The sequence below is a fragment of the Streptomyces atratus genome (genome assembly GCF_014648655.1).
Classification (GTDB): Bacteria; Actinomycetota; Actinomycetes; order Streptomycetales; family Streptomycetaceae; genus Streptomyces; species Streptomyces atratus.
The window spans coordinates 1-111,712 of the sequence record NZ_BMRN01000025.1; the positions used below are offsets into that span (position 1 = coordinate 1).

Consider the following 111,712-nt stretch of genomic DNA (forward strand, 5'->3'; position numbering starts at 1 on the left):
ATGCCGTTCGGGCGGCCCCTCGCCCTACTACCCGCCTTAGGATGTGACACAGCTCCTATGGGTGGCATCACATCCCCAGCGCCAAATCGGCGGTCTCGACGGGGCATCGGCGACGCGCGAGCCGGGGGCAGCCCTGCGCCGGTCGGACGTGGTGAGGCGAGGCGTCCGATCAGCGCAGGGAGACGGAGCGGCACGACCGGCCCGGGCCCGCAGGCCGACCGAGCAGAAAAGGCGGAGGCCGATACCGGCTCACCGCCGAGTGGATCTGCTCGGCGGGCCACTCAGGGTGGCCGACCCCGCAGCCGGCCGGCGTAATCCTTCGATGGAAAGCCCCTGTTCGTCCGGACGACCGGGTCACTCCTCGGAAAGAACCACCTGAGCCATACGCCGCGCCTCGTCGGCCGAGTCGGCCTGCTGTCCCGGCCCGCGGCTCGGCGGTGCTGGGCGGCCTGGTCGCCGCCACCACGCTCACGCCGGGCCGGCAGCCGGCCGGCGCCTGACCGCCTAGCGTTCCGTACCGCTTTGCGCTCATCGAGCACCATCGCCCGCCGAGGCGCGCATCATCGAAGGAGGGGAGACCATCGACGAGGAGTGGCGATGAGGTTGTCGTTCCTTGAACCCCTCTACGCGGAGCCGGGCCCGTTCGCCTCCGTGTACCTGGACACCTCCCGAGACGTCGAGCATCCCGAGCGGGCCATCGCGCTGCGCTGGCAGCGGCTGCGCGAGAGCCTGTCCCGTCAGGGATCGGACCGGGCGCTGCTGAACGTGCTGGAGGAGGTGGTCGGCGCCGACACAGAGGTGCCGGGGGTGCACGGTCAGGCCATCTTCGCCGCCCACGGCACGCTCGTCCTGGACGGGGAGCTGCCCAGGCCGCCCGAGCACGACTCCGCGCGCTACAGCACCCTGCCGGACGCGATGCCCCTGGTCACCCAGCACGTTCCGGAGATCCCCTACATGGCCGTAGTCGTCCACTACGGCGGCCTTCCGACCGCCGAGACCCACGGCTGGGTAACTCTGGAGGCGGAGACCGGCACCTGGCCCGCGTCCACCGTCACCGCGGGTGAGCGGCTGCACCGCAGGGTCGCGGTGGCGACCTGGCACCGTACTTCCCTCCGGCTCGGCCACCGGCTGGACGAACAGGCGCGGCGCGCCCATGCAGACGCCGTCGTCGTGGGCGGGGACGAGTGGGCGTGCAACGTACTGATCCGCCGCCTGCCGCACACCCTGCGGGACAAGGTCGTACGCGTGGGCGGCCGGACCCCCACCGACACCGGCCGCGCCCTGTTGGAGCCGCAGCTCGACGGCGTCTTCCGCGGCCGCATGGCCGCGCACGACCGGGAACTCGTGGACATCTTCATCGGCCGGCGTGCCCTGGACGGACCCATGACGGAGGGGCTGGCCGCCACCGTCGCCGCCCTCCAGCGCGGCCAGGTCGCGGCACTGCTGCTGAACCGGCCGCCAGGGTCTTCGCTGCGGCTCTGGGCGGGCTCCCGGCCCACTCAGCTCGCCCTGACCGAGGCGGAGCTGATGTCCTTCGGCGTGCGGGCCCCGCGCGAGGAACGCGCCGACGAGGCCCTCGTCCGGGCCCTCGTCGGCACCCGTGCCGAGCTGGTCGTCGTACCGGAGAGCGAGCTGAGGCTGTACGAGGGCGTGGGTGCCCTGCTGCGGTACACGGACCCGGGGACCCCGTCCCGTCCTGACGCCGGCACGCTGTGCCTCCCGGATCACGGGCCGCCCCTTGTGCCCGGCCGCCCCGGATCGCGCCGCGCGCGGAACGTGCCGACACTGGGCCGGAACGGCAGCGCGGCGGATGAGCGGCGGATGGGGCACATGGACAGGGACAGGAGCGGCGCGGAGGAGACGGGCTCTCGATCACCCCGCCCAAGACCTGGGCGGTAGGCGTGCCGACGGTGGCCACCGCGCTGCGGTACTCCCTGGAGCAGACGACGGTCCGCCGTACGGCGCTGACGCTGCTCGACCTCAACCAGACCAAGGGCTTCGACTGGGGCATCCGCTCCCAGATGCCCATGGCGCGGTCGCCCCGCACATTGCTGTGGCCGCGCACGGGGCACACCGAGCGCCACGCGGAGGGCTTCCGGCTGATCGCCCACCCGACCGCACCCGGCTGCGCCGCCGCCTGCTGCCCGCAGACCAATGTCCTGGTGCCGCTGGACAGTACGGCCGGGATCAGCGACACGCCGACGTCGAAGGGGATCGTGGTCGGACCGGAACGCACCACGATCGGGGCCGCCGGCGCCACCGCCACGGCCCCGCGGTCCGATGGCCCGTAAAAGGACCCCCGAGGACCTGGTCCGCGCGGCCCACGCCGTGGGCGTGACCGACGACCGTCTCCTGGAGGCCGTACGGAGCATCCCCCGGGCGGAATTCGTCCCCGCGGACGAGGTGGCATCCGCGTACCGGGACACGCCCGTTCCGCTCCCCCACGGGCAGGTGACCACCCAGCCCTCGCTGATCGCCATGATGGTCTCCGCTCTCGGCCTCACCGGAGACGAACAGGTCCTGGAGGTCGGGACCGGATACGGCTGGCAGACCGCGCTGCTGGCCCGCTTGGCCGCGTACGTCGTCAGCGTCGAGCGCCGGCCCGACCTGGTCGACGAGGCCCGCCTGCGGCTGGCCGGGCAGGGCGTCGGCAATGCCGAGGTCGTACTCGGCGACGGGACCCTCGGAATGCCGACCCGTGCCCCGTACGACGCCGTCATCGTCTGCGCGGCCTTCCCGCGAGTGCCCGAGCCGCTCGTGGATCAGCTCCGCACCGGTGGCCGGCTCGTCCAGCCGATCGGGCAGGGCGGGCAGGAGCGCGTCGAGCTGTACGAGCGGCGGGCCCGCGGCCTGGTGCACCTCAGGACCGTCACCGCGGCCCGGTTCGTCCGGCTGTACGGCGTCCATGGCTACGACCAGCGGTGACGCGCTCAGCGCTGATAGGTCCCGACCAGGGTGCCGGAGGCCAGCTCCCTGCCCTTCAGGGCACGGTGCACATCCTCGGCGCCCGGGTGGTCGTGCAGCGGCAGCGGCTCGGACAGGGCATACAGGCGGAAGAAGTAGCGGTGCGGCCCGTGCCCCGGTGGAGGCATCGGCCCTCCCCAGCCCACGCGGCCGAAGCCGTTGGGCCATGGCAGACCCCCGTGGGGCTTCTGGCCCTCCGCCGCCCCGGTGGTCCGCGGATCGATGCCGGTCACCAGCCAGTGCAGGAAGGTCGTCCCCGGCGCGTCCGGGTCCTCGCACAGGAGCACCAGCTCCGTGGCCTCGTGGGGCACCCCCGACCAGGTCAGGGGCGGTGAGATGTTCTCACCCTCCCCGCTGTACCGACGGGGGATCACCGTTTTGTCGTCGAACGCGGTGCTGCTGAGTTCAATTCTGCTCATGCGCGCCGCCATACCCGCAACGGCGGCACCGGCACCGGTCCGCACCCCCAAAACCCCCGTTCGGCCGAGCCCACCCGGGCCGCCTCCGGAAGCGGGGGTAAAGATGGCAGTGTGCCGACAAGGATCCTGCTCGAGGGCCGCCCCGGCGCGGGCAAGACGACCGCCGTCCGTCGGCTGGCCGCGCTGCTGCCCACCGACGTGGTCACCGGCTTCACCACACAGGAGATCCGGCAATCCGGCGCCCGCGTCGGTTTCGCCCTGGAAACCCTGGCAGGCCGGCGGGAGGTGCTCGCCCATGTCGACCTGCCCGGTCCGCCACGGGTAGGGAAATACGGCGTCGACCTGGGCGTCATGGAACGACTGGCGCTGCCGTCGCTTCAGCCGGCAGGAACCGAGGAGGCGACGGGGCGGCTGGTGCTCATCGACGAGCTGGGACGGATGGAACTGGCGTGCACGGCGTTCCGGCACGCGGTCGACGCGCTGCTCGTCGCAGAGGTCGACGTCGTCGCCACGGTCCACACGCACCGCGATCCGTTCACCGACGCCCTCAAGCGGCGCGCCGACATCGAGGTCGTCCAGCTCACGCCGGCAAACCGGGACGTCCTGCCGGGGGAGCTCGCGGCCCGGCTGCAGCAGCCTCCCTCTCACGGATGAGAGGCCGACCTCGCCGGCTGCGCAGGCGACCGAGTGAGCCGCTGAGGTGTCCGCACGGCAAGGAAAGCGGCCGGCGTCCCGTGCCGCCCGGGTCAGCCCGACCTCGGCGGCTTCTGCGCGTCGAAGGCGAAGAGCGTGTTCTTGGCCGCGGCCACGATCACCGCACGCCCCGCAACGGTCACGCGCGGGCTTGCGCCCTGCTCACCCGTCAAACCATCGGCCTGCGGGTCTGTTGTCCACAGGGGTTTGCCATCGTACGGCGACAGCGCGACCACCCGGCCGGTGGCCGAGCTGAAATACAGCGCGTCGGCTCCCGCAACGGGACCCGACGCACCCTCCACGCTTGTCTGCCGCGACCACTTCTTCCGGCCGGTCGCGGGGTCGAGCGCTGTGACGAGACCGGTCTGCCCGCTCACGTAGACAGTGCCGTCCGCCATGCCGGGCGTCCCCGCGTATGTCTTGGCCAGTCGGGAGTACGTGACCTGCCGCGAGGCCGGGTCGACCCGCGCCACCCCGTCGTAGCCGGCCAGCGCCGTTCCCTCCATGTGTCCCTGAAGGAGTACGAGCCTGCCGTTGGCGACGCCCATCGGCACGGCGGGGCCGTCGACCGCGATGGGCCCGCCCAGTGTCCCCGAGGCGCGGTCGACCGTGTACAGGGTGGGGTGGCGCACCTCCGAGGCATCCACCTCCGCACCCATCGCGCACATCGCGAAGAGCTGTGGGCCCACCGGGACGGGAGCGCACTGCGTACCCGCGGGAAACGGCGTCGTCCAGGCGACCTCACCGCTGTGCGCGTCCCGGGCCTCGAAGCGGGAGTTGGAAGCGTCGACCGTCACGACGGCGGAGCCGACCACAATGGCGTCCTGAGTTCGACCCGTGACGGCCATCGACTGGGCGCCGGACGGCACGGACCACAGCTCCCGGCCGTTGTTCGCGTCGATGGCCACCACCTCGCTGGGAGGGTCCTGCGGGGCGTCCTGGGCGGCGAAGCGGTAACCGAGCACCGTGTCGTCGGTGGCGCCCACCAGGTGCATGCCCTGGACGGGGACGCCGGGACTCTTCGCCGTCCACACCCGCGAGCCGTCCAGGGCCCTGATACGGGTCGCGACAACACCGCCGCCCCCGCAGAACAGCGCGTCGCCGCGCGCGACGCAACGCAGTTCGTCGGGGATGTCCTCGCTCCCGCCCTGCACGGTCTTGCGCCACGGCTCGAAGCCGTCCGGAAGTGCGGCACCCGGCGCCGCAACGCTGTTGCCCTTGTCGCCACCGCTGTTCCCCCCGAAGCCGCCCGCCTTCAGTGCGGCGACTCCCCCGCCGATCGCTGCCACCGCGACCGCGGCCGCGAGCACAGGACGCCATCGGCGACGCAGACGGCGGCCGATGGGGGTGCCGGTGCTCCCTGTATCGGGACCGGCCGGGGTGGTGGTCGGGGCAGTCTGCGCCGGGGTGGCCCGCGTCGCGAAGTCATGCTGGGTGATCACGTCGCGGGTGCAGCCCGCGCCAACCCCGTTCGCGTCGGTCCCACCGAGGTCGGCCGGCAGGTCCCGCAGCAGCACGAGGAGTTCGTCCACCGAGGGGCGCCTCTTGGGCTCCTTGTCCAGGCACGACTCGACGACCGCGCGCAAAGCCACCGGCACGGCACCCAGCGACGGCTCCTCGTGCACCACCTGATACGCCGTCATGTATGGGCTGTCCGCGTCGAAGGGCCCGCGGCCCGTCGCTGAGTACACCAACAGCGTCCCCAGCGAGAAGACATCGGACCGCGGCCCCACACCACGCGGCGCCTGCAACTGCTCCGGCGACATGAAGGGCGGCGTGCCGATGACGCGCCCCGTCATCGTCAGCGTCTGCTGGTCCACGGCGCGTGAAATGCCGAAGTCGATGACGCGCGGGCCCTCGGGCGAGAGCACGACGTTCGAGGGCTTCAGGTCACGGTGGACGACCCCCACCCGGTGGATGTCGCGCAGCGCCTCCGCCAGCCCGATGGCGAGCCTCCTCAGCTCCGCTCCGTTCAGCGGGCCCTTCGTGGCGATGTGCTGGGCGAGCGTGTGCCCCTCGATATAGGTCGTCGCCATCCACGGCTGCTCGGCCTCAGGGGCAGCGTCGACCACGGCGGCGGTGAACGCGCCGCTCACCCGCCTCGCCGCCGCCACCTCCTGCCGGAAACGGATACGGAACTCGTCGTCCCCCGCGAACTGCTGGTGAATCAGTTTGATCGCGACAGGTCGCCCCGAACTCGTACGGGCCAGAAAGACCGTGCCCATGCCACCCGAGCCGAGCCGCGCCTCAAGCGGATAGCCGCCGATCTCGACTGGATCACCTCCGCGCAGCGACACTCTTCCCGACCTCCCGTCCCCCGTGTACCTCTGCCGACACGGACCTGCGTATCTGTCCTGCACACAAACTAGCCGCAGGGCAGTACGGCAGAGCAAAGCGGGTGACGAACAGGGAGCCCTGGGCTGCTCCCGTGCCGCACATGGACCACCTGGACCGCACAGGACACGATCTGCAACCTGTGCCATGTGGTACCGCAAAAGCACTCCGACCGGCCTTCGGCCCCGATCACCAGCGACCACCTGCCGAGATCCGGACCAGGAGCGGATCAACTCGGCCGCACATCAGGAATTTTCATTCGTTGCCGCAGGCCAGAAGAGGCTGAGGTCGCGTACCACCAAGAGACAAAGGACCTGCTGGCCGCCTTCGCCCACCATGCGGCGGCAACGCGCGCTGCTCATTTGGTGCGGCCGGACTTCCCCTCTACGGTCCCACCGAAGCGATCGACTGACCGACGAAGCTCAGGCGCACCTGACGGTCCGCATTATCGACGTTCGTGTCCACCAACCTCCGTTAAGGCAACTGCCAAGGTACTCGATCGCTCCCTCGACGTGGCGCCTCATCGAGAAGATGACGCATTAAGCGGGAACGAACATAGCTGCAGGTCAACGCAGGTATGCGGCCGCGCCAAGCGCCCTTTCGGGCATCTGGAGCGTTCACAACCGGTCAGAGGAGCACTCCTGTCGGAGCCGAAGCCCGTCCACCCCGGCCCTCTCTCGGACGGCGTCAGGTAGACGAGCTACGCCCCCGCCAGGGTCCCACGACGGCGCAGGCGAGCTCCGTCCTCCAGGCGTGCTGGAGAGGGCCTGTCAAACGAACGGCTCTGGCCCGTACTAGGTGGTGACGTTGAGTAGCTATCCGTGATCACGATCTTGTGATGGATGTCAACTCCCTTATGGTCACGGTGTTTCCGGGGCTGTCGGTGCTGGTCGTCGAGGACGTGGCGGACGGCGGTGACGCGGTGGCGATCACGGCCCGCACCCTGGATGTGGCGGTGCCATGTCCGGAGTGCGGGACTCCGACGGCGAAGGTGCACGGGCACCACGGCCGGACGGTGACGGACGTGCCGGTCGACGGCCGCCAGGTTGTCGTCCACCTGCGCGTACGGCGGCTGGTCTGCCCTGTCCCGGGCTGCCGGCGGCAGACCTTCCGCGAGCAGATTCCCGGACTGCTGGAGCGCCATCAGCGCCGCACAGTGCGGCTGGCCGACCAGATATCCCAGGTGGCGCGGGAGTTATGCGGCTGGCCGGCCGCGCCTCGCCGGTCTGCTGGCTGTGCCCGTTTCCCGCAGCACTGCGCTGCGCTATCTGCGGCGCCTGCCGCTGCCGCATCAAGCGGTCCTGCGGGTGATCGGCGTGGACGACTTCGCCCTGCGCCGCCGGCATCGATACGCCACGATCATCACGGACGCCGAGACCGGCGGACGCGTCGCGGTCCTGCCCGACCGTGAGGCGGCCACCCTGGAGTCCTGGCTGCGGGAGCACGGCAGCGGTGTCGAGGTCGTATGCCGGCACGGATCAGCCACCTACGCCGAGGCCGTCCGTTGCGCTCTGCCCGACGCGGTGCAGGTCAGCGACCGATGGCACCTCTGGCACAACCTCTGCGCCAAAGTCCTGCTCGAGGTCCGCGCGCACGCCGACTGCTGGGCTACCATCAACCCGCCCCGCCCCGGCGGAGTACGCGAGCAGACCACCCGCGAACGCTGGAACAAGGTCCACGATCTCCTCGGCCAGGGCGTCGGCCTGCTCGACTGCTCCCGCCGCCTCAACCTGGCCCTGAATACCGTCAAACGGTATGCCCGCATGCCCGAACCCCAGGCCCTGCGCATCGTCCCCGCCTACCGACCCACCCTCGTCGACCCCTACCGCGACCACTTCCGCGAACGGCGCCAGGCCGACTCCGCAGTCCCCGTCACCCAACTGCTGCGAGAGATCCAAGAGTTGGGCTACACCGGCAGCGCCAACTTGTTGGTTCGCTACCTCAACCAGGGTCGCGCCGAAGGCGACCGCCCCGTAACCACGCCGCGTCATGCCAGCCGTCTCCTACTCACCGACCCCGAGAATCTGCGCCCGAAGGAAACGGCCCTGTTGGAGAAGATCGCCGCGACCTGCCCGGAGATGACCGCGCTCACCGATCTCGTACGCGGCTTCGCCGCCCTGCTGAAACCGGCCGAGGGCAACGATGTGAAACTTACCGGGTGGATCACCACCGCCCGCGCCGTCGACCTGCCGCACCTGCGCAGTCTCACCAACGACCTCGAAATCGAGCGGGCCGCCGTGGACGCCGACCTCACCTTGCCGTACCACAACGGCCGCACCGAAGGCGTCAACACCCGCGCCAAGAGGATCACGAGACAGATGCACGGACGCGCCGGAATCGACCTCCTCCGCCACCGGATCCTCCTGCCCTGACGGACACCCAGCGTCACCACCGACTACGTGCCAGAGCCGAACGATTTACAGTCCCGGCGAACGGCGAACCCCAACAAGAAACGATTTTGCCGCGCTTAAACGCCAAGCGAAGTTGCTAACCCTCGACTCCGTGAGTCTCCCTTGAGGCAACCGTCGACGAGGCGCTGGATTGGCTCGTTCCTTACTGTTCCGGCAGCGGGCGTCATCAGGCGAGGCCGACTCACGAATACGCTTCGATGGGCCAGGCTAGAGTGCTCGTTCTTGCTGCTTCCCACGCTGAGCGGGACGACAGCCGGGAGTGACGAGGTTCAGTCTCAGACCTGTGAAGGTGAGGGTTTCTGTTGGGGGGAGCGAGCAGGCGACGACCCACTGTGGTTGTGCTCACTGCTTTGCAGGTGGAATACGAGGCGGTGCGCCAGCACATGGTGGACGTCCACGAGGTCGAACTGCCACAAGGCACCCTTCTCGACGTCGGCCGGATGCCGGGCCTCAACTGGGAGGTGGCGCTGGCGGAGACGGGCCCCACCAACACCCGTGCGGCCCTCGTCGCGCAGTCCACGATCGAGCACTTCGACGCCGAGGCTGTGCTGTTCGTCGGCGTCGCCGGTGCGCTCAGGGACGATATCCACCTCGGTGACGTCGTCGTCGCCAGCAAGGTTCACGGCTATCACGGTGGACGCGAGAGCGTGGACGGATTCGCCGCCCGCCCTGACACCTGGTCGCCGGAGCACGACATGGACCAGCTGGTACGCTCCGCCCGTCGCAACGAACCCTGGGCTTATCTCCGCCCGGACACCCGCCTCTCCACACCACCCAAGGTTCATTTCGAGCCGATCGCGTCAGGTGACGTGCTGCTCGGCTTCCGCGACTCCGAGACGGCCCGACGGATCCGCCGGCACTACAACGACGCGGTGGCCGTCGACATGGAGAGCCACGGCGTCACCCACGCAACCAGGATGAACAGCGCGGTGCGGGCCCTGTCCATCCGCGGCATCAGCGACTTCGCCGACCCGGACAAATCCACACGCGACGCCACGGGCTCGCAGGAGACGGCGGCGCGGCACGCCGCCGCCTTCGCCATGCGGGTGCTGCGCGACCTGCGCCCGAAACGGCAGGTTGCCCAGGAGCCGCGCAGCGCACCCGCCATGGTCGTGGTGTCCGCCCCCGACCGCTCCCCCGAGCCGGCCGCCTGGGACAGCCGGCCCGTCATCGATGTCGCGGGACAGCAGTACCTGCTGTACGAAAGCCCCGGTGATCTCGTTCACGAGTCGCGGGACGGCGACGTGCTGCGACGTCAGGCAGTGGCACGCGTGGTGCCCGACGGGGGTGGTCGCGGCGCCTACGCCTGGCTGCGCCAGGTCGAACGGACAGGGCCGCTTCCCGGCCCGAACCAATTCGACCCGCTGGCCGCGCTCGAACAGGAAGCCGAGCTGTGCCGCAGGCTCCGTGGCCCCGACGTCGTACAGCTGACCCGCAGCGGGAAGACCTCCACGCTCGCTCTGGCCTGGCCGGGCGACGCGAGGCTCGGCAGCCCCATGGGGACTGTCCATGAACTGCTGCCCGAGTCGCCGACGCCGACGGACCCGCAGCGCCTGTGGTCCATCGTGAGAGGGCTCGCCGACGTGGCCCACGTCCTCGAACGGTTGAGCGGCGCGGGCTTCTCGCACCGCGCGCTCCGGCCGACCGCGGTCGTCATGCACCGGCCCCAGATGGTGCTGCGCGACTTCGGTCTGGCCACCGTGCCGCCCCGCCCGGGCGAGAACGCCGGGCCCTACCGGGCACCCGAGCAGCGGCACGGCTCCCGTGGACGCCCTGGGCCGGCCACCGACGTCTACCAGTTGGGCGCGCTGCTCCACCGCGCGCTGACCGGCCGTATCCCCGACCCCAGGCTGCCTGCCTACCGCGGCTCGGACTCCGTACCGGACAGTCTCGTCCACGCGGTCGCCGGTGCGCTGCGGGAGGATCCGGGGGCCCGCCCGGAGGCGCGTACGCTCCGCCTCGCTCTGCTCTCCGCCGCACGCGAGCTGGCATCCGTCCCGCCGCCCCAGCGCTGAGGAGCGCCGCCGATGCCCGTCACCACCATCGCCCTGCGCGCCCCGCTGGTTCTCGTACCCGGCTTCGGTCTCGATGAACAGCTTCGCTCGAAGGCCGAATCCAGCGCCGGTCTGCCACCGGACGCCTCACAGATCGTTCACGACCTGAACCAGCTGAAAGCCGGCGTGGCCGTGATCGTCAACCCGGCTGGCGGCAAGTACAAACCGTCCTTGCTGGTTCATACACGCGCGTACCGGATACGCCTCGAAGCGACGAACCGAGGGAGCGGCTACCTCGTCAAGCACATCGATCCGCTGCGCCTCACCGACCACGCGCGACTCGCCAGGTCCTGCCTTGTGGTGCGCCCGCCTGTCTGGCACATGGTGTTTGAGCTGCGGGCTGTACCCACGGGCTCGGACGCCCAGTGGCAGGTCCTCGAACAGGCTTGGCAGCGTCTCGGTCAGGCGCGGGCGGATCAGCCGGAAGTCCAGTCTACCGGCGATGCCCAGTCGGATTTTCTCGACTCGGTGGACCGCCTCATCGACGCCACCGAGGAGATCACCACGCGGGAGGCACGCCAAGCCGCCCCCTTCCCGTATCAGAGCTTCACGGCCACTGGTGGCAAGCGCGGCAGAGCCCCGCAGTCCGTCTACGAATTCGAGCTCATCGGACCGGAGCTGCCGCCGTCCGGCGCCTTCGTCCGCATTCAGGGCGACACGGAGACCCGTGGCAAAGTGGGCCGGGCAGCGGGCCGGTGCGTCACCGTCCGATTCGATCAGCCCGCGTCATGGGACCGGCTGCCGACGCGCGGCGCTCTGGAGCTCATCCCCAGCAATGTGATCTTCAACAAGCAGCGGCAGGCCGTGGCGAGCCTCCGCGCACGCGATTCCAAGAACCCTGGCCTCCTCCCTGCCATGGTCGAACACCAGGTGCGCCCGATCCCGGCGACTGGCGCGCAACCGCACCAGGAACTCGACCCCGAACAACTCCGGGCGTTCCGCAAGGCGTTGACCACCGAGGACCTGCTGGTGGTGCTCGGCCCGCCCGGCACGGGCAAGACCCGGACCATCACGGAGATCGCCCACACCGCCGCAACCACGTCCGCCGCGGACAGCGGCCGAGTGCTTGTCACGTCCCACACCAACCGCGCCGTGGACAACGTGTTAGCCCGGCTCCCGCAAGATCTCGTGGTGATCCGGGTCGGGGACGAGAGCAAGGTTCACGCCGACGTCAAACCGTTACTCCTGGAGGAACAGTCGGAGAGCCTCTCCGAAGAGATCCGGCACGCAATGGCCCAGCGTACGCAGGCCTACCAGGAGGCAGCAGCCGTAGAACCGTGGACAGCCGAGCTCGCCACGCGCGTTCAGCAGGTCGACAGCCACGCCGAGGAGGCGCGGACCGCGGACCTGCGCCTGCGCGCAGCGATTCGGGCCGCGGCCGCACCAGCCCAGGAGCATTTGGCGGCGCTCCGGCGCGAGGAACAACAACGGCGGTCGATCCTGGAGGATCGCACCGAGCGTGCCGAGTGGCTCCGGGCGAAGGCCCACTCCGAACGGCAGCGTTCCAACGCCCTGTTCACCGGTCGCCTGCACCGCACCCGGGCTCGCCGCCGGGAAGAAGAGCTCGCCACCGAGACAGCCGAGATCGAGAAGCTGAACGCGCTCGCCCCCGGCATCCTCCGGCGGACCGAGGCGGCGAGCGCCGGGGCAGAACGCGCGACCCGCGAGGACCCCGCAGTCATCGCCGCCCGAACCACACTTCAGACGGCGGAAGGCCACGTCGCCAAGAGCGTCCAGTCCGCCTACGAGGCAGCCGACACGGCCGTCCACGCGCTGCGCTCGGTCGTGCCGGGCACGGCGCTGCCGGCTCGCCTGCTGGATCCGGCCGATGGGGCGACCGCGCTGCGCGCCCTGCACGGGCAGCTGAAGGACTGGCTCCCGGTCCTTTCGCGACGCCAGGAACTGACCCAGCAGTGGCGAGCCGCCATCGGCCAGGACCCGGGGCAGCTGGTGCCCGAACTCGTCCGCTACGCCCAGGTGGTCGGCGCCACCTGCATCGGCGCCGCGTCACGCGCCGAACTGGCTGGCGTCGACTTCGACTTGGGAATCGTCGACGAGGCCGGCCAGATCGGAATCGCGGACACACTGGTGCCTCTGGCTCGGGTCCGCCGTGGTGTCCTGGTCGGCGATGACCGGCAATTGCCGCCCTTCCGCGATGCCGACGTGGACGAGTGGGCCCAGGACATCGGTGATCCCGAACTGATCCGGCTGATGTCACAGAGCGCCTTGGAACGCTTGCGTGCCGGGCTGCCCTCTTCGCATGTCGTGCAGCTGACCCGCCAGCGTCGCATGCCCGCCGAGATCGCCGACTTCATCTCGGCCGCCTTCTACCGGGGAGAACTGCTCACGGAGAAGGATCACAGTCACCGCGATCCCCTGTTCGCGAGCCCGATGGCCTTCGTCGACACTGCCGCGCTGCCCGACCGCGTGCGTCGTGAGTCGGGGGGCGGGCGCACCGAAGGCCGCAGCCGCAAGGGCCCCTTCAACCCCTGCGAAGCGCGCCTTCTGGCCCGGCTCGCCGCCTTCTACCACCGCCGCGGCGCCGAGTGGATGGTGATCGTCCCCTACCTCGCTCAGCGGCTGGAGGTCGTCCGCTACCTCACCCCGCTGATCGGTGACTCTCAGCTCGCGGATGCTTCGGTCGGCAGCGTCGACTCCTACCAGGGTGGAGAGCGCGACGTCGTCCTGTACGGCTTCACCCGCAGTAATCCGGAGGGCCGGATCGGCTTCCTCAAGGAACTGCGCCGTGCCAACGTCGCCTTCACACGGGCCAAGAGCCAGCTCGTCCTGACCGGCGATCTGAGCACTCTGATGCGTGCGGACGATCCAGGATTCCGCACTCTCATCGGCGACCTTCATCAGCATCTGCTCGAACGTGGCGATCTGCGGGACTACCGGGAGGTCACGGCCGCCCTCGACGAAACCGTCCCGGACCTGGGCGATGCCGCCCGCCTGGCCCGGGAAGGAGGCCGGCCATGACCACTGCACCTCGCCTGATGAACTTCCCTGAGGAGCGAGTTCTGGAGGACGCCGCCTTCGGACAGGGCATCGTGCCCACCCGGCTCTACGCACTGCTGTTGCCGGTGTGGAAGGTGGAGATCCGCGCCGACGTCACCGAGGGCGAGGCCTTCTTCCTGATCGACCGATTTTTGGAGCGCGGGCTGCGCCACGGTTCCTTGGACACCGTGGACGAACTCGCGGCGTTCTTCGCACTGGACCGCGCCCTGGTCGCGCAGGCCGTGCGTTTCCTGACCGCGATCGGCCACACCCAGGAAGGGCCCGGAGGCCGGCTGCACCTGACGCCGCTGGGACAGCGCTCCGTGGACGACGACATCCGCTACGTGGTCACCCGCCAGGACCGACGCCAGCTGTACTTCGAGGCACTGAGCTGCGGCCCGCTGACCCGGGCCCACTACGACGACGAGGTCGTGACGCTGCTGTCCGCCGAAGAGATGGACCGGGCGCAGCGCAGCAAGCACTACCCACGCTTCACACCGGTCGCTGTGGCATCCGGCTTCGACCGCTCAGCCCTCGACCGCCTCAAGAGCCGCAAGGACCGGGCCCGGTTCAACCTCCCCGTCGCGCTGAACGCCGTGGAGTGTCTGAGCGAGACACTCGTCTTCCTGCCCGTCTACCTGGTGCGTGGCCGGGAGCGGCTTCTGGTCTACGGCCAGGCCGAGGCGGGGACAGCACACGACCCGGAGCTCAGTGCGCTTTGCGCCGGTACGCCGGAGCTGATCAACGCGCTCGACAACGAGGAGCTGGACACGGAGGCGGACGAGCGCCTCCTGCGGTCCGCCCTGAAGTGGCTCCGCGAGCAGGGCCTCGACACGGTTGCCCCGGAACAGGACGACGACGGCACCTGGTCGGTCTCTCTGCCTTCCTCCGCCTTCGGCGAGAAGGGGATCCCGTTCTCCCGCATCGGGAGCTATCGCATGGCGGGCAGCCGCTTCTTCCGTGTCTGGTGCCCGGAGGAAACACCACGGAAGCACGCCTTTCTTGACCGACTGGACCAGAGGATGGGCTCGCGCCGGCAGGTCACTCGACAGGAAGCGGAAGAACTCATCACTCGCCTGGCCCTCCAACTACGCTTGGAGATCCCCGATGTGTCCCTTGTCCGCAGCGGCGCGGAGAGGAACGGCCTCAGCGGTCTGGAAGCCCAACTGGCTCGTCTGGAGAATGAAAAACTGTGATCGACATCGGCCAACTCCTGCTTGCCGAGTACGAGCAGATCAAGCAGGAGCAACGAGCCAGGATCGGCTTCCGCGACAACCTCATCTACGCCACCCTCGGCGTCCTGGCGGCGGTCATCGGCTCCACGCTCGCACGGGGCGGCCACCTCGAAATGTTGCTGCTGCTCCCCCCGTTGTCCGTAGTCCTGGGGTGGACCTACCTGGTCAACGACGAGAAAATTTCCGCCGTCGGCCGGTACATACGCGACGACCTGTCCCCTCGCCTCAAGGAGTTGACGTCAGTCCAGACAGATGTCTTCGGCTGGGAATCCGCACACCGTCGCGACGCACGCCGCGGCTCTCGGAAACGATTCCAGCTCACCGTGGACCTGATGACGTTCTGCGGGGCACCGCTTGCGGCACTGGCCGTCTACTGGCTGCTCGGCCCGACACCTTGGCCACTGATGGTGATCTCGCTGGCCGAAACAGCCATGGTCATCGTCTTGGCGGTCCAGGTCGTCCGCTACGCCGAACTCGGGAGCTGAACCGCCCAGCGGCCATTGCCCCGGGGCGATGGCAGTGAGGTCTTCCAACAGCACATCGGCCACCGGTTCCTCGACCACGGCGGTGCCGTACTCAGCCATGGCCTCGACGGCCAACGCGGGGTCCCACGGCGCTCCGGTGATGCCCCGGGTAGCAGACCGTGTGCGTTGCGGACGACCGCGGCCCGGTAGTCCGCTGCCGTCATGCGCCAGGGGTGCGCCCGCGTCTTGTCCAGGACGTATGCGGCAATGCGGATGTCCTCGCCATCGAAGTCACCGTGGTAGCGAAGAGCGGCATCCCGGTCGACGAGTAGGCACAGGAGCTGGATCGCGGCAGTGCTGGGCCAGCCAGACGTGCAGACAAGCGGCGGACAGTCGGGGCCGAAGCGGCGAAGGGCGAGGGCCAGGATGCTGGGGTTCTCCACCACGTGGACAACGAGTGGGGCGAGGGCGGCGGGCAAGGTGAGCTCACCCGGGTTCCGGACGTGGGCGAGGGGCTGGCTGCCTGACCTGCCTCGGTGCACAGGCGGGCCACACGGGCGAGCAGACCGTCGCTGACGAGGCGCAGTCCGCCGACGACGACGGTGGCGGACAGCTCGTCATCGGCTACGCCCGCGCGGCTCCACAAGGCGCACCGTTCCGCCGCGGACTGCGGTGGCACAGTGCCGTACAGGGTCGCCAGGGCGCGCAGGACGAGCGTGGCAAGAGGTGTGTCGTCGCCGAGATCATGCGCGTGTCTGTTCAGAACCCGGGCAGCGAAGACGGGCAGGGGTTCAGCCTGACAGGGGAGTTCGGCGAGCACATTGAGCGCGTCGGTGAGCAGCATACGGGTACGTTCCGCCGAGCCGCGACCAGGGCTTCGACCCGACAGGAAGCGGCCCAGTCGGCGAACACCAGTTGCGCCCATACCGTTTCATGACCGGCCAACCAGGGCCACAGCCCCGAGCGTTCATCGTCCTGGCGGCGGCGCTCACCGGCGCTGTCGCCGAGCGGTCCGACAAGTGCGGTGACGACTTCTCGGACGGTACGGCCGGGCTTCCCCTCTACAGTGCCACCGACGCGACTCACTAACCGAAGAAGCTCAAGCGGACGTTACGGTTGGTATTGCTGATGTTCGTATCCGCCAACCTCCGTTAAGACAACCGACAACGTACCGAGAGCGGAAGCTCAGCGTGATGCGTCGTCGAAGAGATGTCCGAGGAACACGCCCGGGCGCTTCCGCCGACGCGAGTGCCGCGATGCGGCGACCCAGGTGGTCATTCGTCGGCACACGCAGCCGTTCGGTGAGATGCGAGGCACTCAGCCTGCCCAGTGGACCGGTGACAAGGGCTTCGTCGGCGGAACTCAGGATCCCATGGGCCTCACCCACCTCGGCGCACGCGAGTACGACCCGACGACCGGCCGCGGACGCGAAGACCGCCCGGGCGTAGGCTTCGCTCAGCATGGACGCGGCAGGGGGCGGAGCACATGACGGCTGAGTCAACACAGAGGTGGGGGTCGACCCTCGATTCGGTCGTGGTGTACGCGCAGGGCGCGGTCTGCCGGCGCCTGGCCCGGGGCAGCGTGTCGCCTGACGGCCGGGTGCGGGTGACAGGACTGCCCCGCTCGCTGGACCCGGGCTCGCTGCTGGCCCGTGTCCTGGGCGCCCCCGGGGTGCGCGTCACCGAGGCCCGGGTGGAAATCGAGGCCGAGCCGCTCAGCAGGGGCATGCCCGACGAGTTGCGGCGCGAGATCGAGCGGCTGAGCGACAAGTACGCGGCGGCGCAGGGACGCCGGGACCGGCAGCTGAGCCTGATCGAGGAGGTCAGGGCCCTCCACCCGGTCCCACCCGGCCGCAGGCGCGAGGACCCGCACCGCCGCACCCCGGTCGATGCGTGGCTGGAGCTCGGCGACTTCGTCGACGAGCGGCTGACGGGACTGCACAACCGCCTCGTCGAGCTGGAGGAGGCACTGCGCAACGTCGAGCACGAGCTCACCGTCGCCGCCGACAGGCTCGCCCGCGCCTCCACCGACACACCGTCAGCACACGTGGAGAACACGGTCTGCGCGGTCCTGACACTCGACGGCACCGGTGATGCGGAAGTGGAGCTGGAGCTGGAGCTGGAATACGGGGTGCCTGGCGCCGTCTGGGTGCCGGCCTACCGTCTCACTCACCGTCAGGGCGACGGCAGCGGCCGTCTGGTGCTGCGCGCCTCGGTCGCCCAGCGGACCGGCGAGGACTGGACCGGCGTGCGCATCGCCCTGGCCACCGCCGATCTTCGGCGCCGCACGGACCTGCCGAGGCTCCGTTCGATCCGGATCGGACGTAGTCAGCCCGCCCCCGCGGCTTCTGGCTGGCGCGAGCCCCCGGCCGGGCTCGTCGACCTGTTCTCCGGGTACGACGCGGCAGGCCCTGGCCCAGCCACGACCGCCGCACCCACAGCTGTCGGGGCCGGCTCCGCGCCCGTGGGTGCCGCGGGCGGCTCCGTGTCCGGTCCCGTTCCGCCACCGCCGCCTCCCCCGCCGCCGGCACCGCAGAGCTACGGCGGTCCGCCGACCGCAGTTCCGGTGCCCGGCGGCGCGGGCGGCGCTCTCTCGGAAGTCTTCGGCAGCGGGATGCCCGCCCTCGCGCAGCCGGCCGGGTCGCGACCGGACGACAGGCCGCGTACCGGCGGCAGGTCCTTCGCGGGCGCCCCCGCTGCCATGGCGCCTGCGGCTCCTGGCCGGGCCGCGCCGCCACTCCCTCCGGCACCAGTAGCCGGTCCGCCGCAGCCGAGCGGAGCCGAGCTCGACTATGCCGCCCTTGTCCTGTGCGGCCCCGCCGAGCAGGGCGGTCGCAGAGGCCGGCTGTTTCCCGACTCTCCCTTCGACCCGGTGGCGACCGAGTACCGCCGCCGCGCCGAAGCGGTGGCCGCGCTGCCGTTGCCCGGACAGGCCGTGCGGCCCCGCGAGTCGGCGGGTTCCTTCGACCACCGCTTCGATGCCACCGCCCGCGCCGACATTCCGTCGGACGGCACCTGGCACACCGTGACCGTCGGCGAGATCCCGGTCGGCCTGCGTACCGAGTACCTCTGCGTGCCGTCCGTGGAGCAGACCGTGTACGCGACGTTGGTGCTCTCCAACGCCACCGACCAGGCACTGCTGGCCGGCCCGGTGGAGGTCACCGTCGATGACGACTTCCTGCTGACCGCCGCACTGCCCACGCTTGCCCCCGGCGGTGTCCGCCGGGTGGGGCTCGGGCCGGCCGAGGGCATCCGGGTCACCCGCCGTACGAACCTGCACGAGTCGACCTCGGGCCTGCGCAACAACACCACCGTGCTCGACCACCGCGTCCACGTGGAGCTGGCCAACCGGCTCGCGAGGCCCGTCACCGTGGAAGTCCGCGAGCGAGTGCCGGTCGCCTCCGAACCGGACGTCCGGATCGAGGAACGGGCCGACTGGACGGCACCCGAGGAAGGCACGGGGCCCGATCGACATGCGCCGGGCACCCGCGTCTGGCGACTGGACCTGCCCACAGGCGCCACTGCCGCCCTCGACGGCGGCTACGAGATCCGCATCCCGACCGGCAAGGCCCTGGTCGGCGGCAACCGCAGGAGCTGACACCCGCCATGTCCACGGCCCCGAAGCCGATCGCCCTCCCCGTCACCGCCGTCACGTGCCTTGAGGATCGCGCCCACATCGAGCGCACCGTCGTGCTCGACCTGGAAGCCGGCGTCCAGCAGCTGCGTCTCGGGCCGGTCAGTGCGCTGGCCGTCGACCGGACCCTCCATGCCGAGCTGACCGCCGATCACCCCGCGACCGTGCTCGACGTGCGGATCGTCCGCAGCTGGACGCCGCGCGGGCCGCTGCCGTCCACCGACGACGACTCCGCCCTGCGCCACCGCGTACACACCCTCGAAGAGGAGCGGCTGGCCCTGGGGCAGCGACGCGATCGGCTGCATGCCCGCCTTGACCTGCTCGGCCGCCTCGCCGCCGATCTGCTGCGGGAGATCGGCGAAGGCGCCGGCTCCGGGGAGACCGAACAGCCCCGCTGGGCCCGCGAACTGGACCGGGTGGACGACGAGCGCGACGCGCACGGCGAGCAACTCCGCACCGTGGAAGCCCGGCTGGCTGCCCTGGCCGTCGAACTCGGGGAAATCCAGCGGGCCATGCAACTCTCCGAGGAGGAGCCCGCCGAGCTGGTCGGCCATATCGAGTTGACCGTGGGGTCCACGGCCGCCGGGCCGGTCGGGCTGCGCCTGAGCCACCTCACTCCGTGTGCGCTGTGGCGGCCCGCCTACCGGGCCGTGCTCGACGGGGACTCCCTGACACTGGAGACCGACGCGATGGTCTGGCAGCGCACCGGTGAGGACTGGTCGGACGTACGGCTGACATTGTCGACGGCCCGCTCGGCGCTGGCCACCGATCCGCCACGGCTGGGCGAGGACCGGCTGACGCTCAAGGACCGCTCCGCGGCGGAGCGCCGCACGGTCGACGTCGAGCTGCGCGAGGAGGAGATCGGGACCCTCGGCCCGGCCCCGGTGCTGGGCCTGCCGGGGGTGGACGACGGCGGTGAGGCGCGGGTGCTGAGATCCCCCGCGCCGGTCTCGGTGCCCGGTGACGGCCGCGCCCACCGAGTGCCGCTCTCCGCATTCACCACAGCCGCGCCCAGTGAGTACGCCTGCTCACCGGAGTTGTCCCCCCTGGTCACCCAGGTGGTGCGGTTCGACAACCTGTCCGGCCACGCACTGCTCCCCGGACCCGTGGACCTGGTCCGCGGCAGCGGATTCAGCGGCCGCGGCACGCTGGACTTCACTGCCTCCGGCGCCCCCGTCGAGCTGGCCTTCGGCAGCTGCGACGACTACCGGGTGGCCCGGCATGCCGAGGAGTCCCGCGACACCGCCGGTATCACCCAGCGGACCGTGGTCACCCGCACTGTCCGGCTGCACCTGTCCCGGTTCTCCGCCCCCGGGGAGCACGACGAGCGGGTGGTCGTCCTTCGGGAGCGGATCCCGGTCTCCGAGGTCTCGGCGGTGGAGATACGCCTGCGCAAGGATTCCTGCTCCCCGGCGCCCGACGCGGTCGACGCCGAGGGCATCGCCCGCTGGGACGTCGCCCTCCCGCCCGGCAGCCGCCGTACGGTCACCCTGGTCTACGAGCTGTCGGCGAGCGCCAAGGTCACCGGGCTCTGAGTCAAGGCGTGACCGGGGCGGAGCATCCGTGGGCTTTCGCCGAGCGCTCGGCGAAAGCCTTGAGTACGGCACGTTCGTAGGCGAGGTCCGCCTTGCCTCTCGGGTACTTGCGCTCCTCCGCCCTCTCGAACGAGGGGTGCAGGGTGAACAGGGCCGGTCCGCTGCGGCACTTGGCCGTCGTCCAGCTCACCCGGCCGTCAGGGTCGCGGTGGTGCGCGGGTGTCTCGGTGTTCGGTACGTCGTCATAGGACTCCTCCTCGTAGCCGAGAAACCGCTCCTGCGCATAGGGGCCGTAGTCCGCTTCGAGTTCGTAGCGTGTGCTGTTGTCGGCGTCGGCGAGCCGGCATGTTTCGTGCGGGGCGCCCGCGCGGGCGGTCTCGGTGGCGATCGTCACGCCGCGTGCGGCGGGGATGCCGGAGCAGGTTCCGTCGGCCGTGCGGAGCGGCTCGTACTCGTCCTGGTTCACCGGCAGGCCGAGGCTGCCGATGGGCTTTCCGAGCTTGGCTCCGCAGTGCCGGGCCTTCGAGGCCTCGGCCGCCGTGGAGGTGGCGATCCTGGTGAACTGCGGTCGTTCGGCCGGGTTGTCCAGCGCCTTGTCGAGGGTTGTCTCGACGGTGACGGACAAACCCTTGGCGCTGCTTTCCCCGGTGCACTCGAGGACCAGGCTCGTGGTCACCTTCTTGTACTCGTCGGCCCTGAAGGGGTCCGCCGCTCCGAAGCGGTCGGGGGCGGCCCCGAAGAGCCCCGTCCATCCGTGACCCACCGGCACGGCGGGCGCGGTCGGCGATCCCGCGTAGAGGGAGGGCAGCAGGGACGGTCCGACGTGTGCGGTGTCGAGGACACGGATTTCGGCGATGCCGCCGCCGTAGACGTGCACCTCGCAGCCCACCAGGCCCGCACCGCTTCTTTCGTTCTCGACCTCGACGGCTCCCGGCCCGAGGACGCCACGCACCGCGTTCCGGTCGAGCAGGCCGTCACAGGCTCCGTCGAGCGCCGACTCGTCGCTCCAGCGCTGGAAGTCGCCGTGCACCTGGAGATACCCGGCGACGACAACGGCCGCTGCGACCAGAGCGACGACCGACCGCAGGACGATCCGCCTCACCGCCATCCCTCCACCTCTCCAAGGATCTTGGTGTCATGGCAGCGCTGCTGCCCGGGCCAGCCGTCGGGGTCGGCGAGATAGCTGTCCATCAGCTTGCGGGCGCCCTTGGAGAACTTGGTCCGCTCTGCCTCGCTGAGCGTGTACTCGCTGAGATCGGACGGCTCCGTGCGGACGGTGACACGGTGGTACGTGGTGCCCGCGGCGCACTCCGACCCTGCCCACAGGGCGAGTTCGTGCGGCTCCGATTGGGGGATGACCTTTGTCCGCGCCCCTTCTCGGAAGGCGAAGCTGTCACCGGTACGGTGGTACGCGCCGTTGGCGGACTCGCTGAGCGGCCCGGCCCAACTCGCCGCCGAGACATTGACGACCGCACCGTCGGGTGGAGTCGGATCAGTGTCCATCGGGTCCTCGCGGTCCAGGATGGTGGCTTCGCAGACGCTCAGCAGCCGTGAGTCCTGCAGATCGCCGCTGGCGGTCCACGTACCGGGGAAGCCCGCGCGCTTGCCGAGCTCACGGCACTTCTTCACGCCCAGGCCCGGCACGTCGATCCCTGTGACCCTCATGTTGCCCCCGTCCGCGTCCTTGGTGACATGGGCCTCATACGTGTCGATGACCCTCGTAGGCATCTTCAGCGGGGAGCCACCGCATTTCTGGGCCGCGGCGATTCCGTTGGCGACCTGGACGGCGGTACGGAAGTCCGCGAGATACCCGGCCGGCTTCCCCTTGTCGGGAACGGGCAGATCGACAACGGCTGTGACATACATCCCGGACACCTCGCGGACCCGGCCCTCGAGCCCTCCGGGGCACTCGGCGACGACCCACGTCCGCCCGTCCTCGCCCACCCTGCCGGTGACTCCGGGCGCCTCGTATCCCTCGTCGTCACCGCCGGGCAGGATGTCCTCGGCCCGCACCGTCGACGGCAACCGGGAAATGAGCGCGACGGCCCGCACCCGCACCGACCCATGCCCCGGCCAGGTGAGGGAGCAGTTCACCAGGGAGCGGCTTTCCTGATCGGGCTGGAGCATGGTGCCGTACTGGCTCACCTCGCCCGCAACGTCGTCGGGCACGAGGCCCCGCAGCTCCTCGTACGGCAGGAGTCCGGCACAGGCACGCTTCAACTGCGCCCGGTTCGCCACCGAATGACCGCTGCTGTCCGAACGGTCGACGCCGAAGTAGAGCACCGCCCCGGTGACCAACAACACGAGCGGCAGCCCTATGAACAGCGGCTTGCGCAACCATGACGGCACCCAACCCACGGAGCCCCCCTCCCCAGCACTGCCGGCAGAATCAATTCATCACCGGCGGATCAAGGCCTGGAACCTATCAGAGCCGTACGGGCGGGCCTCCTGGCGCAGGCTGCACCGTCCGCCATCCGGGCGAGCCGAACGATCGTTTCTGTGGTGATGTTCCACGCGGCGCCGGTGTGGCAGGTCTCGGGTGCCGATCCCCGCCCGTACAACCACCGTCCTGATCAACCGCTTCGTGCGGCGCGGGGTACCCGCGCTCGCCCTCGTCCCGCTGCTCCTGGCCGGGCCCGCAGTCGTCCGACCCGACCACGCGGTGGCGGACTCCGCGCCACGCGCCCGCACCCCTGTCCAACTGCTGACGTGGGCGAGGACGTCGCGCTCGGCGTCGCACGGCAGTTGACACCGTCCTGCCCGACGCCGCCCTCCAGGCCGCCGCCCTGACCGCCGTCACCGACCTGTTCGGCATCGTGGTCCCTACCGCGGACGCCCTGCCAGCCTGCCCGAGCCGATGAGGCACGGAGGCACGGATCGCTGCGTGATCCGGTCGCCGTGCCCGGTCCCGGCCATACACGCGGGTGCGGTCCACCCGGGGCGTACCGACGAGGCCGGCGGCCCCACCCGCGAGACGGCGCGGGCAGCCTCGTGGGCCGGGGAGCCGCAAGTCAGGCGGCTACCGTGCTCTGCCGGGGCAGCCAGAAATCGAGAAGGGCGGAAACCGTTTCTGCGGGCATGTGCACATTGGGGGAATGTCCGCCGCCCTCGATCCTGACGAATCTGGCTCCCAGTTCACGGGCCATCCGTTCGACCCCGTCGGGCGCCCAGGTCTCATCGGGAGTCCCCGAGATCACGGACAGGGGAACTGACAGTCGTGCCAGTTCTGACGTCGTGTCCGTCTCCTCGAGCATGTGCTCAGCCACGGCCGCCAGTTGCGATGGACTGTTGCTCAGCCACCTGCGCTCCAGGAAGCTTTCGACGTCCTCGGGCACGAGGGCGTCGCCGCTCCGCACGAAGGGCCAGATGTCGGCAAGAGTCATCGAGTCGATGACGGAGAGCAGCAGATTCAGGCGCTCTTGCTGCCAGGAGGAAACCCCGGCGGGGCCGAAGTTCATCAATGTGAGCGACGCCCAGAGGGCGGGGTCCCCCTGGGTGGCGAGGACCGCTGCGCGGCTGACGAGCCCCCCGTACGAGTGACCCAGCAAATGAACAGGACCGGCGTCGACGCACCGGGCGACGGCCACCAGATCGCTCGCGAGGTCGGCACGAGAGAAAGAAGGGTCAGGCGACGCCTGACCGGTCTCGAACTGGCCTCGGCAGTCGACGGCCACTACGCGTACGCCCGCGTCGCTCAGCGCGGGCAGCATGGGGAGGAAGTCCTCCTTGCTGCCCATGAAACCAGGCACGAACAGGGCCGTCGCCCGGGAAAGAGCGTGCCCGGCGGGTTCGACATCCAGGGCGGCGAAGATGCCTCGCTCCGTACAGAGGCGCACCGAACGTGCGTGGTCCGGGGCCTCCAAACTCAACAACTGGCTCATGGAACAGCATGATAAGCACCCGGTCCGGGCGGATACGTGCCGTGAGCGAGCCGCAGACGCCACTCAGCCCCAATGGGGCGACGAGGAGTCCGACTGCCGGACTAATCTTCGGATTCCTCGCGTGGCGCGGGCATCCTCACCCGTGGATCGTCGTGGTGCCAGCCTCCGAAGCGCCCGATCGCCTTCCAGAGCTTCTTCTCTCCGTTCCGCTGGACCTGCCTTCCGGACTCCCAGGAGAGGACGTCCCGCCCGTATACGCTGCGGGCGAGATCGTTCACGTCGTTCTCGATGGCCCGTAGGTGCGTCCCAAGCCTCTGGATGCCGTCATTGCTGTCCCGCAGATACAGGTAAGCGATGAACAGCACGAGCCCCACCACGAGGATCCGCCAGAGCCCCAGGCCGCTACCGAGCGTCGCGGCGATGGCGGTCGCCGCGCCGGCATATCCAGCCAGCTGCTGTCGTGCCCCGATCCTCTGCACCACCTCGGACCGCAGGGAGTCGTACTCCTTCATCCGAAGTTCGATGACCTCAAGCGTCTTGTCGTGCTCACTCGTATTCCCGCTCACGGGCACCCCCTTGCGTGGATGATGCCCTGGGCGCGGGCAGGTCACTCCTGCGCGGAGCGGACCGACCACCATGTGCTCGCGTGGCAGCCGGAACCCTGACAACCGTGACGACAGGTCGGTCCGGGCGTGCCCCTGGCCAGAAAGCCACCGATGTCCCGGCGGTCGGCCAGGGTCCGCCCAGTAGTTCAGAGGCAGGAGCCCGATGCTGCGTCCACGCCGGTCGAGGATGCGGCAGCGCGCCGAACACCTTGACGGGTTTCATCGTGCGCTTCCAGCACCCCTCGCAGAGCGCCTTGGCGTCGAGCGGGCGGATACTGGCTGCGGCTTCCGCAAGCAGGCCGTGCGGACCCCGCCCGGGCGGGGTTGCAGCCGACACCGAACCCTAAGCTGCCCCGAGATCCGGGCCATTCCCGGGCCAAGTCCCGACCACAGACCGTCTTTCGCTGGTCAACTCAGGTGCGGATCGTGTACCACCAGCACACGAAGAACCTGCCAGCCGCCTTCACACACCATGTGGCAGCTACGCGCGCTACTCATTTGGTGCGGCCGGGCTTCCCCTCTACAGTCCCACCGAAGCAACTGACTAGCCGAGGAAGCTCAACCGCACCTGGCGGTCCGTATTGCTGATGTTCGTGTCGACCAGACACACCGACTGCCACGTCCCCAGTTCCAGCCGCCCCCCGATCACCGGCAGTGTCGCGTGCGGCGGGACGAAGGCGGGGAGCACGTGGTCGCGGCCGTGGCCGGGGCTGCCGTGCCGGTGTTGCCAGCGGTCGTCGGCGGGAAGCAGGGTGTGGAGGGTGGCCAGGAGGTCGTCGTCGCTGCCCGATCCGGTCTCGAGGATGGCGATGCCGGCGGTTGCGTGTGGTACGAAGATGTTGAGCAGGCCGTCCCTGGCCGCTGCGGTCCGGGTGAGGAACTGTTCGCAGTCGTGCGTCAGGTCGGTGACGGTCTCCGTCGATCCGGTGGTGATGTGCAGGACGCTGGTGGTGAAGGCGTGGGGCATGCGTCCATCCTCTCGCTCTTGCGGCGAGATCACGCGTCCGCGTGCCAAGACACCATCGACCGCTTCAGCCATGGATCGCTACGTTCAGCGCCATGTTCCGCTCAGCTCTGCTCACTTCGCGCGGTCACATCGACCTGCTGCGGGTGACTTCCGCCGCGTGTCGTCGCGGCCGCTGACGTCTTTTCAGCGCACCTCCCCCGCCGGTGACCGGGCTCTCCGGCCGCCCGTTCCCGCTGCCGTACGTGCCCGTTCGCATGTGCCCCGGCGTATTCCGCCTCGTCGACCGCATGTCGTAGCCCCTGTGCCGTAGCGGCAGCAGCGGTTCGCGCACGCGTGTGGGCGGGGTGTGCCTCCCCCTGTCCATGAACTGCTCGCCGAATCTGTGGGCGGGCGTCGGTCTGGTGCGGGGCGGTGCGGGCACCGCGCCGGTCGGGAGTCATTCGGAGGTCGCCGACCGGATCGAGGAGTACCACGCACTGGGTGTGGAGCACTTCGTGCTGTCCGGTTACCCGCACCTGGAGGAGGCGTACTGGTTCGGCGAGGGCGTGACGCCCGAGCTGGCGGCGCATGGGCTGCTGTCGACCGTACCGGCGTCGCCGTTGCTCGGTGCCCCCGCGGCGAACGGCCGGCCGGCGTCCGCGCCGGGCGGGGCTCCGCTGCTGATCGCCGGTGGACGCTGAGCCAGGTGGTGCGGTGAGCCGGAAGGCCGGGCCGGTGGGCCGGTGCGTCGGCCGGTGTGAGGGAACCGCTACAGATCGCGGGAAGATCCTCACCCCCGAAGAAGTTGGTAGAAGCGTGAACAACTTTGGCGTGGCCGCAACGCACACGGTCGATGTCGTCGTGGTGGGCGCCGGACAGGCAGGACTGTCCGGCGCCTACCATCTGCGACGCGCAGGAATGGAGCCCGACCGTGATTTCGTCGTGCTCGACCACGCCCCGCGGCCCGGCGGCGCCTGGCAGTTCCGCTGGCCCTCGCTGACATACGGCAAGGTCCACGGCATGCACGCGCTGCCCGGCATGGAACTCACCGGAGCCGACGACAGCCGGCCCTCCTCGGAGGTGATCGGTGAGTACTTCGACACCTACGAGCGCGCCTTCGACCTGCGGGTTCACCGGCCGGTCGAGGTGAGCGCCGTGCGCGAGGGCGACGGCGGGCGGCTGCTCGTCGAGACGTCCGAGGGTACCTACGCCACCCGTGCCCTGATCAACGCCACCGGCACCTGGGACCGGCCGTTCTGGCCGCGCTACCCGGGCCAGGAGACCTTCCGGGGGCGGCAACTGCACACCGCGAACTACCCGGGACCCGCCGAGTTCGCCGGGCAACGCGTGGTCGTGGTGGGCGGCGGCGCCTCCGGTACGCAGCATCTGATGGAGATCGCCGAGGTGGCGGCCGGGACGTACTGGGTGACGCGTCGGCCGCCGGTCTTCCGGGAGGGGCCGTTCGGTGCGGACCAGGGGCGGGCCGCCGTGGCGATGGTGGAGGAGCGGGTGCGGCGCGGGCTGCCGCCGCAGAGTGTGGTGAGCGTGACCGGGCTGCCGCTCACCGACGCGATCCGGCGCGCCCGCGATGAGGGGGTGCTCGACCGGTTGCCGATGTTCGACCGGATCACGCCGACCGGGATCGCGTGGGACGACGGCCGGACCGTCGAGGCCGATGTCATCCTCTGGGCGACCGGGTTCCGGGCCGTCATCGATCATCTCGCGCCGCTGAAACTGCGCGAGCCGGGCGGCGGCATCCGGGTCGAGGGCACACAGGCGGTACGGGACGAGCGCATCCATCTCGTCGGGTACGGGCCGTCCGCCAGCACGATCGGCGCCAACCGGGCGGGGCGGGCCGCGGTGCGTGCGATCACACGACTGCTGGACAAGGCCGGGGCGGAGACCGGAGCGGAGACGAAAACAAGGACGGACGAGGAGCTCATGCCGGCCGTGATGTGACGGCGCAGCCGCTCAGCCGCCGGACGCGCTGCGGCGGTTGCGGTTGAACTCCTCCACGTTTCTCTGTTGTTCCGCGTAGCTCCCGGTGAAGCGGGTGTCCCCCGGCGCGACCGTGACGAAGTACAGCCACGGTCCGGGGGTGGGGGTGATCGCCGCCGTCATGGCCTGCTCGCCCGGGTTGCCGATGGGTGTGGGCGGCAGTCCCTTGCGCTCATAGCTGTTGTACGGACTGTCGATCTTCGTGTCGCCGGTGGTGGTGACCAGGGTGCTGCGGTTGAGCGCGTAATTGAGTGTGGAGTCCATCTGGAGCGGCATGCCCCGGTCGACCCTGTTGTAGATGACCCTGGCGACCTTGCCCATGTCGCCCTCGGTGTCCGCCTCGGCCTGCACGATGCTTGCGATCGTCACCGTCTGGTACACCGAGACGCCGTTGCGCCGCGCGCCTGCGGTGATGTGGTCCGCGCCGAAGCGTTTGACCGCCGTGTCGACCATGTACCTGAGCAGGCCCTGCGGGGTGGAGTCGGAGGTGACGGGGTACGTCGCCGGGAAGAGGTAACCCTCGGGATTGCCCTTCGCCTCGGCCGGAAGCGGCAGGTCTGCCGCGTCGGCTGCCTTCTCGGTGGTGCCGGATGCCACGGCCAGGGTCTTGTCGACTGCGGCGTACACCTGGGACGCCCGCCACCCCTCGGGGATCACGAGCGGGCGAGCCCGCTCGACCTTCGGTCCCCGTGTCAGTAGCGGTACGAGGACAGCCGCTGCCACGACGAGGACGATGCCGATACCGATGAGCAGCACCAGACGACCGCGCCGGGTCGGGCGGAGAGTGCGACGGGGCGGGGTGTCCGGGGGGTCGTTCACCATGCGGGCACGCTATACCGCCGTCCGGAAATCCCCACTTGGACGACACGAACGCACACCCCCAAGAACAGAACACACGAACAGGGGATCGGGTGTTCGCTGGAACGCGTGATCGTTTCGCTGTTCGTTGCTCAACTCCCCTGCGGCAGATGATGATTACAGGGCGCAAGCGACGGGCTGCAGACCGCGACTGCGCAGTCCCACAAATGCACCATGCACAAGGAGAAACACCGGATGAACCTCATCACCAACCTGCTCGCCGGCATCGTCCACTTCGTGGGTTGGCTCATCTGACCATTGCACCGCCCGGCGCCGTCGCTCCCCGTCCCACGGGAGCGGCGGCGTCGCCGCGTGTACGGCCTCGGCAGGGGCACGCCCGACCCCGCCGATCAGCTTGGCGCGGGGGCCAGTTCGGTGTCTCGCCGGACCAGAGCGGCGTAGCGGCCGTCCTGTTGGAGGAGTTCGTCATGGCTGCCGCGCTCAGCGGTTCGGCCGCCGTCCAGGACGACGATCTGGTCGGCGTCGCGGACGGTGGAGAGCCGGTGGGCGATGGTGATGGTGGTGCGTCCCGCGGAGAGTGCGTCGATCGCTTCCTGCACGGCGAATTCCGTGCGGGTGTCGAGGGCGCTCGTCGCCTCGTCGAGCACCAGGACGGGCGGGTCGCGCAGGATCGTACGGGCGATGGCAAGGCGTTGTTTCTCGCCGCCCGAGAAGCGGTAGCCGCGTTCACCGACCAGGGTGTCGTAGCCGTCGGGCAGTGAGGCGATGTGGTCGTGGATCTGCGCCGCACGGGCGGCTGCCTCGATTTCCGCGTCGGTCGCATCCGGCTTGGCGAAGCGCAGGTTGTCGGCGACCGAGGCGTGGAAGAGATACGTCTCCTGAGAGACCACTCCCACGGCCCGCGCCAGGGTGTCGAAGTCCAGATCGCGTACGTCGACACCGTCGAGCGTGACCCGGCCGCCGGTGACGTCGTAGAGCCTGGGCACCAGATAGCTGAGCGTGGACTTGCCGGACCCGGTCGGTCCGACGACCGCCAGGCTGCCACCGGCCGGCACGGTCACATCGACGCCGCTGAGGGTCGGGCCGTTCTTCTCGTCGTAACTGAAGTCGACGTCCTCGAAGCGGATCTCGCCCCGGATCTTCTCCAGCCGGACGGGGTTCTCGGGCTCGGTGATGTCCACCTCCAGATCGAGGTACTCGAAGATCCGCTGGAAGAGCGCGAGGGACGTCTGCATCTGCACCCCCGTGGAGAGCAGACTCACGGCGGGCCGGAAGAGACCCTGCTGAAGCGAGACGAAGGCGACGAGCGTGCCGATGGAGACAGCGGGGCCGCCGGTCTGCAGGGCCATGCCCGCCGCCCAGTAGATGACGGCGGGCATGGCGGCCATGACGATGCCGATCGTCGACATCCGCCACCGCCCGGCCATACTGGAGCGCACTTCGAGGTCGACCAGCTTCTCGGACTCCTCGGCGAAACCCTTGGTGAGGGAGTCCGCCCGGCCCATCGTCCGGCCGAGCAGGATGCCGCTGACGGAGAGCGACTCGGTGACCGTGGCCGCCATGGCGGCCATCTGCTTCTGGCGCTGGGTGGTGATCTTCTTGCGCTCACGGCCGACCCTGCGGCTGATCCAGACGAAGACCGGAAGCAGGAGGAGCGAGACGAGGGTGAGCCGCCAGTCGAGCGCGAGCATGGCGACGACCGTGGCGACGACCGCGGTGAGATTGGAGACCAGTGACGTCGCGGTGGAGGTGACGGTCGCCTGCATGCCGCCGATGTCGTTGGCAATGCGGGACTGCACCTCGCCGGTGCGGGTCCTGGTGAAGAAGGCGAGCGGCATCCGCTGCAGCTGCGCATAGACCGCGGTGCGCAGGTCGTGCATGACACGCTGGCCGACCGTGGTGGAGATCAGGGTCTGCAGGACACCGAAGACGCTGTTCATCACGGCGGTGAGGACCATGCCGAGGGCGAGCAGCGACAGCAGCCCCGTACGCCCCTGCGGGATGGCGGTGTCCAGGATTTCGCGCAGCAGGAACGGTGAGGCGACCGACACCAGCGACGAGGCGCCGACGAGCAGCCCGACCAGGGCGAGCCGGCCTCGGTAGGGACGGAAGAGGCGCAGGATGCGGCGCAGCTCTGCGGGCGGGCGGTTCCCGTCCCGGGGCGGGGGTGTCCAGGTGATTTCGTCGGGTTTCATGGGCTCCTTCGTCGGGCGCGCGACAGCGAGGACTCGGACTGGGGACTCAGGCCGGGGACTCGAGCTTTTGAGAGCATAGCTCATTGTTACCTATGTTCACAATGCACAGGGTCCTGATATTGTTCCCCTCATGGACTCCTCCGACGCCGATGGCGTGCTCGCCGAGCAGTTGCTGCGGGTGACCCGCAGGCTCCAGCGGATTCAGAGCCGCCAGCTGGAGCCGATCGGCATAACTCCCGCACAGTTCCGGCTGCTCCGCACCGTCGCGCACTACGACGGGCCGCCCCGGATGGCGGACCTCGCGCAGCGCCTGGATGTCGTACCGCGTGCCGTGACCAGTCTGGTCGACGGCCTGGAGGCGAGCGGCCGGGTGCGTCGCGCTCCCGATCCGGACAGCCGCCGGGTGGTCCGTATCGAAATCACCGAGGAGGGCCTCGCCACCCTCCGGTCGCTGCGCGACGCGCGCCGGGCCGCCGCAGAGGAGATCCTGGCCCCATTGACCGCCGATCAGCGCGAGGTGCTCGGCGGGCTGTTGTCCGCCCTGGTCAACGGAATGCCGGAGCGCCGCTGCTGAACCTGTCGGACACGCGTAGACCGGATGGGTGCTGCGTGTGCCGTCGCCGTACCGAGTACCGAGTACCGAACCGAACCGCCGAGGAGTCTCGACATGCCACTGCTGGAGCCGAAGCCGGAAGCACTCCGCCCTGGTGCGGTGCGTGCACCGTCCCTGGACCGGGTCCCCGACCGGCAGGCTCCGGGCACACCCGAACCGCTGCGCGGCGAGCTGATCGACCTGCTGGGGCCGGAGAAGGTGCTGTGGAAGGTCTCCGACCTGGTGAAGTACGCCTCCGATGCCAGTCCCTACCGGTTCGTCCCCCAGGTCGTCGTGGTCCCGGAGGACATCGACGACATCTCGGCGATCCTGTCGTACGCGCACGGCAAGGGCCGCGAGGTCGTCTTCCGGGCGGCCGGCACCAGCCTGAACGGCCAGGCCCAGGGTGAGGACATCCTCGTCGACGTGCGCCGGCACTGGGCGGGCATCGAGGTTCTGGACGACGGCGCGCAGGCCCGCATCCGGCCGGGTACGACAGTCCTGCGGGCCAACGCCACCCTCGCCCGGCACGGCCGGCTGCTGGGGCCCGATCCGGCCAGCGCCATCGCCTGCACGATCGGCGGAGTCGTCGCCAACAACGCCTCCGGAATGACCGCGGGAACGACCCGCAATTCGTACCGCACCGTCTCCTCCCTCACCTTCGTACTGCCGAGCGGCACGGTCGTCGACACTGCGGATCCGGCAGCGGACGAGGACCTGGCCCATGCCGAGCCGCGGCTGTGCGAGGCACTGCTGGCCCTCAAGGCGGAGATCGAGGCGGATTCCGAGCTCACCGCCCGGATCCGTGCCAAGTACGAGATCAAGAACACCAACGGCTACCGGCTCGACGCCTTCCTCGACGGCTCGACGCCTGTACAGATCCTGCGCGGTCTGATGGTCGGCTCCGAGGGCACCTTCGGCTTCATCTCCGAGGTCGTGTTCGACACACTGCCGCTGGACCGCCGCATCTCCACCGCCCTGCTGTTCTTCCCCTCCCTGACCGCGGCGGCGGCCGCCGTGCCCCGCTTCAACGAGGCGGGGGCGATCGCCGTCGAGTTGATGGACGGCAACACACTGCGTGCGTCGGTGAGCGTCCAGGGCGTGCCCGCGGACTGGGCCGAGCTGCCCAAGGAGACCACGGCACTGCTGGTGGAGTTCCGGGCTCCGGACGAGGCGGGCCAGGAGGCGTACGAGCGGGCGGCGGCCACCGTCGTCGCGGGTCTCGACCTGGTCGCCCCCGTTGCCTCGGTGACCAATGAGTTCACGCGCGAAGCCAAGGTCATCTCCGGCTACTGGAAGGCACGCAAGGCGTTCGTCACCGCGGTCGGCGGCTCCCGGCCTTCGGGTACGACGCTGATCACGGAGGACTTCGCGGTGCCGCCCTCCCGGCTGGCCGATGCCTGCGAGGCCCTGCTCGGACTTCAGGCGGAGCACGGCTTCGACGCCGCCGTCGCCGGCCATGCGGCGCACGGCAATCTGCACTTCCTGCTCGCCTTCGACGCGGCGAGGCCGTCCGATGTCGACCGCTACGCCGCGTTCATGGACGACTTCTGCCGGCTGACGGTGGAGCGATTCGACGGCTCCTTGAAGGCGGAGCACGCCACCGGCCGTAACATCGCCCCCTTCCTGGAGCTGGAGTGGGGCCCGAAGGCGACCGAGCTGATGTGGCGCACGAAGCAGATCATCGACCCCGACGGAGTGCTGGCGCCCCGGATCGTCCTCGACCGCGACCCGAAGGCCCATCTGCGCGGGCTGAAGACCATCCCCAGGGTCGAGCTGATCGCCGACCCGTGCATCGAGTGCGGCTTCTGCGAACCGACGTGTCCCAGCGAGGACTTGACCACCACTCCGCGCCAGCGGATCGTGCTGCGCCGGGAGATGATGCGGCAGCCGGACAGTTCACCTGTGGAGGCGCAGCTGCTCGACGCGTACGGCTATGACGCCGTCGACACCTGCGCGGGCGACTCGACCTGCAAGCTCGCCTGCCCGGTCGGCATCGACACCGGCGCCATGATGAAGGACTTCCGCCACCAGCGGCACTCGCCGCGCGAGGAGCGGATCGCGGCGCTCACCGCGAAGAACTTCAAGGCGGTGGAGGCGGCGGCACGGCTCGCGGTCGCCGCGGCCGACCGGATCGGCGACCGGATCGGTGACGGGCCGCTGGAGACCCTCACCGGGCTCGCCCGCAAGGCCGTGCGCCCCGATCTGGTGCCCGAGTGGCTGCCCGAGATCCCCGGCGCCGCCGCCCGGAAGCTGCCCCGCACCTCCCGTGTCGGGGCGAGCGCTGTCTATTACCCCGCGTGTGTGAACCGTATCTTCGGCGGTCCCGAAGGCCATCGCGGCCCGTCGCTGCCGCAGGCCGTCGTCGCCGTCTCCGCCCGCGCCGGAAAGCCGGTGTGGATCCCGGACGATGTCGCGGGGACCTGCTGCGCGACGATCTGGCACTCCAAGGGCTACGACGCGGGCAATGCCGTGATGGCCAACCGCATCGTGGAAGCGGCCTGGGGCTGGACGGCGGGCGGAAAGCTGCCGCTGGTCGTCGACGCCTCGTCGTGCACGCTGGGCATCGCCCATGAGGTGGTGCCCTATCTCACCGACGACAACCGGGAGTTGCACCGGGAGCTGACCATTGTCGACTCCCTGGTCTGGGCGGCCGACGAACTGCTTCCTGAGCTGACAGTCCTCCGCAAGATCGACTCAGCGGTCCTGCATCCGACGTGTTCCATGCAGCATCTGGACGACGTGGAGCAGCTGCGCACGGTCGCGGAGGCCTGCGCGGAGGAGGTCGTGATCCCGGACGACGCCGGGTGCTGCGCCTTCGCGGGCGACCGCGGCATGCTGCACAAGGAGTTGACGGCCTCCGCGACGGCGAAGGAGGCCGCCGAGGTGAATGCGCGGGAGTACGACGCGTATCTCTCGGCCAACCGGATGTGCGAGATCGGCATGGACCGGGCCACGGGGCAGTCGTACTACTCGGTGCTGATCGAGCTGGAGCGGGCCACGCGACCGGGCGCTGTGGTGCGGTGATCACCGGGCCCGTCCCGCGGCCGATTCGTCCTCGGCCGCCCGACCGGCCTGGTGATGCCCTCACATAGCCGGGCGGGCTCATTTCCGAGCCCGCCCGGCTTTTGCATGGGCACAAAAGTCCATGGTTTCGAAGCAGAAGTCCAATCACTCCCCTTGCGCATCAGCAGCCCCAACTACCAAGGTCCTTACCGAGGTTCATTCACCAGCCGCGCACGTCAGACCCCCCTTCCGGAGGATCGATGAACGACGCAGCACAGCAGGACGACGGTACGCAGGACGGCGACGAAGGCTCGATGAGCCGCCGCTCGGTCCTGTGGACGACCGCCGCAGTGACCGGTGCCGGGCTCGGACTCGGCGGTCTCGGCAGCGGCACCGCGGCCGCTGCCACCCCCACCCGGAGCCCGGAGACCACTCCCGAGGCGCAGGCGGCCGCTCCGAAGCGCCAGGGGCGCACCATGGTAGGGGTGCCGTTCGACCGGCGCTCCACCGTCCGGGTCGGCATCGTCGGCCTCGGCAACCGCGGTGGCAGCATGATCGATCTCTTCCTCGCCGTCACCGGCGTACAGGTGGTCGCCGTGTGCGACCCGGTCAAGGCCAAGGCCGAACGGGCGGCGGCGAAGGTGACCGCCGCCGGTCAGCCGGCGCCCGCCGTCTACACCAACGGCGAGGACGACTACGAGAATCTCTGCAAGCGCGGGGACATCGACTTCGTCTATGTGGCGACGCCCTGGGACTTCCACTTCGAGATGGCGAAGACCGCCATGCTGAACGGCAAGCATGTCGGCGTGGAGTGTCCGATCGCTCTCCAGCTCGACCAGCTCTGGGAGTTGGTCGACCTGTCCGAGCGCACCAGACGCCACTGCATGCAGCTGGAGAACTGCTGTTACGGGCGCAACGAGATGCGGGTGCTGCGCATGGCACATGCCGGTCTCTTCGGTGATCTGCTGCACGGCGCGGGCGCGTACAACCACGATCTGCGCGGCCTGATGTTCGACCCGGGGTACTACGAAGGTCCCTGGCGCAGGCTGTGGCACACCAGGTTGCGGGGCGATCTCTACCCCAACCACGGGTTCGGTCCGGTGGCCAACTACATGGACATCAACCGCGGCGACCGTGCGGTGAGCATCACCAGTGTCGGATCCCCTTCCCTGGGACTCGCCGAGTACCGCGAGAAGAACATGCCGGCCGGTGATCCGAGCTGGAAGGAGACCTATATCGAGAGTGACCGGACGATCAGTCTCGTCCAGACCGCCAAGGGACGGGTCATCCGGCTGGAGCACGATGTGTCCACTCCGCATCCGTACTCGCGGATCAACAGTCTCGGCGGTACGAAGGGTGTCTTCGAGGACTACCCGGCCCGTATCTACATCGAGCCCGACCACACGAACGACAGCTGGGGTGACTTCGCCAAGTACGCCCAGTGGGACCACTGGCTGTGGAAGGAACACGCCAACCCGCCCGGCGGTCACGGCGGTATGGACTACATGCTGGTGTTCCGGCTGATGCAGTGCATGCGGCTCGGCCTCGTCCCCGACTTCGATGTGTACGACGCGGCGACCTGGACGTCACCCGTTCCGCTCAGCCATCTGTCCATCAAGGCGAAGGGCGCGCCGCAGCAGATTCCGGACTTCACCCGCGGCGAGTGGAAGAAAGCCCGCTCCGGCATGGACTCGGAGAATCCGGAGAAGGCCTGACGGGCCGGCACGACGGGCTGCGGGGCCTGCTCCGGTCGAGCCGGCCCCGCAGCAGCTCCCCGGCCCGCATCGTGACCATGGCGCGATAAGTGCCGTTCCTGGAGAAAACCTATTGCTCCGACGGATGTCCCGGGGCGAACCTTGCACGGTTTGAGTCATTCACTGAACAAACCGAACCATGGGACGTCATGCAGATTCGCGATCTTCCGTACCCGGATCCAGGCGATCCCGATGTCCGGTCAGGCCCACGCTTCCTTTTCTGGCTCGGCCGCAATCAGCTGCGCGGCCAGCTCAAGTCCATGTCCTGGGGCCTTTTGCACCAGTGCTCCCTTGCCGGGCTGCCGCCTGCCGTCGGCTTCGCCGTGCAGGCGGTCGTCGACCGTTCCGGCAGCCGGCTCGCGTGGTCGGGCGGCCTGATCGCTGTCCTGGGTGTGCTGATCGCGCTGGGCGACACCATGCTCCACCGGACCGCCGTCACCAACTGGATCACTGCCGCAGCACGCGTACAGCAGCTGCTGGCCCGTAAGACCGCGGAGCTCGGCGCGGCTCTGACCCGCCGGGTCGCCGCGGGCGAGGTCGTCGCGGTGTCCACCGGCGACGTCGAGAAGATCGGCTGGTTCGTCGAGGCGCTCTCCCGCTTCGCGGCGGCCGCTGCCGCGCTCGTACTGATCTGCGTGGGGCTCATCCTCTATCTGCCGTCGCTGGGCGTCCTGGTGGCACTCGCCCTGCCGCTGCTGGCACTGGCCGTGCTGCCGCTGCTCCCCCGGGCCACCCGGCGCGCCGACCTCCAGCGCGAAAAGGCGGGCAAGGCCACCGAACTGGCCTCGGACACTGTTGCCGGGTTGCGGGTACTGCGCGGGATCGGTGGCGAGGAGCTGTTCCTGGGCCGCTACCGGCGCGCCTCGCAGGAGGTCCGCGAGGCCGCGGTGCGCAGCGCGCGGATGTGGTCGCTGATCTCGGCGATCCAGGTGCTGTTGCCGGGCGTGCTGCTCATCTCGCTGGTCGTGTACGGGGCGACGCTGGCCCGCGACGGCCGGATCGAGATCGGTCAGCTGGTCACGGTGTACAGCGCGGCGTCACTGCTGCTGTTCCCGCTGCGGCACTTCGAGGAGATCGCGATGGCGTACTCCTTCTCGCGGCCCTCCGCCCAGCGCGCGGTCCGGGTGCTGTCGCTGCACCGCACGGACCGGCCGTCGACCGTCGACGCAACACCGACCGGCGATCTGTACGACCCGGTCACCGGGCTGATGGCCCCGGCCGGCCTGTTCACCGCGGTGGTCTGCGGCGATCCGGACGAGGCGGGCCGGCTGGCCGAACGTCTCGGCGGACACGCGCATGGAGACGCGGACTCGGGCGGGGTCGGGAACGGCGCGGAGGATTCCACGGAGGACGGAGCAAGCGACTCCACGGACGACGCCGCGTCCGAGCAGAAGATCCCGTCCGTCCTGCTCGGTGGCGTACCGCTGGACGAACTCCCGCTGGACTCGGCGCGGACCGCCGTACTGGTCCAGGACAAGGACCCGGTACTGCTCTCCGGCACGCTGCGCGAGCTGCTCGACGTTCCGTCGTCCGGCCGGGTGACCGCGCAGGACGCGCTGTCCGCCGCCCGGTGCGGCGATGTGCTGGACTCGTTGGCGCAGGCGTCCGTCGCCACGGACGGCGACCCGATGACGACACGCATCACCGAACGCGGCCGGTCGCTCTCGGGCGGCCAGCGCCAGCGGCTCGCTCTGGCCCGCTCGTTGGTGACCGACCCGGAGGCGCTGGTTCTCGACGAGCCGACCTCCGCCGTCGACTCGCACACGGAGGCCCGGGTCGCCGCCGGAATCAAGGCACTGCGCCAGGGCCGCACGACCGTGGCGTTCACCTCGTCACCGCTGCTGCTCGACCTCGCGGACCGGGTGGTGCTGGTGCACCGGGGCACGGTCGTCACGGTCGGCGCACACCGTGAACTCCTGCACACGGACCCCCGCTACCGGGCAGTCGTGACGCGCGAGACGGACGACGAAATCGCGGTCCTGACCTCTCAGGACGCGATCAATCCGATCAGGACGATCGAGGAAGTCGAGGAACGGGCATGATCGGCGTCGCTGAACCGGCGTACGACCCGGCCGCACCGGAGTCGGCTACGACCCTGCCGGTCGGTACCCCCACCACCGTACGGAGCTATGTACGGGAGCTGCTGCGGCGCCACCGCAGGCCGTTCACCGTGCTCATCTCGTTCAACGCCATCGCGGTGATCGCCTCGATCGTCGGCCCCTATCTGCTGGGCGGGCTGGTGGAGGACCTCTCCGACGGCGTCACCGACCTGCATCTGGAGCGCACCGCCGGGGTGTTCGCGCTCGCGCTGATCGTGCAGACCGTGTTCACCCGGATGATGCGCCTGCGCAGCGCGATGCTCGGTGAGGAGATGCTGGCCGATCTGCGCGAGGACTTCCTCGTACGATCGGTCGGGCTGCCGCCGGGCGTGCTGGAGCGGGCCGGGACCGGTGATCTGCTCTCCAGGATCACCACCGACATCGACCGGCTGGCCAACGCGATGCGGGAGGCCGTGCCGCAGCTGGCGATCGGTGTGGTGTGGGCGGGGCTGCTGCTGACCGCACTCGCCGTGACGGCTCCGCCGCTGGCGCTCTCGGTTCTGGTCGCCCTGCCCGTCCTGATCCTCGGCTGCCGCTGGTACTTCAGGCGGGCGCCGTCCGCGTACCGTTCGGAGGCCGCCGGATATGCGGCGGTCGCCGCGATGCTGGCGGAGACCGTGGACGCCGGACGGACGGTGGAGGCGCACCGTCTCGGCGCGCGCCGGGTGGCGCTGTCGGACCGGCGGATCAAGGAGTGGACGGTCTGGGAGCGGTACACGCTCTTCCTGCGTTCCGTGCTCTTCCCCGTCATCAATGTCACCTACGTGACGATTCTCGGCGCGGTGCTGATGCTCGGCGGCTGGTTCGTCATCGAGGGCTGGCTCACCGTCGGGCAGCTGACGACGGGTGCGCTGCTGGCGCAGATGATGGTCGACCCGATCGGCCTGATCCTGCGCTGGTACGACGAGTTGCAGGTCGCGCAGGTGTCGCTGGCCCGGCTGGTCGGCGTACGGGAGATCGAGCCGGACTCGGGCGATGCGGAGGTCGTCCCGGACGGCCGTGATGTCCGGGCGGACGAGGTGCACTTCGGCTACCGCGCCGGGCTCGACGTTCTGCACAAGGTGTCATTGGACGTCGCACCGGGTACGCGCCTCGCACTGGTCGGCCCGTCCGGTGCCGGCAAGTCCACGCTGGGCCGGCTGCTGGCGGGGATCTACGCACCGCGTACGGGTGAAGTCACGCTCGGTGGCGCGGAGTTGTCACAGATGAAGGCGGAGCGCGTACGTACGCATGTGGCGCTCGTCAACCAGGAGCACCATGTGTTCGTCGGTTCGCTGCGGGACAACCTCCTGCTGGCCCGTACCGACGCCGGGGACACCGAGCTGTGGGCATCGCTCGCGGCGGTCGACGCGGACGGCTGGGCGAGAGCCCTTCAGGAGGGGCTGGACTCCGAGGTCGGCTCCGGCGGCCTGGCGCTGACGCCGGCTCAGGCCCAGCAGATCGCACTGGCCCGGCTGGTCCTGGCCGATCCGCACACGCTGGTGCTGGACGAGGCGACGTCGTTGCTGGACCCGCGGGCCGCGCGGCACCTGGAGCGTTCACTGGCCCGGGTGCTGGACGGTCGCACGGTCGTGGCGATCGCCCACCGGCTGCACACCGCACATGACGCGGATGTGATCGCGGTGGTGGAAAGCGGCCGGATCAGCGAGCTGGGAAGTCATGACGAGCTGGTGGCAGCGGACGGCGCCTATGCGGCGCTGTGGCGGTCCTGGCACGGCTGAGAAAGCCTGCAAGCCTCCTGTGCAGGTTCCGCGTCTCGATGGACAGCGCGCGTGAAATGAACAACAGATGGGCAGTTGTGGGGCGGAGCTTTCGCTCCGTCCACGGCAAAGCGCCAAAAACTCATCGATGCGGCCTCGCGAGTCATCCATCTCCTCGACAAAACCGGGTCAGCTGGAACGTCGACCTCGCGGTGAAGACACCCCGCCCGGAACTGGTCGCCTCGGCCGGGGGCAGACGCCGGTTCGAGGCGGAGGCGGGCACCTGGGCCGGTCTCGGGCTGCACCCGCACACGGTCAACTGCTCGTACGTCCGGACCGTCGACGGGCTGCCCCGGGTCTTCGCCGAGTGGGTCGACGGCGGCAGCCTCGCCGAGGCCGTCACCGACGGCAGGCTCTACGCGGGCGGCCCGGTCATCGCCCTGCGGCGGATCCTCGACATCGCCGTGCAGATCACGTGGAGCCTGGACCACGCGCACGCCGCAGAGGTATCCGTACGACTCCCCGACAGGACCGTCACTGTGCGTCACGGGCTGGTGCATCGCGACATCAAACCGCAGAATCTGCTGCTCACCGGCGACCGGGAGCGGATGACACTCAAGATCGCGGACTTCGGCCTGGCCAAGGCGTTCGACAGCGCCGGACTGTCCGGGCACACCCTTACCGGCGCCATGGGCGCAAGCCTGGCCTTCATGCCGCGCGGCCAGGTGATCGACTTCAAGTACGCTCGCCCGGAGGCCGATCTGTGGGCCATGATGGCCTGCTTGTACTGGATGCTCACCGGCTCGGCCCCACGTGACCTCCCCGCCCGGCGCCGACCCGGTCGCCGTCGTCCTGCGCGAGCCGCCGGTGCCGGTACGTGACCGATTGCTCTCCCTGCCCCGGCGGCTCGCCGAGCTGATCGATGCCGGTCTCATCGACCGACCCCGGATCACCCTGACCACCGCCTCCGGCCTTCGGAGCGCGATCCGTCAGGCCATGTGAGGCACACCCTCCACTGCAACGGAAGAGGCCTGAGGTCACAAGCCCCTGCGTGGGCATCTGCAACTGCACACGGGCTGTCACCGACCAACATGCGCCTACGGCCCCCGGGCTCGGCCGGCGGGGCATCTTCCGGAAGGTCTACGTACCGTTCCTGACCAGTGCGCATGAGTGAGTCCTGGACCCACTGCTGCGTTCTGGGCGCATCCCGAACGGTTCTGGATGCACTGGGTTCCCGCTTTCGCGTCCCGTTCGGCGGCACGCCTCCAGGGGCGTGGTCCGTTGCGGGTGGACGGGTTCCGCCACGTCCCCGGTTGCCTGGCCCGGCCTGGAGGCCGAGCTAGTAGGCGGCGAAGCGGTCGGCGTTGGTGTCGACGCCGATCAGGCCCCCGGGCGCGGGCGGCCTCCAATGGGATGGTCTTCACGACGGGGCGTCGCCAGGAGGGCCGGCGCCGTGGACGGAGCGAAAGCTCCGCCATGGCCGGACCAGGTGAAGAAAATGCGCGCTGCTGCCGTCGGACGAGGGTGAGTGATCATCCGGGCGGCCTCGACGGGTTTTCGCGGGACGCGGCGGTCAGATGAAGTTCAGCGCGGCCGCCCCGCCCAATCCCCCGAGCACCATGAAGGCCGGCATCAGCACCTTCAGCTCCACCCAGCTGCCGGCCCGGAACCGCATGCCCTTGGGCGGCCCTATCGGGTACCAGCGCCTGCGGCCCAGCGGGATGGGCCACAGGATCGGGCAGCCGGAGACGGTCAGCGCGTCACCGATGTCATGGACGAGGGCGCCGAGCACGATCGGCAGTCCGAGCCACAGATACTCCTGGCCGGGGGCGCTGAACAGCCAGTCCGAGCCGTTCCCCGGCTTGTCCAGGACGCCGGCCAGTATCCAGGCACTGGTCGCGCCGAGCAGCCACACCAGGACGTCGCTGGACATCCGGGCGGCCCGCCACAGCAGCCCTTCGACAGCGAGGACCAGGTGGACGAAGAGGATCGCCAGGACCGCCCACCGACCGCCGGTGATCGCCGCGGCGGAGGCCCCGGCACCGATCAGGACCGCCCACAGCCAGGTGTGCGTCAGGGTCCGGTGGCCGCCGTTCCTGCGCGGGTCGCCGGAGCCCCGGGTCGCCTTGTAGACGGCGTGCGAGAGCTTGTCGACGATCTCGCAGAGTCCCCGGGAGACCGGCCCGAAGGCGCGCGAGATGGTCGCGGACTTGTGGTCGAGGTCCGGGGCGAGCGCGGCTCCGGCGGTGATCAGCGCACCGACGGCGAGGACGGGCCACGGCATCGCGTGGCCGGCGGCGGCCGCCGCCGCGCCCACCCCCAGCCAGGCCGCCGCCCCTGACAGAGAGTGTGCCGGTCCCATCATTGTTCTGCCCGCCCCCAAAGTTGTCCTGCTGCCATTGCCGCCCAGGCACGGCCGAGTTGAGTGGGCAGCGTATCGTCCGTGATCTTCATACAGTCGTCCGGTTCCCTCATCCGGGCGGAAGGCAGGCAAGATGGGGGGCGTGACCCTTATCGATCAGCTGCCCCCGACCGACGACCCCGACGCCCTCTTCGAGGCTTTCTCGTCATGGACCGAGACGCAGGGCATCACCCTCTATCCCGCTCAGGAGGAGGCGCTGATCGAGGTGGTCTCCGGCGCGAATGTGATCCTTTCCACCCCGACCGGCTCCGGAAAGAGCCTGGTCGCGGCGGCTGCGCACTTCACCGCCCTGGCCCAGGACAAGGTCACCTTCTACACCGCACCGATCAAGGCGCTGGTCTCGGAGAAGTTCTTCGACCTGTGCAAGCTGTTCGGTACGGAGAACGTCGGGATGCTCACCGGCGACGCCTCCGTCAACGCCGACGCCCCGGTGATCTGCTGCACGGCCGAGGTCCTGGCCTCCATCGCGCTGCGCGACGGGAAGTACGCCGACATCGGCCAGGTCGTGATGGACGAGTTCCACTTCTACGCCGAGCCGGACCGCGGCTGGGCCTGGCAGATCCCGCTCCTGGAGCTGCCGCAGGCACAGTTCGTCCTGATGTCGGCCACGCTCGGTGACGTCAGGATGTTCGAGGAGGACCTGACCCGCCGCACCGGCCGCCCCACTTCCGTGGTGCGCTCCGCGACCCGGCCGGTGCCGCTCAGTTACGAGTACCGGCTGACCCCGATCACCGAGACCCTCACCGAACTCCTGGAGACCAGGCAGTCGCCCGTCTACATCGTGCACTTCACCCAGGCCGCGGCCGTCGAGCGGGCGCAGTCGCTGATGAGCATCAATATGTGCACCAAGGAGGAGAAGGAGAAGATCGCCGATCTTATCGGCAACTTCCGCTTCACCACCAAGTTCGGCCAGAACCTCTCCCGCTATGTGCGCCACGGCATCGGGGTGCACCACGCGGGCATGCTCCCGAAGTACCGGCGCCTGGTGGAGAAGCTCGCCCAGGCCGGCCTGCTGAAGGTGATCTGCGGTACCGACACCCTCGGCGTCGGCGTCAACGTACCCATTCGCACAGTGCTGTTCACGGCGCTCACCAAGTACGACGGCACCCGCGTCCGTACGCTGCGCGCACGTGAGTTCCACCAGATCGCGGGCCGCGCGGGCCGGGCCGGATTCGATACGGCGGGCTTCGTCGTGGCGCAGGCGCCCGAGCACGTCATCGAGAACGAGAAGGCCGTCAAGAAGGCGGGCGACGACCCGAAGAAGAAGCGCAAGGTGGTCCGTAAGAAGGCCCCCGAGGGCTTTGTCGCCTGGTCGGAGACCACCTTCGACAAACTGATCCAGTCCGATCCGGAGCCGCTGACCTCCCGCTTCCGGGTCACGCACACGATGCTCCTGTCCGTGATCGCGCGCCCCGGCAACGCCTTCGAGGCGATGCGGCATCTGCTGGAGGACAACCACGAGCCGCGCAGGGCGCAGCTGCGTCACATCCGCCGGGCCATCGCGATCTACCGCTCGCTGCTGGACGGCGGTGTCGTGGAGCAGCTCGACAAGCCGGACGCGGAGGGCCGGATCGTCCGGCTCACCGTCGATCTCCAGCAGGACTTCGCGCTCAACCAGCCGCTGTCCACCTTCGCGTTGGCCTCGTTCGACCTGCTGGACCCCGACTCCCCCTCGTACGCGCTGGACATGGTCTCCGTCGTCGAGTCGACGCTCGACGACCCGCGGCAGATCCTCGCCGCCCAGCAGAACAAGGCGCGCGGCGAAGCGGTCGGGCAGATGAAGGCGGACGGAGTCGAGTACGAGGAGCGCATGGAGCTGCTCCAGGACGTCACGTACCCGAAGCCGCTGAGCGAGCTGCTGTGGCATGCCTACGACGTGTACCGCAAGAGCCACCCGTGGGTGGGAGACCACCCCGTGTCGCCGAAGTCCGTGATCCGTGACATGTACGAACGCGCCATGACGTTCACGGAGTTCACCTCCAACTACGAGCTGGCCCGCACCGAGGGCATCGTGCTGCGCTATCTCGCGAGCGCGTACAAGGCTCTTGAGCACACCATCCCGGACGACATCAAGTCCGAGGACCTTCAGGACCTGATCGCCTGGCTCGGCGAGATGGTCCGTCAGGTGGACTCCAGCCTCCTCGACGAGTGGGAGCAGCTCGCCAACCCGGAGGTGGAGACCGCCGAGGAGGCGCAGGAGCGGGCCGACGAGGTGAAGCCGGTCACGGCCAACGCCCGCGCCTTCCGGGTGCTGGTGCGCAACGCGATGTTCCGCCGGGTGGAGCTGGCCGCGCTGGACAAGGTCGCCGCGCTCGGCGAGCTGGACGCAGACGCGGGCTGGGACGAGGACGCGTGGGGCGAGGCGATGGACGCCTACTGGGACGAGTACGAGGATCTGGGCACCGGTCCGGACGCCCGCGGGCCGAAGCTGCTGAAGATCGACGAGGACGCCGCGCACGGCCTGTGGCGGGTCCGGCAGACCTTCGCCGACCCGAACGGCGACCACGACTGGGGCATCAGCGCCGAAATCGATCTGGCGGCCTCCGACGAAGAGGGCCGGGCGGTCGTCAGGGTCACCTCGGTCGGCCAGCTGTGACCGCGCCCGCCGTGCCTACGGCATCCCTGCGAGCGAGCGAGTGGAGACGAACCGCATGACGAACCCCGCCGAGCGCCTGGTCGACCTCCTCGACCTGGAGCGGATCGAGGTCAACATCTTCCGCGGGCGCAGCCCCGAGGAGTCCCTTCAGCGGGTCTTCGGCGGGCAGGTCGCCGGGCAGGCCCTCGTGGCGGCCGGCCGTACCACCGACGGGGACCGGCCTGTCCACTCGCTGCATGCCTACTTCCTGCGTCCGGGGCGTCCGGGTGTGCCGATCGTCTACGACGTCGAGCGCGTCCGGGACGGCCGGTCGTTCACCACCCGCCGGGTCACGGCCGTCCAGCAGGGCCGGACGATCTTCAATCTGACGGCGTCCTTCCACCGGCCGGAGGAGGCGGGCTTCGAGCACCAGCTGCCGCCCGCCCGCGAGGTCCCCGACCCCGAGGGGCTGCCGACCGTCACCGAGGAGGTGCGTGAGCACCTCGGGGCACTTCCGGAGGCGCTCGAGCGCATGGCCCGGCGAACGCCCTTCGACATCCGGTACGTCGACCGGCTGCGCTGGACGCAGGAGGAGACCAAGGGCGCGGACCCGCGCAGCGCGGTCTGGATGCGTGCGGTCGGCCCGCTGGGCGACGATCCGCTGGTGCACACCTGCGCGCTGACGTATGCCAGTGACATGACGCTGCTCGACGCGGTCCGTATCCCGGTGGAGCCGCTCTGGGGACCGCGCGGTTTCGACATGGCGTCGTTGGACCACGCGATGTGGTTCCACCGGCCGTTCCGGGCGGACGAGTGGTTCCTCTACGACCAGGAGTCGCCGATCGCAACAGGTGGACGAGGGCTGGCGCGCGGCCGGATCTACGACCGCGGAGGCAATCTGCTCGTGTCCGTCGTGCAGGAGGGGCTGTTCCGCAGTCTGGGCGATTAGCCCTGTCCGGGCTCAGATGCCGGGGAGCGGGTCCTGCTCGACCTCGTGGCGGCGGCTACGGATGTCCGGGGGCGCCGGGTGCAGTTTGGCGTCGCAGGCGGGGCCGAGGCCGGTGCGGCGTGACTCCGTGCCGGTGAGCGGGCGCCCGCACATGCGGCAGCGCACCACCCGTCGGCGGGCGGTCCGGTCGGCCGGACCGCCGGGCAACGGCTCGACGCCGGATTCGGGAAAGGGTTCAGCGGACTCCACGAATCGATCTTCTCAAGACGCCCGTCTACTCTGCGACTTCCGAACGGCACACAACGGAGGAGTTCGCGGGTGAGCAGCGTGCTGACATTGGAGTCGGTCCCCCGACCGAAGAAGGACAAGCAGGCGAAACAGGACATCACCCCGGACGCAGTCGCACCTATCGGACATGTCGTCAAGTTCGCGGACGAGCCCGGCGGGGAGTCCCGGGTGGTCGCCCATGTGGAGCGCGAACTGCCGCAGGGCGGGATACCCGCGTACCTCGCGGCACGCAAGACGGGTGCGCGTTCCTTCGTCCTGTGGGCCGACCCCGATCGCCGGGCCCGGCTGGCGACCCTGGTCACCACATCCGCGGCCGACGGAGTCGCCACGTACCAGGTGCTGGGCGCGCAGGGTGAGCTCATCGGCACGCTCGTCCGTGAGAAGGCCCTCTCCGGCAAGGGGCTGCGGACCCGCTGGACGGTCGCCCAACCCGGTTGCCCGGAAGCGGTCGGCCTCAAGGGCCGGGTTTTCTGGTGGTACGTGTGGTGGCTGCTGCTCCCCGTCCAGGTGGCCATCTGCGTGGGCAGCCTGCTGAGCGGCAACGGCGACGCGGCGCGCGGGCCGCGGCGGATCATCTGGCGGGCCGGCCAGGAGGTCCCGCTGGAGTTCCGGTCGGACGACGACGAGATCCATGTCCTCGCGCCGTGGGTCGACTGGCGGCTCGCAGCCGCGCTGACGGCGCTGATCCGCACCTTCGACAGCTGGATGGGCACTCCCTGGGACGACAAGCGGCAGTGAGCCGCAGCGGCGGGTGGCGCGCCCGGACCGGTCAGGAGGCGAGGATTCTGGCCTTCTGGGCCGCGAACTCGCTGTCGCTCAGCACTCCTTGGCTCTTGAGGTCACCGAGGTCCTTGAGCTGAGCGATCTTGTTGCTCATCTCGTCCTCCGGCGCAAGAGACGTGGCAGCGGGCGGCGAAGGCGCCGCGGGGGCGGGCTGGGCCTGTGCCTGCGCGGCGTCCTGCCGCGCCCAGCGGCCCGCCTGTCGCCGGGAGACCCGGTTGGAGACCGAGGTGGCGGTTCCGGCGATCACCGCTGTACGGGCGACGCCGCGAAGAAGGCCTGGCATGGTGCATCTCCTTTGTCTGGCTCTGCGGGGCCGGCCGGCCCGACCGAGACCCTGCGGGACGGTCGGCCCGACCGGGGGTCCGCGGGAATCGTGGCCCGACGGGACCGGGAGCGGCTCAGACCGTGGACTCGGCCGCGTCGAGCGAGGCCAGGACCTCCTGGATCGGGATACGCCCGTTGGCGACGAGCCGGCCTCCGGAGCGGCGCAGCGCGGCCGCGAGCGGTCCCGCCCACACGTTCTCGTAGATGAGGATCCCGGCAGCGCTGCCGGGTTCGAGGACCGTGCTCGCCTCGTCGATGTCGTCCTGGCCGAGCAGGCCCGAGGACGCCCCTTCGAACACGGCGAGGTCATCGCCGCCGTCCCCGGTCACCTCGGAGAGTTCCAGGCCCTCGACCGTTCCGTCCTGGTTCTTCCTGACGAAGATCAGATCCATGATCCGGATGATGCCCCGGTCGACCAGGTCGACCAGCAGAGGCAGTCCTTCTCCCGTCATCCGGCTTCCCACCGGGAACTCGATCACCAGGTAGTCGATCGGTCCCGTCTCGTCGCTCTCGCCGCTCACGCCAGCTCCTCAGAATCTCGACTGCCCCGGTTCCGCCGGAGACCACGGCTCTGGCCATTGCAACAGCGGGTGGACCGCAGCGCATCTCGGGCATGGACGTGGGTGACCTGGGCCCCGTTGGGCCATTGGACGGACAGCGGCTCGCTCCCATGGCCGAGTGGTGCGAGCCGTATCCCTCCCGTCCGCCGCCGCCACGGATGGTTGTCGCGCGCGGACGGCCTGCGGGGCGGGCCCGGATTCCTGCGGGGAGGCACAGACGTGACAGCCGACCAGGTGCTGGTGGGCGTGGGACTCATCGTGGTGCTGGCGGTCGGCTCCCAACTGCTGGCGAGCCGGTTGCGTGTGCCCGCACTGCTGATCCTGCTCCCGGTCGGCTTCATCACCGGGGCACTGACGGACAACGTCAATCCCGAGAAGCTGCTGGGCGTCGCCTTCTCGCCACTGGTCTCCCTGGCGGTGGCGGTGATCCTCTACGACGCCGGACTCGGCCTGGACATCAAGAGGCTCCAGGGCCATACGCGGCGCATCGTGGTCCGGCTGATCTGGCTCGGGGCGCTCCTCACCTGGGTGTCCGCCGCCCTGTTCGCCGTGCCGGTGCTGAACATGTCCAAAGGCGCGGCCGTGATGCTGGGCGCGATCCTCGTCGTGTCCGGACCGACGGTCGTCGGGCCGCTGCTCAACTTCGTACGGCCGACCGAGCGACTGCAACGCGTCCTCATCTGGGAGGGCTCCCTGATCGACCCGGTCGGCGGCCTCCTGGCGGCGCTCGTCTTCCATGGCATCGTCGCGGGTGAGCGCCAAGGCATCGGAAGCCGGCTGGCAGAGTTCTCGGCCGGCACCGCGGTGGGTGTGGTGGGCGGCGTGGTCGGGGCATGTGTGCTGTGGCTGCTGCTCCGTCATGTGCGGCTGAGCGAGGAATTGACCACCTCGGTGCAGCTCGCCGCCGTGATCGGCATCGCGGCTGCCTGTGACGCGCTCCGAGACGACACGGGACTCATCTCCGCGGTCGTCATGGGGATGGCCATGGCCAACCTGCCGGACCTGGACATTCCAGCGCGCCGGCCGTTCCTCGACACCCTGGTCTCGCTGATCATCGGTCTGCTGTTCATCTCCATCTCGGCCACGGTCACCCCGGCCTCCCTCCGACATGTGGTGCTGCCGGCACTCGCCCTGGTCGCCCTCCTGGTGTTGCTGATCAGACCGCTCGTGGCGCTCGTGGCGACCGCCGGCACCGATGTCCGCGGCGGGGAACGGTGGTTCATCGGGTGGATGGCTCCGCGTGGCATCGTCGCCGCGGCGACCGCCTCCACGTTCTCGGCCACTCTGGTGACACAGGGCATCGACGGCGCCGAGCGGATTCTGCCCGCCACTTTCCTGGTGATCGTCGCCACCGTCATGCTGTACGGCCTGACGGCGTTTCCCGTCGCCCGGCGGCTCGGGGTGCTGCGCCCCGCACGGTCCCGGCCGCTTCTGGTGGGCGGTGCGCCCTGGGCGGTCGACCTGGGGCGCGCCCTGAGTTCGGCTGGTCTGGACGTGCTGATGTGGGCGGGTGCCGGCCGCCAGCGGACGCGGATCGAGGCGGCCGGGCTGCCCCTGGCACCGGGCGAGCTGCTGGCGGCGGCCACCGGTGCCGGGGCGGAGCTGGAGGGAATCACCGGCGTGCTGCTGCTCACCGAGGACGACGACTTCAACGCACTCGCCTCCATGACCCTGCGGGAGAGCGTCGAAGGTCCGGTCCACCGCCTCGGGCCGCCCGCCGACAGCCAGGGCGTGATGGCGCCGTACACCGGGGGCGAGGCCCTCTTCGGTGCGGGGCTGACCGGTCCGGAGCTGGCCCGGCGGTACGAGGCCGGGGCCCGGGTGGTGGCCCACCGGGTCGACGGAGCCGTCCCGGCCGGGTACGACGTGCTGTTCGTCGTCCGCCCGGACGGGCGGCTCGCCCCGGTCACGAACACCCGCATCCCGACTGCGCATCCGGGAGACGTCGCCGTCCTGCTGAGTCCCCCGTCCAGGCAGCTGTCGGCCTGATGGCGGCCGTCTTCAGCGGCGCTCCCGGTCGCGCGCCTCGTCGAGGGTTCGTCCCGGTGCAATCCACCATCCGTCCGGCGTCCGGTGATCGCCCGATGTGGCCTCGCCGACGCGGCACCCCGGGCTCCCGATGTCAGTGTGATGCGCGAACCGTCCAGATGATGCCGGAACCGGGCCGACCCGCGATGATCGGACGGAGGACGCACGGTGCAGAGCAGTCAGGAGGGTCTCGGATGCCCCAGGACACCACCTCGATCCTCCGTACCGCACCGCACGCGACACCAGAACAGCGAGCGGCTAGTGGCAAGGCGGCCCGGCGTGGCACGCCACGCTCCAGCCATGCCGAGTTCGAGCCGCCGGCGGACCGGCCGGACCCCCTGGGCATCCTTGAGGCACAATCCGCGACCAGAGTGCCCGAATTCGTCCCGATCCGCTACGGACGGATGACCGAGTCACCGTTCCGCTTCTACCGGGGCGCCGCCGCGATCATGGCCTCCGACCTGGCCACCACCCGGGACTCCGGGATCAGGGCCCAACTGTGCGGGGACGCCCACCTGCTGAACTTCGGGCTGCTGGCCTCGCCCGAGCGGAACCTGCTGTTCGACATCAACGACTTCGACGAGACGCTGCCCGGCCCCTGGGAGTGGGACGTCAAACGGCTGGCGACCAGCTTCGTCGTCGCGGGACGGGCGAACGGTTTCACGGACAGGGAACGCGCGGACATCGTGCTGGCCACGGTGAGGTCGTACCGGGAGTCGATGGTCCGGTTCGCCGGTATGCGCAACCTCGACGTCTGGTACGCGCGGATCGACATCGACGGCCTGCGGACCCTGACGTCCGGACAGCTGGCGAAGCGAGGCCGCAGGAACCTGGCCCGCACCGCGTCGAAGGCGCGCAGGCGGGACAGTCTGCAGGCCTTCGACAGACTCACCGAGACGGTGGACGGACGGCCGCGGATCGCCGCGGACCCGCCGCTGCTCGTACCGGTCGCCGATCTGCTCCCGGATGTGGAGCGCGAAGTGCTCCAGGAACTCTTCCGCGGGCTGATCGGGCGCTACGGCCGCAGCCTCCCGTCGGACCGTCGGACCCTGCTGGCGGACTTCCGGTTCGTGGACATGGCGCGCAAGGTGGTCGGCGTGGGCAGCGTCGGCACGCGTTGCTGGATCCTCCTCCTGCTCGGCAGGGACGGCGACGACCCGCTCCTCCTCCAGGCCAAAGAGGCCGGCACCTCGGTGCTCGCGCCGCACGCCGGCGCGAGCATCTACCGGCACCAGGGCGAGCGGGTGGTCGCCGGACAACGGCTGATGCAGGCAGCAAGCGACATCTTCCTCGGCCATGCGCGGGTCGACGGGATGGACGGCCGGCGCCGCGATTTCTACGTACGCCAGCTGCGCGACTGGAAGGGCAGAGCAGAGCCGGAGGACATGGTGCCGGCCGGCATGCGGGCGTTGGGCGAGGTCTGCGGCACCACACTGGCCCGCGCCCATGCGCGATCCGGCGACCGGATCGCGATCGCCGCCTACCTGGGGCGCGGCCATGCGTTCGACCGTGCGCTGACGTACTTCGCCGAGAAGTACGCCGACCAGAACGAGCGGGACCACCGGGCGCTCGTCGACGCGATACGCGCGGGCCGGTTTCCCTCTGCCGGGAACGCCTGAGGCATCCGACGGCATCACGCGTGCTCACATCGGAGGCCCGCCTTTGCCGTTGTGCCCCCGTGGGCGGTGGCCCAAGCGAATGGCCGTAGGGAAATCACCACCCGCACACAGCGGGGGCACCGCGGCCACGTGACCGCATTGTGCTAACTCCTTGTGGAGGCTTGCGGAACAGCGTGTTCCAGATGGGTTCCGACGCTGAGGAGACAACGATCATGCCGGCCACCACCACGGCGCCGCCGGACCCCTTCACACTGATCCGCACCCGCGCCTACGTCATGCTCCTCGTGGTGGCGGCGCTTCTCGGAATCCCGATCTCGGCGATGGCGTTCGGCTTCCTCGCCCTCGTCGACAGACTCCAGTCGCTCACCTACGACGACCTGCCCAGGGCGCTGGGCTTCACCGGCACGCCCTCCTGGTGGCCGGTGCCGCTGCTCGCCGCGGCCGGCCTGCTGGTCGGGCTGACCGTCCGCCACCTCCCCGGGAAGGGCGGCCACCGGCCCGCCGACGGTCTCGTGAACACGGGGGCGCCCTCGGCGGTGGAGCTGCCCGGCATCGCATTCGCGGCGCTCGCCTCACTCGGTGTCGGGGCCGTGCTCGGTCCCGAGGCGCCGCTCATCGCGCTCGGCGGCGGTCTGGCCGTGTACGCGGTGCGTCTGGTCAAGCCCGGCATCAGCCCCAAGGCGAGTACCGTGGTGGGAGCCGCGGGGAGCTTCGCCGCCATCAGCGCACTGCTGGGGTCTCCGCTCCTGGGCGCCTTTCTCCTGATGGAGGCCTCGGGACTGGCCGGGATGTTGCTCGGGATGGTCCTGGTGCCGGGGCTGCTCGCCGCCGGCATCGGGGCCCTCATCTTCACCGGTCTCGGCTCATGGACCGGTCTCGGGACGTACTCCCTGGCTCTCCACCATGTGCCCCACGCCGCGGAGCCCGACATCGCGCAGTTCGGCTGGGCAGTCGTGCTGGGCCTCGCGGCAGCCATCACCGGCGCGGGCATTCAGCGGCTCGCCCTGTTCCTTCAGGCTCGGGTCGAGCGACGGACGGTGGTGGCCACCGTGGTCATGGGCCTGGTCGTCGGTCTGGTGGCTTTCGTGTACGCGCAGGGCACGGGAAGGGACGCATCCGGGGTGCTGTTCTCCGGGGAGAGCGCGCTCGACCCGCTGCTCTCCCAGAGCGCGGGCTACTCGGTTGCCGCGCTCCTGGTGCTCGTCCTGTGCAAGGCGCTGGCGTACTGCGCGTCCTTGAGCAGCTTCCGGGGAGGCCCCGTCTTTCCGGCGATGTTCGTAGGAGCGGCGGGCGGGCTCGCGCTGTCCCATCTCCCCGGGCTGAATCCGACGTCGGGCTTCGCGATGGGCATCGGTGCGATGTGCGTGGCGATGCTGAAGCTGCCGATGACCTCGGTGCTGCTGGCCACCTTGCTGCTGGGGTCCGAGGGCCTCACCGTCATGCCCTTGGTGATCGTCTCGGTCGTGGTCTCCTATGTCGTCACGCTCAGGCTCGCTCCGTCATCGGCCGCCCTGCCTCCGGCACCCGACGCTCCGACGGGTGCCGGCTCCCGACCGGACCGAGGATGACGGGCAGGCCGTGGCCTCAGGCCCCTTCCTCCTCCTGCGGACCCGCGCAGAGCGCCCAGAGAATGAAGACGTTGATGGCGATGAGCACGATGGCCCAGAACGGGTAGAAGGGCAGCCACAGGAAGTTGGCGAGTGCACTCAGGCCTGCGAGCACGATACCCACGACGCGTGCCCATGCGGCCCCGGTGAGCAGCGCACAGCCGGCGAGGACTATGACGATGCCCAGAATGAGGTGGATCCAGCCCCAGCCGGTGAGGCTGAACTGGAACACATAGTTGCGTGTGGCGACGAAGAGGTTGTCCTTGGCGATGGCGGCGATCCCTTCAAAGATCGCCATCGCTCCGCCGAAGATCATCAGAACCGCCGCGAAGGTGGTCCAGCCGTACCGGAAGGGATGATGCGAACTCGGGGTGGCGTCGCGCGCCACACTCGGCCCGGTGCTTGCACTGGCCATATCGGCCTCCTCGAGTAGCAGAGCAGCCCGGCAGACCCGAGTGGGCCCGCCGAGACCTCCCCGAACAAGCGTGGCACGACAGCACACGGTCAGCAGAACAACCACGTACGGCTGTCGCCCATGACACAGCTTTCTCCGATCAGGGATATTGTCTCTGTCGTGAGAGAATTCGAAGGGGCGGAGCCCGGCACCGTCGACGCCCGGCTCGCCGCGCGGCTGGGCGAACTGCGTACCGAACGCGGCTGGTCGCTGGATGAGCTGTCCCGGCGCAGCGGGGTGAGCCGCTCCACGCTGTCCCGGCTGGAGCGCGGCGAGTTGAGCCCGACCGCCTCCCTTCTCGGCAAGTTGTGCACGGTCTACGAGCGGACGATGTCCCGGCTGCTGATGGAGGTGGAGGCGGAACCACCGCAACTGGTTCCCGCCGCGCGGCAACCGGTGTGGCGGGACGAGGCGTCGGGCTTCGTACGCCGCTCGGTCTCGCCGCCGCACACCGGTCTGCGCGCGGAGGTCATCGAAGGCACTCTCGACGCCGGGGCCGCCATCGCGTACGAGAACGCGCCGGTGTCCGGTGTGGAGCAGCATGTCTGGGTGCTGGAGGGGACGGTCGAGATCACCGTCGACGGCACCGTGCACACCGTGCGCAGCGGCGACTGTCTGCGCTTCCGGCTGCGCGGCCCTTCGCGCTTCCACTGCCCGGGGCCGGAGCAGGTCCGCTACGCACTGATGATCGTCCTGCCGTGAATGTCGTGAAGCCGTGAAAGGACCCGTCTCATGACCGAGATCGTCCCGGTCTCCGGACCCGAACTGATCACCTACGCCGATGAGTTGGCCGCCCTCCTGGTGGAGACCGTCGACGGCGGATCGTCGGTGGGATTTCTCGCGCCGCTGGACCGTGACGTGGCCGCCGCCTGGTGGCGGGAGAGGGCCGGGGCCGTCGATGCGGGACACCTTCAGGTCTGGATCGCCCGGGACGCGGAACGGCCGGCCGGGACCATCGGCCTGGTCCGGGCTCCGCTGCCGAACGCCCGTCACCGTGCGGAGGTGGCCAAGCTGATGGTCCGTCCGTCGGCCCGCGGCCAGGGTCTCGGCAGGTCGCTGCTCGCCGCCGCCGAGCGGTCGGCCGCCGAAGCGGGAGTCACACTGCTGGTGCTGGACACCGAGAGCGGCAGTCCTGCCGAACGGCTCTACCGTTCGGCGGGCTGGGCGGAGTGCGGATCGATTCCGGACTACGCCAGTGACCCGGCGGGGTTCCTGAAGCCGACAACCCTCTACTACAAAGCGGTCGGCTCCGCGCAGAGAGCACCGGATCGGCCGGCGAGCCCGTCCACCTCCTCGCAGGCAACACCCTTCGGCTGAATCCGTGCGATCGGGATCGTGCCGATCAACTTGCCGGCGTGACAATGGCTGTGGCAGTCACCCTCACAAGGAGAACCACATGACGCTGTACGACATCCCCCTGCGTACGCTCACCGGCGAGCCCACCTCCCTGGCCGACTACCGCGGCCGGGCGGTCCTGTTGGTGAACGTCGCGTCGAAGTGCGGACTCACCCCGCAGTACGCGGGCCTGGAACGACTCCAGAAGGAGTACGCGGACCGCGGCTTCACCGTGCTCGGCGTGCCGTGCAACCAGTTCGCCGGTCAGGAGCCGGGGAGCGCGGAGGAGATCCAGACCTTCTGCTCGACGACGTACGGCGTCAGCTTCCCGCTGCTGGAGAAGACCGACGTGAACGGAGAAGGGCGCCACCCGCTCTATGCCGAGCTGACCGGACTCACGGACGAGGACGGCGAGGCCGGTGACGTCCAGTGGAACTTCGAGAAGTTCCTCATCTCGCCTGCGGGCGAGCCGGTCGCGCGCCTGCGCCCGCGCACGGAGCCGGAGGCCCCGGAGCTCATCGCAGCCATCGAGTCCCAGCTGCCCGGCTGACCGGTTCCCTCCTCGATACCGGACGGCCGCTTTGCGCTCGATCGCCGGACGGGCCGGAATTTCAGCCCGCCCGGCGATCGAGGACAGCCGGCGCCGGGGTGCGGGCCGCACGTGCGTGAATCGTGCCCACCCCCCCCTCCCCGCGCTAGCGGATCGGCATGCCCGAGAGGGTGCGGGCGATCACCAGGCGCTGGATCTCGCTCGTGCCCTCGAAGATCGTGTAGATCGCCGCGTCCCGGTGCATCCGCTCCACCGGGTATTCACGAGTGAAGCCGTTGCCGCCGAGGATCTGCACGGCCTGCGCGGTGACCTTCTTCGCCGTCTCGCTCGCGTACAGCTTGGACATGGAACCCTCGGCCGAGGTGAACGGCTTTCCGGTGGTCGCCATCCAGGAGGCGCGCCAGACCAGCGGCCGGGCCGCGTCGATCTGGGTACGCATGTCGGCGAGCTGGAAGGCGACGCCCTGGTTGTCGATGATCGGCCGGCCGAACTGGGTACGGGTCTTCGCGTAGTCCAGCGCGACCTCGTACGCGGCACGGGCGGTGCCGACCGCCATGGCACCGACCGCGGGGCGGGAGGCCTCGAAGGTGGCCATCGCCGCGTTCTTCACCCGCTCGCCGCCGGACGCGGCGCTCTCGCGGGCCCGCGCCAGGCGCTGGTCGAGCTTCTCCTTGCCGCCGAGCAGGCAGTGGCCGGGGACACGGACGTCCTCGAGGACGACCTCGGCGGTGTGCGAGGCACGGATGCCGTGCTTCTTGAACTTCTGGCCCTGGGAGAGGCCGGGGGTGTTCGGCGGCACGATGAACGAGGCGTGCCCCTTGGAGCCGAGCTCCGCGTCGACCACGGCGACGACGACATGGACGCCCGCGATGCCGCCGTTGGTCGCCCAGGTCTTGGTGCCGTTCAGGACCCACTCGTCCTTGGCCTGGTCGTACACCGCGCGGGTGCGCATCGACGCGACGTCGGAACCCGCGTCCGGCTCTGAGGAGCAGAAGGCGGCGACCTTCACATCGTCGACGTCGCCGTACATCTGCGGGATCCAGGTGCCGATCTGCTCCTCGGTGCCGTTGGCGAGGACGCCCACGGCCGCCAGGCCCGTACCGACGATCGACAGGGCGATGCCCGCGTCCCCCCAGAAGAGCTCCTCCAACGCCATCGGGATGCCGAGGCCCGTCGGGTCGAAGAACTGCTGGGCATAGAAGTCGAGGGAGTAGATGCCGACCTTGGCCGCCTCCTGGATGACGGGCCAGGGCGTTTCCTCACGCTCGTCCCACTCCGAAGCCGCCGGCCGGATCACATCCGCGGCGAAGCCGTGAAGCCAGTCACGGACCTGCTTCTGATCATCGTTGAGTTCGAGCGTGAACTCGGCCATGTTCCCCTCCACGTGCTGCCCTGAAAAACCAATCGTTACTTGCGGTAACCGCAGTCTGTTACCGGCAAGTAGCCTCTGTCAACCACTCGGTTGCCGATCCGCACCTCGCAGGGCAGGGTGTTACGTTGCGCAGGCAGGACGCAATTGCATGGCCAGGGGTGGGGAGAGGCGACATGGAGACCACACGACAGGCCGAGCGCCAGCGGACAGCGGCCGAGAGCCGCCGCCGAGAGCTGCTCGAGGCCGCCGACCGCGTGGTGCTCAGGGACGGGCCGGGCGCCTCGATGAACGCCATCGCGGCGGAGGCCGGAATCACCAAGCCCATCCTCTACCGGCACTTCGGCGACAAGGGCGGCCTCTACCGCGCCCTCGCCAAGCGCCACACCGATGCCCTGCTCATCGCTCTGCGGGCCGCGCTCGACGCACCCGCCGAGCGCCGTCGGCGCGTGGAGTCGACGCTCGACACCTATCTCGCGGCGATCGAGGCCCGCCCGCAGGTCTACCGCTTCCTGATGCACCCGTCCGACGACTCGGCACCCTCGACCGAGCAGGGCTTCGATGTCGGAAGGCACTCCGCACCGCTGCTGCGCCGGCTCGGCGAGGAGCTCGCCCTGGTGATCGCCGAGCGGGTGGACCTGGGCCCGGACAGCGAGGCCATGGCCCGCATCTGGGGTCACGGCATCGTCGGCATGATGCACGCCGCGGGCGACTGGTGGCTGGGGGAACGCCCTTGCTCCCGCGAGCAGTTGGTGCGCAGCCTGGCGGATCTGCTGTGGGGCAGGCTGGCCGAAGCGGGCGACCGCCCCGGCGGCCCGGGATTCTGAGGGTCTGTGCGGTCAGCCGCCCGGCGCCCAGGGCGCCCGGCGGGCCGCGCGCAGCGCTCTCGCCCGGCGCAGCCCGGTCAGCCGGTCCGTGTACACCATGCCTTCGAGGTGGTCGCACTCGTGCTGCAGGCAACGGGCGAAGAAGCCGGTGCCGGTGACCCGTACCGGCTCGCCCTCGACCGTCACGCCCTCGACGACGGCACGGTCGAAGCGCGGGGTGCCGGCCTCGATGCCGGGCAGCGAAAGACAGCCCTCCGGGCCGCGTAGGGTGATGCCGTCCGCCTCGACCAGTTTCGGGTTGACGAGATGCCCGAGGTGACGGACGTCGTCGTCGTCCGGGCAGTCGTAGACGAACACCCGCAGCGGAACGCCGACCTGATTGGCCGCGAGTCCGACCCCCTGGGCCGCGTACATGGTGGCGTACATGTCCTCGACGAGGCGGGCGAGCGAGGGGCCGAAGTCCGTTACGGGTTCGCAGGCACCGTGCAGCACCGGATCACCGAGCAGACTCATGGCACGAATCAGTCCGGAACTGCCGGGGATCGGGCGGTTTCGCATGGAGGCAATCGTACGTTCCACGTGACCTCCACCTTCCCGGCGGTGCCGCGGTGCGGTCGCCGCGCCGGACATCGATAGGCTGGGCGCGGACCGATGCAAGGAGGATCTAGGACGATGGCAGGCAACACGGAGCCGCTGTCGCCGCGGGCCAAGCTGGCCGTGACGGCGGGTAAGGCCGCGGCAGCGGTGTCGCGCGCTGCGGGGCGCGGCAGCGGATCGGTGATCGGCGGCCGGGTGGCGCTCAAGCTCGACCCCGACCTGCTGGGGCGGCTGGCGCAGCACCTGGACGTGATCCTCGTGTCGGCGACGAACGGCAAGACGACGACGACCCGGCTCATCGCCGAGGCACTGCGGGCTGCGGGCCCGGTCGTGTCGAACGCGCTCGGGGCGAACATGCCGGCGGGCATCACCTCGGCGCTGGCAGGCGGCTCGGACGCGAAGTACGGCGTGATAGAGGTCGACGAGAAGTACCTCGCCGGGGTCGCTCGCGACACGACGCCCAAGGTGATCGCGCTGCTCAACCTCTCCCGCGACCAGCTGGACCGCGCCGCGGAGACCAGGATGCTCGCGGAGAAGTGGCGTGAGGGGCTGTCCGGCTCGAAGGCCGTGATCGTCGCCAACGCCGACGACCCGCTGATCGTCTGGGCGGCGTCCTCCTCCCCCAATGTGGTGTGGGTCGCGGCCGGCCAGGCGTGGAAGGACGACGCCTGGTCCTGCCCGTCCTGCGGCGGTGTGATGCAGCGTCCCGGCGACGACTGGTTCTGCGGCGAGTGCGGATTCCGCCGCCCCGCCCCCAGCTGGGTGCTGCACGGCGACTACGTCCTGGACCCGCACGGTTCGGCGTGGCCGATCCACCTCCAGCTGCCCGGCCGCGCCAACAAGGCCAACGCCACCAGCTCCGCCGCCGTGGCCGCCGTCTTCGGTGTGCCGCCGCAGGTCGCGCTGGAGCGCATGTACCAGGTGCAGGCCGTCGCGGGCCGCTACGACGTGGTCAGCTTCCTCGGCCGTGAGCTGCGGCTGCTGCTGGCGAAGAACCCGGCGGGCTGGCTCGAAACGTTTTCCCTGATCGACCCGCCGCCCACCCCGGTGATCCTCTCCGTCAACGCCCGTGGCGCGGACGGCACGGACACCTCCTGGCTGTGGGACGTGGACTACACCCAGCTCGCCGGTCACCCGATCTTCGTGCTCGGCGACCGCAAGCTGGACCTCGCGGTCCGTCTCGAAGTCGCCGGTCTCGACTTCCAGGTCTGCGAGAACCTCGACGAGGCCGTGCAGCAGGCCCCGCCCGGCCGTATCGAGGTCATTGCCAACTACACCGCCTTCCAGGACCTGCGCCGTCGTGTCGGCAACTGACCCCGGCCCCGGCCACCTCCGGAGAGGACGAAGAATGAGCAACAACGGTCTGCGTCTGGTCTGGGTCTACCCCGACCTCCTCAGCACCTACGGCGACCAGGGCAATGCGCTCGTGGTGGAGCGCCGGGCCCGCCAGCGCGGTCTCGATGTGCAGCGCGTCGACGTCCGCAGCGATCAGCCGGTCCCGACGTCCGGCGACATCTATCTGATCGGCGGCGGTGAGGACCGGCCACAGCGCCTCGCCGCGGAGCGGTTGCGCCGCGACGGCGGGCTCAGCCGGGCCGCGTCCAACGGCGCGATCATCTTCTCGGTCTGCGCCGGTTACCAGATCCTCGGCCATGAGTTCATCAACGACCTGGGTGAGCGCGAGCCCGGTCTGGGGCTGCTCGACGTGGTCTCCACCCGCGGCGAGGGCGCCCGGTGCGTCGGTGACGTACTGGCCGACATCGACCCGCGCCTCGGCCTGCCGCCGCTGACCGGTTTCGAGAACCACCAGGGCATCACCCATCTCGGCCCGACGGCAAGGCCGTTCGCCCGGGTGCAGCTCGGCGGGGGCAACGGCACCGGCGACGGCACCGAGGGTGCGTACAACGACACCGTCTTCGGTACGTACATGCACGGGCCCGTGATGGCGCGCAACCCGCTGATCGCGGATCTGCTGCTGAAGCTTGCCCTCGATGTCAACGCCCTGCCGCCGACGGACGACCGCTGGTACGAGGCGCTGCGCGCCGAGCGCATCGCCTCGGCGACACAGCCCGCCTGATGAGGCACATTTCGCTCAGCTGAGCGGCGTCCAGCAGGCGGACGCCCGGTTCGGTCCCGCCACCCTGCGCCGGTAGGGTGGCGGGGATCCAACCGGACGACGTGGTCCGGTCGTCGGCCCACGTTGCAAAGGTTTCCCGGGCAATGCGAATTGGTGTTCTCACCTCCGGCGGCGACTGCCCCGGCCTCAACGCCGTCATCCGTTCCGTCGTGCATCGCGCGGTGGTCGACCACGGCGACGAGGTCATCGGCTTCCACGACGGGTGGAAGGGTCTCCTCGAGTGTGACTACCGCAAGCTCGACCTCGAAGCGGTCGGCGGCATCCTCGCCCGCGGCGGTACGATCCTCGGCTCCTCCCGGGTCCAGCCCGCCCATCTGCGGGGTGGCGTCGAACAGGCCAGGAGCCATGTCGCCGATCTCGGCCTCGACGCGATCATCCCCATCGGCGGCGAGGGCACTCTCAAGGCGGCCAATCTGCTCTCCGAGGCGGGCCTGCCGATCGTCGGCGTACCGAAGACGATCGACAACGACATCGCCTCCACCGATGTGACCTTCGGCTTCGACACCGCCGTCGGTGTCGCCACCGAAGCCCTCGACCGGCTGAAGACCACCGCCGAATCCCACCAGCGGGTGCTGATCGTCGAGGTCATGGGCCGCCACACCGGCTGGATCGCCCTGCACTCGGGCATGGCGGCCGGTGCGCACGCCATCGTCGTGCCGGAGCGCCCCTTCGACATCGACGAGCTGACCGAGCTGGTCGGCAAGCGCTTCTCGGCCGGCAAGAAGTTCGCGATCGTCGTCGTCGCCGAGGGCGCCAAGCCGCGCCGGGGCGGCTCCATGGAATTCGAGCAGGGCACCAAGGACATCTACGGGCACGAGCGGTTCGCCGGCGTGGCCACGCAGCTCTCCGTCGAGCTGGAGCAGCGCCTGGGCAAGGAGGCCCGCCCGGTGATCCTCGGCCATGTGCAGCGCGGCGGCACCCCGACCGCGTACGACCGTGTTCTCGCCACCCGTTTCGGCTGGCACGCGGTGGAGGCCGCGCACCGCGGCGAATTCGGCATGATGACGGCGCTGCGCGGCACGGACATCGCGATGGTGCCGCTGGGTGAGGCCGTGGAGACCCTCAAGACGGTCCCGGCCGAGCGCTACGCCGAGGCGGAGTGCGTGCTCTGAGCGACCCCCTGTCCGACGAACTGCCCCCGGCCGCAGCTGCGGCCGGGGGCAGTTCTACTCTGGTCGGGACAACCGGCACGAAACGGGGATGTCCCCAGCGGGAGTGAACAGATGGATCACAGCGGGCACGGCATGAACATGGATCTGCCGCCGTTCACGCTGGGACGCGGGCTCCAATTCTCCGCGGACCCGTTCTTTCTCATCGGCTGCGTGCTCGCCATCGGCCTGTACGGGTACGCCGTGGTGCGGCTGCGCAGGCGCGGGGACAGCTGGCCGGTCGGCCGGATCGTCTTCTTCGTCGTCGGTGTGCTGTCCATCGCCCTGGTGATGTGCACCAAGCTGAACGACTACGGCATGGTCATGTTCAGCGTGCACATGGTGCAGCACATGGTGATCAGCATGCTGTCGCCGATCCTGCTGCTGCTGGGCGCTCCGGTGACTCTGGCGCTGCGTGCGCTCCCGGTCGCGGGACGTGACCGCACCGGCCCGCGCGAGCTGCTGCTCATGCTGCTGCACAGCCGGTACATGAGGATCATCACGCATCCGGTCTTCACGATTCCGCTCTTCATCGCCAGCTTGTACGCGCTGTACTTCACCCCCCTCTTCGACTTCCTGATGGGTTCGAAGACCGGGCACGTCGCGATGATGGTGCACTTCCTCGCGGTCGGTCTGGTGTTCTTCTGGCCGATCATGGGCGTCGACCCGGGGCCGCACCGGCCCGGCTATGTGATGCGGATGCTGGAGCTGTTCGCGGGGATGCCGTTCCACGCGTTCTTCGGTATCGCGCTGATGATGGCGACATCCCCGATGGTGGAGACGTACAAGAATCCGCCGGCGTCGCTCGGCATCGACGCTCTGAGCGATCAGAACTGGGCGGGCGGTATCGCCTGGGCATTCAGCGAGATCCCGTCGGTGCTGGTGCTGATCGCGCTGGTCTTCCAGTGGTACCGCTCCGAGCAGCGGACGGCGAAGCGCTCCGACCGGGCGGCCGACCGGGACGGGGACCAGGAGCTGCAGGCGTACAACGCCTATCTCGCCTCGTTGCAGGCGCGCGGGCAGTAGCGGTGGGCATGCCTCCGGGGTGACGATGGCATCCACGGCCGCGCGGCCGACGAGGAGGGTGCGGGCATGTCCGGATCCACGAAGACCATGGGAGTGATCACCGTGGCGGCCCTGGTGGCGGTCACCGGCTACACGGTGGCGCTGGGGAGCAGCGGCTGGCTCTGGTTCGGATGGGTGGTGCTCGGTCTGATCACCCTGGGGATGGCTGCGACGCACGAGTCCTGAGCCGGGTGGGTCACCCGGCTCAGGCCGGCCGGGCTCAGAAGCGGAAGACCGGTCCGGTGACCGCGTCCATCACGCAGGCGTTGGGGAACGTCCGTTGCCAGCTGACGGGGCGCCCGTCCCGGTTGCCGGTGGCGGTGGCCGTCACCGGGTCGTACCCCTCGATGCACAGACGCGGGCTGCCGGGCAGGGCGTCCAGATCACCTTCCGCCCAGTCGATCGCCGCACAGGCGGCGGCCGCATGGGGGTGATGGGCGTCCGGAGCGGGCGGGCAGAACAGTGCGACGCCACGGATCCAGGTGTTCTCGCTGCCCGAGACGGTGAGGAGGAGCCCACGGTCCGGCACCGGGTCATTGGACTCGGCGGCTGCGGCAGGCACCGCGACGGTGAGAGTGAGCAGGGCAGCGGTGGCGAGAGCGACGCGCAGGCGCATCGGAGAACTCCTGTGGCTCGAGGGATCCGGGGCGTCCCGGGGATGGACCGGGTGCGTCTCAGGCATCCTGGACGGCCCGCATTCGGGAACCCGGCAAGATGACCTTTCACGTTCGCACCGGGCAAGAGCCGCGCCGCGGGTCCCACCCTCCGGAGTCAGTCGGCGGGTCGGGCGACATCCGGTACGCCACAGCCGAGCCCGGCTCAGCCGACCAGCGGTGGCGGTCACTGACATCACGCGCGCTCCGCTTCTGCCCGGCCGGGCAGGTATCACCGTGGCCACCGCGATCGCCTGCCCGCGACCGGCAGCAAGGGCAGACGGTCACCTTCACCGCACCGGCCAAGGCCGGCACGTACCCATGCATCTGCACCACTCACCCTTGCATGAACGGTTCACTCACTGTCCGATGGCGCGCGCGAAATCCCGTGCGGGCGCAACACACGGGCGCGCCTCGTGTCACCAGCAGTTGCGTGCCGTGGGCCGGCCGCCCCCGGGCGCCGGTCCTTCGTTCATCAACACCTACCAGCGCGGCGCGCAGGAGTCGGTGTGGGAGACCATCCCGCAGCCCACCACCGACCCCTTCAAGTACGGCGGCCCCAACGGCTGTCTCGATCTGCTCGTCGGCGACCGGAACTACGCAAAGCAGTGGAAGTACACGAACGCGCCGGACGCCGACGCCCGCGCGGTCCAGGCCGCCGCGGCCCCGAAGACGGGTGCCGAGCGGTACCCGGAAGTCGGCTTCACCGGAGCTGCCCCGCCGGTCCGGGGGCCGACCACTGCCTGGAGGTCGGTTTCAGCAGCGGCGCGCCGGCACCGGGAGCCTCCGCCGGGGAGATCCAGCTGCGGCTGGACAAGACCGACTGGTCCAACTTCGACGAGGCCGACGACTACAGCCGTGGAACCAATACGGCCTACGCCGACGCTTCGGGAATCGCCGTCCATGCGGGCGGCACTCTCTCCTGGGGCACCGCTCCCTGACCGGGTCTCCCCGTCGCCGTCCGTGTGGGCAGTGACGGGGCGAGGGCCGGGCGAGGGCCGGGCGAGGGACACGCCCGGCACGATCCGCCCCCTGTCGCTCTCCCGGCAGGGGGCGGCCGGTGTTTCTCAGGCGGGCTGAATCCCGGGACGGCCCGCCTCGGTCACGAGCGAGGTGCGCGTCGAGACAGGGGCGCCGGGGGTGGTGACGTACGGGAGGACACGGAAGTCGGCGCGGCAGCTCTCCTTGGTCAGCGAGCAACGTACGTATCCGCGCTGGAAGTTGGTGAACTTGATGTGCTCGTTCGCCGCGAGCAGCCTGGCCCCGGAGGGGTCCAGGTCCACCCCGTCCTTCGTGGTGGAGATGGACGAACCGACGAACTCGACGCCGAGTGTGGGCGATTCGGGGTCGTCGAAGTTCTGCTTGAGATCTGCGGCGAGGTGACGGTGCATGTCACCGGTGAGTACGACGGGGTTGCTCACGCTGCGGTCGGTGATCTCTTTGAACAGCCGCCTGCGTGCGTCCGCATAGCCGTCCCAGAAGTCCATCACGAATGCCTGGCCGGGGCCGGGGTCGGTGTCGACCTGGGTCACGGGGATCTGCTGGGAGATCATGTTCCACGTCGTGTCCGACCGTCCGAGGCCGCGGTGGAGCCACTGCTCCTGTTCCGGTCCGAGGATGGTGCGGCCGGGTGTCAGCCGTTCGTCGCAGCCGCTCCTGGTGCCGTCGCCGCAGGGCTGGTCGTCGCGGAATAGCCTGGTGTCGAGGATATGGAACGTGGCCATCCGCCCGTAACGCAGGCTGCGGTACATCCGGGCCTCGAAGCCGTTCGGCTTGTTCGGCAGCCTCAGCGGCAAATGTTCGTAGTACGCCTGGAAGGCGGCCGCGGCGCGTTGCCGGAAGACTGCCGGGTCCTGGTCGGGTTCGGTGTCGGCCTTGGACCTGTCGCGCGCCCAGTTGTCCTCGACCTCGTGGTCGTCCCAGACGACGGCGAACGGGTGGACCCGGTGGGCGGCGATGAGGTCGGGGTCGAAGCGGTGGAGGGCGTGGCGGTTGCGGTACTGGACGAGGTCCATCGGCTCGGGGCGCAGTTCGGCGGCTACAGGGACGTTGCGTACGCCGCCCATCGCGTCGATGGCGTTCTCGTAGATGTAGTCGCCGAGGTGCAGGACCAGGTCGACGTCCTCCTCGGCAAGATGCCGGTAGGCGGTGTAGAAGCCTTCGAACCACGCCTGGCAGGAGACGAAGGCGAAGTCGAGTTCCTTGGGACGGCTGTGCGGCGGGGGTGCGGTGCGGGTGCGGCCGACGGGGCTGTGCACACCGCCGGCACGGAAGCGGTAGTAGTAGTGCCTGCCCGGCTGCAGACCGGATACCTCGACGTGGACGGAGTGGGCGAGTTCGGGCACCGCGCGGGTCCGTCCCCGGCGTACGACGGATCGGAAGCGTTCGTCGCGGGCGACCTCCCACTGGACGTCGACGGAGTACGGTGGCATGCCTCCGGCCCCGTCGGGGGCGAGGGGCTGGGGTGCGAGGCGGGTCCACAGTACGAATCCGTCCGGCCATGGGTCGCCGGAGGCGACTCCCAGGGCGAACGGGTCGTCGTGGAAGGGGGCGTCACCCCAGGCGTTGCCCGCCGACAGGCCGGCCGCGGCAAGGGCCATCCCGACCGTTCCGCCGAGCATCGCCCGTCTGCCGAACCCTCCGGTGCCGCCTGGCCCACTGTTCATTTGCATGAGACTCGTCCCTTCGTCGGGCGGGATCCCGTGCGGTACGAGGTGGGATCGACGCGTGAATTCACGTCCGCCCATGTGGTAATCACAGGCTGGATATCACAGCGGAATCACGCGCCACAAGACCACGTGCCGGTGGTCGCACAGCCGTTCACAGGCGGTCAGTTGGGGAGACATCGACCCCTTCCCGAGGCGACTGAGGACGGGTCGGCAACACCCTTGACACCCCTCAGGGGGGCTCATAGTCTCCACGCCACAGAATTAACGTTAGATTTCACATCGGGAAAATCGGTGCGACGGAAGGACGTGCTCGTGTCCGGTCCCTCGGCAGCGGATGTGCCCGCCCACCACCCCGCCGAAGGAGCAGCGGCCGGACGTCCCGAAGAGCGGACGCTGCGGCCGTACGGTCTGCGATGCGAGCACCGCACCACTCCGCTGGGGATCGACGAACCCTCGCCCCGGCTCTCCTGGCGACTGGCGTCCGACCGCCGTGGCGACGACCCGGTGGCCTACCGGGTCCGTGTCGCCGAACGCCCCGAGGAGCTGGACGGGGTCGGTCAACTCCTCTGGGACACAGGCCGGGTGGCAGATCCTCATGCGGTTGCCGTGGAGTACGCCGGACCCGCACTCCTGGGCCGTATGCGCTATCACTGGCGGGTCTCCGTATGGCCGACCGGAACGGCGGTGCCCGTCGAGGCCACGTCCTGGTTCGAGACGGCCTTCACCGACGCCGGGGCGTGGCGGGCGTCGTGGATCACCCACGACCCGCATCCGGTCGACGTCGTGGACGCACCCACTGAGGGCGAGTTCGCCCTCGACGACCACGGGCTCGCCCCGTGCCCCGTCCTGCGGCGCACCTTTACCGGCTCGCCCGGCACGCACGCCCGTCTCCTTGTCAGCGCGCGCGGCCTGTACGAGGTCCGGCTCAACGGCGTACGGGTGGGCGACGCCGAACTCGCCCCCGGCTGGACCGATTACCACTGCCGCATCCAGTACCAGACCTATGACGTGTCCGAGTTGCTGCGTGAGGGTGAGAACGTTCTCGCCGCGACCGTCACCGACGGCTGGTGGAGCGGATTCGTCGGCTTCGAACCGCGCAGGGCCGGAGCACACTACGGTTCGTTCCCCCAGTTCCTGGCCGAACTTCACCTCACCGGTCCGGACAGCCGCAGTACTGCGATCGTCACCGACGAGACGTGGCGCACCAGCACGGGAGTCATCCGTCACGCGGATCTGCTGATGGGCGAGTGTCATGACCTGCGGCACGCGGCCGACGGCTGGGAACTGCCCGGCTTCGACGACACCGACTGGTCCCCGGCCCTGGTCGCGGGGGCAGACCACCATCTGCTCGTGGCGTCCGTCGACGAGCCCGTGCGGGCGATGGCCGAGTTGCGCCCGTGCTCGGTCAGGCGTATCTCGCCCGATACCCACATCGTCGACTTCGGCCAGAACCTCGCCGGGCGCGTACGACTCCGGATCGGTCAACTCGCCGCCGGGGCACGGGTGGTGATCCGCCACGCTGAGGTGCTGGACGAATCGCACCAGCTGTACACGGCCAATCTGCGGACTGCCGCCGCGACCGATGTGCTCGTCGGGGACGGGCGGCAGGACATCGTCTTCGAGCCGCGATTCACCTATCACGGTTTCCGTTACGCCGAGATCCGTGGAGTCCCGGAGCTGACCGAGTCCGATGTCGTTGCTGTGGTGCTGCACAGCGACACCCCGTGGGCCGGGGAGTTCGACTGCTCGGATGCCGAGCTCCGGCGGCTCCACGAGTGTGTGGCGTGGGGGCAGCGCTCAAACTTCGTCAGTGTGCCCACGGACTGCCCGCAGCGTGACGAGCGGCTCGGCTGGCTGGCCGACGCACAGGTCTTCCTGCCGACCGCAGCGCTCAACGCGGACGTCGCGGCGTTCTTCACCAAGTGGCTGCGCGACATCGATGACGCCCGCACACCCGACGGCGGCTTCACCAATGTCGCCCCTCGCCTCGTGGGGGTCTGTGACGAAGGCGCGCCCGGCTGGGGCGACGCGGGTGTGATCATCCCGTGGCACCTCTACCGCACCTACGACGACCCGCGGTTCCTCGTCCGGGCGTTGGAGGGAATGCGCGCCTGGGTCGATCTGATTCATCGTCATAACCGGGATCTGGTCTGGCGCAGGCGGGTGGGTCCGCACTTCTCCGACTGGCTCGCCCCCGGCACCCCCACCCCGCGCGATGTCATCGCCACGGCCTGCTTCGCACACAGTGCCCGCCTCACGGCGAAGGCTGCCGATGCCCTGGGACAGAAGGACGTCGCGGATCACTACCACCGGCTGGCCGGCGACATTCGTCGCACGTTCGCGGAGCACTTCGTCACCGTCGAGAAATCAGCCGCACCTCCTGCCGTACGTATCGCAGGGGACACCCAGACCGGCTATCTCGTCGCCCTCGCCTTCGAGTTGCTGCCCGCGGACCTCGTCGATGCCGCCGCACACCGTCTCGCCGAAATCGTCGAGTCGGCCGGACCCGCCCTCCTGACCGGATTCCTCGGGGTCGCGCTCGCCGCGCCCGTCCTCGACACCCATGGGCGGGCCGACCTCGCCCATGCGCTCCTGCACCGTGACGAAGTGCCGTCGTGGCGGTTTCCGCTGCGGCACGGCGCCACCACGATCTGGGAGCGCTGGGACGGGTGGACCCCCGATACCGGGTTCCGCGCACCGTCGATGAACTCCTTCAACCACTACGCGCTCGGCTCGATCGGCGAATGGCTCTACCGGGGTGTCGCCGGCCTCGATCAGGCGCCGGACTCCACCGGGTACCGGCATCTGCGGATACGGCCCCGTCCCGGTGCCCTGCGCCACGCGAGCGCCCGCCACGAATCGGTCCGCGGCACCGTCGAGGTGACCTGGGAGAGACACGGCGGCCTGCTCGCCCTGCGCGTACTGGTGCCGCCCGGCTCCACCGCCGATGTGTACGTGCCCACCACGGACCCCCGCTCGATCCGCGAATCGGGCGTTGTCCCGAGGGCCGACGACCGCCACATCACGCTGCTCGCGACCGCCTGTGACCACGTTCGCTACCGCGTGTCCTCCGGCGCCTACCGCTTCACCGCGACTCATCCCCCGGCAGACGGCCACGCCGATACATCTCCGGCGGACCGGTCCGATCCATCGCTCACCCCGAGCCGACGCACATCAGGACCGGCGGCGAAACCATCGCCCGCCCGTTCGCACGAGGAGGACACACCATGACGACGGGTTCTCACAGCCGGCCGGGCCGGGGCACGGTCGGCCGCCGGGGATTTCTCCGTATCGGCGGTGGGGTCGCGGCGCTCGCCGCCCTTCCCCCCGCACTGACCGCCTGCTCCGACTCGAGCAGCGGCTCCGGCAAGCTGCGCATCGTCGGCGTCGCCGACCAGCAGAAGCCGATCGAGGAACTCGTCGCGCTGTACCGCAAGTCCCACCCCGACGACGAGTTCTCCACCTCCTTCGCGCCCACGGACCAGGTACAGACAGTGGTGCGCACCCAGCTCGCGGGTGGCAACGCCCCTGATGTGCATGTGCTCTATCCCGGCAGCGGCAGCGCCATGTCCATGGTCGAGCTGGCCAGGGCCGGGCTGCTCGCCGACCTCAGCGACCAGGCATGGACCAAGGAGGTCCCGGCGAACTTCCACCCCGCGTACCGGTACAAGGGCAAGACGTATCTGTATTCGGCGGGAAGCAGCGCCATCGGCGCCATCTACAACAAGAAGGCCTTCGCCGAGGCCGGCGTCGAGCCACCCAAGACATGGAGTGAACTCCTCGACGTCTGCGCAAAGTTGAAGGCCAAGGGCGTGATACCGATCGCGCTCGGGGCGCAGACTCCCTGGGTCACCCAATTGATCACCTACGCGCTGGTACCCAACGCCGTCTACGCGAAGAACCCCGGTTTCGACGCCGAGATGGCCGCCGGGCGGGCGCACTTCCGCGGCTCCGGGTGGGCCGATGCGATGGGCAAGTACCAGGAGTTGCAGCGTCGGGGGTTCTTCAACGACAACCCCAACGGAACGACGTACGAGCAGCAGACATCCATGGTCGCGAGTGGTAAGGCGGCGATGGCCGTCCAGGTCTCCGCCGTGCTCGCCAACTTCCGTCAGGCCACCCGCACACCGGACGACCTCGGCATGTTCCCGTTCCCCGGCGGAGACGACGCCTCGAACCTGTGGATCCCGGCAGGCATCGTCGTCGGCCTCGCCGTCTCCGCACGGTCCAAGAAGGCAGCAAGGGCAAAGGCGTTCATCGAGTTCCTCGGCAAGCAGGAGAACGTCGACCGCTGGGCGCAGTCCGTAGCCGCGATCCCGTTCAAGCGCGATGCATCCACCAAGATCGACCCCGTCCTCAATGACTTCCTGCCCCTCATCGACGACAACCGGGCCGTCCCCTTCATGGACCAGAGCTGGCCCAACGCCGAGGTGCAGCCCGCCCATTTCGCCGCAGTACAGAATCTGCTCGCAGGAAAGACGGATGTCGACGGCGCCCTGGGCCAGATGGACAAGGCCTACGGGAAGACATCGTGACGACCACGTCCGAGAAGGCCGCCTCCGGCACGGTCGGCAAGGCCGGAGGCGGGCCGCGGACCGGCCCCGGCCGCCCGGTCCGGCACCGCGATCACACGGTCCCACCGTGGATCTTCGTAGTTCCGGCGATCATCGTCTACGGCGTCGTCGTCCTGTACCCGAGCCTCGCCGGGGTGATGTACGCCTTCACCGACTGGTCCGGCATCGGCGGCTTCTCCTTCACCGGCCTGGACAACTTCCGGGCCCTGCTCGACGACAGCCGGGCACTGGGGTCCGTCAGCAACACACTGCTGCTCACCGTCGCCGTGGTCGTCGTCCAGAACGGCGTCGGCCTGCTGCTCGCGCTCGGCGTCCACGCCGACATCAGGTCCCGCGCGCTGCTGCGGCTGATCTTCTTCGCGCCCGCCGTCGTCAGCCCCGTCATGGTCGCGATCCTGTGGAAGTACGTCTACAACCCCGAGAACGGCGCGGGCCTCAACGGTGTCCTCGGCGCGGTCGGACTCGGCGGTCTGCGTCAGGACTGGCTCGGCGATCCCTCGCTCGCCCTGTGGTCCGTCGCGGCGATGGTCGTATGGCAGTACGCCGGATACTCGATGGTCGTCTTCCTCGCAGGCTTGCAGGGCGTGCCCGCCGAACTCCACGAGGCCGCGAGAATCGACGGCGCCGGCTCCTGGCAGCGCTTCCGCTATGTCACCTGGCCGCTGCTGGCCCCGGCCCTGACGATCAACCTCATGCTGTCGACCATCGGCGGTCTCAAACTCTTCGACCAGGTCTACGCCGCGACCAACGGCGGACCCGGCACCTCCAGCGAGACCCTGTCGACCGTGCTGTACAAGGAAGCTTTCGTCTACGGGAAGTTCGGCTACAGCACCGCCGTCGCCCTCGTCCTCGCGCTGTTCGTCGCCGCGGTCTCCCTGGTCCAGCTTCGCTATCTGCGCGCGAGGGAGGTCACCGCGTGATCAACGGAACGTCCCGCGGACCCGCGAAACAGAAATCCGAACACAGGCGCCGCAGGCCACGGTTCGGACGGTACACCCTCGAACTTGTCATGATCGCGGTCGCCGTTGTGTTCCTGTTCCCGGTGTACGCCCTGATCACCCTGGCGATGAAGGACCCGCAGCAGATCTCCGACTCGCCCCTCTCGCTGCCTTCCCCGCCCACCTTCGCCAACTTCGGCAACGCCTGGTCCTCCGCCTCGCTGGGGCCCGCCCTGCTCAGCAGCACGGTCATCACCGCTGTGAGTCTGCTGATCCTCGTCGTCCTGGGTTCCACGGGCGCCTACTACCTCGCGCGCCGCGCCCGCGGCATCGGCTACGGCCTGTACATCCTGTTCCTGCTGGGCATCGTGCTGCCCTTCCAGCTCGGCATGATCCCGCTCTACAAACTGGTCGACGATCTGGGCTGGCTCGGCACTTACCAGGGCATGGTGCTCTTCTACACGGGCATCCAACTGCCTTTCACCGTCTTCCTCTACACCGGATTCATCCGGGCCCTGCCGCAGGACTACGCACAGGCCGCGCTCATCGACGGCTGCAACCACCGGCAGGCGTTCGCCCGGATCGTCTTCCCTCTGCTGCGCCCCATCACCGGCACCGTGATCATCCTGAACGCCGTGTTCATCTGGAACGACTTCTTCACCCCGCTGCTGTACCTGGGCGGTTCCGACAAGGAGACCGTGCCCGTCGGTGTGTTCGCGTTCGTCGGCCAGTACGTCTCCGACTACGGACTTGTCTTCGCCGGGCTGGTGCTGGCCGCCCTGCCGATCCTGGTGGTGTTCGTGGTCCTCCAGCGGTATGTGATCAAGGGCTTCGCGGGCGGTCTCAAGGGCTGAGGGCATCTCATGACACACCCGGCGCACCCACCACTCCCCCCGAGCATCGCGGCGGTACTCGCCGAGCCCCCGCGTGCCTTCTCACCCACCGCCATCTGGTGGTGGAGCGGGGAACTGCTCGACCGCGCGCGACTGCGGGCGCAGCTGGAACGGTTCGCGGAGGGCGGGGTGCACAACCTCGTGCTCCTCAACCTGGCGCCGTCGGGCCCCTTGTTCGGCTCCGACGCCGACGACCCGCCTTTCATGTCCGACGCGTGGTGGGCCCTCCTCGACGGCGTGTGCGACGACGCCCGCGAACTCGGCGTCAGCCTGTGGTTCTACGATCAGCTCGGCTTCTCCGGGGCCGACCTCCAGGCGCGCCTCGTCGACGAACAGCCCGCCCACGCGGGACGTCGGCTCGACCGCCTGCGTGCCGTCGTCGTCTCCACAGCGATACGGACCGGAGAGCTGCGGTGTCCCCCGGACGGCAGGCCGCTCGCGGGCCGCGCCGAACCGGTCGACGCCGACGGCCGGACGGTCGGCCCGGCGGTCCCGGTCGCGGTGGCCGACGGAGTCCTGCGGGCGCCGAGTCCCGGACGGTGGCGCCTGACGCTCCATCATCACAGGCCGCTCGGCTTCGACTACCTCGGTACTCGGGCGTGTGCAGCGCTGCTGGACCGGGTGCACGGGGAGTTCGAGCGCCGGCTCGGCGACCGGCTCGGGAGCGTCGTCGTCGGCTCGTTCCAGGACGAGCTGCCTTCCCTGCCCACCTGGTCCACGGGTTTCGCCGACGCCTTCGTGCGCCTTCGCGGGTACGACATCACTGCACGGCTCGACGCTCTGTACGACGACAGCACGGACCCGGACGCACACCGGGTACGGCGCGACTTTCAGGTGACCCGTGCGGAGCTGGCCGAGGAGGCGTTCTTCCGGCCGCTGGCCGCCTGGCACGACCGACACGGCCTGCTCATCGGCTGCGACCAGCAGGACCCGGCCCGTGCCGGGCACCCCGTCGCGGGCGTGGAGTTGTACGCGGACTACGCCCGCACCCACCGCTGGTTCTCGGCCCCCGGCTCCGACCACCACGGGGACGCCCGCATCCATTCCTCGCTCGCCCATCTCTACGGCCGCCCCCGCACCTGGATCGAGGCCTTCCACTCCACCGGCTGGGGCGGCACACCGGAGGAGACCTTCGACTGGCTGCTGCCGTGGCTCCGCGCGGGCGCGACCCTCTACAACCCGCATGCTGTCTACTACACGACCAAGGGCGGCTGGTGGGAGTGGGCGCCACCCGCAACCGACTGGCGTCAGCCGTACTGGCGCCACCACCGCGTCTTCGCCGACGCCGTGACCCGGCTGTGCGCGATCCTGAGCCTCGGCCACCACCTGTGCGACATCGCGATCCTGCTGCCCACCACCACAGCCCAGGCCGGTACCGCTCTGGACGGGGTCACGGATGCTGCGGCGCGGGCCCAGTCGACGTATCTCCGACTCACCGGTGACATGGCCTGGTTCCGTACCCGGCCGGGCATCATGGACCGTCTCGGTCTCGATGCCGACGTCATCGACGACGCGTCCCTGGCGCGCGCCCGGATCGCTCCGTCCGACGGCGGTGTGCGGCTGAGGGTCGCGGACGAGGCCTACGCCACGGTCGTGCTGCCCTCGTGCACCGTCCTGGAACGGGACACAGCACGCCGGCTCATCGCATTCGCCTCCTCCGGCGGGAGGTTGATCGCGGTCGGCGCCCTTCCCGAACACGTCGTCGGCCCCGGATCGGCGACCGTGCTCGCCGAGCTGCGCGCGTGCTTCGCGGACGGCCGGGCCGTTGCGGTCCCTATGACGGACGATCCGTCCGACTCGCTCTGCGCGGCGCTCGCCGGGGCGCACCCGGTGGTCCGGGCCCCGGTCCCCGCACTCGCGCGCCGTGTGGACGGCGCCACGGTGGTGTTCCTGACCGCCGCCGCCCCACGGGCAACCCGAGCGGCCGTCGCGGCCCCCGACGAGCGGGGCGCCGCACTGGGCTGGCTGGATGCCCGATACGACTTCGATCCGGACCGCTACGCGCGCGGCGCACGGGTGCGGGTGCGGGACGTGGTGGGCCCGGCGGTCCTGCTGGATCCGTTCGGCGGCGCTCCCCGGACGCTTCCGGTGCGGCCCGCCGATGACGACATCCGGGCCGTGGAGGTCGATGTCCCCTTCGATACGGGGCCCGCAGCGGTGCTGGTCTTTCCGGCGGGGACCCGAGGGACGGCCATGCCCGTAGTGGCCGACGCACCCGGCACACCCGCACCGGACGTCACCACCATCGAGATCCCTCCGGACGCGGACTGGGACATGACGCTCGTGCCGACCCTCGACAACACCTGGGGCGACTTCGCCCGCCCCGCGACCGGCCCGCCCGCCGGCCCGGCCGTCACCGAATGCCGGACCTTCCGGCACCGTGTGGAAGAGGACGGGGAGGACGGCGTACGCGATGGATGGGCCGTGCCGGACCGCGCCGATGGGCCGGTCACGGCGACGGTCCACGCGACGTTCGGCCCGCACGCGGTCGTGCTCGGCGACGGCCCCGGCCACGACGTCCCGTCGGCCCCCGAATGGTCCGACACCCTGGGCGTGTACAAGGACCCGATCCACCGCGCCGTTCTGGGGCCCAAGGGGCATGTACCGGAGGAGTTCGTACACATCGGCCCCACCGCCGCCGAAGAGCTGGTGCGGCTGCGCATGGAACTGCACCTCGACGAGGCCTTCGCCGGACACCTCGCGATCGGGGCCGCGGCGGCGAAGCGGGCCCGGATCGACGGGGCCCCCGTCGCCCTGGACGACGGGGGCCACCTTGCGATGGGCCCGGTAGGAGTGGCAGCGGGTCGCCGTCTGCTCGAACTGGAGCTGACACCTGATCAGGACTGCGATCTGCGCGCGCATGTGGCGCTCGTGCGCGATCCGGAGCGCTACCGGCGTCCGGAATGGATTCATGCCTCCGGGACGATGGGCACGACGCTGCGCCTGACGGCCCTCCCCGTCCGGGCCGTCGTCCAGGTGGCCGCGCGCGTGCCCTGCGTACTGCGCGTCAATGGACAAGTGGTGGGCAGGCAGGGCGGATTCGACCCGTACGCCGAACACGCGGTCCCGCGCGTGCGGCGGCATGACGTGGCGGTGGCCCTGCGCATCGGTGACAACGACATCATGGTGGAGACGTCCGGGGGCGGCGACCGCGCGGTCCTGGTGGATGCGGTTTTCGACGACGGGAACGGCAACCGTGTCGCGGCCCTGCACAGCGACGCCCGCTGGTGGGCCGAGAGCGCGGAGGGGCGTGTGCCGGTCGCGGTACGTCGCCGGCCGGTGGGTGATCCGGCCGCCCTGTATCTGCGCCGCCGCCCTCATCCACTGCCGGGCGCCGCCTGGCTGGAGCCGACCGCGGACGACGGCACGGTGGTGCCGGTCCGGTTCGCGGTCCCGGGGCGCCGGGGAGCGGTGGAGTGGCTGTGGTGCGAACTGCCGCCGGGTGCCACCCGGTTGACTGCGCTCGTGTGCGGCGAGACGACTGTCTTCGTGGACGGCTCCGAGTGCACTGGGCCCGTCACCACCGTCGACGCGCGGGACTCTCGGGACGTGCTGACCGTGACCGTCGGCCTTTCGGCCGGTGGCCCCTCCGGGCCCCGGACCGCGGCCCTGCGCGTCCGGACGCGCCCCGGGTACGAGGGGGGCGCCGCGCTGGCCGGTCCTGTGCGCTGTGAGGTGGGGCCCGGGCGGATTCGCGTCGGCGACTGGGAGACGCACGGCCTCGCCGAGTACAGCGGCGGTGTGCGTTACCGCCGGGTGGTGACCGTGCCCGCCGAGGTCGCCCCGGGGCATGTGTCGCTCGACCTCGGACGGGTCCGCGGGACGGCGGAGGTGCGGGTCGGTGGCGTCGCCGCGGGGGTGCGCGTGTGCTCCCCGTACGTCTTCGATCTGACAGGTCTGGTCGGGCCCGGCGCCAATACCCTCGACATCACCGTGTTCGGGACGCTGGCACCGCACCTGGACGCGACGAGCCCGACCCACTTCGTCTTTCCGGGCCAGCGTGTCAGCGGTTTGCTGGGTCCCGTGCGGCTGCGGATCGGTGGTTCCGACGGGGCTCAGGGGCAGCATTGACACCGTCCTGACCTCCGCGTGCCGACGTCGTCCCGACCACCCCGCTTTCGTCGCCCCGACCGCCTCGTCAAGAACGCGTGAAGAGATCACCGTTTCGCGCCAAGAACGCGCCATTGGCTGCCGTCACCGGCCGGAAGCGGGAACACCCTGAGCGGACCCGATCAAAGGACCGCGAAGCACATGCCTCTTCTGAGCTCAGACCCCGGTACGGCACCAAGTGCCGAGGAACCCCCTGATACCGGAGCCCGCCACAAGCTCACCACCCTCACCGGCCTCGCCGCGCTCTCTCTCGACGCAATGGCCTCGGTGGCGTACGGGCCCGAGGCGATCGTCCTGGTCCTGGCAGCGGCCGGCGGCCACGGGCTCGGCTTCACGCTCCCCGTCACGCTGGCGATCGCCGTCCTCCTGGCCGTCCTCGTGGCCTCGTACCGCCAGGTGATCGCGGCCTTCCCGGACGGTGGCGGAAGCTACGCGGTCGCCAGGGCGCACATCGGCCGCCGGACCAGCCTGGTCGCGGCCGCCTCACTGGTCCTGGATTACGTCCTCAACGTCGCGGTCGCCGTCACCGCCGGAGTGGCCGCGCTGACCTCGGCCTTCCCCGGTCTGTACGACGAGCGGCTGTGGCTCTGTCTCGGCGTGCTGGTCCTGATCACCGCGGTGAATCTGCGCGGGATCGTCGATTCCGCGCGTGCGTTCGTCGTGCCGACCGCGGTATTCATCGGGTCGATCCTGGCGCTGATCGCGGTAGGTCTCTTCCGGTCCGCGCCGGTGAGCACCGAGGCGGCCGCGGGCCATGCCTCTGTACTCGTCGGCAACGCAACCACAGTCGGTGCGCTGCTCCTGCTCAAGGCCTTCGCCTCGGGCTGTTCGGCGCTCACCGGTGTGGAGGCGATCGCCAACGCCGTGCCCTCCTTCCGTGCCCCGGCCGTCCGCCGCGCACAACGCGCGGAGGTCGCACTCGGTGCGCTGCTGGGTGTGATGCTGATCGGTCTGTCCGTGCTGATCTCCCGGTTCGGGCTGCAGCCCGTCGAGGGAGTCACCGTGCTGGCGCAGCTCGCCGACGCGTCCTTCGGGCACCATCTCGCCTTCTACGTCGTCCAGTTCGCCACCATGGTGCTGCTGGCGCTGTCCGCGAACACGTCGTTCGGCGGTCTGCCGGTGCTGCTCAAGCTGCTGGCCCGCGACAACTACCTGCCGCATGTCTTCGGGCTCAAGGCCGACCGGCAGGTCCACCGCCACGGGGTCCTCACGCTCGCGGCCGTATCTGCCGCGCTCCTGGTCTTCTCCGGTGGCGACACCAACACCCTCGTCCCGCTCTTCGCGATCGGCGTCTTCGTCGGCTTCACCATCGCCCAGACCGGAATGGTCATCCACTGGCGCGGTGTGCGCGGGCCCAAGTGGGCGGGCAAGGCGGCGCTCAACGGTCTGGGCGCGCTCCTGACCGGGGTCGGCGCGGTCGTGGTCACGGCCACCAAGTTCCACGACGGCGCCTGGCTGATCGTGGTCGCCCTGCCCCTGCTGGTCGTCGGCTTCGGGTGGGTCCACCGCGCGTACGCCAGGATCGGCGAGCGGCTGGGCGTCGGCCGCATCCCGGAGCCACCGCACCGCGACCGCTCGCTGGTCGTGGTTCCGGTCTCCTCCCTCACCCGGCTCACCAGCGAGGCCCTCACCGCCGCTGCATCCCTCGGCGACGAGGTCCGCGCGGTCACGGTCTGCCACCCCGATGCCGAGGACCGCATCCAGACCGAAGCGCTGGAACGGGACTGGGCGCTGTGGAACCCGGGCGTCCCTCTGGTGCGTGTGACCTCGCAGCGCCGCTCGGTCGGACGCCCGGTCGCCACGTATGTACGTGAGGTGGCGGCCGCCGATCCGGGTGTACGGATCACCGTGCTCATCCCCGAGGTGGAACCGGCCCGCATGTGGCAGCGGCTGCTGCAGAACCAGCGAGGCGCGGTCGTCGCGCACGCCGTCCGCCACGAGACGGACGCGGTGATCTGCCGACTGCGGTTCCGGCTGTTGGACCGCCCCTGAAGGTGCAAGCGGCCGCACGACCGTCAAGGACGACGTGACCCGGCGGTTGTCGCGGTCACGTACGGAGCAGGCGGTTGAAGAACGAGCGGTAGCGCTGAAGTGCTGTCCGCAGGTCCTCGGTGAGGACCTCTTCTCCACGGCCCCATTGACTCTCGAGCCCGGTGACCGACCTCTGAAAAGAGGAGTCCGTCCTTGCGGGGAGGCCGTTTGGGGTCCTCTGGTCAGAGGTGGGCCGACCAGAAACGAACCGCCACGCCCGAGGTCACACCGTGTAGTACATCGACTACGCATCCAGTGCGCATGGACTCGCCGCCCGGCCGACTCGACGCAGTGTGTACTCGCGACGAGGCCGGCCGCGACGGAAGGCCTCGACGCAGACGGTTTCGACTCCGTCCACCCGCAGTATTTCCGCCAAGAGAACGGGGCCGAGCTGCGGGTCTTCGGTGAGGATGCGGCATGGGTGGCAGTGGCGTCCCGGGGCGGGACAGCGGCAGTTCACGCATCGGGGCGCCCGCCGGGCGGCGCCCCGCGCGCAGCGAACAGCGGCCGCCTGCCTCCTACTGCTCTCTTGTCAGCATCGGCAGCAGCAGCGCCGCGGACCAGCTGAAGTTGGGCGCGTTGAGCGGTGCCCCTGTGGTCGGGTCGTAGTTCTCCATGATCGGTCCGCTGCCCGCGAGGCCCGACGCGTGGTTGAGGAGCTGGTTCGTCAGGGCGTCCGCATCCTTGGCATAGCCGTAGCGGCGCAGGCCGCCGAGGGCGAAGTATGCCTGGTCGAGCCAGACGGGGCCGCGCCAGTACGCGGTCGGCGAGAAGTAGGGGGAGCTCTTCGCCACGGTCGGGAACGGGACGGTGGTGGCGAACTCCCCCGGGTCCGCCAGCTTGTCGCGCACGGCACGGGCCTGCGCCTCGGACGCTGTACCGGTCCACAGTGGAACGGCGCCCTCGATGCCGCGTCCGCGGGCCGTGAGCAGTGCGCCGGTGCCGAGCGCGGTGTCGTGGAACCAGCCGTCCGCGGGGTCGTACATTGTCGTGCGGACGGCGGCGGACGTGGCGGCGGACCGCTGCTTCCACCGCTTGGCGTCGCTGCCGCGGCCCAGCGTGCCCGCGATGCGCGCCAAGTAGCCCTGGTCGGCGGCGAGATAGGAGTTCAGGTCGACGGACTCCTGGTTGAGGGAGTAGCCGAGGAGGGTGCCGTCGGCCGCTCGGTTGGCGACGATGTCGGTGCCGAGGGCGGCATCGAAGCGGGGTGCGTTGTCCATGCCACTCTCCCAGGCCGCGGCGAGGCGCCGCTCCTCGGGCGAGTTGTTGGCGGGGTCGACGGTGGCGCCGTACTCGGCGAGGCCGTCGTGGTCGTGGTCGCGGTTGCGGTACCACCAGGCCTGGTAGGCGGCGAGTTTCGGGTACATCTCGCGCAGGAAGGCCTTGTCCCCGGTCTTCGCGTACACCTCCCAGACTGCCCAGGCGGCCAGCGGGGGCTTGGAGTTGCGCTCGTTCCAGTTGCCGCCGCCACGCGAGGGGTCGTTGTAGAAGATGACGTCGGGGATCATCCCGGCGTCCTGCGGGCGGGTAGTGGAGTCCGGGCCTATCTGCCGGTCGAACATGGCGCGGATCTGCGACTCGGCCAGCTCGGGCGCGAAGCGCGCCGTGCCCACGGCCTGCTTCCACGTGTCCCAGGCCCAGATCCCGCCGGTGAACCACTTGTAGGAGATCGACGGGGTGATGCCGTCGTGCTTGATCTGCCCCGCCGCGCCCCGCCAGTTGGTGACGAGGGTCTCCAGCGACTTCACGGCCGTGCGCCGCCGATCTGCCGGCACGCCCTGGGTCACCCCGGCGACATAGCCCCGCCAGCGCGCGTCGGAGGCGGAGACGACGGCATCGGGGTGTGCGAGTACGTCACGGACCTTCGCCTTCTCCCTCGCGCGCTCGGCTGCGGTGAAGGTGTAGGACTCGGTCCAGTCGAAACTGTGCGAGCGGCCAGGCGCGAGGGTCACCGGTTCCACTGCCTCGGTTCGGTACGTGTCGCCGTCCACGGTGGTGCGGACTCGGTCCTTGTGGGTGACCTCGAAGCGTTCCGTGCCGTCGGTGAGGTAGTCCCAGGTCTCACGGACCTTCGCGAAGTCGACGCCGACGCCGGAGCCGGTGGCGGTCAGCGACGGCGCGTCCCGCATCGGTTTGTCGGCCGGCCGCAGCAGGCTGCCCGTCCAGCCGGCGCCCAGCGTGCGGGATGCCGGGCCGGTGTTGCGTACCTCTGCCCTGATCAGGGCGCTGCGGTCGGTGGCGAAGCGGAGTTCGAGGGTGAGGCGCAGGCCACGGCCGAGGTCGTACGACTGGAGGAGCCGGCCTGGGAGCGAGGTGAAGCGTGGCGCGCCTGCCCCGGCCAGGTCCAGGGTGCGGCCGTGTTCGGTGAGGCGGATGCGGCTGAAGGACTTGCTGAGCCACCAGGGGTATTCCTGTGCGATGTAGAGGGGCCCGGAGAAGCCGCCGTAGGCGTTCTTGTCGCCGGCCTTCGGCAGGGCGTAGGCGTGCCAGGCTCCCTGGTCGGCGAAGACGGTGATGGGGTTGTTGTCCTCGTCGTCGCCCGGCTGGGCGGCAGCGGGTGTGCCGTGCAGGTCGAGGACGTCGGCGTACGAGGAGGGTGGCCTCGGGTGGGCATGGGCGGAGGCCGTCTGCGGTACGGCGAGGGCGCCGCCGGCGAGGAGGAGTGCAGTCAGGGCGCACAAGGGCCGGTGTCTGGTCACTGGTCGGTCTCTCCAAGGGAGTCGGTGGCGATGCGCAGGACTGCGGCGCCGAGCGGGCGGAGGTCGATGTGGTCACGGACGGCGGCTCCGGTGAGCAGGTCGGTGCCGCCGTCCGCGTAGGGGCCGGTCAGTTGCGTCCGCGTGTCGTGGTCGCTGTGATTGAGGACGAAGAGGTACGTACCCTGTGTGCCGGAACGCACGGTCGCCTCGACTCCCTCGGGAACGTCGAGCACGGGGCGTACGCCGGCAGCCCGCAGCACGTCGTCGAGCACGGCTGCGATGCCTTCGCCGAGGTGGGCGCTCACGTACCAGGCGGTGCCGGCACCGTAGGGACGGCGGGTGACGGCGGGGCGGCCGGTCAGTTGTCCGGACGCGTACGAGTCGACGACCTCGGTGTCCGGGGCATCGGGTTCGATCCACTCGCTCCACCAGGTGGCCTCGGCACCGGAGTCGAGCCGCACCGCCTCACCGTCGGGGATCGGCCAGAACTCGTCGACGGACACGCCGAGTACGTCCCGCAGCGGTCCCGGTGCGCCGCCGTCGTGGATGTGGTCGTGGCCGTCGACGACGCCACTGAAGGGGCCGCACACGAGGTGGCCGCCGCCGTGTACGTAGGCGGCGATGCGTTCGGCGTTCTCGGGTCGCAGAAGGTGGAGGCTGGGTGCGAGCACCGCCCGGTAGCCGTCGAGGTCCGCGCGCGGGGGCACGAAGTCGGCGGTGACGGCGCGGGCGTGGAGCGCCGCGTACCAGGGGCGCAGGAGGTCCGGCCAGCGCATGCGGGCGCAGGGGTGGTCGTCGGCCTCCAGGGCCCACCAGGAGTCCCAGTCCAGGACGATCGCCACGTCGGCCCGGGTGGTGGCGCCGGTGACTTCGCCGAGCCGGGCGAGCTCGGCACCGAAGCGCACGGTCTCGCGCCAGCCGCGGGAGGCGGTGCCGCGGTGCGGGAGCAGCGCGCTGTGGTACTTCTCGGCGCCGGCGCGGGAGGCGCGCCACTGGAAGTACATGATGCCGTCGGCGCCGCGGGCCAGGGCCTGGAGGGACCAGAGCCGTTGCAGGCCGGGCTTCTTGGGGACGTTCACCGGCCGCCAGCTGACGGCGGACGGCGCCTGTTCGAGGAGCAGCCAGGGCCGGCCGCCCTTGAGGGAGCGCATCAGGTCGTAATTGAGGGAGGCGTTGACGTGGGCGCGCGGGTCGGCGGGGTCGGGGTAGGCGTCATCGGAGACGAAGTCCTCGTGCTCGGCCCACTTCCAGTAGTCGAGTGCCTTGAACATCGACATGAAGTTGGTGGTGGCCGGGATGTCCGGGCTGAGTTCCCTGAGTGCCTCGCGCTCGGCGCGGTGGCATTCGAGGAGGGCGTCGGAGCAGAAGCGCCGCCAGTCCAGCAGCTGCGTCGGGTTGACGGGCCCCGGAGCGGTGCGTGGCGGTTCGATCTCGTCGTACGTGCCGTAGCGCTGCGACCAGAAGGCCGTGCCCCAGGCGTGGTTGAGGCCGTCGATCGTGCCGTATCGGTCGGTGAGCCAGGCGCGGAAGTGGTCCGCGGAGCGTGCGCAGAAGCACTCGGTGACATGGTCGCCGTACTCGTTGTGGATGTGCCACAGAGCGAGGGCCGGATGGTGTGCGTAGCGTTCGGCGAGGGCTCGGGTGAGGCGGACGGCGGCGGCGCGGTACTCGGGCGAGGACGGACAGTAGTGCTGGCGCGAGCCGAATTCGAGGCGTACGCCGTCGGCCGTGACCGGCAGGATCCCGGGGTGGGCGCGGACCAGCCACGCGGGCGGTGACGCGGTCGCGGTGGCCAGGTCGACGGCGATGCCGTGGGCGTGCAGCAGGTCGAGGAGCCGGTCGAACCAGGCGAAGTCCCATGTGTCCGGCCCGGGTTGGAGCCGCGCCCAGGAGAAGACGCCGACGGTCACCATCGTGACGCCGGCCTCGCGCATCAGCTCGGCGTCCTCGGACCAGACGTCCTCGGGCCACTGTTCGGGGTTGTAGTCACCGCCGTAGAGGACGCCCGGGACGCGGGTCAGGCGGCTCATCCCTTCACCGCCCCGCCGAGGAGTCCGGCAACGAACTGCCGCTGGAAGAGAAGGAAGAGGGCCATCAGCGGAAGGGTGGCGAGGAGCGAGCCGAGCATCAGTCCCGAGTAGTCGACATGGGAGAGCCCCGTGAGGGTGTTGAGAGCGACGGGCACGGTGTATTTGTCCTCGGAGTTGAGCATGAGCAGCGGCCAGATGAAGCTGTTCCACTGCGCCATGAACGTGAAGATGACCAGGGCGCCGAGCTGCGGGCGCACACACGGCAGCACGACTTGGTAGAAGGTGCGCAGCTCGCCGGAACCGTCGATACGGGCCGATTCGAGGAGCTCGTCGGGGAAGTCGACGAAGCCCTGCCGCATCAGCAGGATGCCGAAGGAGTTCGCCAGGAACGGCAGGACGACCGCTTGGTAGGAGTCGATCCAGCCGACGCTCGCCATCATCTGGAACAGCGGCACGAGCAGCACCTGGAACGGGATCATCATCGTGGCGAGCACGGCGCCGAGCAGCAGACCCCGGCCGCGGAAGCGGTACTTGGCGAGACCGTAGCCGCACATGGCGGAGATCAGCGAGCTGAGCACGGTGTGCACGACGGCGATGCCGACACTGTTGAGGAGGACCCTTCCGAAGCCGATGGTGTCCTGGAGCCGCGCGAGGTTGTCGAGCAGACGGCCGCCGGGCAGGAGCGGCGGCGGAGAGCGGAACAGGTCCGACGTGGAGTGCGTCGCGGCGATCGCCATCCAGAGGAACGGCACCAGGCTGACGACGGCACCGGCCGCGAGGAACAGGCGTACGGCGTAGCGGCCGGCGCGCCGGGCCGGGTGGACACGTACGGGGGCCTGCTGGAGGGCGGTCACCGGCGGCGCTCCCTTCCGAAGGCGACGTACTGGAGGGCGGAGATCGCGGCGATGAGGGCCACGACGACCCAGGCGATGGCGGCGGCGTAGCCGAAGTCGAACTGCTGGAAGCCGACTTTGTAGAGGTAGACGACCGGGGTGAGGGTCGCGTCGTCGGGGCCGCCACGGGTGAGGACGTAGTTCTCGTCGAAGAGCTGGAGTGTTCCGATGGTGGAGGTGATCACGCAGAACAGGACGACGGGGCGCAGCTGCGGCAGGATCACCCGGGCGTACGTGGAGAAGGTGGTGGCGCCGTCGATGGAGGCGGCCTCGTACTGTTCCTTGCCGATGGACTGGAGTCCGGCGAGCAGGATGACGGCGTTGTAGCCGGTCCAGCGCCAGGTCAGGGACGCGATCAGGGAGACGCGGGCCCAGGTGGGGTTGTTGAGCCAGTCGACCTGGCCGATGCCGGCGGCGCCGAGGATCTGGTTGACCAGGCCGCCGTCGGTCTTGAGGAGGACCTGGAAGACGACAGCGTACGCGACGAGTGTGGTGACGGCGGGCAGGAAGTAGATCGCCCGCCAGGTGCCACGGAAGCGCAGCCAGGACTGGTTGAGCAGGACGGCGAGGACGACGGCCAGGCCGATCATGACGGGGACCTGCACGACGAGGATGACCCCTGTGTTGAACAGGGACTCCAGGAAGGCGGGGTCTTCGATCATCCGCCGGTACTGGTCGAGTCCGACCCAGTGGGTGGCACCGGCGTCCTCGGTGGTGAAGCTCTGCAGAAAGCTCGCGCCCAGCGGGTAGGCGAAGAAGAGCGCGAAGAGGACGGCCGCGGGTCCGGCGAAGATCCAGGCGGTGGGGCGCCGGCGCCTTCGGCGTGCCGCGGCCGGGGCACGGGCGGGGGCGACCGGCCGGTCGGAGGTGGTGTGGACGGCCATCGGGCTACTTCACCCTCTCGCGGCCAGTGGCCGTGGCGAGCTGCCGCGCGGCCGATTCGAGGGCGGCGCGTGGGTCCTTGCCCCGCAGCATCACGCCGTTGACGGCGGAGATCATGATGTCGGTGGCCTTCGCGTCGTCCTTGTTGTTCTCGACCGGCGGGATGTTGCGGGCGAGCCGGGCGAACACGTCGAGGACCGCCTGCCCGCCGAAGTACTCCTGCTTCGCGCTCAGATACGGGTCGTCGAGCGCGGGCAGATAGGCGGGGAACAGGCCCTCGCGCTTGAGCATGGAGACCTGGTTCGTCTTGCCGGTGAGCAGGAACTGAATGAACGCCCAGGCCAGACGGGGGTTCTCGCTCTGCCCTGGGACGCAGAGCGTGGAGCCGCCGATGTTCGAGGTGCGGATGCCGTCGGCGGTGAATCCGGGCAGCGGCACCACCCCGAACCTTCCCTTCAGCTCGGGCATCTCGTCGTTGAGCGTGCCCGTCCACCAGGCGGCGGTGGGCGTGGTGGTGGCCTTGCCCTCCTTGGTGCCGGTGACGAGCCCGTCCCAGCCCTTCTCGTAGTCGACGAGACCCTTGTCGTGCAGGGTCTTCATCAGCGTCAGGGCCTTGACGGCCTCCGGGGTGTCGACCGCGACCCGGCCGCCCTTGAAGTAGGACTGGCCCTGCTGCTGGAGCAGCATCGGCAGGATTCCGGCGTCCGTGGAGTCCATGATGAGCAGCTTGCGGCCGGTGGCCTCCTTGATGCGGACGCCCGCCGCTATGTAGTCGTCCCAGGTCAGCAGCAACTTGGGGTCGACTCCGGCGGCGCGGAAGTGGTCCGTGCGGTAGTAGAGCGCACAGGGACCGATGTCCCAGGGCAGGGCGAAGACCGCGCCGTCCTTCCCGGTGACGGTGCGCCACGCGGCGCGGTCGAAGTCGCCTCCGTAGCGGCCGCCGAGGCTCGTCAGGTCGTAGAAGCCGCTCGGGAAATTTCCGATGTAGCGCGGCATGTAGCTGCCCTCGACCGTGAGGACGTCGGCGAGGCCCGAGCCGCCGCGCAGGCCCACGGTGATCTTGTCGTAGGCGTTGTCGTAGCCGATGTCGACGACGTCGACGGTGGTGCCGGGGTGGCGCTTCTCGAAGGTGCGGGCGAGTCGCTTCATGGCCCGGGCGGCCACGTCCCACGACCAGACGGTGATCTTTCCGCCGGCCTTGCCCCCTTCGTCACTCTTCTCGCCGCCGATGTCACGGGCGGCCGTGCCGCCCGCGCCGCCCATGGCACATCCGCTGACCAGTGACAATGCCGCGGTCGCGAGACCTGTGGCCAGAACAACCCGTCGGGTGGGCCTTGTTGACACTCTTGCCTCCTGGAGCCTGAATGCCTAATGCTGTATTCAGAACACTGAATGACGAAGCCCGCCGTCAAGAGGTGTACACCCAAAGACTTTTGTTGCTGTGGTTCATGACTGACCCGACTGAGTCGGCTCACGCGAAAGGCGCGGCATGACGTCACCCCAGGACTCCGTACCCCCCTACGTCCACCCCTACATCCCGAACGCGGTCCCGGCCGTGCGACAGGCGATGCTCGAGGAGATCGGCGCGGCGAGCGTGGAGGACTTCTACGCCGACATCCCGGGCGGCATCCGGCTGCGCCGCCCCCTCGACCTGCCGGCCCCGCTGCGTTCGGAAGCCGAACTCACCCGCCACATGGAGGAGTTGCTCAGCCGCAACACCTCGACGCGACAGACGCTCAGCTTCCTCGGCTCCGGCTGTTACCAGCACCACGTACCGGCGGTCGTGGACGAGGTGGTCAACCGCAGCGAGTTCCTCACGGCGTATGCGGGCGAGCCCTACGAGGACCACGGCCGCTTCCAGGCGCTGTGGGAGTACCAGTCGATGATGGCCGAGCTGCTCGACGTCGAGATCGTCAACGTCCCGGTGTACGACGGCTTCCAGGCCTCGGGAACCGCCCTGCGCATGGCCGGGCGGATCACGGGCCGCCGCCGCGTGCTCGTCGCCACCGCGATCGACGCCGACAAGCTCTCCCGCATATGTGACTACGTACGCCCCGACCACGACGTGACGGTGGTCCCGGTCGACCCGGACACCGGCTGCGCCGACCTCGACGCGGTGCGTGAAGCGCTCGCCGCCGGCGACACGGCGGCGGTGTACGCGGACACGCCCTCCGCGCTCGGTATCGTCGACGAAGCGCTGCCCCGTCTCGCCGAACTCGCCCACCAAGCAGGGGCGTTGTTCGTCGTTGGCTGCAATCCGCTCACGCTCGGCGTGCTCGCCCCGCCGTCCGCGTACGGTGCCGACATCGCGTGCGGCGACATCCAGCCGCTCGGCCTCCACCAGAGCTTCGGCGGCGGCAACGCGGGCTTCATCGCCACGCGCGACGAGGAGACGCTGGTCGCCGAGTACCCGTCACGCCTGTTCGGCCTCGTGCCGACGACCGTCGAGGGCGAGTACGGCTTCGGCGACGTCGCCTACGAGCGGACCTCGTTCGCGCTGCGCGAGGAGGGCAAGGAGTGGGTCGGCACGGCCGCCGCGCTGCACGGCATCGGTGCCGGGGTCTATCTCGCGCTGATGGGACCGCAGGGCATGCGGGAGATCGGTGACACGATCCTCGCGCTCACCGCGTACGCCCGCAGGCGCCTCGCCGAGGTGCCCGGCATCGAGGTCCCGTACGGCGACGCCCTGCACTTCGCCGACTTCACCGTCCGCTACACAGGCGGCAGGTCCGCCACCGAGATCCGCGCCGACCTGAAGGAGCGGGGCATCTTCGGCGGCGTACCGACCGGCGGGCACGAGGCCACGTACTGCGTCACCGAAGTCCACACCAAGGCCGACATCGACCGGCTCGCCGCAACCCTGGAGGAGATCGTCAAGTGACCGCCCCGCACACGCCCGTGTCCGTCTCCCCCGAGGATGCGCGCATCGCCGACAAGCCGCGCCTGCGCCGTTTCCAGCAGGCCTCCTGGGACGAGGAGCTGATCTTCGAGCTCGGTTCGCCGGGCGAGCGAGGCGTCCTCGTACCGGCCCCGGACCCGTCCATCGGGAAGGCCGAGATACCCCCGGCCCTGCGCCGCGCCGAGCCCCCCGCACTGCCGGAGATGTCCCAACAACAGGTCCTGCGCCACTACTTGCGCCTGTCGCAGGAGAATCTGGGCGCCGATCTCAACATCGACGTCGGCCAGGGCACCTGCACCATGAAGTACAGCCCCAAGGTCAACGACCAGTTCGTCCGTGACCCGCGGATCGCGGCGCTGCACCCCCTCCAGGACGAGGACACGGTCCAGGGCGTCCTCGGGATCATCCACAGCCTGGAGCAGCTCCTGAAGGAGATCTCCGGCATGGACCGGGTCTCGCTCCAGCCGGGCGCCGGGTCCGCCGCGATCTATACGAACGTCGCCATGATCCGCGCCTACTTCGCCGCGCGCGGGGAGCTGGAGCAGCGCGACGAGGTCATCACGACGATCTTCTCCCACCCGTCGAACGCGGCTTGCGCGAAGACGGCGGGCTTCAAGGTCATCACGCTCCACCCGGACGCGGACGGCTACCCGGACATCGAGGCCCTCAAGGCGGCGGTCGGCCCGCGCACGGCGGCGCTCCTCGTCACGAACCCCGAGGACACGGGCATCTACAACCCGCGCATCGAGGAGTTCGTACGGATCGTGCACGAGGCGGGCGGCCTGTGCTCGTACGACCAGGCCAACGCGAACGGCATCCTCGGCATCACGCGCGCCCGGGACGCGGGCTTCGACCTGTGCCACTTCAATCTGCACAAGACGTTCTCGACGCCGCACGCGTGCGGCGGACCGGCGGCGGGTGCGTGCGCGGTCTCCGAGGACCTCGCCCCGTATCTTCCCCGCCCCACCGTCGAGTTCGACGGTTCGGCGTACCGGCTGGACGACGACCGGCCCGAGTCGGTCGGCAAGATGCGGCCGTTCTACGGCGTCGTGCCGAACCTGGTCCGTGCCTACGCCTGGATCATGTCGCTCGGCGCACAGGGCCTGCGGGCCGCCGCGGAGACGGCCGTCCTCAACAACAACTACCTGCTCCACAAGGTCCGGCAGATCCCGGGCGTCTCCATCCCCTACGCGGCGGGGCGCCCGCGCGTCGAGCAGGTCCGCTACAGCTGGGAGAAGCTCCACGAGGACACCGGCCTGCACTCCGAGGACATCGGCCTGCGTGCCGCGGACTTCGGTACGCACTACTGGACCAGCCACCACCCGTACGTCGTGCCGGAACCCATGACGCTGGAGCCGACCGAGTCCTACACGCGCGCCGACCTCGACGAGTACGCGGCGATCCTCGCGGAGATCGCCCGTGAGGCGTACGAGGACCCGGAGACCGTACGCACGGCGCCGCACCGCTCCACCATCCACCGGGTCCGCCCGGAAGCCCTGGACTCCCCGGCGACCTGGGCGGTCTCCTGGCGCGCCTACCGCCGCAAGGTGCTCGGTGAGGCCGGCCGGTGACGAGGATCGGCCTGGTGGTCAACCCGGTCGCCGGCCTCGGCGGCCGGGTGGGCCTGGGCGGTACCGACGGCCCGGACCGGCCCCGTGTGGCACTCTCGCTGGGCGCACGCCCCTTGGCGGGGGCGCGTGCCGCTGCGGCCCTGGGCGAACTGGCAGCGCGTTCGGTTCAGTTGGCAGTGGCCGGGCGTCCTGCGTGGGACGGGCGGGAGCGCACGCCCGCCCCCGTGCCCGGCCGCCGGGCCGATGCCACCGGGGGTCCCGCGCCGGATGAGCTCAGCGATACGCACGCCGGAACGGCGGCCATCGCTCCGGTCGGTCACCCGCAGGGCTCCGGACTCCTCGTCGTGACCGCCGCCGGTCCCCTGGGCGCTGACTCCGTCGCCGCCGCAGGGCTTGCGGGGCGGGTCGTGTACGCCGCCGGGACCGGGCGGGACACCTCGGCCGCGGACACGGCCGCCGCGGTGCGGGCCGTCGTCGCCGAGGGCGTCGACCTCCTGCTCTTCGCCGGCGGCGACGGCACCGCGCGGGACGTGCTCGGCGCCCTGCGCGACGTGCCCTGCCCGGTCCTCGGCGTACCGACCGGCGTGAAGATGCACTCGGCCGTCTTCGCCATCAGCCCGCGCGCCGCGGGTGAGGTCGCGGCGGCGTGGCTCGCCCGCAGGAGCACCGTTCGGCTGCGGGACGCCGAGGTGATGGACCGGGACGAGGACGCCCTGAGCAAGGGCCGCGTCGCCTCACAGCTCTTCGGGTGGCTGCGCGTTCCGGACGTACCGGCCCGCGTACAGCAGCGCAAGACCGGCAGCACCGCCACCACGCCCGAGGCGGTCGACGGCATCGCGACCGACGTCGCCGAGCGCGTCGGGGACGGGCTGCTCGTGCTCGGCCCCGGAAGCACCACCCGGGCGGTCGCGGCGATGCTCGGCGCGGACGTCTCCCTCACGGGGGTCGACGTGCTCCGCCTGCGGCCCGGCCATCGGCCGCGAATCGTGGCCCGCGACGCGGGCGAGGACACCCTCCTCTCCGTCGGCCCGGCCTGGATCGCTCTCTCCCCCATCGGCGGCCAGGGCTTCCTCCTCGGCCGCGGCAACCAGCAGATCTCACCGCGCGTCCTGCGCGCGGCAGGCGGTCGCGAGCGCCTGCTCGTGCTGTGCACGGAACAGAAGCTGGCCGCGCTCGGCAGCCGCCCTCTTCTCCTCGACACCGGCGACGATGCGCTCAACGCGGAGCTGTCCGGCCACCTGCCCGTCATCACCGGCAGGCGGCGCACATCGTTGTACCGCCTGGTCGGATGACCCCTTATGCCTCTCATCACCCCCAGAAGGAGACCAAGATGATCTCTCTTGACGGCAAGCGTGCCATCGTGACCGGCGGCGGAGCGGGAATCGGCCGCGCCACCGCCCAGGTCCTCGCGGAGCTCGGCGCCCGCGTGGTGATCGCCGACATCGACACGGACGGCGGCGAACGCACCGCGAAGGACACCGCAGGGACCTTCGTACGCTGCGACGTGTCACGGCGCGAGGACTGCGAGGCCGTCGTGCACACGGCGCAGGAGCAGTTCGGCGGCGTGGACGTCCTCTTCAACAACGCCGGCGTCATCCGCCGCTCCACGGTCTGCGAGATCACCGAGGACGACTGGGACCTGGTGATGGCCGTGAACATCCGCTCGGTGATGCTGATGAGCCGCCTCGTGATCCCGGGGATGGCGGCCCGGGGCGGCGGCTCCATCATCAACACCGGCTCCGGATGGGGCATCCGCGGTGGCGGCCGGGCCGTCTCGTACTGCGCGTCGAAGGGCGCCGTCGTCAACATGACCCGCGCCATGGCCATCGACCACGGCCCCGACAACATCCGCGTCAACTGCGTCTGCCCCGGTGACACGGCGACCGGGATGCTCGCCGAGGAGGCCCGCCAGCTCGGCGAGAGCTCCGACGCGTTCTACGCCGACGCCGCCGACCGGCCGCTCGGCCGGATCGGGCAGCCCCGCGACATCGCCCAGACCGTGGCGTTCCTCGCCTCCGACGCCTCGGCGTTCCTGAGCGGGGCGATCATCCCGGTCGACGGCGCCGGTACCGCGTGACCCACCGGTAGCGGATAATCGACCGGACCGAAGGGGAGGGCAGCCTCACATGCCAATCGAAAATCGCCCGCTGCGCGAACAGGTCAAGGAGGAACTGATCAAGCGCCTCGGGCGCGGCACGATCGCGACGAGCGAGCCGATCAACGAGGGGCAACTGGCCACCGAACTCGGTGTCAGCCGCACTCCGCTGCGCGAGGCACTGATCACGCTGGAGCGCGAGGGCGTCATCACCAGCGAGCGCGGCAAGGGCTTCCGCTTCACACCGCTCAGCGCGCAGGAGTTCCGTGACCTGTCCGCGATCGTCGCGACGCTGGAGGCGCTCGCCCTGGAGTCCAGCGATCCCGAGCACCTGGCGGCGACAGCCCCCCGCCTCCTTGAGAAGGCGCGTGCTTTCTCGGCCCCGCAGGCGCCGCACGACGTCATAGAGCGTTACGACGACGCGTGGCACGACCTGCTCCTGTCCGGCTGCACGAACAACCGCCTGATGAAGCTGATCACCTCTCTGAAGGTGACGATGCACCGCTACGAGCGGGTGGCCCTGGGCGACCAGGACATCCTGGAGCGTTCGGCGGTGGAGCACGAGCGGATCGCCGAGTGCCTGCAGCGCGGCGACCTCGACGCGGCCGTCGCGGCGCTCAAGGAGAACTGGAACAGCGGGATGCACCGGATCCTGGAGCATCTGAAGGACTGACCGCGTGCGGCGGGGCCCTGACGGGGACAGCGCAGACGCAGTGGTGCGGGTCGAGACGCCGAGGCTCGACCCGCACGGCTCCTCCGGGGTCCCCTCACCGCGAAACGGAACCCATCCGTCGACCTGACGCGCGCCCCAGGGTCTGTCCTTCAGCCGGTCGATGCCACGACCTCCGCCGCCGCGAGGCCACCCGCCCCAAATTCCGTGCGGAGAACGGCCCTTGAGGCAGAGCCGCAGCTCAGAACCCCTTCTCGGCTGGTTCAGGAATCGCCACGCACTCCAAGTGGTGAGTCATCGGAAAGAATGGTTACACGGAACGACACCTGCACGTAGGCTGTCCTCCCCTCAGACCACCGCTGACCTGGCAGAATGCAGCCCTGGAGCCGACCCGGCAGAGCTAGGAGCCGCCCCGTGTTCTATTACGTGCTCAAATACGTCGTCCTCGGGCCGCTTCTCCGGCTGTTCTTCCGCCCCAGGATCGAGGGCCTGGAACACATCCCGGAGGACGGCGCGGCCATCGTCGCCGGTAACCATCTGTCGTTCTCCGACCACTTCCTGATGCCCGCGATCCTCAAACGGCGCATCACGTTTCTCGCCAAGGCGGAATACTTCACCGGACCGGGGGTGAAGGGGCGGCTGACCGCCGCCTTCTTCCACAGCATCGGGCAGATTCCGGTGGACCGGTCCGGCAAGGACGCGGGGCAGGCGGCGATCCGCGAAGGGCTCGGGGTGCTGAGCAGGGGTGAGCTGCTGGGGATCTACCCGGAGGGCACCCGTTCGCACGACGGCCGGCTGTACAAGGGCAAGGTCGGCGTGGCCGTGATGGCGATCACGGCGCAGGTGCCGGTGGTGCCGTGCGCGATGGTCGGTACGTTCGAGATCCAGCCGCCGGGACAGGTCCTCCCGCACGTCAAGCGGGTCACGATCCGCTTCGGTGAGCCACTGGACTTCTCCCGCTACGCAGGTCTGGAGAACCAGAAGGCGGCGATCCGGGCGGTCACCGACGAAATCATGTACGCGATTCTCGGCCTCTCCGGGCAGGAGTACGTCGACGAGTACGCGGCCAAGGTGAAGGCCGCGCAGGCCGAGCAGGTCGGGCGGTCGAAGAAGTTCCCGAAGCTGCGACGCTGACGGCGAATCCGCGCTGGGTGAACTCCGCTGGTCCGGGCGACGGCCTCGTCCTAGCGTGCCTCTCATGAGCAAGGGAAACGCATGGGTTCTGGGAGCGACGGGTCAGATCGGGCGGGTGGCCGTGCAGGCCCTTGTCGAGGACGGCTGGGAGGTGACGGCCGCATCGCGCGGCGGCGGCCGGGACGCGCGGTGGGACGGCGCGGTGCGCACGACGGCTCTCGACCGGGACGAGGACGGCGCGCTGGAGGCGGCGCTGGGTGACGGTTGTGACGTACTGGTCGACATGGTCGCGTACGGCGCGGATCACGCCCGGCAGCTGACCGGCCTCGCGGACCTGATCGGTTCGGCGGTGGTCGTCTCCAGCGGTGCGGTGTACGAGGACGATCAGGGTCGCAGCTTCGACACACAGGGCGAGCCCGACGGAGCTCCGCGGTACCCCGTGCCGGTCCCGGAGACACAGCGCACCGTGCCGGCCGGCGATGCCACGTACGGGACGCGGAAGATACAGCTGGAACAGGGTCTGCTCGCGGCGGGGGACGCGCTGCCTGTGACGCTGTTGCGTGCGGGGGCGATTCACGGGGCGTACTGCCGCTCGCCGCGAGAGCTGTACTTCGTGAAGCGGCTTCTGGACGGCCGGGGGCGGCGGGTGCTCTCGTACGGCGGAACGTCCCGTTTCCACCCGGTCCATGTATCCAACCTGGCCGAGCTGATCCGGCTGGCAGCCGGGCGGCCCGGTTCGCGGGTGCTCAATGCCGGGGATCCGCAGGCGCCGACGGTCGCGGAGATCGGCGAGGCCGTCGACGCGGTGCTCGGCCGGAGGACCGAGACCCTGCTGATGCCGGGCGCGCCCGGGGACGACGGCGTCGGCTCGACGCCCTGGAGCGCCGCCCATCCGATCGTGTACGACATGACGGCCGCCGAGCGGGAGCTCGGGTACCGGCCGGTGACGGGCTATGTGGAGTCGCTTCCGGAAACGGTCGAGTGGATCGGCGCGCAACTGGAGGGCAGGGACTGGACGGAGGCCTTTCCTCTCATGCTGCGGGCATACGGGAAGAAGCTCTTCGACTACGCGGCGGAGGACGTCTGGCTGGAGACGTACGACCGGAAGGCGTGAGGCGGAGCCCGTACGCGAGAACGGGCAGCCGGTGGTTCGAGGCCACCGGCCGCCCGTGCCCGTGCGGTGTGACCGTTACGGCTTGGGTGTGGCGTGCGGGGCGCACGTCACGTCGCTGCGTTCGGTCCTGCCGGTGAGCAGGTAGGTGTCCACCCGCTCGTTGATGCAGGGGTTGACCAGGCCGGTGACACCGTGCGAACCGGCGTCCCGCTCGGTGATGAGGCGCGAGCCCTTGAAGCGCTTGTGCAGTTCGACGGCACCCTCGTACGGGGTGGCGGCGTCACGCGTGGACTGCACGATCAGCACCGGCGGCAGGCCCTTGCCCGTCTTCACGTCCAGCGGGGTCTGCTGCTTGGCGGACCAGGTCGCACAGGGCAGGTTCATCCAGGCGTTGGCCCAGGTCATGAACGGGTAGTCCTTGTGCAGCCGGGTGTTGTCGCGGTCCCACTTCTGCCAACTGGTGGGCCACTTGGCATCCGCGCACTCGACCGCCGTGTACACGGCATTGCCGTTCTCCGAGGAGATGTTCCCCGCGATGTCCGACATGTTCGGTCCCGCGGCATCGACCAGTGCCTGGGTGTTACCGCCCAGGTAGTCGCTCCAGGTCTGGGCTACGGGCGCCCAGGCGCTGTCGTAGTACGGCGCCCTCTGGAAGAAGCCGATGAGCTCGGCGGGGCCGACGACGCCACCGATCGGGTTCTTCTTCGCGGCAGCGCGCAGCTTCAGCCACGCCTGCTCGACCTTCTCGGGGGTGTCGCCGATGTGATAGGTGGAGTCGTTCTCGGCGACCCATGCCTTCCAGTCGTCCCAGCGCCCCTGGAAGGCGATGTCCTGGTTGAGGTTGGCCTGGTACCAGATGTTGTCCTTCGCCGGGTTGACCACACTGTCGACGACCATGCGGCGGACGTGGGTCGGGAAGAGCGTGGCGTAGACCGCACCCAGATAGGTGCCGTAGGAGACACCCAGGAAGTTGAGCTGCTTCTCACCGAGGGCGGCGCGGATGACATCCAGGTCGCGTGCCGTGTTCGGTGTGGTCATGTGCGGCAGCATGTCGCCGCTGCGTTCGGCGCAGCCGTCCGCGTACTCGGCCGCGAGCTTGCGCTGCGCACGCTTGTCGGCCTCGGAGTCGGGTACGGGGTCGGCCTTCGGGGCTTTGACGAACTCCTGGGGGTCGATGCAGGAGATCGGCGCGGAGTGGCCGACGCCCCGAGGGTCGAAGCCGACGAAGTCGTAGGCCTTCGCCGCGTTCGCCCAGATCCGGCTGCTGATGGCGCGCTTCGGGAACGCCATGCCCGAACCGCCGGGGCCGCCCGGGTTGTAGAGCAGGGCGCCCTGACGCTCCTCCGGCGTGCCGGTGCTGACGTGCCGGTCGACGGCGAGCTTGATCTGCTTGCCGTCCGGCCTGGTGTAGTCGAGCGGCACGGTCACCCAGCCGCACTCAATCTGCTCGGGCATGCCCCAGTCGGCCGGACAGTCCTTCCAGTCGACACCGGACTTGGCCGCCCGTGCCGCGGCGACCTGAACGCCGCGCGCCTCGGAACCGTGGTGGTGACGGCCTTCGGCAGTGGCCGCCGGTGCGGTCACCGCGCCCGCTATGAGCGTGCCCGCGATCAGAGCGCCGGCCGAGCCGAGCACTGCTGTGCGTCTCAAGTGGAACCTCCCCCATCTCTGAAGCGCCGCCGGTGGCGGCGCAGTTCATTCAGGACCTCTCGCGGATCCTGTCGTCTGTGAGGTTCCTGAGAACAGGTCACACACCAACTTCTTTACCGAATCGATAACCGGACACCCGTGTCCCGCTGAGCGGTATTCACCCCGCCGGGGTGTCGAGTACGTCGCTCAGTGCGTCGCTCAGGACCCTGCGCAGCAGACGTGCATCGGGGGCGACCGCTGTCACCAGCACAGCCGGACCGACGAGTGGCGTGAGGACGGCGGTCGGCCCCAGCAGGCGGGCCTCGGGGCATTTTTCGTCGAACGACGGGTCCACGACGAGGAGTTGCCCGACGGCCCGGTGGCCTCCCAGGACGGCGGCGCCGTCCCAGCCGCCGGGTGCTCCCGGCCCGTACGCCACCTGCTGGTCGATCAGCGGACGGCCGGCGCGGTGCACCCTGAGACGGCTGGTGAGGGTGCCGGTGCTCTCGCCGTGGCGTCCGAGAATCTGCTCCTCGCGCAGCACCAGCCGTGCCGTGGGCGCGAGTTCGATCCGTGTGGTCATGTGCAGGACGCTGCCGTGCGCCGAGACGAGTTGCTCCGGCAGCCAGCAGAGCCCGGCCCGCTCCCCCACGTCCAACCTGATTTCGTACGTGGCGGGTTCGGCGGCCGCTCCCGGTCCGGGCAGGGCGACGGTGGCCGCGGCCGAGTCGACGGTGAGCCGGGCGTCTTCCTCGACTCGTGCCTCGATGGCGAGCCGGTCGCCGCCGAGCGGCGCGCTCATGGCTCCGACGACGGTGACACGGGCGTTCGGGCCGTTCGCGGCCCGGGTCCGGCGCAGGGCGAGCGGCCCGTCGCTCTCCAGCACGGGGAGCGAGGTGACGCCCCGGCTGTCGAGGACCGCGTTGATCCGGGCGGTGGCCTGGACGCTCATGCGGTCCAGGCGGCGAGCTGCCCCCGCACCCAGTCCGCGACCGGCCCCACACCTTCCTCCGAGGTGAGTGAGGTGAAGGCCACGGGGAGCGGCCCACGCTGCTGTGCGGCGTCCTGAGCCATTCGGTCGAGATCGGAGCCGACGTACGGGGCGAGGTCGGTCTTGTTGATGACGAGCAGGTCGGAAGTGGTGACGCCGGGGCCGCCCTTGCGCGGGATGTCGTCGCCGCCCGCCACGTCGATGACGAAGATCTGGGCGTCGACCAGCCCCTTGGAGAAGGTGGCGGTGAGGTTGTCGCCGCCGGATTCGACCAGGATCAGATCGAGCGGCCCGACGGTGTCCTCCAGGTCCTCGACGGCTTCGAGGTTGGCGGAGATGTCGTCCCGGATCGCGGTGTGCGGGCAGGCGCCGGTCTCCACGGCCTGGATGCGCTCGGGTGGCAGGACGGCATGGCGCAGCAGGAAGGCGGCGTCCTCGCGGGTGTAGATGTCGTTGGTGACCACAGCGATGGAGAGCTGGTCGCGCAGGGTCCGGCAGAGGGCAGCGACGGTCGCGGTCTTGCCGGAGCCGACCGGTCCGCCGAGTCCGATGCGCAGAGCGCGGCGGGTGCCGTCGGGGCGGGCCGCATCGGCGCTCACGGCGGCGGGCCCGTGCTGGGCGTGGTCGAGGTGCATGGTGTTCGGCTCCTGGTTCTTGCAGGTTTACGAGGCGAACAGGCGGACAGGCCAGGCCGCGTGCGCCTCGGCGGTGATGTCGAGGAGAGGGGCGCAGGCTGCGGGCAGCGCATCGATGGTTCCGTGCGCCGCAGCGGTGGCCTGTTCGGCGATCCGGTCGAGTTCGGGTGCGAGGCGGGCGAGGACGGCGGTGGCCTCGAAGGGGTCGAGGGAGAGCAGCCGGACGACAGCGGTGGCCGGTCCGCTGACGGTCTCGTAGGCGACGCAGTGCGCAGCGTCCTCGGGCCCGAGTCCCGCCGCGCGTGCGGTGAGGCCGAGCACGACGGGCTGGTGGGCACCGCGCGGCCGGGCCCGGGCGAGCGCGGCGAGTTCGGGGCTGGGCCAGGTGGCGCGGGCCGCCCGCATCAGCTGCCGGCCGAGTTTGCGCGCGACGGTCCGCAGCGCGGGTGACGGGGTGCGGGCATCGGCGGCCTCGTCGAGCGCGAGCGGGTCATGGCCGTGGGCGGCCGCCGCGGCGAGTGCGGCGGCCGTGAGTCCGGTGGTGTGGAGACGGCCCCGGCAGAACTCGGCGAGGTCCTCGGCGTTACGGATACGTCCTTCCTTCACAGCCGGTTCGGCGCCGCCGGAGTGGGCGTGGCCACCGGCGGGGAACCGGCCGTCGGCGAGGACGAGCAGAGCTGCGCGACTCATCACATGGTCCGCATCAGAAGAGGAAGTAGCGCTGAGCCATGGGCAGTTCGGCCGCAGGTGCCGGTTCGACCGGTTCGCCGTCGATGGTCACGGCGAAGCTGTCGGGGTCGACGTGGACCTGCGGCAGTGCGTCGTTCTCCCGCATGTCGGCCTTGGTGACGCCGCGCGTGCTGGTGATCGGAACGAACCGCTTGCCGAGACCGAGGCGTTCGGGCAGCCCGTCCTCCATGGCCGCGTTCGCCACGAAGTTGAACGAGTTGGCGGCGGGCGCCCGACCGAATGCGCCGAACATCGGCCGCGGCATCACCGGCTGCGGGGTGGGGATGGACGCGTTGGCGTCGCCCATCTGCGCGTACGCGATCTGCCCGCCCTTGATGACGGTCTGCGGCTTGACGCCGAAGAACGCCGGGTCCCACAGCACCAGATCGGCGAGCTTGCCGGTCTCGACCGAACCGATCTCCCGGTCGAGGCCCTGAGCGACGGCGGGGTTGATGGTGTATTTGGCGACATAACGACGAACCCGGTGATTGTCGGCCCGACCGTCGCCGGGAAGGACGCCGCGGCGTTTCTTCATCACATGGGCGGTCTGCCAGGTGCGCAGGACGACCTCGCCGACGCGGCCCATCGCCTGGGCGTCGGAGGAGATGATCGAGATCGCCCCGAGGTCGTGGAGGATGTCCTCGGCCGCGATGGTGGAGGGACGGATCCGGGACTCGGCGAAGGCCAGGTCCTCCGGCACGGCGGGGTTGAGGTGGTGACAGACCATCAGCATGTCGAGGTGTTCCTCGATGGTGTTGACGGTGTGCGGCCGGGTCGGATTGGTGGAACTGGGCAGGACGTACGGCTCCGAGACCACGGTGATGATGTCCGGGGCGTGCCCGCCACCGGCGCCTTCGGTGTGGTAGGCGTGGATGGAGCGCCCGGCGATGGCCGCGAGCGTATCGGCGACGAAGCCGGCCTCGTTGAGGGTGTCCGTGTGGATGGCGAGCTGCGCGCCGCTCTCCTCGCACACGTTCAGACAGGCGTCGATGACGGCGGGAGTGGCACCCCAGTCCTCGTGGATCTTGAATCCGAGGGCACCGCTGCGCAGTTGGGCGCGCATGGCGTCGCCCGACATCGTGTTGCCCTTGCCCAGCAGCCCGATGTTGACGGGGTAGGCCTCCAGAGCCTCGAACATCCGGGCGAGGTGCCAGGCGCCCGGAGTGACCGTGGTCGCCTTCGTGCCCTCGGCCGGTCCGGTGCCGCCTCCGACGAGCGTGGTGACACCGGCGGAGAGCGCCTGGTCGACGATGGTCGGCGAGATGAAGTGGACATGGGCGTCGATGGCGCCCGCGGTGAGGAACTTGCCGTTGCCCGCGACGATTTCGGTCTCGGGGCCGATGACCAGATCGGGGTGGACGCCGTCCATGGTGTCCGGGTTGCCGGCTTTGCCGATCCCGGTGATCCGGCCGTCGCGGATGCCGATGTCCGCCTTGACGATGCCCCAGTGGTCGATGATCACGGCGCCGGTGATGACGGTGTCCGGGGCGCCTTCGGCGCGGGAGGTGCACGCCTGGCCCATCGACTCGCGGATCACTTTGCCACCGCCGAAAACTGCCTCGTCCCCCGCGAGTCCGGGGCCGCCCGAGCGGTCCTCCTCGATCTCGACGAGCAGATCGGTGTCGGCGAGCCGGATGCGGTCGCCGGTCGTGGGGCCGAACAGGTCGGCGTAGACGGCGCGGTCGAGTTCAGCCATCGAGGGCACCTCCCGTTTCGCCGCGCAGGCCGGGGACGATGCGCCGTCCGGCGAGGGGGACGAGCTCGATGTCGACGGGCACGCCGGGCTCGAAGCGCACGGCGGTCCCGGCGGCGATGTTCAGCCTCAGTCCGCGGGCGGCCGCACGGTCGAAGTCCAGGCCCGGGTTGGCCTCGGCGAAGTGATAGTGCGAACCGACCTGGACGGGCCGGTCGGCGGCGTTGAGAACGGTGAGGCGGGTGACGGACCGGCCCTCGTTGAACGGTACGGGCCCGTCTCCGTACAGGATCTCTCCGGGAATCATCGGTGACACCTCCCGTCAGACGATCGGCTCGTGCACGGTCACGAGCTTGGTGCCGTCCGGGAAGGTGGCCTCGACCTGGACGTCATGGATCATCTCGGGGACCCCGTCCATGACGTCTTCGCGGGAGAGCACCTTGCGGCCCGATGCCATCAGTTCGGAGACCGTACGACCGTCGCGGGCACCCTCCAGCAGATGGGTGGTGATCAGCGCGACCGCCTCGGGGTGGTTGAGCCGCAGTCCGCGCGCCCTCCGCTTCTGAGCCACGTCGGCAGCAACATGGATGAGCAGGCGTTCCTGCTCATGCGGGGTCAGTTGCATGCTTCCACCTCACAGTCCTGTGCCCAGTACCGGCCCTGGGCGCAGCGAGACACTAGCCGCCCTCAACAGACTGTTGAACATCGAACCGGTCTCTCGCGGCGAGGTATTGCACGTTAGGGCCGAAGTTTTTCCGGCGCGTTAACCGATCTTTTGCAGATCCATGGACATCAGGCCGCGCAGGCCGTTTTCCAGCACTTCGGGTTCGGCGTCACCGAAGAGCGCCATCTGCGCGAAGAACCCCTGCGCGGCCGCCATCATCGCCCGCGCCACATGGTCGGCGGGTACGTCCGCCCGCATGACCCCGGCCTTGCGGTAGCCCTCGACCACGTCCGCCCAGACGACACGCATGGTGCTGAACCCGTCGTCGAATGTGGCGGCCAGGCGCTCATTGCGCAGGGTCTCGGACCACACCTGCACGATCAGAGCGGCGAACTGCCGCCCGTCCAGACCGCACACCTCCCCCGAGAACAGCCCACGCAGCACCCGGCCGAGCAGTACATCGGGGGTCGGCGGCGGGGTGGCGTCCGCAGCCTCCTGGAAGGCCAGACGAATACTGGTGAACGCCTCATCGGCGATGGCCGCGATCAGGTCTTCCTTCCCGCTGAAGTAGCGGTAGACCGCACCGGCCGACAGGCCGACCTCCTTCAGCACCCCCTGCATCGACGTGCCGTGGAAGCCGTCGCGCGCGAAGCAGCGTGCCGCGCCGTCGATGATCTGCCGGCGGCGGGCGTCGAGGTGTTCCTGAGATACACGGGCCATATGGCAAACCTAAAACGAACGTTCCTTCTTGACAAGCCCCGACACCGACGGACAGTGTGGTCACCATCTAAAACGAACGATCTTTCTCTTTGAATCGAGGCCTCTCGTGTCCGCTGCCCCGAACCGCCGCATGGTGGCGGTCATCCTGCTGATCCCCGTGGTGGTGATCCTCGCGCTCTGGGCCTTCGCCTGGCCCGCGGCCCGGATCGCACCACACGATCTGCCCGTCGGGGTAGCCGGTTCCGCACCGGCCGCCGATCGGCTCCAGCAGCGGTTCGAGCAGCGCGAGGGCGCCTTCGAGGTCCATCGTTACGCCTCCGCGGCCGATGCCCGCCGCGCGATAGAAGACCGGTCCATATACGGCGCAGTCGTGGCCACCCCGCAGGGCCCGCAGCTGCTGACAGCCTCCGCGGCAAGCCCGGTGGTGGCCCAACTGCTGCACGAAGCAGTCACGGCCCAGGCCCCCGAGGGCGCTCAGGTGCAGGTCGAGGATGTGGTGGCGGCGCCCGCCGGGGATCCGCGCGGCAGCGCGCTCGGTGCGAGCTTCCTGCCACTGGCGATCGCCGGAGTACTCTCGGGCTCCGCGGTCACGATGCTGCGGCTGCGCGGGGGCCGGGCCGCACTGGCACTCATCGGCGTGGCCACGCTGGTCGGGATCGGCGCGGCGGCGCTGACCGACAACTGGCTCGGCGTGATCACCGGCGACTGGTGGGCCGAAGCCGGAACGCTGGGCCTCACCGTCCTGGCCATCGGCGGGACGGTGGCGGGGCTCGCCGCACTGATCGGTCCACCCGGCGTCGGCCTCGGCGCCCTGCTGATGGTGCTGCTCGGAAACCCGTTCTCCGGCGTGACCAGCGCTCCCGAGCTGTTGCCCCGGCCCATCGGGACGATCGGACAGCTGATGCCGCCGGGTGCGGGCGGCTCACTGCTGCGGTCGGTCGCCTTCTTCGACGGCAGCGATGCGGGCAGTGCGCTGCTCACGCTCACGCTGTGGGCGGCGCTCGGGCTGACGGCGGTACTCATCGGCGGCCGACGCCGGGCCCGGCGCCCGGCCGCACCCGCTCCCGGCACCCCGGAGCCGGCCCTGGCGGGCTGACCCCGTTCGAGCATGCCGTGCGCCCCCGCCGCAACGGGCGGGGCGCACGGCATTTCCGCGTCTCGGGACGTCAGTGGGGCGCTCAGCTGCCCGGCTCGCGGTGCCCCCTGTGTTCCGCCGCGATGCCGAAGCGTCGCCGTTCGCCGGGAGCGGACACGGAGGAGCCGATCGAGGAGACCGAGCTGATCACCTGCTCCTCGGCAGCCGCCTCGTCGTTTTCGAGTCGCTCCAGGTCAGCGGCCGAAACGAGCGCCACGAGCGGCTTGCCGTGCCGCGTCACGACCACTCGCTCGCCGCCGTAGACAACGCGGTTGATCAGTTCGGCGAGCTCAGCTCGGGCTTGCGTCACCGGAATCTCGTAGGCCATGCTCCCTAGCCTATGTAATGTCCACCTGGTCCGCCGTGGTCCGTAGCGACAGCGATTATCCAGGTCAGAGGCTCTCGCGTGCTTCCGTGCGCTCTCGTTTGTGAGAGATGTGTGAGACGAGGTGAGACGAAGAGTTTTCTGGTCGCACTGAATCCTGGCGGGTCTCAGCGGGGATCGACGCCTCACATGACGCGATCGGGCTGGTGCAGCCAGACGTCCTGGCCGTGAGGTCCCCCGGCCGGCCCGAAGGCGTCGGCGGGCGGCTCACCGAGACGGACATACCGCGCGCACAGCCTCGGGGCTGGACCCACAAGCAGCGCGGCCTGCATCCTCCGCCGTCGCCGCGTGTGCGACATCCCGCAGGTTCCTCCGAGCTCCGCTGAGAGCTTGCCCCTGTGGCCAGGGGGTTCTTCCTCCGTCGGATGCTCTTCCGTCCGGTGACGGAACTTCTGGATTCCTGAAGCTTTCTGATGTTGTCCGACCGATCCGCGGTCTGAGCGAAGGCGAGGAGGCTCGGGCCGGCGTCACCGGCAGTCGCAAGAGGCCCTCGCGAGCATCAGGCGCCGGTCTCGACTGAGGCGCCGGCAGGCCGCCCGCGACCCGGCCCGGCGGCGATGACGTCTCCTGGCGGCGCGATGGCCGGTCCTCGGTTTCCGCACAGAGCACGGCGGCGTCCGGGTTGCCCGGTTCGGACGCCTGCCACAGGTCCACGGTCCGTCTGCCCGCCGCCTGGTCCGCGAGCAAACGGATGCGGTGAGCACGCCTGCCCCAGCCGCCGGGCACTCGTGCCAGCAGATCGCGGGCCCCTTCCCAGCGGCCCAGGAACATGTCCTGTCGGGCCTCGGCGAGGGCCCTGTCGCCGAACGTCGGATCGTAAACCGGTGCTGTGTCGCCGCGGCGCAGGCAGGCAGAAGCTCGCGCTCCTTCGTGCGATTCGAGTGGGCTGGCCAGAACATCGTTCTCGGCCAGTTCTTCGTCGAGAAGCGACGGCGACCACCACCCACCCGCTGAGCAATCCGAGGAAGGGGTGCAGGCTCCTGGCCACCCAGGAGTAGGAGGCACCGGAGTTGACGTCAAGTCGCCCCAGGCGCCGGAAGGCGAGGCGATGCCCACCGTCGGGATCGCGCGTAAAGCAGGCTGGGGTGGCGAAGCCGACCGCTGTGACAAGTGCGGCAATCAGTGCGACGACGGTGTACGCCGGTCTGCATCCGGCGACCGCCATGAGCACGGAGTCGAGCGTTCCCGGGGCACTTGCTCTCAGCCCGCTTCCGCCGTTGCCGGTTCTGTCCATTCACCGCACGCGTTTGCGCTGTTGTCTCGAACAGAGGTGGTCCGGCCGTCGCCGGCGCCGGCCAGCCACTGGCTGTTGTCAGGCGATGGGCTGCTGCTGGGTGACGCAGTGGATGCCGCCGCCTCCGGTGCCGAGGCGGTCGATGTTGAGCTGTTCGATGACGCGGTCCGGGTAGAGGCGGGCCATAGTCGCCTTCGCGGCCCCGTCCGCCGTCGTGTCGCCGAAGTTAGCGGAGATGACAGCGCCGTTGCAGAGGTAGTAGTTGGCGTACGAGGCGAGGAAGTTCTGGTTTGTGGATCGGATTTTGTTGTAGTCGGGGCCCTGGAGCGTCGTCACCGTCATCGCACTGCCGGTGGCCGTCGTGGACGTGGACAGGACCTGGTACTGCCGGCGCGCGTCATTCGCGTACGCGTCGTTGTCCGACGCGAGGGGCATCTGGACGAGCGCCTTGCCGGGGGCCAGGAAGCGGGACGTGGCGTCGACGTGGTCGTCGGTGATGTCCTGGCCGCGGACACCGTCGAACCAGATGACCTTCGAGGCGCCGTACGCGTCGCACATCGCCGCCCCAGCTCGCTCTCCGACATCCCGGGGTTGCGGTTGCGGTTCACGAGACTGCTGCGGGTGGCCATCAGGGTGCCGTTGCCGTCCTGCTCGATGGCGCCGCCCTCGCCGACGAGGCCGGCGTAGGTGAATGGCACGCCCACATAGGAGGCGATCCGCTCGGCGACGAGGGCGTCCTTGGCGTGGGTCTGCTTGTTGCCCCAGCCGTTGAAGCCGAGCCCCACGGCGTCGAGGCCGCCGGAGCCGTCCGTACGGAAGACAGGCCCGGTGTCACGCATCCAGCAGTCGTCGACGGGAACGGAGCTGAGGATGGTGACCGCGGAGCCGCACATCGAGCGGGCCTTGGCCGCGCCGGCGGAGTTGGCGCACATGACGACCGGTTCGTACTTCGCGATCGTGCGGGCGATCAGGGCGATGTCGGCCTGGACGCCGCCCAGGCCGCTGCCCCAGATCGCGGTGCGGTCCGGCCAGGCCATCCACGTACGGGTGTGGCGGACGTCCTCGGCCGGGATCCTGAAGGCGTCGGCGGCCCCGACGGCCCCGGCCCGGCCCTGGGCGGTGGTTGCGATGGCGGCGCCGGCAACGGTCAGCCCGGCCGCCGCGAGGAACCCTCGCCGGTTCAGGCCCCGGCATGCGTGGCGGCCGGCGATGTGATCGTTCATGGTTGACCTCCAGTGTCAACTGGCTCTCGCAGTCAAATGGTTGGCAAACATCACGCAGCCGACCGAGCCGGCGGCGTGTCTCGGCCAGGGGCACGCACCCGGCCGGCAGGCAGCTGGATGCGCACGCTCACCGCGGGGCGCCCGGGGACGCCCCGGGGGCCTTCAGAGTGCCCGGCGGGCGGCGGCGATCGCCTCGGGGTCCCAGCCGGGGTGCGGCGCGGATTCCAGCAGAAGCCGTGTGTAGGGGTGTTGCGGTGCGGCGAGCACCTCGGCCGTGGGTCCCGCCTCCACGATGCGGCCCTGGCGCATGACGATGACATCGTCGGTGACGCAGCGGACCACGCCGAGGTCGTGGGTGATGAACAGATAGCCGATCCGAGTCTCCTCACGGATGTCGGCGAGCAGGTTGAGGATCTGTGCCTGTACGGAGACGTCGAGCGCGGCGACCGCCTCGTCGAGGACGAGGACGGCCGGTTGCACGGCGAGGGCCCGGGCGATGGCGACGCGCTGGCGCTGCCCGCCGGAGAGCTGCCGGGGCAGCGCGTCGGCGGCGCGGGTTCCCAGGCCGACCTGGTCGAGGAGCTCGCTGATGCGCCGGTCGTGGTCGGTACCGGGGAAGTGCAGGCGCAGGGTTTCGCGCAGGACCCCCTCGACACTGGTTCGGGGATCGAGGGAAAGGTACGGATCCTGGAATTCCATCTGGACTTCGCGTGCCCGCGCCAGGCGCTGGGCCCGGCCGCGCCTTCGCCCGCCGCGGGCCCGGCCCCGTACGAGGACGTGGCCGGCATCGGCCTGTTCCAGACCGACGACGATCCGGGCGGTGGTGGTCTTGCCGGACCCGGATTCGCCGACGATGCCCAGGGAGCCGCCCTCGGGGAGGGCGAAGGACACGTCGTCGACGGCGCGGACGTCTCCGTAGGCGCGGTGAAGGCCGACGGCCTCCAGGGCGTGCTCAGGCATCGACGGGGCTCCCTTCGAGACGGTCGGTGTGGTGGCAGGCGGCTCGATGGTCCGGCAGGCCGGGTGCCCGCAGCGGCTCGGGAGTCCGCTGGTCGCAGATCTCCGTGGCCAGCAGGACGGCGACATCGTCGGTGTCGACTTCAATTTCAACGGGTGGGGCAACAAGCAGATACGCACCAACGACGCCCAGGTGGGCCACACTCTCCTGGCGAAGTACGACATCCCCCGCAGGACGGCTCCCCTGGTCGCCGAGGAATGCGACTCCCCGTCCCCCGGCAGACTGCTGATCGACGGGCTAGCCGGCTAGCCAGTAGGGCTTGGTCAGGTTAGGGCTGCTACGGGAGTAGGCCGATCGGTCAGGTGATGTCGTCCGGGGCGAGGTCGGGGCGCAGGCGGTGCCAGAAGGGATGGCGCAGTCGGCCCGCCCTGGTCCGGGTCGCGTAGCGGACTTCGCCGACCAGACGGGGCAGCACCCACCGTGCGCCGGCCACCCCGGGTACCTCGTCGAATGGGCATGCGTCGATCGCGGCAGCCTGGAGCAGGCCTGCGAGGGTGGTGCGCTCCGTGTCACTCCAGCCTGTCCCGACACTCCCTACATACCGCAGGGCGCCCTTGTGCCGCTGCCCCACCAGCAGCGCGCCGGGCAGGCCGGCGAGCCGGCCACGGCCGGGCACCCACCCGCCGACGATCACATCGGCCGTGAGGACGTGCCGGATCTTGATCCACGCACGGGAGCGGACGCCCGGCTCGTACACGGAGGTGAGACGCTTCGCGAGCACGCCCTCCAGCCCCGCGGCTCGGGTCATCTCCACAGCCTGCGCTCCATGCCCGACGACCGCTGCGGGCGTCGACCAGTGGGCTCCGGCCAGGCCCAGACCCTCCAGGAGGGTCCGGCGCTCTGTGTACGGCATCTTGGTCAGGCTGCTGCGCCCAAGGAACACGACGTCGAACAAAACCAGGTGGGCCGGCACGATCTGGGCCATGCGGGCGGCCTTCGCCGGGGATCCGGCCAGCCCCATCCGGGACTGCAGCCGCTCGAAGTCACTGCGCCCCTCGCTGTCGAGTGCGACGATCTCGCCGTCCAGGACCGCAGGCCTGTCGAGCGCGGAGCCAAGGCCCGCGAGTTCCGGGTAGGCGGGAGTAATGTCCGTGCCGGACCGGGCCCGCAGGGTCACTGTCCCGTCGCCCGGCAGGTAGACGATGGCGCGCTGGCCGTCGTGCTTCACCTCGAACGCCCACCGGTCTTCGACGGCCTCGGGCGGCAGGCTGCCGGGGGTGGCGAGCATGGGCGCGATCCGCGGCAACGTGACCATGATGGCGCGCCCTTGTCCGGTCAGGACGTGCTGCGTTTCTTCGTAGCCGGTTTCCTGGCCGTGATCTTCTTCGAGGCCGCCGTTTTCTTCGCCGCGGTCTTCTTGGCCAGAGCAATCTCCTTCTTCGCAGTTGTCTTCCTGCTGGGCCGAATCTCGTGCACGGTCGCGCCCCCGCCGGGCTCGCCGCGCGCTTCCTTGGCCGCTTTGACCGAGGCGTTCAGGGCGGCCATCAGGTCCACGACCTTCCCGGGCCCCCTCTCCTCGCCCTCGGCCGGCTCCGGGAGCTCCTTGCCCTCCGACTTCGCCTCGATCAGCTCTTCCAGGGCGTCGCGGTACTGGTCCCGGAAGCTGCTGATGTCGTCCATGGCCAGGGTGTCGGTGAGCTGGACGGCCCGCTCGATCTCGTCGTCATCCAGATCGGCAGCCTTGGGCATGAGGGATTCGGGACTGCGGATCTCATCCGGCCACCGCATGCTGTGCAAGACGATCGCGTTCTCACGCACCCGCAGCAGCCCGAGGCGCTCGCGGCCGTGCCAGGCGAATTTCGCGACCGCGACCTTGTCGGAGCGCTCCAGCGCCTTACGGAGCAGGGTGTAGGGCTTGGCTGCGACCTGTCCGTCAATCGCGAGGAAGTAGCTGTCGCTGATCCGGATCGGGTCGATGCTGTCGGCGTCGACGAATGCGACGATCTCGATCGCCTTCGCCGTCGGCAGGGGCATCTCGTCGAGCTCTTCGTCAGTGACCGGGACGACCTGGTCCTTGGTGAGCTCGTAGCCCTTGCCGATCTCGTCCTGCGGCACGACCTCGTCATCGAGCTCGCACACCTTCCGGGTGCGGACCCTGCCCATGTCCTCCAGGTGCACCTGGTGGAAGCGGATCGAACGGTCCTCGGTAGCACTAATGATCTTGATCGGGATCGTGACCAGGCCAAAGCTGATAGCTCCGGTCCACAAGGGCCGCGGCATGCGCACCTCCAAGCCCCCCTGGCAGTGTGGGCCGGGAAGCGGACCGGAGCGCCGGAGAAGGGATGCCAGACCCTTGGAGCGCAGCCGGGCCACCGCCCGTAACCCGATCCTCACGCCAGCCCAGGCCGCGCGCATCTGGATCAGCCGGATGCACCGACCAGCTCCAACGGCCGGCCAGCTGCCGCCATGGCCCTGTGCCGCAGCGTGGCTATGCGGTGGTGCGGTCGGGGTCGGGGAGCTCGGGCGGGAAGTCCCGATCCAGGATTTCCGCCCAGTGAGTGGTGCAGGACAACGAAGCCGGTGGTGTCGGCCCGTGTCGCCAGTCCTTACCCGAGCACGACCAGCACGTCGGGATTAATGCCGGCTCTCCAGCAGGTCCTTGAACTTCTCCAGGTCGGTCCGGACTGTGTCCTCGATCGCATGGACCTGGGCGAATCCCTTCGGGCCGCCGAAGGTCGCCCGCACGGTGTCTGGGTCGTACTCCAGCCGGACTTGCAACTGGGTGTGCTTGTCGTCCAGCGGGTTCACGGCGAAGGCGGCCTTCAGCTCCGGGCTGTCCACCGTCCAGTCCATCACCTGACCCTTGCCACGATCGGCAATGCGAGTCTCGAAAGCCTGCTCGTCGTCCCCGATCCGGACGTCGAGATGGGCTCGGCTGCTGCCGTGCGCAGCTGCGCTCTTCACGCCCTCCATGAACATTGGGTACTCATCGATGCGGTGCAGCTGCGCCCAGACTTCCTGCGCCGGGACAGCGACGTTGACCTGTTCTTCGAGCCTGCTCATCGCGAGAGCCTCGCTTCCCGGCCCGGCCGCCCGGGCCATCAGTACCTCCAGCCTGCTCTGCTACCCGCCTCCCGGCCACCCAGCCCAGTTCTGGCTCACGTTCCACAATCCGGTCACGCTCCGTGAGCGTGGAGGGCCTTGCGCAGCAAGACGGGACACCGGAGGCTGAGAACATTCTTCGAATCCGGTGACAGCGGCAGACCGCCAGCGGCCAGGACACCATCCGGTTCCGCGGCATCGACGTCTTCGGTCTGCCCGCTGCCGAGGTGGTGACCCTGCTGCGAGGGCTCGCCACGATCACCGAGGCCGAGGACGACCCGGCCTCCTTCATCGCACCAGACCTTCTTCTCAGCTTCTGGCGCCCCTTCGAAGCGGACGACGAACCCGACGAAGAACAGGGCTACTACTTCAGCTCGGTCCTCCTGGCTCGACCCGGCTACTACGACACACCCGCTGAAGCCGCTGCCAGACTCCGCGCGGTTGGACACCAGGAGCCGTGACCTGACGAGAGTTTGGCTGGGTGGCGACCCACCCGTTACCAGCGCCTATCAGAGTGGAAGGGCCTCATCAACCACGGTCTTCAGGTCTGTCGGCAGATCAGGTGAGTCCCGCCAGTTCTGGGCGATCAGCAAGAGCGCGACCCATGCGTCACGCGCTTCAGCGTTCGACTGCCCGGAAAAAACCGCGTCCAGCACCCGTCTGGCAAGACCGTCGACAACCGCATACAGGGCATTCGAGACCTTGCCCACGTCGTCCAGAGGCGAGCCCGCAGCATGAGACGGTGCACCGTCGAGCCGGATGGTGACTGAGGCAGCCGAGTACGTCCTTCCATGGAGGAAGTCACGAAGGCTGCCAATTTGATGACGCGACGGCAGAGGCGGCTGATCAGGACTTTGAGGCACACCGTCACCCTATTTGAAGCGGGACCGTCGCTAACGTCCCTCACACAGCAGCGAAGCCCCGAACTGCAACGAGGCCACATAGACCCGAGATAACCGTGGTGCGCAGCGCGGTGACCCAGTACAGGAGCCGTACGCGCTCGAGTTCGTCGGCGTACTGGCGCAGTTGGGGGCCGACGGTGCCGCCGGGGATCGGCTCGCCGACGTCGGGGTCGACGGAGATGACGACCAGGGCGCGGTCCAGGGCGTGGATCTCGGCCTCGCTGGTCAGGTTCTCCAGCTGCTTCGCGGCGGAGTCGGAGAACGCGATCCGGGCGCGGCGCGGGCCGTGCGGTGGGGCCATCAGGCGACGGCCGGGCGCTGGGCGGCGAGGCGGGTGAGGTGGGCCTCGCGCAGCTCTTCCCACGGGGTGCACTGCTCGGGGTCGGGCAGGCCGTTGGTGGCGACACGCCGTCGTCGAGCAGGTCATCGCGGACAGCAAAGCCTCCGCCCTGGCCCACCTGCCGTCGGGGAAGTTCAACGCCAACGCCGCCTGGCTCACCCTGTGGGCGATGGCCTGCAACCTGCTGCGGGCAGTCGGCGCACTGACCTCCGCCTTCCACGCCAAGGCCACCACCGCCACCCTCCGCGCCCACCTGATCCAGGTCCCGGCCCGGATCGCCCGCTCCGCACGGCGTATCACACTGCACCTACCGCACAACTGGCCCTGGCGAGACGCGTGGACACAGTTGTTCGGCACCGTCCACCGCCCACCCGAACCGGCCTGACCGCCTCTGCCCGCCCCGCCCCGCCAGGGCCCAACCGGAACCGAACCCTGTGGAAAAGCTGGGCAGACAGTGAGGATGTCAGTGGCTTCTCCGAGGGGTCTGACTCATGGGCAGACGGACGTCGTCGGACTGTCTTGCGCTGGATCCGTCGATCCACTCGG

General features: G+C 69.9%; 90 protein-coding genes and 8 pseudogenes. 57 read left to right on the forward strand and 41 right to left on the reverse strand.

Annotation, left to right across the window (positions count from 1 at the left end; genetic code table 11):
* Positions 1 to 597 precede the first annotated feature (597 nt).
* The 3 genes from IEZ15_RS29375 to IEZ15_RS29385 are packed head-to-tail and all read left to right on the forward strand — an operon-like array spanning position 598 to position 2,925.
* The gene (locus tag IEZ15_RS29375) at positions 598 to 1,899 is read left to right on the forward strand and encodes a baeRF2 domain-containing protein (protein WP_229846165.1); all 1,302 of its coding nucleotides are present in this window, start codon (positions 598 to 600) and stop codon (positions 1,897 to 1,899) included.
* A 2-nt stretch (positions 1,900 to 1,901) separates the two neighbouring features.
* Positions 1,902 to 2,291, forward strand: a complete 390-nt coding sequence (locus IEZ15_RS47245; protein ID WP_189280166.1) for a hypothetical protein — start codon at positions 1,902 to 1,904, stop codon at positions 2,289 to 2,291.
* Positions 2,281 to 2,925 carry a protein-L-isoaspartate(D-aspartate) O-methyltransferase gene (locus IEZ15_RS29385; protein WP_189280095.1) on the forward strand — a complete coding sequence of 215 codons (645 nt, stop codon included), beginning with the start codon at positions 2,281 to 2,283 and terminating at the stop codon, positions 2,923 to 2,925. The genes IEZ15_RS47245 and IEZ15_RS29385 overlap by 11 nt, the downstream gene beginning before the upstream one ends.
* A 5-nt stretch (positions 2,926 to 2,930) precedes the next feature.
* On the opposite strand, the gene IEZ15_RS29390 is transcribed toward IEZ15_RS29385, so the two are convergent.
* Positions 2,931 to 3,383, reverse strand: a complete 453-nt coding sequence (locus tag IEZ15_RS29390) for a YbhB/YbcL family Raf kinase inhibitor-like protein (protein ID WP_189280096.1) — start codon at positions 3,381 to 3,383, stop codon at positions 2,931 to 2,933.
* Between the two features lie 111 nt (positions 3,384 to 3,494).
* On the opposite strand from IEZ15_RS29390, the gene IEZ15_RS29395 reads away from it, so the two are divergent.
* Complete coding sequence (locus tag IEZ15_RS29395; protein ID WP_189280097.1) at positions 3,495 to 4,037, forward strand: nucleoside-triphosphatase; 543 nt, start codon at positions 3,495 to 3,497, stop codon at positions 4,035 to 4,037.
* Positions 4,038 to 4,129: 92 nt separating this feature from the next.
* On the opposite strand, the gene IEZ15_RS29400 is transcribed toward IEZ15_RS29395, so the two are convergent.
* Complete coding sequence (locus IEZ15_RS29400; protein WP_189280098.1) at positions 4,130 to 6,373, reverse strand: serine/threonine-protein kinase; 2,244 nt, start codon at positions 6,371 to 6,373, stop codon at positions 4,130 to 4,132.
* 875 nt (positions 6,374 to 7,248) lie between these two features.
* Between IEZ15_RS29400 and IEZ15_RS29405 the strand changes: the two are divergent.
* The 5 genes and pseudogenes from IEZ15_RS29405 (at position 7,249) to IEZ15_RS29425 (ending at position 15,592) form a co-directional block, all read left to right on the forward strand.
* Positions 7,249 to 8,782: pseudogene (locus IEZ15_RS29405) on the forward strand (ISL3 family transposase).
* A 377-nt stretch (positions 8,783 to 9,159) separates the two neighbouring features.
* Positions 9,160 to 10,836: a phosphorylase family protein gene (locus IEZ15_RS29410; RefSeq protein WP_189280099.1), complete on the forward strand. Its 1,677-nt coding sequence runs from the start codon at positions 9,160 to 9,162 to the stop codon at positions 10,834 to 10,836.
* Positions 10,837 to 10,848: 12 nt separating this feature from the next.
* On the forward strand, positions 10,849 to 13,854 hold the full coding sequence (locus IEZ15_RS29415) for a DEAD/DEAH box helicase (protein WP_189280100.1): 3,006 nt from the start codon (positions 10,849 to 10,851) through the stop codon (positions 13,852 to 13,854).
* Positions 13,851 to 15,068: a hypothetical protein gene (locus tag IEZ15_RS29420; RefSeq protein ID WP_189280101.1), complete on the forward strand. Its 1,218-nt coding sequence runs from the start codon at positions 13,851 to 13,853 to the stop codon at positions 15,066 to 15,068. The genes IEZ15_RS29415 and IEZ15_RS29420 overlap by 4 nt, the downstream gene beginning before the upstream one ends.
* Positions 15,065 to 15,592, forward strand: a complete 528-nt coding sequence (locus IEZ15_RS29425; protein WP_189280102.1) for a hypothetical protein — start codon at positions 15,065 to 15,067, stop codon at positions 15,590 to 15,592. Before IEZ15_RS29420 ends, IEZ15_RS29425 begins: the two co-directional genes overlap by 4 nt.
* Here the strand turns inward: IEZ15_RS29425 and IEZ15_RS45175 are convergent.
* Complete coding sequence (locus IEZ15_RS45175) at positions 15,571 to 16,113, reverse strand: DUF2399 domain-containing protein (RefSeq protein WP_308427456.1); 543 nt, start codon at positions 16,111 to 16,113, stop codon at positions 15,571 to 15,573. The two genes, IEZ15_RS29425 and IEZ15_RS45175, sit on opposite strands and share 22 nt — an antisense overlap.
* A 98-nt stretch (positions 16,114 to 16,211) precedes the next feature.
* Positions 16,212 to 16,496 (reverse strand): annotated as a pseudogene (locus tag IEZ15_RS45180) (TIGR02679 domain-containing protein); the annotation flags it as partial.
* A gap of 8 nt (positions 16,497 to 16,504) precedes the next feature.
* Here IEZ15_RS45180 and IEZ15_RS45185 point away from each other — a divergent pair.
* The 4 genes and pseudogenes from IEZ15_RS45185 to IEZ15_RS29440 all read left to right on the forward strand — a co-directional run bounded on the left by IEZ15_RS45185 (position 16,505) and on the right by IEZ15_RS29440 (position 20,739).
* Positions 16,505 to 16,660, forward strand: coding sequence for a hypothetical protein (locus IEZ15_RS45185; protein ID WP_229846167.1), 156 nt, complete (start codon positions 16,505 to 16,507; stop codon positions 16,658 to 16,660).
* Between the two features lie 166 nt (positions 16,661 to 16,826).
* A pseudogene (locus IEZ15_RS47790) lies at positions 16,827 to 16,994 on the forward strand (RHS repeat-associated core domain-containing protein); the annotation flags it as partial.
* 62 nt (positions 16,995 to 17,056) lie between these two features.
* Positions 17,057 to 19,168, forward strand: coding sequence for a DUF4139 domain-containing protein (locus IEZ15_RS29435; protein WP_189280103.1), 2,112 nt, complete (start codon positions 17,057 to 17,059; stop codon positions 19,166 to 19,168).
* An 8-nt stretch (positions 19,169 to 19,176) separates the two neighbouring features.
* Positions 19,177 to 20,739 carry a mucoidy inhibitor MuiA family protein gene (locus IEZ15_RS29440; RefSeq protein ID WP_189280104.1) on the forward strand — a complete coding sequence of 521 codons (1,563 nt, stop codon included), beginning with the start codon at positions 19,177 to 19,179 and terminating at the stop codon, positions 20,737 to 20,739.
* A 1-nt stretch (position 20,740) separates the two neighbouring features.
* Here the strand turns inward: IEZ15_RS29440 and IEZ15_RS29445 are convergent, their stop codons facing one another.
* Together IEZ15_RS29445 and IEZ15_RS29450 are read right to left on the reverse strand one after the other, a co-directional pair.
* Positions 20,741 to 21,847, reverse strand: a complete 1,107-nt coding sequence (locus IEZ15_RS29445) for a hypothetical protein (protein ID WP_189280105.1) — start codon at positions 21,845 to 21,847, stop codon at positions 20,741 to 20,743.
* Positions 21,838 to 23,097 (reverse strand): hypothetical protein, encoded by a 1,260-nt coding sequence (locus IEZ15_RS29450; RefSeq protein WP_189280106.1) that lies wholly within the window; start codon positions 23,095 to 23,097, stop codon positions 21,838 to 21,840. Before IEZ15_RS29450 ends, IEZ15_RS29445 begins: the two co-directional genes overlap by 10 nt.
* 181 nt (positions 23,098 to 23,278) lie before the next feature.
* Between IEZ15_RS29450 and IEZ15_RS29455 the strand changes: the two genes are divergently transcribed.
* Positions 23,279 to 23,488, forward strand: coding sequence for a hypothetical protein (locus tag IEZ15_RS29455; protein ID WP_189280107.1), 210 nt, complete (start codon positions 23,279 to 23,281; stop codon positions 23,486 to 23,488).
* 262 nt (positions 23,489 to 23,750) lie between these two features.
* On the opposite strand, the gene IEZ15_RS29460 is transcribed toward IEZ15_RS29455, so the two are convergent.
* From IEZ15_RS29460 to IEZ15_RS29470, 3 genes are all read right to left on the reverse strand, one after another.
* On the reverse strand, positions 23,751 to 24,620 hold the full coding sequence (locus IEZ15_RS29460) for an alpha/beta fold hydrolase (protein WP_189280108.1): 870 nt from the start codon (positions 24,618 to 24,620) through the stop codon (positions 23,751 to 23,753).
* A 101-nt stretch (positions 24,621 to 24,721) separates the two neighbouring features.
* Complete coding sequence (locus tag IEZ15_RS29465) at positions 24,722 to 25,186, reverse strand: hypothetical protein (RefSeq protein WP_189280109.1); 465 nt, start codon at positions 25,184 to 25,186, stop codon at positions 24,722 to 24,724.
* A gap of 583 nt (positions 25,187 to 25,769) precedes the next feature.
* Positions 25,770 to 26,192 (reverse strand): secondary thiamine-phosphate synthase enzyme YjbQ, encoded by a 423-nt coding sequence (locus IEZ15_RS29470; protein ID WP_189280110.1) that lies wholly within the window; start codon positions 26,190 to 26,192, stop codon positions 25,770 to 25,772.
* Between the two features lie 362 nt (positions 26,193 to 26,554).
* Between IEZ15_RS29470 and IEZ15_RS29475 the strand changes: the two are divergent.
* Positions 26,555 to 26,872 (forward strand): annotated as a pseudogene (locus tag IEZ15_RS29475) (alkanesulfonate monooxygenase); the annotation flags it as partial.
* Positions 26,873 to 26,987: 115 nt separating this feature from the next.
* Positions 26,988 to 28,130, forward strand: a complete 1,143-nt coding sequence (locus IEZ15_RS29480) for an NAD(P)-binding domain-containing protein (RefSeq protein ID WP_189280111.1) — start codon at positions 26,988 to 26,990, stop codon at positions 28,128 to 28,130.
* A 12-nt stretch (positions 28,131 to 28,142) separates the two neighbouring features.
* Here IEZ15_RS29480 and mltG read toward each other — a convergent pair whose 3' ends face one another.
* Together mltG and IEZ15_RS29490 are read right to left on the reverse strand one after the other, a co-directional pair.
* Positions 28,143 to 28,991, reverse strand: coding sequence for an endolytic transglycosylase MltG (gene mltG / locus IEZ15_RS29485; RefSeq protein ID WP_189280112.1), 849 nt, complete (start codon positions 28,989 to 28,991; stop codon positions 28,143 to 28,145).
* A 386-nt stretch (positions 28,992 to 29,377) separates the two neighbouring features.
* Positions 29,378 to 31,183, reverse strand: a complete 1,806-nt coding sequence (locus tag IEZ15_RS29490) for an ABC transporter ATP-binding protein (RefSeq protein ID WP_114243222.1) — start codon at positions 31,181 to 31,183, stop codon at positions 29,378 to 29,380.
* Positions 31,184 to 31,313: 130 nt separating this feature from the next.
* Here IEZ15_RS29490 and IEZ15_RS29495 point away from each other — a divergent pair, with 130 nt between their 5' ends.
* From IEZ15_RS29495 to IEZ15_RS46485, 7 genes are all read left to right on the forward strand, one after another.
* On the forward strand, positions 31,314 to 31,757 hold the full coding sequence (locus IEZ15_RS29495) for a MarR family winged helix-turn-helix transcriptional regulator (RefSeq protein ID WP_189280113.1): 444 nt from the start codon (positions 31,314 to 31,316) through the stop codon (positions 31,755 to 31,757).
* Positions 31,758 to 31,850: 93 nt separating this feature from the next.
* A complete protein-coding gene (locus IEZ15_RS29500; RefSeq protein ID WP_189280114.1) occupies positions 31,851 to 34,802 on the forward strand; it encodes an FAD-binding and (Fe-S)-binding domain-containing protein in 2,952 nt (983 codons plus the stop codon).
* A gap of 239 nt (positions 34,803 to 35,041) precedes the next feature.
* Positions 35,042 to 36,496: a Gfo/Idh/MocA family protein gene (locus IEZ15_RS29505; RefSeq protein ID WP_189280115.1), complete on the forward strand. Its 1,455-nt coding sequence runs from the start codon at positions 35,042 to 35,044 to the stop codon at positions 36,494 to 36,496.
* Between the two features lie 188 nt (positions 36,497 to 36,684).
* Complete coding sequence (locus IEZ15_RS29510) at positions 36,685 to 38,577, forward strand: ABC transporter transmembrane domain-containing protein (RefSeq protein ID WP_189280116.1); 1,893 nt, start codon at positions 36,685 to 36,687, stop codon at positions 38,575 to 38,577.
* Positions 38,574 to 40,355 carry an ABC transporter ATP-binding protein gene (locus IEZ15_RS29515; RefSeq protein ID WP_189280117.1) on the forward strand — a complete coding sequence of 594 codons (1,782 nt, stop codon included), beginning with the start codon at positions 38,574 to 38,576 and terminating at the stop codon, positions 40,353 to 40,355. Before IEZ15_RS29510 ends, IEZ15_RS29515 begins: the two co-directional genes overlap by 4 nt.
* Positions 40,356 to 40,546: 191 nt before the next feature.
* Positions 40,547 to 41,215 carry a protein kinase domain-containing protein gene (locus tag IEZ15_RS29520; protein ID WP_229846169.1) on the forward strand — a complete coding sequence of 223 codons (669 nt, stop codon included), beginning with the start codon at positions 40,547 to 40,549 and terminating at the stop codon, positions 41,213 to 41,215.
* Positions 41,202 to 41,336, forward strand: coding sequence for a hypothetical protein (locus tag IEZ15_RS46485; RefSeq protein ID WP_268250441.1), 135 nt, complete (start codon positions 41,202 to 41,204; stop codon positions 41,334 to 41,336). Before IEZ15_RS29520 ends, IEZ15_RS46485 begins: the two co-directional genes overlap by 14 nt.
* Before the next feature lie 571 nt (positions 41,337 to 41,907).
* Here IEZ15_RS46485 and IEZ15_RS29525 read toward each other — a convergent pair.
* Entirely contained in the window at positions 41,908 to 42,699 is a 792-nt protein-coding gene (locus IEZ15_RS29525; RefSeq protein WP_189280119.1) for a metal-dependent hydrolase, read from the reverse strand.
* 139 nt (positions 42,700 to 42,838) lie between these two features.
* Here IEZ15_RS29525 and IEZ15_RS29530 point away from each other — a divergent pair, with 139 nt between their 5' ends.
* Both IEZ15_RS29530 and IEZ15_RS29535 read left to right on the forward strand, forming a co-directional pair.
* The gene (locus IEZ15_RS29530) at positions 42,839 to 45,352 is read left to right on the forward strand and encodes a DEAD/DEAH box helicase (RefSeq protein WP_189280120.1); all 2,514 of its coding nucleotides are present in this window, start codon (positions 42,839 to 42,841) and stop codon (positions 45,350 to 45,352) included.
* A 55-nt stretch (positions 45,353 to 45,407) separates the two neighbouring features.
* Positions 45,408 to 46,280 carry an acyl-CoA thioesterase gene (locus IEZ15_RS29535; protein ID WP_189280121.1) on the forward strand — a complete coding sequence of 291 codons (873 nt, stop codon included), beginning with the start codon at positions 45,408 to 45,410 and terminating at the stop codon, positions 46,278 to 46,280.
* A 12-nt stretch (positions 46,281 to 46,292) separates the two neighbouring features.
* Here the strand turns inward: IEZ15_RS29535 and IEZ15_RS29540 are convergent, their stop codons facing one another.
* Positions 46,293 to 46,529, reverse strand: a complete 237-nt coding sequence (locus IEZ15_RS29540) for a DUF6011 domain-containing protein (RefSeq protein WP_114243234.1) — start codon at positions 46,527 to 46,529, stop codon at positions 46,293 to 46,295.
* Between the two features lie 69 nt (positions 46,530 to 46,598).
* Between IEZ15_RS29540 and IEZ15_RS29545 the strand changes: the two genes are divergently transcribed.
* Entirely contained in the window at positions 46,599 to 47,306 is a 708-nt protein-coding gene (locus tag IEZ15_RS29545; RefSeq protein ID WP_229846170.1) for a hypothetical protein, read from the forward strand.
* 31 nt (positions 47,307 to 47,337) lie between these two features.
* On the opposite strand, the gene IEZ15_RS29550 is transcribed toward IEZ15_RS29545, so the two are convergent.
* Positions 47,338 to 47,634: an SHOCT domain-containing protein gene (locus IEZ15_RS29550; protein ID WP_114243235.1), complete on the reverse strand. Its 297-nt coding sequence runs from the start codon at positions 47,632 to 47,634 to the stop codon at positions 47,338 to 47,340.
* A gap of 115 nt (positions 47,635 to 47,749) precedes the next feature.
* Positions 47,750 to 48,196 carry a DUF6325 family protein gene (locus IEZ15_RS29555; protein ID WP_189280122.1) on the reverse strand — a complete coding sequence of 149 codons (447 nt, stop codon included), beginning with the start codon at positions 48,194 to 48,196 and terminating at the stop codon, positions 47,750 to 47,752.
* Between the two features lie 258 nt (positions 48,197 to 48,454).
* Here IEZ15_RS29555 and IEZ15_RS29560 point away from each other — a divergent pair, with 258 nt between their 5' ends.
* From IEZ15_RS29560 to IEZ15_RS29570, 3 genes are all read left to right on the forward strand, one after another.
* On the forward strand, positions 48,455 to 50,224 hold the full coding sequence (locus tag IEZ15_RS29560) for a cation:proton antiporter (RefSeq protein WP_189280123.1): 1,770 nt from the start codon (positions 48,455 to 48,457) through the stop codon (positions 50,222 to 50,224).
* Positions 50,225 to 50,457: 233 nt separating this feature from the next.
* Positions 50,458 to 51,882 (forward strand): DUF2252 domain-containing protein, encoded by a 1,425-nt coding sequence (locus IEZ15_RS29565; protein WP_189280124.1) that lies wholly within the window; start codon positions 50,458 to 50,460, stop codon positions 51,880 to 51,882.
* Positions 51,883 to 52,064: 182 nt separating this feature from the next.
* The gene (locus IEZ15_RS29570; protein ID WP_229846171.1) at positions 52,065 to 53,450 is read left to right on the forward strand and encodes a chloride channel protein; all 1,386 of its coding nucleotides are present in this window, start codon (positions 52,065 to 52,067) and stop codon (positions 53,448 to 53,450) included.
* 16 nt (positions 53,451 to 53,466) lie between these two features.
* Here IEZ15_RS29570 and IEZ15_RS29575 read toward each other — a convergent pair whose 3' ends face one another.
* The gene (locus tag IEZ15_RS29575; protein ID WP_189280125.1) at positions 53,467 to 53,904 is read right to left on the reverse strand and encodes a DUF7144 family membrane protein; all 438 of its coding nucleotides are present in this window, start codon (positions 53,902 to 53,904) and stop codon (positions 53,467 to 53,469) included.
* 120 nt (positions 53,905 to 54,024) lie between these two features.
* On the opposite strand from IEZ15_RS29575, the gene IEZ15_RS29580 reads away from it, so the two are divergent.
* The 3 genes from IEZ15_RS29580 (at position 54,025) to IEZ15_RS29590 (ending at position 55,828) form a co-directional block, all read left to right on the forward strand.
* Positions 54,025 to 54,645, forward strand: a complete 621-nt coding sequence (locus tag IEZ15_RS29580) for a helix-turn-helix domain-containing protein (protein ID WP_189280126.1) — start codon at positions 54,025 to 54,027, stop codon at positions 54,643 to 54,645.
* A 30-nt stretch (positions 54,646 to 54,675) separates the two neighbouring features.
* Positions 54,676 to 55,260: a GNAT family N-acetyltransferase gene (locus tag IEZ15_RS29585; RefSeq protein WP_114243240.1), complete on the forward strand. Its 585-nt coding sequence runs from the start codon at positions 54,676 to 54,678 to the stop codon at positions 55,258 to 55,260.
* A 79-nt stretch (positions 55,261 to 55,339) separates the two neighbouring features.
* Entirely contained in the window at positions 55,340 to 55,828 is a 489-nt protein-coding gene (locus IEZ15_RS29590) for a glutathione peroxidase (RefSeq protein WP_189280127.1), read from the forward strand.
* Positions 55,829 to 55,973: 145 nt separating this feature from the next.
* On the opposite strand, the gene IEZ15_RS29595 is transcribed toward IEZ15_RS29590, so the two are convergent.
* A complete protein-coding gene (locus tag IEZ15_RS29595; RefSeq protein WP_189280128.1) occupies positions 55,974 to 57,200 on the reverse strand; it encodes an acyl-CoA dehydrogenase family protein in 1,227 nt (408 codons plus the stop codon).
* A gap of 173 nt (positions 57,201 to 57,373) precedes the next feature.
* Between IEZ15_RS29595 and IEZ15_RS29600 the strand changes: the two genes are divergently transcribed.
* Positions 57,374 to 58,024: a TetR/AcrR family transcriptional regulator gene (locus IEZ15_RS29600; RefSeq protein ID WP_189280129.1), complete on the forward strand. Its 651-nt coding sequence runs from the start codon at positions 57,374 to 57,376 to the stop codon at positions 58,022 to 58,024.
* Positions 58,025 to 58,036: 12 nt separating this feature from the next.
* On the opposite strand, the gene def is transcribed toward IEZ15_RS29600, so the two are convergent.
* Positions 58,037 to 58,582, reverse strand: coding sequence for a peptide deformylase (def, locus tag IEZ15_RS29605; protein WP_189280130.1), 546 nt, complete (start codon positions 58,580 to 58,582; stop codon positions 58,037 to 58,039).
* A gap of 114 nt (positions 58,583 to 58,696) precedes the next feature.
* On the opposite strand from def, the gene IEZ15_RS29610 reads away from it, so the two are divergent.
* From IEZ15_RS29610 to IEZ15_RS29630, 5 genes are all read left to right on the forward strand, one after another.
* On the forward strand, positions 58,697 to 59,935 hold the full coding sequence (locus IEZ15_RS29610) for a Mur ligase family protein (protein ID WP_189280131.1): 1,239 nt from the start codon (positions 58,697 to 58,699) through the stop codon (positions 59,933 to 59,935).
* A gap of 34 nt (positions 59,936 to 59,969) precedes the next feature.
* Positions 59,970 to 60,698, forward strand: coding sequence for a type 1 glutamine amidotransferase (locus IEZ15_RS29615; protein WP_114243244.1), 729 nt, complete (start codon positions 59,970 to 59,972; stop codon positions 60,696 to 60,698).
* A gap of 143 nt (positions 60,699 to 60,841) precedes the next feature.
* Positions 60,842 to 61,870, forward strand: coding sequence for a 6-phosphofructokinase (locus IEZ15_RS29620; protein WP_114243245.1), 1,029 nt, complete (start codon positions 60,842 to 60,844; stop codon positions 61,868 to 61,870).
* Between the two features lie 111 nt (positions 61,871 to 61,981).
* Positions 61,982 to 62,932 carry a cytochrome c oxidase assembly protein gene (locus tag IEZ15_RS29625; protein WP_189280132.1) on the forward strand — a complete coding sequence of 317 codons (951 nt, stop codon included), beginning with the start codon at positions 61,982 to 61,984 and terminating at the stop codon, positions 62,930 to 62,932.
* Between the two features lie 66 nt (positions 62,933 to 62,998).
* Positions 62,999 to 63,157, forward strand: coding sequence for a hypothetical protein (locus IEZ15_RS29630; RefSeq protein WP_189280133.1), 159 nt, complete (start codon positions 62,999 to 63,001; stop codon positions 63,155 to 63,157).
* Between the two features lie 34 nt (positions 63,158 to 63,191).
* Here IEZ15_RS29630 and IEZ15_RS29635 read toward each other — a convergent pair whose 3' ends face one another.
* Positions 63,192 to 63,587, reverse strand: a complete 396-nt coding sequence (locus tag IEZ15_RS29635; protein WP_189280134.1) for an SSI family serine proteinase inhibitor — start codon at positions 63,585 to 63,587, stop codon at positions 63,192 to 63,194.
* Positions 63,588 to 64,074: 487 nt separating this feature from the next.
* Between IEZ15_RS29635 and IEZ15_RS29640 the strand changes: the two are divergent.
* Together IEZ15_RS29640 and IEZ15_RS29645 are read left to right on the forward strand one after the other, a co-directional pair.
* Positions 64,075 to 64,284, forward strand: a pseudogene (locus IEZ15_RS29640) (glycoside hydrolase family 48 protein); the annotation flags it as partial.
* Positions 64,285 to 64,343: 59 nt separating this feature from the next.
* A pseudogene (locus tag IEZ15_RS29645) lies at positions 64,344 to 64,565 on the forward strand (cellulose binding domain-containing protein); the annotation flags it as partial.
* Between the two features lie 126 nt (positions 64,566 to 64,691).
* On the opposite strand, the gene IEZ15_RS29650 reads toward IEZ15_RS29645, so the two are convergent.
* Complete coding sequence (locus IEZ15_RS29650) at positions 64,692 to 66,290, reverse strand: alkaline phosphatase D family protein (protein ID WP_229846173.1); 1,599 nt, start codon at positions 66,288 to 66,290, stop codon at positions 64,692 to 64,694.
* Positions 66,291 to 66,605: 315 nt separating this feature from the next.
* Between IEZ15_RS29650 and IEZ15_RS29655 the strand changes: the two genes are divergently transcribed.
* From IEZ15_RS29655 to IEZ15_RS29680, 6 genes are all read left to right on the forward strand, one after another.
* Positions 66,606 to 69,524: an alpha-L-rhamnosidase gene (locus IEZ15_RS29655; RefSeq protein WP_189280136.1), complete on the forward strand. Its 2,919-nt coding sequence runs from the start codon at positions 66,606 to 66,608 to the stop codon at positions 69,522 to 69,524.
* On the forward strand, positions 69,521 to 70,828 hold the full coding sequence (locus IEZ15_RS29660; RefSeq protein ID WP_189280137.1) for an extracellular solute-binding protein: 1,308 nt from the start codon (positions 69,521 to 69,523) through the stop codon (positions 70,826 to 70,828). The genes IEZ15_RS29655 and IEZ15_RS29660 overlap by 4 nt, the downstream gene beginning before the upstream one ends.
* Entirely contained in the window at positions 70,825 to 71,787 is a 963-nt protein-coding gene (locus IEZ15_RS29665; RefSeq protein ID WP_229846174.1) for a carbohydrate ABC transporter permease, read from the forward strand. The genes IEZ15_RS29660 and IEZ15_RS29665 overlap by 4 nt, the downstream gene beginning before the upstream one ends.
* Positions 71,788 to 71,876: 89 nt before the next feature.
* Positions 71,877 to 72,659 (forward strand): carbohydrate ABC transporter permease, encoded by a 783-nt coding sequence (locus IEZ15_RS29670; RefSeq protein ID WP_189280138.1) that lies wholly within the window; start codon positions 71,877 to 71,879, stop codon positions 72,657 to 72,659.
* 9 nt (positions 72,660 to 72,668) lie between these two features.
* A complete protein-coding gene (locus tag IEZ15_RS29675) occupies positions 72,669 to 76,769 on the forward strand; it encodes a glycosyl hydrolase family 2 protein (protein ID WP_229846175.1) in 4,101 nt (1,366 codons plus the stop codon).
* A gap of 180 nt (positions 76,770 to 76,949) precedes the next feature.
* Positions 76,950 to 78,800, forward strand: coding sequence for an APC family permease (locus IEZ15_RS29680; RefSeq protein ID WP_189280139.1), 1,851 nt, complete (start codon positions 76,950 to 76,952; stop codon positions 78,798 to 78,800).
* A 557-nt stretch (positions 78,801 to 79,357) separates the two neighbouring features.
* On the opposite strand, the gene IEZ15_RS29685 is transcribed toward IEZ15_RS29680, so the two are convergent.
* From IEZ15_RS29685 to IEZ15_RS29705, 5 genes are read right to left on the reverse strand one after another with little or no spacing between them, the layout of a single operon-like run.
* The gene (locus tag IEZ15_RS29685; RefSeq protein WP_189280140.1) at positions 79,358 to 81,520 is read right to left on the reverse strand and encodes an MGH1-like glycoside hydrolase domain-containing protein; all 2,163 of its coding nucleotides are present in this window, start codon (positions 81,518 to 81,520) and stop codon (positions 79,358 to 79,360) included.
* 14 nt (positions 81,521 to 81,534) lie between these two features.
* A complete protein-coding gene (locus IEZ15_RS29690) occupies positions 81,535 to 83,568 on the reverse strand; it encodes a beta-galactosidase (protein WP_189280141.1) in 2,034 nt (677 codons plus the stop codon).
* Positions 83,565 to 84,422 carry a carbohydrate ABC transporter permease gene (locus tag IEZ15_RS29695; RefSeq protein ID WP_229846176.1) on the reverse strand — a complete coding sequence of 286 codons (858 nt, stop codon included), beginning with the start codon at positions 84,420 to 84,422 and terminating at the stop codon, positions 83,565 to 83,567. The genes IEZ15_RS29690 and IEZ15_RS29695 overlap by 4 nt, the downstream gene beginning before the upstream one ends.
* Complete coding sequence (locus IEZ15_RS29700; RefSeq protein WP_189280142.1) at positions 84,419 to 85,345, reverse strand: carbohydrate ABC transporter permease; 927 nt, start codon at positions 85,343 to 85,345, stop codon at positions 84,419 to 84,421. The genes IEZ15_RS29695 and IEZ15_RS29700 overlap by 4 nt, the downstream gene beginning before the upstream one ends.
* Before the next feature lie 4 nt (positions 85,346 to 85,349).
* Positions 85,350 to 86,687: an ABC transporter substrate-binding protein gene (locus IEZ15_RS29705; protein ID WP_189280143.1), complete on the reverse strand. Its 1,338-nt coding sequence runs from the start codon at positions 86,685 to 86,687 to the stop codon at positions 85,350 to 85,352.
* Between the two features lie 145 nt (positions 86,688 to 86,832).
* Here IEZ15_RS29705 and gcvPA point away from each other — a divergent pair, with 145 nt between their 5' ends.
* The 7 genes from gcvPA (at position 86,833) to IEZ15_RS29740 (ending at position 94,826) form a co-directional block, all read left to right on the forward strand.
* Positions 86,833 to 88,224: an aminomethyl-transferring glycine dehydrogenase subunit GcvPA gene (gene gcvPA, locus IEZ15_RS29710; protein ID WP_189280144.1), complete on the forward strand. Its 1,392-nt coding sequence runs from the start codon at positions 86,833 to 86,835 to the stop codon at positions 88,222 to 88,224.
* A complete protein-coding gene (gene gcvPB, locus IEZ15_RS29715; protein WP_114243257.1) occupies positions 88,221 to 89,813 on the forward strand; it encodes an aminomethyl-transferring glycine dehydrogenase subunit GcvPB in 1,593 nt (530 codons plus the stop codon). The genes gcvPA and gcvPB overlap by 4 nt, the downstream gene beginning before the upstream one ends.
* The gene (locus IEZ15_RS29720; RefSeq protein WP_114243258.1) at positions 89,810 to 91,105 is read left to right on the forward strand and encodes an ATP-NAD kinase family protein; all 1,296 of its coding nucleotides are present in this window, start codon (positions 89,810 to 89,812) and stop codon (positions 91,103 to 91,105) included. The genes gcvPB and IEZ15_RS29720 overlap by 4 nt, the downstream gene beginning before the upstream one ends.
* A gap of 38 nt (positions 91,106 to 91,143) precedes the next feature.
* A complete protein-coding gene (locus IEZ15_RS29725) occupies positions 91,144 to 91,890 on the forward strand; it encodes an SDR family NAD(P)-dependent oxidoreductase (protein WP_189280145.1) in 747 nt (248 codons plus the stop codon).
* Positions 91,891 to 91,939: 49 nt separating this feature from the next.
* Positions 91,940 to 92,581 (forward strand): GntR family transcriptional regulator, encoded by a 642-nt coding sequence (locus IEZ15_RS29730; protein WP_189280146.1) that lies wholly within the window; start codon positions 91,940 to 91,942, stop codon positions 92,579 to 92,581.
* Between the two features lie 411 nt (positions 92,582 to 92,992).
* Entirely contained in the window at positions 92,993 to 93,712 is a 720-nt protein-coding gene (locus tag IEZ15_RS29735) for a lysophospholipid acyltransferase family protein (protein ID WP_189280147.1), read from the forward strand.
* A 64-nt stretch (positions 93,713 to 93,776) separates the two neighbouring features.
* The gene (locus IEZ15_RS29740) at positions 93,777 to 94,826 is read left to right on the forward strand and encodes an NAD-dependent epimerase/dehydratase family protein (RefSeq protein WP_189280148.1); all 1,050 of its coding nucleotides are present in this window, start codon (positions 93,777 to 93,779) and stop codon (positions 94,824 to 94,826) included.
* 75 nt (positions 94,827 to 94,901) lie between these two features.
* On the opposite strand, the gene IEZ15_RS29745 is transcribed toward IEZ15_RS29740, so the two are convergent.
* The 8 genes from IEZ15_RS29745 to IEZ15_RS29780 all read right to left on the reverse strand — a co-directional run bounded on the left by IEZ15_RS29745 (position 94,902) and on the right by IEZ15_RS29780 (position 101,887).
* A complete protein-coding gene (locus IEZ15_RS29745; protein ID WP_189280149.1) occupies positions 94,902 to 96,476 on the reverse strand; it encodes an alpha/beta hydrolase in 1,575 nt (524 codons plus the stop codon).
* Positions 96,477 to 96,633: 157 nt separating this feature from the next.
* Positions 96,634 to 97,407, reverse strand: coding sequence for an urease accessory protein UreD (locus IEZ15_RS29750; RefSeq protein WP_189280150.1), 774 nt, complete (start codon positions 97,405 to 97,407; stop codon positions 96,634 to 96,636).
* Positions 97,404 to 98,081 carry an urease accessory protein UreG gene (gene ureG, locus IEZ15_RS29755; protein ID WP_114243265.1) on the reverse strand — a complete coding sequence of 226 codons (678 nt, stop codon included), beginning with the start codon at positions 98,079 to 98,081 and terminating at the stop codon, positions 97,404 to 97,406. The genes IEZ15_RS29750 and ureG overlap by 4 nt, the downstream gene beginning before the upstream one ends.
* A 27-nt stretch (positions 98,082 to 98,108) precedes the next feature.
* Positions 98,109 to 98,771, reverse strand: a complete 663-nt coding sequence (locus IEZ15_RS29760) for an urease accessory protein UreF (RefSeq protein ID WP_189280151.1) — start codon at positions 98,769 to 98,771, stop codon at positions 98,109 to 98,111.
* Positions 98,772 to 98,784: 13 nt separating this feature from the next.
* Positions 98,785 to 100,506: an urease subunit alpha gene (locus IEZ15_RS29765; RefSeq protein WP_189280152.1), complete on the reverse strand. Its 1,722-nt coding sequence runs from the start codon at positions 100,504 to 100,506 to the stop codon at positions 98,785 to 98,787.
* Positions 100,499 to 100,810, reverse strand: a complete 312-nt coding sequence (locus tag IEZ15_RS29770; protein WP_114243268.1) for an urease subunit beta — start codon at positions 100,808 to 100,810, stop codon at positions 100,499 to 100,501. Before IEZ15_RS29770 ends, IEZ15_RS29765 begins: the two co-directional genes overlap by 8 nt.
* Positions 100,811 to 100,825: 15 nt before the next feature.
* Entirely contained in the window at positions 100,826 to 101,128 is a 303-nt protein-coding gene (locus IEZ15_RS29775; protein WP_189280153.1) for an urease subunit gamma, read from the reverse strand.
* A 138-nt stretch (positions 101,129 to 101,266) separates the two neighbouring features.
* Entirely contained in the window at positions 101,267 to 101,887 is a 621-nt protein-coding gene (locus tag IEZ15_RS29780) for a TetR/AcrR family transcriptional regulator (protein ID WP_114243270.1), read from the reverse strand.
* A 106-nt stretch (positions 101,888 to 101,993) separates the two neighbouring features.
* On the opposite strand from IEZ15_RS29780, the gene IEZ15_RS29785 reads away from it, so the two are divergent.
* Entirely contained in the window at positions 101,994 to 102,983 is a 990-nt protein-coding gene (locus IEZ15_RS29785; protein WP_189280154.1) for an ABC transporter permease, read from the forward strand.
* Positions 102,984 to 103,065: 82 nt separating this feature from the next.
* Here the strand turns inward: IEZ15_RS29785 and IEZ15_RS29790 are convergent, their stop codons facing one another.
* From IEZ15_RS29790 to IEZ15_RS29800, 3 genes and pseudogenes are all read right to left on the reverse strand, one after another.
* Complete coding sequence (locus IEZ15_RS29790) at positions 103,066 to 103,350, reverse strand: type II toxin-antitoxin system Phd/YefM family antitoxin (protein ID WP_093893440.1); 285 nt, start codon at positions 103,348 to 103,350, stop codon at positions 103,066 to 103,068.
* A 1,369-nt stretch (positions 103,351 to 104,719) separates the two neighbouring features.
* Positions 104,720 to 105,864 (reverse strand): annotated as a pseudogene (locus IEZ15_RS47250) (agmatine deiminase family protein).
* 162 nt (positions 105,865 to 106,026) lie between these two features.
* The gene (locus IEZ15_RS29800; protein WP_189280155.1) at positions 106,027 to 106,824 is read right to left on the reverse strand and encodes an ABC transporter ATP-binding protein; all 798 of its coding nucleotides are present in this window, start codon (positions 106,822 to 106,824) and stop codon (positions 106,027 to 106,029) included.
* A gap of 31 nt (positions 106,825 to 106,855) precedes the next feature.
* On the opposite strand from IEZ15_RS29800, the gene IEZ15_RS47255 reads away from it, so the two are divergent.
* Positions 106,856 to 107,131, forward strand: coding sequence for a hypothetical protein (locus tag IEZ15_RS47255; RefSeq protein WP_373302641.1), 276 nt, complete (start codon positions 106,856 to 106,858; stop codon positions 107,129 to 107,131).
* Between the two features lie 49 nt (positions 107,132 to 107,180).
* Here IEZ15_RS47255 and IEZ15_RS29810 read toward each other — a convergent pair whose 3' ends face one another.
* From IEZ15_RS29810 to IEZ15_RS29820, 3 genes are all read right to left on the reverse strand, one after another.
* Complete coding sequence (locus IEZ15_RS29810; RefSeq protein WP_189280156.1) at positions 107,181 to 108,137, reverse strand: ATP-dependent DNA ligase; 957 nt, start codon at positions 108,135 to 108,137, stop codon at positions 107,181 to 107,183.
* Between the two features lie 20 nt (positions 108,138 to 108,157).
* Positions 108,158 to 109,102 carry a non-homologous end joining protein Ku gene (gene ku / locus IEZ15_RS29815; protein WP_189280157.1) on the reverse strand — a complete coding sequence of 315 codons (945 nt, stop codon included), beginning with the start codon at positions 109,100 to 109,102 and terminating at the stop codon, positions 108,158 to 108,160.
* A gap of 354 nt (positions 109,103 to 109,456) precedes the next feature.
* Positions 109,457 to 109,885, reverse strand: coding sequence for an SRPBCC family protein (locus IEZ15_RS29820; protein ID WP_114248858.1), 429 nt, complete (start codon positions 109,883 to 109,885; stop codon positions 109,457 to 109,459).
* Between the two features lie 269 nt (positions 109,886 to 110,154).
* Here IEZ15_RS29820 and IEZ15_RS29825 point away from each other — a divergent pair, with 269 nt between their 5' ends.
* Positions 110,155 to 110,385 carry a hypothetical protein gene (locus tag IEZ15_RS29825; RefSeq protein WP_189280158.1) on the forward strand — a complete coding sequence of 77 codons (231 nt, stop codon included), beginning with the start codon at positions 110,155 to 110,157 and terminating at the stop codon, positions 110,383 to 110,385.
* Positions 110,386 to 110,433: 48 nt separating this feature from the next.
* Here the strand turns inward: IEZ15_RS29825 and IEZ15_RS29830 are convergent, their stop codons facing one another.
* Both IEZ15_RS29830 and IEZ15_RS29835 read right to left on the reverse strand, forming a co-directional pair.
* Positions 110,434 to 110,634, reverse strand: coding sequence for a hypothetical protein (locus IEZ15_RS29830; protein WP_189280159.1), 201 nt, complete (start codon positions 110,632 to 110,634; stop codon positions 110,434 to 110,436).
* Positions 110,635 to 110,827: 193 nt separating this feature from the next.
* Entirely contained in the window at positions 110,828 to 111,127 is a 300-nt protein-coding gene (locus tag IEZ15_RS29835) for a hypothetical protein (protein WP_189280160.1), read from the reverse strand.
* Positions 111,128 to 111,230: 103 nt separating this feature from the next.
* Between IEZ15_RS29835 and IEZ15_RS29840 the strand changes: the two are divergent.
* Positions 111,231 to 111,551: pseudogene (locus tag IEZ15_RS29840) on the forward strand (transposase); the annotation flags it as partial.
* Positions 111,552 to 111,712: the final 161 nt, after the last annotated feature.

Bases quoted from the DNA above. Each gene is read 5' to 3' on its own strand.
- IEZ15_RS29375 (WP_229846165.1), top strand. From the start codon at position 598: ATGAGGTTGTCGTTCCTTGAACCCCTCTACGCGGAGCCGGGCCCGTTC.
- IEZ15_RS29385 (WP_189280095.1), top strand. From the start codon at position 2,281: ATGGCCCGTAAAAGGACCCCCGAGGACCTGGTCCGCGCGGCCCACGCC.
- IEZ15_RS29390 (WP_189280096.1), bottom strand. From the start codon at position 3,383: ATGAGCAGAATTGAACTCAGCAGCACCGCGTTCGACGACAAAACGGTG.
- IEZ15_RS29415 (WP_189280100.1), top strand. From the start codon at position 10,849: ATGCCCGTCACCACCATCGCCCTGCGCGCCCCGCTGGTTCTCGTACCC.
- IEZ15_RS29420 (WP_189280101.1), top strand. From the start codon at position 13,851: ATGACCACTGCACCTCGCCTGATGAACTTCCCTGAGGAGCGAGTTCTG.
- IEZ15_RS45185 (WP_229846167.1), top strand. From the start codon at position 16,505: ATGACCGGCCAACCAGGGCCACAGCCCCGAGCGTTCATCGTCCTGGCG.
- IEZ15_RS29435 (WP_189280103.1), top strand. From the start codon at position 17,057: ATGACGGCTGAGTCAACACAGAGGTGGGGGTCGACCCTCGATTCGGTC.
- IEZ15_RS29440 (WP_189280104.1), top strand. From the start codon at position 19,177: ATGTCCACGGCCCCGAAGCCGATCGCCCTCCCCGTCACCGCCGTCACG.
- IEZ15_RS29445 (WP_189280105.1), bottom strand. From the start codon at position 21,847: ATGGCGGTGAGGCGGATCGTCCTGCGGTCGGTCGTCGCTCTGGTCGCA.
- IEZ15_RS29460 (WP_189280108.1), bottom strand. From the start codon at position 24,620: ATGAGCCAGTTGTTGAGTTTGGAGGCCCCGGACCACGCACGTTCGGTG.
- IEZ15_RS29470 (WP_189280110.1), bottom strand. From the start codon at position 26,192: ATGCCCCACGCCTTCACCACCAGCGTCCTGCACATCACCACCGGATCG.
- mltG (WP_189280112.1), bottom strand. From the start codon at position 28,991: ATGGTGAACGACCCCCCGGACACCCCGCCCCGTCGCACTCTCCGCCCG.
- IEZ15_RS29490 (WP_114243222.1), bottom strand. From the start codon at position 31,183: ATGAAACCCGACGAAATCACCTGGACACCCCCGCCCCGGGACGGGAAC.
- IEZ15_RS29495 (WP_189280113.1), top strand. From the start codon at position 31,314: ATGGACTCCTCCGACGCCGATGGCGTGCTCGCCGAGCAGTTGCTGCGG.
- IEZ15_RS29500 (WP_189280114.1), top strand. From the start codon at position 31,851: ATGCCACTGCTGGAGCCGAAGCCGGAAGCACTCCGCCCTGGTGCGGTG.
- IEZ15_RS29505 (WP_189280115.1), top strand. From the start codon at position 35,042: ATGAACGACGCAGCACAGCAGGACGACGGTACGCAGGACGGCGACGAA.
- IEZ15_RS29510 (WP_189280116.1), top strand. From the start codon at position 36,685: ATGCAGATTCGCGATCTTCCGTACCCGGATCCAGGCGATCCCGATGTC.
- IEZ15_RS29515 (WP_189280117.1), top strand. From the start codon at position 38,574: ATGATCGGCGTCGCTGAACCGGCGTACGACCCGGCCGCACCGGAGTCG.
- IEZ15_RS29525 (WP_189280119.1), bottom strand. From the start codon at position 42,699: ATGATGGGACCGGCACACTCTCTGTCAGGGGCGGCGGCCTGGCTGGGG.
- IEZ15_RS29535 (WP_189280121.1), top strand. From the start codon at position 45,408: ATGACGAACCCCGCCGAGCGCCTGGTCGACCTCCTCGACCTGGAGCGG.
- IEZ15_RS29550 (WP_114243235.1), bottom strand. From the start codon at position 47,634: ATGCCAGGCCTTCTTCGCGGCGTCGCCCGTACAGCGGTGATCGCCGGA.
- IEZ15_RS29565 (WP_189280124.1), top strand. From the start codon at position 50,458: ATGCCCCAGGACACCACCTCGATCCTCCGTACCGCACCGCACGCGACA.
- IEZ15_RS29570 (WP_229846171.1), top strand. From the start codon at position 52,065: ATGGGTTCCGACGCTGAGGAGACAACGATCATGCCGGCCACCACCACG.
- IEZ15_RS29575 (WP_189280125.1), bottom strand. From the start codon at position 53,904: ATGGCCAGTGCAAGCACCGGGCCGAGTGTGGCGCGCGACGCCACCCCG.
- IEZ15_RS29580 (WP_189280126.1), top strand. From the start codon at position 54,025: ATGACACAGCTTTCTCCGATCAGGGATATTGTCTCTGTCGTGAGAGAA.
- IEZ15_RS29585 (WP_114243240.1), top strand. From the start codon at position 54,676: ATGACCGAGATCGTCCCGGTCTCCGGACCCGAACTGATCACCTACGCC.
- IEZ15_RS29590 (WP_189280127.1), top strand. From the start codon at position 55,340: ATGACGCTGTACGACATCCCCCTGCGTACGCTCACCGGCGAGCCCACC.
- IEZ15_RS29595 (WP_189280128.1), bottom strand. From the start codon at position 57,200: ATGGCCGAGTTCACGCTCGAACTCAACGATGATCAGAAGCAGGTCCGT.
- IEZ15_RS29600 (WP_189280129.1), top strand. From the start codon at position 57,374: ATGGAGACCACACGACAGGCCGAGCGCCAGCGGACAGCGGCCGAGAGC.
- def (WP_189280130.1), bottom strand. From the start codon at position 58,582: ATGCGAAACCGCCCGATCCCCGGCAGTTCCGGACTGATTCGTGCCATG.
- IEZ15_RS29610 (WP_189280131.1), top strand. From the start codon at position 58,697: ATGGCAGGCAACACGGAGCCGCTGTCGCCGCGGGCCAAGCTGGCCGTG.
- IEZ15_RS29615 (WP_114243244.1), top strand. From the start codon at position 59,970: ATGAGCAACAACGGTCTGCGTCTGGTCTGGGTCTACCCCGACCTCCTC.
- IEZ15_RS29620 (WP_114243245.1), top strand. From the start codon at position 60,842: ATGCGAATTGGTGTTCTCACCTCCGGCGGCGACTGCCCCGGCCTCAAC.
- IEZ15_RS29625 (WP_189280132.1), top strand. From the start codon at position 61,982: ATGGATCACAGCGGGCACGGCATGAACATGGATCTGCCGCCGTTCACG.
- IEZ15_RS29630 (WP_189280133.1), top strand. From the start codon at position 62,999: ATGTCCGGATCCACGAAGACCATGGGAGTGATCACCGTGGCGGCCCTG.
- IEZ15_RS29635 (WP_189280134.1), bottom strand. From the start codon at position 63,587: ATGCGCCTGCGCGTCGCTCTCGCCACCGCTGCCCTGCTCACTCTCACC.
- IEZ15_RS29650 (WP_229846173.1), bottom strand. From the start codon at position 66,290: ATGAACAGTGGGCCAGGCGGCACCGGAGGGTTCGGCAGACGGGCGATG.
- IEZ15_RS29660 (WP_189280137.1), top strand. From the start codon at position 69,521: ATGACGACGGGTTCTCACAGCCGGCCGGGCCGGGGCACGGTCGGCCGC.
- IEZ15_RS29670 (WP_189280138.1), top strand. From the start codon at position 71,877: ATGATCGCGGTCGCCGTTGTGTTCCTGTTCCCGGTGTACGCCCTGATC.
- IEZ15_RS29675 (WP_229846175.1), top strand. From the start codon at position 72,669: ATGACACACCCGGCGCACCCACCACTCCCCCCGAGCATCGCGGCGGTA.
- IEZ15_RS29680 (WP_189280139.1), top strand. From the start codon at position 76,950: ATGCCTCTTCTGAGCTCAGACCCCGGTACGGCACCAAGTGCCGAGGAA.
- IEZ15_RS29690 (WP_189280141.1), bottom strand. From the start codon at position 83,568: ATGAGCCGCCTGACCCGCGTCCCGGGCGTCCTCTACGGCGGTGACTAC.
- IEZ15_RS29700 (WP_189280142.1), bottom strand. From the start codon at position 85,345: ATGGCCGTCCACACCACCTCCGACCGGCCGGTCGCCCCCGCCCGTGCC.
- gcvPA (WP_189280144.1), top strand. From the start codon at position 86,833: ATGACGTCACCCCAGGACTCCGTACCCCCCTACGTCCACCCCTACATC.
- IEZ15_RS29725 (WP_189280145.1), top strand. From the start codon at position 91,144: ATGATCTCTCTTGACGGCAAGCGTGCCATCGTGACCGGCGGCGGAGCG.
- IEZ15_RS29730 (WP_189280146.1), top strand. From the start codon at position 91,940: ATGCCAATCGAAAATCGCCCGCTGCGCGAACAGGTCAAGGAGGAACTG.
- IEZ15_RS29740 (WP_189280148.1), top strand. From the start codon at position 93,777: ATGAGCAAGGGAAACGCATGGGTTCTGGGAGCGACGGGTCAGATCGGG.
- IEZ15_RS29750 (WP_189280150.1), bottom strand. From the start codon at position 97,407: ATGAGCGTCCAGGCCACCGCCCGGATCAACGCGGTCCTCGACAGCCGG.
- ureG (WP_114243265.1), bottom strand. From the start codon at position 98,081: ATGCACCTCGACCACGCCCAGCACGGGCCCGCCGCCGTGAGCGCCGAT.
- IEZ15_RS29760 (WP_189280151.1), bottom strand. From the start codon at position 98,771: ATGAGTCGCGCAGCTCTGCTCGTCCTCGCCGACGGCCGGTTCCCCGCC.
- IEZ15_RS29765 (WP_189280152.1), bottom strand. From the start codon at position 100,506: ATGGCTGAACTCGACCGCGCCGTCTACGCCGACCTGTTCGGCCCCACG.
- IEZ15_RS29770 (WP_114243268.1), bottom strand. From the start codon at position 100,810: ATGATTCCCGGAGAGATCCTGTACGGAGACGGGCCCGTACCGTTCAAC.
- IEZ15_RS29775 (WP_189280153.1), bottom strand. From the start codon at position 101,128: ATGCAACTGACCCCGCATGAGCAGGAACGCCTGCTCATCCATGTTGCT.
- IEZ15_RS29780 (WP_114243270.1), bottom strand. From the start codon at position 101,887: ATGGCCCGTGTATCTCAGGAACACCTCGACGCCCGCCGCCGGCAGATC.
- IEZ15_RS29790 (WP_093893440.1), bottom strand. From the start codon at position 103,350: ATGGCCTACGAGATTCCGGTGACGCAAGCCCGAGCTGAGCTCGCCGAA.
- IEZ15_RS29800 (WP_189280155.1), bottom strand. From the start codon at position 106,824: ATGCCTGAGCACGCCCTGGAGGCCGTCGGCCTTCACCGCGCCTACGGA.
- IEZ15_RS29810 (WP_189280156.1), bottom strand. From the start codon at position 108,137: ATGGTCACGTTGCCGCGGATCGCGCCCATGCTCGCCACCCCCGGCAGC.
- ku (WP_189280157.1), bottom strand. From the start codon at position 109,102: ATGCCGCGGCCCTTGTGGACCGGAGCTATCAGCTTTGGCCTGGTCACG.
- IEZ15_RS29820 (WP_114248858.1), bottom strand. From the start codon at position 109,885: ATGAGCAGGCTCGAAGAACAGGTCAACGTCGCTGTCCCGGCGCAGGAA.
- IEZ15_RS29835 (WP_189280160.1), bottom strand. From the start codon at position 111,127: ATGGCCCCACCGCACGGCCCGCGCCGCGCCCGGATCGCGTTCTCCGAC.